General features: G+C 35.7%; 104 protein-coding genes, 6 pseudogenes and 2 riboswitches (2 of these 112 running past the window's edge). Of the genes and pseudogenes, 93 read left to right on the top strand and 17 right to left on the bottom strand.

Features of this window, described 5'->3' with window-relative positions:
* From ACFQ18_RS01400 to yhbH, 10 genes and pseudogenes are all read left to right on the top strand, one after another.
* On the top strand, positions 1-415 hold the 3' end of the coding sequence (locus tag ACFQ18_RS01400; RefSeq protein WP_186301031.1) for a long-chain fatty acid--CoA ligase. Its footprint begins 1,199 nt before the window's first position; only the last 415 of its 1,614 coding nucleotides appear in the window; its start codon lies beyond the left edge, outside the window; its stop codon occupies positions 413-415.
* 300 nt (positions 416-715) lie between these two features.
* Positions 716-856: a hypothetical protein gene (locus tag ACFQ18_RS01395; protein WP_379565549.1), complete on the top strand. Its 141-nt coding sequence runs from the start codon at positions 716-718 to the stop codon at positions 854-856.
* Positions 840-1,499: pseudogene (locus ACFQ18_RS01390) on the top strand (AMP-binding enzyme); the annotation flags it as partial. The gene ACFQ18_RS01395 and the pseudogene ACFQ18_RS01390, both read left to right, overlap by 17 nt.
* A gap of 295 nt (positions 1,500-1,794) precedes the next feature.
* Complete coding sequence (locus tag ACFQ18_RS01385) at positions 1,795-3,384, top strand: long-chain-fatty-acid--CoA ligase (RefSeq protein ID WP_145542792.1); 1,590 nt, start codon at positions 1,795-1,797, stop codon at positions 3,382-3,384.
* 278 nt (positions 3,385-3,662) lie between these two features.
* Positions 3,663-4,547 (top strand): NAD(P)-dependent oxidoreductase, encoded by an 885-nt coding sequence (locus ACFQ18_RS01380; protein WP_145542790.1) that lies wholly within the window; start codon positions 3,663-3,665, stop codon positions 4,545-4,547.
* Between the two features lie 211 nt (positions 4,548-4,758).
* Complete coding sequence (gene rpoN / locus ACFQ18_RS01375; RefSeq protein ID WP_060667599.1) at positions 4,759-6,093, top strand: RNA polymerase factor sigma-54; 1,335 nt, start codon at positions 4,759-4,761, stop codon at positions 6,091-6,093.
* A 244-nt stretch (positions 6,094-6,337) separates the two neighbouring features.
* On the top strand, positions 6,338-7,165 hold the full coding sequence (locus ACFQ18_RS01370) for an aldo/keto reductase (RefSeq protein WP_165589171.1): 828 nt from the start codon (positions 6,338-6,340) through the stop codon (positions 7,163-7,165).
* Positions 7,166-7,365: 200 nt separating this feature from the next.
* Positions 7,366-7,668 carry a heme biosynthesis protein HemY gene (locus ACFQ18_RS01365; protein ID WP_060667598.1) on the top strand — a complete coding sequence of 101 codons (303 nt, stop codon included), beginning with the start codon at positions 7,366-7,368 and terminating at the stop codon, positions 7,666-7,668.
* A gap of 250 nt (positions 7,669-7,918) precedes the next feature.
* Positions 7,919-9,814, top strand: a complete 1,896-nt coding sequence (locus tag ACFQ18_RS01360) for a PrkA family serine protein kinase (RefSeq protein ID WP_047184836.1) — start codon at positions 7,919-7,921, stop codon at positions 9,812-9,814.
* Positions 9,815-10,289: 475 nt separating this feature from the next.
* Positions 10,290-11,459, top strand: coding sequence for a sporulation protein YhbH (gene yhbH, locus ACFQ18_RS01355; RefSeq protein ID WP_047184835.1), 1,170 nt, complete (start codon positions 10,290-10,292; stop codon positions 11,457-11,459).
* Positions 11,460-11,537: 78 nt separating this feature from the next.
* On the opposite strand, the gene ACFQ18_RS01350 is transcribed toward yhbH, so the two are convergent.
* Positions 11,538-11,888 carry a hypothetical protein gene (locus tag ACFQ18_RS01350; protein ID WP_060667597.1) on the bottom strand — a complete coding sequence of 117 codons (351 nt, stop codon included), beginning with the start codon at positions 11,886-11,888 and terminating at the stop codon, positions 11,538-11,540.
* 208 nt (positions 11,889-12,096) lie between these two features.
* Here ACFQ18_RS01350 and ACFQ18_RS01345 point away from each other — a divergent pair, with 208 nt between their 5' ends.
* From ACFQ18_RS01345 to ACFQ18_RS01330, 4 genes and pseudogenes are all read left to right on the top strand, one after another.
* Positions 12,097-13,506, top strand: coding sequence for a SpoVR family protein (locus tag ACFQ18_RS01345; protein ID WP_145523876.1), 1,410 nt, complete (start codon positions 12,097-12,099; stop codon positions 13,504-13,506).
* Positions 13,507-13,677: 171 nt separating this feature from the next.
* The gene (locus ACFQ18_RS01340) at positions 13,678-15,735 is read left to right on the top strand and encodes a catalase (protein WP_047184833.1); all 2,058 of its coding nucleotides are present in this window, start codon (positions 13,678-13,680) and stop codon (positions 15,733-15,735) included.
* A 77-nt stretch (positions 15,736-15,812) separates the two neighbouring features.
* On the top strand, positions 15,813-16,001 hold the full coding sequence (locus tag ACFQ18_RS01335) for a hypothetical protein (RefSeq protein ID WP_047184832.1): 189 nt from the start codon (positions 15,813-15,815) through the stop codon (positions 15,999-16,001).
* Positions 15,998-17,389: pseudogene (locus tag ACFQ18_RS01330) on the top strand (amidase). The gene ACFQ18_RS01335 and the pseudogene ACFQ18_RS01330 overlap by 4 nt, the downstream one beginning before the upstream one ends.
* Positions 17,390-17,526: 137 nt before the next feature.
* Here ACFQ18_RS01330 and ACFQ18_RS01325 read toward each other — a convergent pair.
* Together ACFQ18_RS01325 and ACFQ18_RS01320 are read right to left on the bottom strand one after the other, a co-directional pair.
* Positions 17,527-18,993, bottom strand: a pseudogene (locus tag ACFQ18_RS01325) (diguanylate cyclase domain-containing protein); the annotation flags it as partial.
* 293 nt (positions 18,994-19,286) lie between these two features.
* Complete coding sequence (locus ACFQ18_RS01320; RefSeq protein WP_145523874.1) at positions 19,287-20,708, bottom strand: FMN-binding glutamate synthase family protein; 1,422 nt, start codon at positions 20,706-20,708, stop codon at positions 19,287-19,289.
* A gap of 180 nt (positions 20,709-20,888) precedes the next feature.
* Here ACFQ18_RS01320 and mbcS point away from each other — a divergent pair, with 180 nt between their 5' ends.
* Together mbcS and ACFQ18_RS01310 are read left to right on the top strand one after the other, a co-directional pair.
* Positions 20,889-22,469, top strand: coding sequence for an acyl-CoA synthetase MbcS (gene mbcS, locus ACFQ18_RS01315; protein WP_047184829.1), 1,581 nt, complete (start codon positions 20,889-20,891; stop codon positions 22,467-22,469).
* A 300-nt stretch (positions 22,470-22,769) separates the two neighbouring features.
* Complete coding sequence (locus tag ACFQ18_RS01310) at positions 22,770-23,723, top strand: dipeptidase (protein ID WP_047184828.1); 954 nt, start codon at positions 22,770-22,772, stop codon at positions 23,721-23,723.
* A 197-nt stretch (positions 23,724-23,920) separates the two neighbouring features.
* Here the strand turns inward: ACFQ18_RS01310 and ACFQ18_RS01305 are convergent, their stop codons facing one another.
* Positions 23,921-24,382, bottom strand: a complete 462-nt coding sequence (locus tag ACFQ18_RS01305; RefSeq protein WP_047184827.1) for a CoxG family protein — start codon at positions 24,380-24,382, stop codon at positions 23,921-23,923.
* A gap of 224 nt (positions 24,383-24,606) precedes the next feature.
* Between ACFQ18_RS01305 and ACFQ18_RS01300 the strand changes: the two genes are divergently transcribed.
* Positions 24,607-24,801 carry an alpha/beta-type small acid-soluble spore protein gene (locus ACFQ18_RS01300; RefSeq protein ID WP_047184826.1) on the top strand — a complete coding sequence of 65 codons (195 nt, stop codon included), beginning with the start codon at positions 24,607-24,609 and terminating at the stop codon, positions 24,799-24,801.
* A 126-nt stretch (positions 24,802-24,927) separates the two neighbouring features.
* Here the strand turns inward: ACFQ18_RS01300 and ACFQ18_RS01295 are convergent, their stop codons facing one another.
* Positions 24,928-26,019 (bottom strand): branched-chain amino acid aminotransferase, encoded by a 1,092-nt coding sequence (locus ACFQ18_RS01295; protein WP_047184825.1) that lies wholly within the window; start codon positions 26,017-26,019, stop codon positions 24,928-24,930.
* 169 nt (positions 26,020-26,188) lie between these two features.
* Between ACFQ18_RS01295 and ACFQ18_RS01290 the strand changes: the two genes are divergently transcribed.
* A complete protein-coding gene (locus ACFQ18_RS01290) occupies positions 26,189-26,974 on the top strand; it encodes an HAD family hydrolase (protein ID WP_047184824.1) in 786 nt (261 codons plus the stop codon).
* A 142-nt stretch (positions 26,975-27,116) separates the two neighbouring features.
* Here the strand turns inward: ACFQ18_RS01290 and serA are convergent, their stop codons facing one another.
* Positions 27,117-28,703, bottom strand: coding sequence for a phosphoglycerate dehydrogenase (gene serA / locus ACFQ18_RS01285; protein WP_204797658.1), 1,587 nt, complete (start codon positions 28,701-28,703; stop codon positions 27,117-27,119).
* Between the two features lie 1,297 nt (positions 28,704-30,000).
* Here serA and ilvB point away from each other — a divergent pair.
* The 13 genes from ilvB to opp4A all read left to right on the top strand — a co-directional run bounded on the left by ilvB (position 30,001) and on the right by opp4A (position 45,837).
* Positions 30,001-31,725, top strand: coding sequence for an acetolactate synthase large subunit (ilvB, locus tag ACFQ18_RS01280; protein WP_060667592.1), 1,725 nt, complete (start codon positions 30,001-30,003; stop codon positions 31,723-31,725).
* Positions 31,722-32,240 (top strand): acetolactate synthase small subunit, encoded by a 519-nt coding sequence (gene ilvN, locus ACFQ18_RS01275; RefSeq protein WP_047184821.1) that lies wholly within the window; start codon positions 31,722-31,724, stop codon positions 32,238-32,240. Before ilvB ends, ilvN begins: the two co-directional genes overlap by 4 nt.
* Positions 32,241-32,292: 52 nt before the next feature.
* On the top strand, positions 32,293-33,327 hold the full coding sequence (ilvC, locus tag ACFQ18_RS01270; RefSeq protein ID WP_060667591.1) for a ketol-acid reductoisomerase: 1,035 nt from the start codon (positions 32,293-32,295) through the stop codon (positions 33,325-33,327).
* Positions 33,314-34,858, top strand: coding sequence for a 2-isopropylmalate synthase (locus tag ACFQ18_RS01265; protein WP_060667590.1), 1,545 nt, complete (start codon positions 33,314-33,316; stop codon positions 34,856-34,858). The genes ilvC and ACFQ18_RS01265 overlap by 14 nt, the downstream gene beginning before the upstream one ends.
* Before the next feature lie 421 nt (positions 34,859-35,279).
* A complete protein-coding gene (gene leuB / locus ACFQ18_RS01260) occupies positions 35,280-36,347 on the top strand; it encodes a 3-isopropylmalate dehydrogenase (RefSeq protein ID WP_060667589.1) in 1,068 nt (355 codons plus the stop codon).
* Positions 36,348-36,481: 134 nt separating this feature from the next.
* Entirely contained in the window at positions 36,482-37,894 is a 1,413-nt protein-coding gene (gene leuC, locus ACFQ18_RS01255) for a 3-isopropylmalate dehydratase large subunit (protein ID WP_047184817.1), read from the top strand.
* Positions 37,895-37,907: 13 nt separating this feature from the next.
* Positions 37,908-38,495: a 3-isopropylmalate dehydratase small subunit gene (leuD, locus tag ACFQ18_RS01250; RefSeq protein ID WP_047184816.1), complete on the top strand. Its 588-nt coding sequence runs from the start codon at positions 37,908-37,910 to the stop codon at positions 38,493-38,495.
* Positions 38,496-38,611: 116 nt separating this feature from the next.
* The gene (gene ilvA, locus ACFQ18_RS01245) at positions 38,612-39,574 is read left to right on the top strand and encodes a threonine ammonia-lyase (RefSeq protein WP_225344034.1); all 963 of its coding nucleotides are present in this window, start codon (positions 38,612-38,614) and stop codon (positions 39,572-39,574) included.
* A 328-nt stretch (positions 39,575-39,902) separates the two neighbouring features.
* Positions 39,903-40,898: an ABC transporter ATP-binding protein gene (locus ACFQ18_RS01240; protein WP_047184814.1), complete on the top strand. Its 996-nt coding sequence runs from the start codon at positions 39,903-39,905 to the stop codon at positions 40,896-40,898.
* A gap of 3 nt (positions 40,899-40,901) precedes the next feature.
* The gene (locus ACFQ18_RS01235; RefSeq protein ID WP_047184813.1) at positions 40,902-41,840 is read left to right on the top strand and encodes an ABC transporter ATP-binding protein; all 939 of its coding nucleotides are present in this window, start codon (positions 40,902-40,904) and stop codon (positions 41,838-41,840) included.
* Positions 41,841-42,085: 245 nt separating this feature from the next.
* Positions 42,086-43,048 carry an oligopeptide ABC transporter permease gene (gene opp4B, locus ACFQ18_RS01230; protein ID WP_145523872.1) on the top strand — a complete coding sequence of 321 codons (963 nt, stop codon included), beginning with the start codon at positions 42,086-42,088 and terminating at the stop codon, positions 43,046-43,048.
* Positions 43,049-43,073: 25 nt separating this feature from the next.
* Complete coding sequence (locus ACFQ18_RS01225; RefSeq protein WP_204797657.1) at positions 43,074-43,979, top strand: ABC transporter permease; 906 nt, start codon at positions 43,074-43,076, stop codon at positions 43,977-43,979.
* 79 nt (positions 43,980-44,058) lie between these two features.
* Positions 44,059-45,837: an oligopeptide ABC transporter substrate-binding protein gene (gene opp4A / locus ACFQ18_RS01220; protein WP_379565535.1), complete on the top strand. Its 1,779-nt coding sequence runs from the start codon at positions 44,059-44,061 to the stop codon at positions 45,835-45,837.
* Positions 45,838-46,367: 530 nt separating this feature from the next.
* On the opposite strand, the gene ACFQ18_RS01215 is transcribed toward opp4A, so the two are convergent.
* On the bottom strand, positions 46,368-47,153 hold the full coding sequence (locus ACFQ18_RS01215; protein WP_060667585.1) for a Cof-type HAD-IIB family hydrolase: 786 nt from the start codon (positions 47,151-47,153) through the stop codon (positions 46,368-46,370).
* Positions 47,154-47,384: 231 nt separating this feature from the next.
* Here ACFQ18_RS01215 and ACFQ18_RS01210 point away from each other — a divergent pair, with 231 nt between their 5' ends.
* Positions 47,385-47,672, top strand: coding sequence for a hypothetical protein (locus ACFQ18_RS01210; RefSeq protein WP_047184809.1), 288 nt, complete (start codon positions 47,385-47,387; stop codon positions 47,670-47,672).
* Positions 47,673-47,719: 47 nt separating this feature from the next.
* Here the strand turns inward: ACFQ18_RS01210 and ACFQ18_RS01205 are convergent, their stop codons facing one another.
* On the bottom strand, positions 47,720-48,577 hold the full coding sequence (locus ACFQ18_RS01205) for a CvfB family protein (RefSeq protein ID WP_204797656.1): 858 nt from the start codon (positions 48,575-48,577) through the stop codon (positions 47,720-47,722).
* A gap of 508 nt (positions 48,578-49,085) precedes the next feature.
* Between ACFQ18_RS01205 and ACFQ18_RS01200 the strand changes: the two genes are divergently transcribed.
* Both ACFQ18_RS01200 and ACFQ18_RS01195 read left to right on the top strand, forming a co-directional pair.
* Positions 49,086-49,988 carry an AEC family transporter gene (locus tag ACFQ18_RS01200; protein WP_240473191.1) on the top strand — a complete coding sequence of 301 codons (903 nt, stop codon included), beginning with the start codon at positions 49,086-49,088 and terminating at the stop codon, positions 49,986-49,988.
* Positions 49,989-50,078: 90 nt separating this feature from the next.
* Entirely contained in the window at positions 50,079-50,870 is a 792-nt protein-coding gene (locus ACFQ18_RS01195; protein ID WP_204797655.1) for an SDR family oxidoreductase, read from the top strand.
* A 55-nt stretch (positions 50,871-50,925) separates the two neighbouring features.
* On the opposite strand, the gene ytaF is transcribed toward ACFQ18_RS01195, so the two are convergent.
* Entirely contained in the window at positions 50,926-51,552 is a 627-nt protein-coding gene (gene ytaF / locus ACFQ18_RS01190; protein ID WP_204797654.1) for a sporulation membrane protein YtaF, read from the bottom strand.
* Between the two features lie 174 nt (positions 51,553-51,726).
* Here ytaF and ACFQ18_RS01185 point away from each other — a divergent pair.
* The 6 genes and pseudogenes from ACFQ18_RS01185 to ACFQ18_RS01160 form a co-directional block, all read left to right on the top strand.
* Positions 51,727-52,827, top strand: a pseudogene (locus ACFQ18_RS01185) (DNA topoisomerase); the annotation flags it as partial.
* Between the two features lie 705 nt (positions 52,828-53,532).
* Complete coding sequence (locus tag ACFQ18_RS01180; protein ID WP_379565531.1) at positions 53,533-54,318, top strand: reverse transcriptase domain-containing protein; 786 nt, start codon at positions 53,533-53,535, stop codon at positions 54,316-54,318.
* Positions 54,287-54,952, top strand: coding sequence for a hypothetical protein (locus ACFQ18_RS01175; RefSeq protein WP_338115002.1), 666 nt, complete (start codon positions 54,287-54,289; stop codon positions 54,950-54,952). Before ACFQ18_RS01180 ends, ACFQ18_RS01175 begins: the two co-directional genes overlap by 32 nt.
* The gene (locus tag ACFQ18_RS01170) at positions 54,949-55,173 is read left to right on the top strand and encodes an HNH endonuclease signature motif containing protein (protein ID WP_379565529.1); all 225 of its coding nucleotides are present in this window, start codon (positions 54,949-54,951) and stop codon (positions 55,171-55,173) included. Before ACFQ18_RS01175 ends, ACFQ18_RS01170 begins: the two co-directional genes overlap by 4 nt.
* A gap of 139 nt (positions 55,174-55,312) precedes the next feature.
* Positions 55,313-56,383 (top strand): annotated as a pseudogene (locus ACFQ18_RS01165) (DNA topoisomerase); the annotation flags it as partial.
* A gap of 160 nt (positions 56,384-56,543) precedes the next feature.
* Positions 56,544-56,783, top strand: coding sequence for an indolepyruvate ferredoxin oxidoreductase subunit alpha (locus tag ACFQ18_RS01160; RefSeq protein WP_060667583.1), 240 nt, complete (start codon positions 56,544-56,546; stop codon positions 56,781-56,783).
* Between the two features lie 122 nt (positions 56,784-56,905).
* Here the strand turns inward: ACFQ18_RS01160 and ACFQ18_RS01155 are convergent, their stop codons facing one another.
* Complete coding sequence (locus ACFQ18_RS01155) at positions 56,906-58,969, bottom strand: thioredoxin domain-containing protein (RefSeq protein WP_204797653.1); 2,064 nt, start codon at positions 58,967-58,969, stop codon at positions 56,906-56,908.
* Between the two features lie 158 nt (positions 58,970-59,127).
* Between ACFQ18_RS01155 and ACFQ18_RS01150 the strand changes: the two genes are divergently transcribed.
* Positions 59,128-59,352 carry a hypothetical protein gene (locus ACFQ18_RS01150; RefSeq protein ID WP_060667581.1) on the top strand — a complete coding sequence of 75 codons (225 nt, stop codon included), beginning with the start codon at positions 59,128-59,130 and terminating at the stop codon, positions 59,350-59,352.
* A 555-nt stretch (positions 59,353-59,907) separates the two neighbouring features.
* The gene (locus ACFQ18_RS01145) at positions 59,908-60,846 is read left to right on the top strand and encodes an AEC family transporter (RefSeq protein ID WP_204797652.1); all 939 of its coding nucleotides are present in this window, start codon (positions 59,908-59,910) and stop codon (positions 60,844-60,846) included.
* A gap of 99 nt (positions 60,847-60,945) precedes the next feature.
* Here the strand turns inward: ACFQ18_RS01145 and ACFQ18_RS01140 are convergent, their stop codons facing one another.
* Positions 60,946-61,377 (bottom strand): DUF2383 domain-containing protein, encoded by a 432-nt coding sequence (locus ACFQ18_RS01140; protein ID WP_060668000.1) that lies wholly within the window; start codon positions 61,375-61,377, stop codon positions 60,946-60,948.
* A gap of 296 nt (positions 61,378-61,673) precedes the next feature.
* Here ACFQ18_RS01140 and ACFQ18_RS01135 point away from each other — a divergent pair, with 296 nt between their 5' ends.
* The 16 genes from ACFQ18_RS01135 (at position 61,674) to ACFQ18_RS01060 (ending at position 80,476) form a co-directional block, all read left to right on the top strand.
* Positions 61,674-62,663 (top strand): cation diffusion facilitator family transporter, encoded by a 990-nt coding sequence (locus ACFQ18_RS01135; RefSeq protein ID WP_128715679.1) that lies wholly within the window; start codon positions 61,674-61,676, stop codon positions 62,661-62,663.
* Positions 62,664-62,937: 274 nt separating this feature from the next.
* Positions 62,938-64,617: a dihydroxy-acid dehydratase gene (gene ilvD, locus ACFQ18_RS01130; protein ID WP_379565525.1), complete on the top strand. Its 1,680-nt coding sequence runs from the start codon at positions 62,938-62,940 to the stop codon at positions 64,615-64,617.
* A gap of 305 nt (positions 64,618-64,922) precedes the next feature.
* Positions 64,923-66,212 (top strand): hemolysin family protein, encoded by a 1,290-nt coding sequence (locus ACFQ18_RS01125; protein ID WP_240473213.1) that lies wholly within the window; start codon positions 64,923-64,925, stop codon positions 66,210-66,212.
* Between the two features lie 144 nt (positions 66,213-66,356).
* A riboswitch (purine riboswitch) is annotated at positions 66,357-66,458 on the top strand.
* 143 nt (positions 66,459-66,601) lie between these two features.
* Positions 66,602-67,897 carry an NCS2 family permease gene (locus ACFQ18_RS01120; RefSeq protein ID WP_047184791.1) on the top strand — a complete coding sequence of 432 codons (1,296 nt, stop codon included), beginning with the start codon at positions 66,602-66,604 and terminating at the stop codon, positions 67,895-67,897.
* A 90-nt stretch (positions 67,898-67,987) separates the two neighbouring features.
* Positions 67,988-68,737, top strand: a complete 750-nt coding sequence (locus tag ACFQ18_RS01115) for an acyl-[acyl-carrier-protein] thioesterase (RefSeq protein ID WP_047184790.1) — start codon at positions 67,988-67,990, stop codon at positions 68,735-68,737.
* Positions 68,738-69,197: 460 nt separating this feature from the next.
* On the top strand, positions 69,198-70,505 hold the full coding sequence (locus ACFQ18_RS01110; RefSeq protein WP_060668003.1) for an ABC transporter substrate-binding protein: 1,308 nt from the start codon (positions 69,198-69,200) through the stop codon (positions 70,503-70,505).
* Between the two features lie 89 nt (positions 70,506-70,594).
* Entirely contained in the window at positions 70,595-71,455 is an 861-nt protein-coding gene (locus tag ACFQ18_RS01105) for a carbohydrate ABC transporter permease (RefSeq protein WP_047184788.1), read from the top strand.
* Complete coding sequence (locus ACFQ18_RS01100) at positions 71,455-72,273, top strand: carbohydrate ABC transporter permease (protein ID WP_047184787.1); 819 nt, start codon at positions 71,455-71,457, stop codon at positions 72,271-72,273. The genes ACFQ18_RS01105 and ACFQ18_RS01100 overlap by 1 nt, the downstream gene beginning before the upstream one ends.
* Before the next feature lie 75 nt (positions 72,274-72,348).
* Complete coding sequence (locus ACFQ18_RS01095) at positions 72,349-73,371, top strand: LacI family DNA-binding transcriptional regulator (protein ID WP_047184786.1); 1,023 nt, start codon at positions 72,349-72,351, stop codon at positions 73,369-73,371.
* Positions 73,372-73,433: 62 nt separating this feature from the next.
* Positions 73,434-74,150 (top strand): ThuA domain-containing protein, encoded by a 717-nt coding sequence (locus ACFQ18_RS01090; protein ID WP_047184785.1) that lies wholly within the window; start codon positions 73,434-73,436, stop codon positions 74,148-74,150.
* 11 nt (positions 74,151-74,161) lie between these two features.
* Positions 74,162-75,193, top strand: a complete 1,032-nt coding sequence (locus ACFQ18_RS01085) for a Gfo/Idh/MocA family protein (RefSeq protein WP_060668004.1) — start codon at positions 74,162-74,164, stop codon at positions 75,191-75,193.
* A 5-nt stretch (positions 75,194-75,198) separates the two neighbouring features.
* Complete coding sequence (locus tag ACFQ18_RS01080) at positions 75,199-76,224, top strand: Gfo/Idh/MocA family protein (RefSeq protein ID WP_047184783.1); 1,026 nt, start codon at positions 75,199-75,201, stop codon at positions 76,222-76,224.
* A gap of 30 nt (positions 76,225-76,254) precedes the next feature.
* Positions 76,255-77,223 carry a sugar phosphate isomerase/epimerase family protein gene (locus tag ACFQ18_RS01075; protein ID WP_204797651.1) on the top strand — a complete coding sequence of 323 codons (969 nt, stop codon included), beginning with the start codon at positions 76,255-76,257 and terminating at the stop codon, positions 77,221-77,223.
* A gap of 63 nt (positions 77,224-77,286) precedes the next feature.
* Complete coding sequence (locus ACFQ18_RS01070) at positions 77,287-77,976, top strand: YesL family protein (protein ID WP_204797650.1); 690 nt, start codon at positions 77,287-77,289, stop codon at positions 77,974-77,976.
* A 179-nt stretch (positions 77,977-78,155) separates the two neighbouring features.
* The gene (locus tag ACFQ18_RS01065) at positions 78,156-79,808 is read left to right on the top strand and encodes a glycoside hydrolase family 13 protein (RefSeq protein ID WP_204797649.1); all 1,653 of its coding nucleotides are present in this window, start codon (positions 78,156-78,158) and stop codon (positions 79,806-79,808) included.
* 209 nt (positions 79,809-80,017) lie between these two features.
* Complete coding sequence (locus ACFQ18_RS01060; RefSeq protein ID WP_060668008.1) at positions 80,018-80,476, top strand: flavodoxin; 459 nt, start codon at positions 80,018-80,020, stop codon at positions 80,474-80,476.
* Between the two features lie 44 nt (positions 80,477-80,520).
* On the opposite strand, the gene ACFQ18_RS01055 is transcribed toward ACFQ18_RS01060, so the two are convergent.
* Positions 80,521-81,843, bottom strand: coding sequence for a short-chain fatty acid transporter (locus ACFQ18_RS01055; RefSeq protein ID WP_060668009.1), 1,323 nt, complete (start codon positions 81,841-81,843; stop codon positions 80,521-80,523).
* Between the two features lie 279 nt (positions 81,844-82,122).
* Here ACFQ18_RS01055 and ACFQ18_RS01050 point away from each other — a divergent pair, with 279 nt between their 5' ends.
* From ACFQ18_RS01050 to ACFQ18_RS01040, 3 genes are all read left to right on the top strand, one after another.
* On the top strand, positions 82,123-84,126 hold the full coding sequence (locus ACFQ18_RS01050; protein ID WP_047184778.1) for a chemotaxis protein CheA: 2,004 nt from the start codon (positions 82,123-82,125) through the stop codon (positions 84,124-84,126).
* Between the two features lie 19 nt (positions 84,127-84,145).
* On the top strand, positions 84,146-84,604 hold the full coding sequence (locus tag ACFQ18_RS01045; RefSeq protein WP_047184777.1) for a chemotaxis protein CheW: 459 nt from the start codon (positions 84,146-84,148) through the stop codon (positions 84,602-84,604).
* Positions 84,605-85,261: 657 nt separating this feature from the next.
* Positions 85,262-85,996 (top strand): Cof-type HAD-IIB family hydrolase, encoded by a 735-nt coding sequence (locus ACFQ18_RS01040; protein WP_047184776.1) that lies wholly within the window; start codon positions 85,262-85,264, stop codon positions 85,994-85,996.
* Positions 85,997-86,117: 121 nt separating this feature from the next.
* Here ACFQ18_RS01040 and ACFQ18_RS01035 read toward each other — a convergent pair.
* Positions 86,118-87,124: pseudogene (locus ACFQ18_RS01035) on the bottom strand (YeiH family protein).
* A gap of 119 nt (positions 87,125-87,243) precedes the next feature.
* Between ACFQ18_RS01035 and ACFQ18_RS01030 the strand changes: the two are divergent.
* From ACFQ18_RS01030 to ACFQ18_RS01015, 4 genes are all read left to right on the top strand, one after another.
* Positions 87,244-88,119 (top strand): LysR family transcriptional regulator, encoded by an 876-nt coding sequence (locus ACFQ18_RS01030; RefSeq protein ID WP_047184774.1) that lies wholly within the window; start codon positions 87,244-87,246, stop codon positions 88,117-88,119.
* 90 nt (positions 88,120-88,209) lie between these two features.
* Positions 88,210-88,392, top strand: a complete 183-nt coding sequence (locus tag ACFQ18_RS01025) for a cold-shock protein (protein WP_047184773.1) — start codon at positions 88,210-88,212, stop codon at positions 88,390-88,392.
* Between the two features lie 429 nt (positions 88,393-88,821).
* The gene (locus ACFQ18_RS01020; RefSeq protein WP_047184772.1) at positions 88,822-89,859 is read left to right on the top strand and encodes a hypothetical protein; all 1,038 of its coding nucleotides are present in this window, start codon (positions 88,822-88,824) and stop codon (positions 89,857-89,859) included.
* Positions 89,860-90,027: 168 nt separating this feature from the next.
* The gene (locus tag ACFQ18_RS01015; protein WP_047184771.1) at positions 90,028-90,483 is read left to right on the top strand and encodes an IDEAL domain-containing protein; all 456 of its coding nucleotides are present in this window, start codon (positions 90,028-90,030) and stop codon (positions 90,481-90,483) included.
* Between the two features lie 34 nt (positions 90,484-90,517).
* Here ACFQ18_RS01015 and ACFQ18_RS01010 read toward each other — a convergent pair whose 3' ends face one another.
* From ACFQ18_RS01010 to ACFQ18_RS01000, 3 genes are all read right to left on the bottom strand, one after another.
* The gene (locus ACFQ18_RS01010) at positions 90,518-92,524 is read right to left on the bottom strand and encodes a penicillin-binding transpeptidase domain-containing protein (RefSeq protein WP_204797648.1); all 2,007 of its coding nucleotides are present in this window, start codon (positions 92,522-92,524) and stop codon (positions 90,518-90,520) included.
* A gap of 101 nt (positions 92,525-92,625) precedes the next feature.
* A complete protein-coding gene (locus ACFQ18_RS01005) occupies positions 92,626-93,564 on the bottom strand; it encodes an LCP family glycopolymer transferase (protein ID WP_379565515.1) in 939 nt (312 codons plus the stop codon).
* Between the two features lie 214 nt (positions 93,565-93,778).
* Complete coding sequence (locus ACFQ18_RS01000) at positions 93,779-94,375, bottom strand: class D sortase (protein WP_047184768.1); 597 nt, start codon at positions 94,373-94,375, stop codon at positions 93,779-93,781.
* 502 nt (positions 94,376-94,877) lie between these two features.
* Here ACFQ18_RS01000 and ACFQ18_RS00995 point away from each other — a divergent pair.
* The 9 genes from ACFQ18_RS00995 (at position 94,878) to ACFQ18_RS00955 (ending at position 99,988) form a co-directional block, all read left to right on the top strand.
* Complete coding sequence (locus ACFQ18_RS00995) at positions 94,878-95,477, top strand: CalY family protein (RefSeq protein ID WP_047184767.1); 600 nt, start codon at positions 94,878-94,880, stop codon at positions 95,475-95,477.
* 70 nt (positions 95,478-95,547) lie between these two features.
* Complete coding sequence (locus tag ACFQ18_RS00990; protein WP_047184766.1) at positions 95,548-96,105, top strand: TasA family protein; 558 nt, start codon at positions 95,548-95,550, stop codon at positions 96,103-96,105.
* Between the two features lie 127 nt (positions 96,106-96,232).
* Entirely contained in the window at positions 96,233-97,048 is an 816-nt protein-coding gene (gene tapA / locus ACFQ18_RS00985; protein WP_204797647.1) for an amyloid fiber anchoring/assembly protein TapA, read from the top strand.
* A complete protein-coding gene (gene sipW / locus ACFQ18_RS00980) occupies positions 97,048-97,629 on the top strand; it encodes a signal peptidase I SipW (RefSeq protein ID WP_047184764.1) in 582 nt (193 codons plus the stop codon). Before tapA ends, sipW begins: the two co-directional genes overlap by 1 nt.
* Positions 97,630-97,650: 21 nt before the next feature.
* Positions 97,651-98,286, top strand: coding sequence for a hypothetical protein (locus ACFQ18_RS00975; RefSeq protein WP_204797646.1), 636 nt, complete (start codon positions 97,651-97,653; stop codon positions 98,284-98,286).
* A gap of 116 nt (positions 98,287-98,402) precedes the next feature.
* Positions 98,403-98,488, top strand: a riboswitch (cyclic di-GMP riboswitch).
* Between the two features lie 20 nt (positions 98,489-98,508).
* Positions 98,509-98,646, top strand: a complete 138-nt coding sequence (locus ACFQ18_RS00970) for an anti-repressor SinI family protein (RefSeq protein WP_084824045.1) — start codon at positions 98,509-98,511, stop codon at positions 98,644-98,646.
* A 55-nt stretch (positions 98,647-98,701) separates the two neighbouring features.
* A complete protein-coding gene (locus ACFQ18_RS00965) occupies positions 98,702-99,034 on the top strand; it encodes a helix-turn-helix domain-containing protein (RefSeq protein WP_047184763.1) in 333 nt (110 codons plus the stop codon).
* A 76-nt stretch (positions 99,035-99,110) separates the two neighbouring features.
* On the top strand, positions 99,111-99,596 hold the full coding sequence (locus tag ACFQ18_RS00960; protein ID WP_204797645.1) for a VanZ family protein: 486 nt from the start codon (positions 99,111-99,113) through the stop codon (positions 99,594-99,596).
* A 242-nt stretch (positions 99,597-99,838) separates the two neighbouring features.
* On the top strand, positions 99,839-99,988 hold the full coding sequence (locus tag ACFQ18_RS00955; RefSeq protein ID WP_165589177.1) for a hypothetical protein: 150 nt from the start codon (positions 99,839-99,841) through the stop codon (positions 99,986-99,988).
* A 76-nt stretch (positions 99,989-100,064) separates the two neighbouring features.
* On the opposite strand, the gene ACFQ18_RS00950 is transcribed toward ACFQ18_RS00955, so the two are convergent.
* Positions 100,065-100,712 carry a YigZ family protein gene (locus tag ACFQ18_RS00950; protein ID WP_047184762.1) on the bottom strand — a complete coding sequence of 216 codons (648 nt, stop codon included), beginning with the start codon at positions 100,710-100,712 and terminating at the stop codon, positions 100,065-100,067.
* A 129-nt stretch (positions 100,713-100,841) separates the two neighbouring features.
* On the opposite strand from ACFQ18_RS00950, the gene ACFQ18_RS00945 reads away from it, so the two are divergent.
* The 19 genes from ACFQ18_RS00945 to ACFQ18_RS00855 form a co-directional block, all read left to right on the top strand.
* Positions 100,842-101,987: a sensor histidine kinase gene (locus tag ACFQ18_RS00945; protein ID WP_047184761.1), complete on the top strand. Its 1,146-nt coding sequence runs from the start codon at positions 100,842-100,844 to the stop codon at positions 101,985-101,987.
* A 48-nt stretch (positions 101,988-102,035) separates the two neighbouring features.
* Entirely contained in the window at positions 102,036-102,728 is a 693-nt protein-coding gene (locus ACFQ18_RS00940; protein WP_047184760.1) for a response regulator, read from the top strand.
* A 131-nt stretch (positions 102,729-102,859) separates the two neighbouring features.
* The gene (locus tag ACFQ18_RS00935; RefSeq protein ID WP_060668022.1) at positions 102,860-103,702 is read left to right on the top strand and encodes a DegV family protein; all 843 of its coding nucleotides are present in this window, start codon (positions 102,860-102,862) and stop codon (positions 103,700-103,702) included.
* 132 nt (positions 103,703-103,834) lie between these two features.
* Positions 103,835-105,259 carry a DEAD/DEAH box helicase gene (locus tag ACFQ18_RS00930; RefSeq protein WP_379565508.1) on the top strand — a complete coding sequence of 475 codons (1,425 nt, stop codon included), beginning with the start codon at positions 103,835-103,837 and terminating at the stop codon, positions 105,257-105,259.
* Positions 105,256-105,936, top strand: coding sequence for a ComF family protein (locus ACFQ18_RS00925; protein WP_204797644.1), 681 nt, complete (start codon positions 105,256-105,258; stop codon positions 105,934-105,936). Before ACFQ18_RS00930 ends, ACFQ18_RS00925 begins: the two co-directional genes overlap by 4 nt.
* 24 nt (positions 105,937-105,960) lie before the next feature.
* Entirely contained in the window at positions 105,961-106,386 is a 426-nt protein-coding gene (locus ACFQ18_RS00920) for a TIGR03826 family flagellar region protein (protein ID WP_047184757.1), read from the top strand.
* 70 nt (positions 106,387-106,456) lie between these two features.
* On the top strand, positions 106,457-106,720 hold the full coding sequence (gene flgM / locus ACFQ18_RS00915) for a flagellar biosynthesis anti-sigma factor FlgM (protein WP_047184756.1): 264 nt from the start codon (positions 106,457-106,459) through the stop codon (positions 106,718-106,720).
* Positions 106,721-106,747: 27 nt separating this feature from the next.
* Positions 106,748-107,239, top strand: coding sequence for a flagellar protein FlgN (locus ACFQ18_RS00910; protein WP_047184755.1), 492 nt, complete (start codon positions 106,748-106,750; stop codon positions 107,237-107,239).
* 23 nt (positions 107,240-107,262) lie between these two features.
* Positions 107,263-108,729: a flagellar hook-associated protein FlgK gene (flgK, locus tag ACFQ18_RS00905; protein ID WP_047184754.1), complete on the top strand. Its 1,467-nt coding sequence runs from the start codon at positions 107,263-107,265 to the stop codon at positions 108,727-108,729.
* Positions 108,730-108,740: 11 nt separating this feature from the next.
* Complete coding sequence (gene flgL / locus ACFQ18_RS00900; protein WP_047184753.1) at positions 108,741-109,607, top strand: flagellar hook-associated protein FlgL; 867 nt, start codon at positions 108,741-108,743, stop codon at positions 109,605-109,607.
* Between the two features lie 274 nt (positions 109,608-109,881).
* Positions 109,882-110,436, top strand: a complete 555-nt coding sequence (locus tag ACFQ18_RS00895; RefSeq protein ID WP_047184752.1) for a DUF6470 family protein — start codon at positions 109,882-109,884, stop codon at positions 110,434-110,436.
* A gap of 113 nt (positions 110,437-110,549) precedes the next feature.
* The gene (gene fliW, locus ACFQ18_RS00890; RefSeq protein WP_047184751.1) at positions 110,550-110,996 is read left to right on the top strand and encodes a flagellar assembly protein FliW; all 447 of its coding nucleotides are present in this window, start codon (positions 110,550-110,552) and stop codon (positions 110,994-110,996) included.
* Complete coding sequence (gene csrA / locus ACFQ18_RS00885; protein ID WP_047184750.1) at positions 110,996-111,223, top strand: carbon storage regulator CsrA; 228 nt, start codon at positions 110,996-110,998, stop codon at positions 111,221-111,223. The genes fliW and csrA overlap by 1 nt, the downstream gene beginning before the upstream one ends.
* Positions 111,224-111,294: 71 nt before the next feature.
* Positions 111,295-111,651 (top strand): flagellar protein FlaG, encoded by a 357-nt coding sequence (flaG, locus tag ACFQ18_RS00880; protein WP_047184749.1) that lies wholly within the window; start codon positions 111,295-111,297, stop codon positions 111,649-111,651.
* 13 nt (positions 111,652-111,664) lie between these two features.
* Positions 111,665-113,143: a flagellar hook-associated protein 2 gene (locus ACFQ18_RS00875; protein WP_052771679.1), complete on the top strand. Its 1,479-nt coding sequence runs from the start codon at positions 111,665-111,667 to the stop codon at positions 113,141-113,143.
* Between the two features lie 38 nt (positions 113,144-113,181).
* On the top strand, positions 113,182-113,586 hold the full coding sequence (fliS, locus tag ACFQ18_RS00870) for a flagellar export chaperone FliS (RefSeq protein ID WP_047184747.1): 405 nt from the start codon (positions 113,182-113,184) through the stop codon (positions 113,584-113,586).
* A gap of 1 nt (position 113,587) precedes the next feature.
* On the top strand, positions 113,588-113,941 hold the full coding sequence (locus tag ACFQ18_RS00865; RefSeq protein ID WP_047184746.1) for a flagellar protein FliT: 354 nt from the start codon (positions 113,588-113,590) through the stop codon (positions 113,939-113,941).
* Positions 113,942-114,116: 175 nt separating this feature from the next.
* Positions 114,117-114,671: a ribosome hibernation-promoting factor, HPF/YfiA family gene (gene hpf, locus ACFQ18_RS00860; protein WP_047184745.1), complete on the top strand. Its 555-nt coding sequence runs from the start codon at positions 114,117-114,119 to the stop codon at positions 114,669-114,671.
* Positions 114,672-114,933: 262 nt separating this feature from the next.
* Positions 114,934-115,343, top strand: partial view of a YibE/F family protein gene (locus ACFQ18_RS00855; RefSeq protein WP_047184744.1) — the 5' portion only. The gene runs 715 nt beyond the window's last position; only the first 410 of its 1,125 coding nucleotides appear in the window; its start codon is at positions 114,934-114,936; its stop codon lies beyond the right edge, outside the window.

Genomic DNA, 115,343 nt, shown 5'->3' with positions numbered 1-115,343 from the left:
TTCGGAATCCTTTCAAAACGGATGGTTACATACAGGGGATGTCGTAACTATTGATGAGGAAGGTATTATTAAAATTGTAGATCGCACGAAAGATTTAATTAAGAGTGGTGGGGAATGGATTTCATCTGTGGATTTAGAAAATGCAATTATGGCACATGAATCCGTTTTTGAAGCTTGTGTTATTTCCGTTCCTGATCCAAAATGGCAGGAAAGACCTGTCGCTTGTATTGTCTTGAAAGACGGTCCGGGGCACCAAGTTACAAAGGAAGATATTATTGAATTTTTACGACCACAATTTGCAAAATGGTGGTTACCTGATGATGTGCTATTTTTAGATGAAATTCCGAAAACATCTGTTGGTAAATTCCTAAAGGCTAAACTTCGTGAACAGGTTGAAAACCAATTAGCGTTATAGGCATTTAATATTGATCCAAAACACCAATTATTAGGCAGGAAGTATCAACCTTTCTTTCCTGCCTAATGTATTATACACAACGCTGGTATCTATATGGACTTTATTTGCAGAATATTCTATATTGTTGTCTTCCTTAAATTCTCTCACCTTAAGCTTCTGTGAAACAAGGAAGGTAGGAGATCAATTGCTCATAAAGGTCTAATAAGTACGACTAACCTCAATGGGGGATGATGGAAAAACCTTCACTGATGGAAGTCTTCTTTATGTTAGAAAAGACTTTAATATATTGGAGGATAGGATATGCTAAGTTTTTGGAACGAATTGCAACCTCTTATCCATGAGGAAACCATTAATGGTATAAATATGAAGACCTATAAAAATAGACCTAAGAATCTTAACCAAACCCTAAAAGAAAGTGTTAAACGGAAGAGCGATATATGATCACTATGGTGCTACAGAGCTAGGCATGATTGTAAATAACTACAATATTACTAATATGGCAATAAAACCTGGATCAATGGGTTTACCGCTACCGGGATACAATATTGCATTAGTGGATGGAGAGGGGAATCCGGTTAATCGAGGAGAGGCTGGTCAAATAGCACTGGATTTATCGGATGATATCACTGGCTTTGGTGGGTATTGGAAAAACCCCGAAAAAGTAAAAGAGAAAATGCTAGGTAATTGGTTTTTATCCGGAGACCTTGCTAAACAAGATGAGGATGGTTACTTTTGGTTCCAAGGCCGTGCTGATGATGTAATTTCAAGTGCCGGTTATCGCATCGGGCCAACGGAAGTAGAGGCTAGTCTAATGGAACATCCTGCAGTATTAGAAGCAGCAGCAGTAGGTAAGCTGGATAAAACAAAAGGTGAAATTGTAAAGGCATTCATTGTCCTGAATGAAAATTATGAACCATCTGCAGCACTTAAGGAAGAGTTAAGTCTTTATGTGAAGAACAAGCTGTCCAAACATCAATATCCTAGGGAAATTGAATTTATAAATGAATTTCCAAAAACTCAAAGCGGAAAGACACAACGTTACTTATTGAAGAAAAGGGAATATGAAAAGTATCCAAAGGGTTAAAAGAATATTTCTTTTGCTCGATCTTTTTCAACCTCTTTTTTGAACAATCATTTATAGGGGAATATGTAAATTAATACTAGTAAATAACTCCTTGCCAATGTAAGGAGTTATTTATTATTTCGATTAATACGAATTAACTTAATTTTATTGACAATTACTTACTCTGTCACTAAAATTAGATATATGTAATCGGTTTCAACTCAGTTGAAAAACATGGCTAATAAGATTAAGTACAAAGCACATTTTTGAGCTCGGAAGAATTAAAAGTAATTAAATAGAAAAGGAGCTGTTATGGATGATTACACCACTAACTCCACTTGATTGGAAACGAAGAGCGATTAAATATTATCCAGACAAAATTGCTGTGATTGATGAGAATAAGGAATTTACATATAGGGAATTTGGGGAGCGAACAGATCGATTAGCGGTTGCTTTACATGAAGCTGGTATCCGGGAGGGTGATCATGTTGCGGTAATGCTACCAAATACACACTATATGCTTGAAAGCTTCTATGGAATTAGTCAATTAGGTGCGGTAACGGTTCCATTAAACTATCGGATTTCAGCATCTGATATGGAATACATTATTAATCATAGTGATGCAAAAATGTTAATTGTCGATGCAGAGTTTGCTGCACCAATTGAAGAAATTATAGACAACTTATCATTAGAGAACATCATTTTAGTCCCTGTAGAAGGACACAATTCTTCGCTAAAAAGTATAGACTACGAAATATTTCTTAATCATGCATCTTCAGCTACACCTCCAGAAGTCGAAATAGATGAAAATCAGTTACTTACAATCAACTACACGAGTGGAACTACCTCAAGGCCAAAGGGCGTTATGCAAACTCATCGCAGTAATTATATTAATGCAGCAGATTTCATGTACCATCTAAACGTCAAACATGATGATGTATATTTGCACACATTACCTATGTTCCATGCAAATGGATGGGGAGGTGTTTGGGCAATAACTGCAGCTGGAGCTACACATGTCTGTTTACGAAAGGTTGATCCTCCAAAAATTCTAGATTTATTTGAACAAAAAGGAATTACTTTATTATGTGGGGCACCAACTGTAATTAATATGCTCGTTAATGATCCAAACGCAAAAGAAGCAAAGATTACGACAAGTCCACGTATGGCGACAGCGGGATCACCCCCGGCAGCGGCACTAATTCAAAAGGCGCAAGAGATTTTAGGATTAGATATGATGCATGTTTATGGTTTAACAGAAACATCGCCATTTATTTTATATTGTGAGTGGAAGAAAGCTTTTGACTCCAAGTCTATGGATGATCAAGCTTCAATTAAGGCAAGACAAGGGATTGAGCTTGCTTTTAACGGAGAAACAAAAGTAATTCGACCAGATGGTGAGGAAGTAAACTGGGATGGGGAAGAATTGGGGGAAATTGTTACTCGAGGAAACGTTGTTATGAAAGGATACTATAAGGATCCTGTAAAAACGGAAGAAGCGATTAAAGATGGATGGTTCCATACCGGTGATTTAGCAGTTACCCATCCAGATGGATATATTGAAATTCGTGATCGTGCGAAAGATTTAATTATCTCGGGTGGAGAAAACATTTCTTCTACAGAGGTGGAAGGAGTTCTTTATAAACATCAAGATGTATTGGAAGCGGCGGTTATTGCCGTACCAGATGAAAAGTGGGGAGAAGTACCAAAAGCAATTATTGTTCTTCAACCGGATGCGAAAGTAATTGAACAAGATATAATTGATTATTGTCGTAATAATATGGCGCATTTTAAGGCTCCAAAAATGGTAGAGTTTGTGGAAGATTTACCAAAAACGGCTACAGGTAAGCTACAGAAATTCCGCTTGCGAGAAATGCATTGGGGAAGTGCTAAAAAGGTGAATTAACATTCTACTATTCTGAAAGTCTCAAGATTAATTTTGCCCAAAGTAAAATGGAGTAGCTAACGTAATAGAAATATCGGTTGAAAATTATCTTCACTCAGCCAATGGATGCTGAGTGAAGGTATTATATTTAGGAAGTGGACAAGATGTCTCAATTATTATTGAGTCCTTGTTATCATTGTTTTTTGGGTATCTAAAAATAGGAAGATTTGAAAAGTCGAGTCTACTGCGGTCATTGATTATGAAGCCCATTCATGTGATATAAAAGGGGATGTTATTTTATGAAACGCATTGGTTTTGTTGGTTTAGGAAATATGGGTTTACCGATGTCAAAAAACTTCGTTAAGAATGGAAACTACCGGGTGTTGGGTTATGACTTAAATGAAAACGCTGAACGTTTGCTTCAAGAGGTGGGAGGTGGCATCAGTCCTTCGATAGCTGAAGTGGTGGAGAATAGTGAAGTAGTATTTACCAGTCTGCCTTCCACTAAAGCAGTGGAAGACGTATACTTAGGTGATGATGGGATAGTAGAAAATAGTCATCCAGATATGATATTAGTTGATACAAGTACTGTTGCTCCAGAAATGAACCAGAAAATCGCAGAAGCTGCTGATTTGAAGGGGATAGGTTTCTTGGCGGCACCTGTAAGTGGTGGGGTGATTGGGGCGGAAAATCAAACCCTTACCGTGATGGTTGGGGGTTCGAAAGCTGTATACGAGAAGGTACTTCCTACATTGAAAGTACTTGGCGAGAACATTTTCCATGTTGATGAACAAGTGGATAGCGGAACTACCGTTAAATTGATAAATAATCTTTTAATTGGCTTTTATACAGCTGGGGTCAGTGAGGCTCTACATATAGCTAACAAAAAGAATATTGATCTAGACGACTTGTTTTCGATGTTAAACGTCAGCTACGGACAGAGCAGAATTTTTGAGCGGAATTACAAAAGCTTTATTTCTAAGTCAGATTATAACCCGGGCTTTACCTTGAAGTTACTATTGAAGGACCTTGGATTTGCTATGGAGGTTGCCGAACAGGAAGCACTTGATTTGCCAATTAGCAGGGCGTTATTTGATCGCTATCAAGAAGTAGTTACGGCTGGCTATGGTGATAAAGATATGGCCTATTTATATGAAATAGTAAGAGAGAAAACGTGGAAGTAGAATGAATAAATGAAGAGGTTTATCCCACCTATACGTATAGTAAGACTCCCACCTCAAGATTCTGAGGAAGGTGGGGGATAAAGGAAAACCCCCACTTTATTGATTAAAATGAAATAGCTTATTGCGCAATTAATGTTAGTATAGTAAAATTAATTTTAAATATTCGTACAATATTGTTCTACTATGTAAACGTATACATTGGGGGATAATGATGAAACTTGGATTGGATCAAAAGCAAACCATCAATTTGGTGATGAGTCCGGAACTTCGACAGGCAATATCTTTATTACAATATTCAACCTTGGATTTATTCCAGTTTATTCGGGAGCAGGCGATAGAAAATCCGCTTATCGAATTAGAAGAAAAAAATACATCGGTACAGTTTGAAGAAAAATATAGCATGATGGGAAGTAAATTTTATTCACGAAATGTTAATACGGAAGATGATTATGTTAGTCCACTTGATTTCTTATCCACAAAAGAAGGTGGGTTAGATCAGTATTTACTAGAACAGGTAAAATGGTTATCCATTAGCGAGGGAGAAAAATCTATTCTTACCTATCTCATATATAATATAGATGAAAATGGATACTTACCAATGTCTAATAAAGAAATTGAAGTTCAATTAGACATTTCTCCTCAGGAAGCGGAGCATGCTATTAAGTTGTTACAAGGGTTAGAGCCTTTAGGTGTGGGGGCACGAAATTTAAAGGAATGTTTAATACTGCAAGCTCAAGAGTACTATCCGGATGAGTCTTTAGTAGCTTATGTAATTAAGAATTATTTAGAGTTACTTTCAGAGAAAAAGTGGAAGAAAATCTCCACTGAATTAGGAATATCCTTATTAGAAGTAAAAAAAATCTATGAATATATTCAGACACTAAACCCTAGACCATGCTCCGATTTTACAAGTCCCCCCACCAATTATTTATATCCTGATATTTCGATAGAAAAAAAGAATGGAAACTACGTCATATCTCTGAATGACAGTTACTTACCTAATATTCATATCAATCAAGATTATGTGGGTTTAATTAGTGGAAAAGGTGATTGGTCAAAATATGTTACGGCTAATTACCAAAAATATTTATGGCTGAAAAAAAGTATTGAGCAACGCCGTTCTACTATATTAAAAATAACCGAATATATTGTAGAAAATCAGCAGGATTTTCTAGATAATGGATTTTCTTCAATAAAAGCGATGACATTAAAAGAAGTAGCAGAATCTATTGAAATGCATGAGTCGACCGTAAGCCGTGCAATTAGTAACAAAGTTATTCAAACCCCTATTGGTTCCTTTGAAATGAAAAGGTTATTCACATCTAAATTAGCTAGTAATACTGGGGAATATACATCTTCAGTAAAAGTGAAGATGCTTTTGGGGGAGCTTATACGTAATGAAGATAAACAAAAGCCATATTCTGATCAAAAGATAGCTGATTATTTGAGTAAGAAGCATGGGATAACTATTTCTCGGAGAACGGTGGCTAAATACCGTGAAGAGTTAAATATATTATCTTCTGCTAAAAGAAAAATGATCTATTAGGGCGTGCTCAAAAAGAAGGGGGAAGAGGTCAGAGGTCTGCTAAATGTGCAACGTCCTAGGCCTCCGATTGCTCGTTCCACCGTAAAGGTTTGTTGGAACGCCGATCTAGGCAGGGGCATGTCATTTTCACCGGACTTTGAACATCCTCTATTTGTTTTGAATTTAAAAAAAGTTTAGTTTCATTAACGGCAGCTGATGCATTATGATAAGATAAGGGTAGAATCTAAGAATGGGAGGAATTCTTTTGATCACCAATTTACAGGATACAGTCACGTTAAATAACGGTGTGAAAATGCCAGGATTTGGTCTTGGGGTATATAAAATGGAAGATGGTCAAAGTGTTGTTCAATCGGTTAAAGCTGCGTTGAAACATGGATATAGACTTATTGATACGGCTTCCTATTATCATAACGAAGAGGGTGTGGGGCAAGCCGTTAGAGAATCTGGTATTCCAAGAGAAGAGATTTTTGTTACCTCCAAGGTTTGGAATGATCAGCAGGGCTATGACAATACATTAAAAGCCTTTGAAGATAGCTTGGAAAAACTAGGCCTTGATTACTTAGACCTTTATTTAGTTCACTGGCCAGTTACTGGAAAGTTTAAAGATACATATAGAGCATTGGAAAAGATTTATGAAGAAGGAAAAGTACGTGCAATTGGAGTAAGTAATTTTCAAGTACATCATTTAGAAGATTTATTAAAAGACTGTAAGGTAAAGCCGGTAATTAATCAAGTCGAGTATCATCCTCATTTAACACAAGAAGAATTAAAAGTATATTGTGAAAAAGAAAATATTCAACTTGAAGCATGGGCTCCGCTTAAAAGAGGGGGAGTCTTTGATGAGCCTATTATTCAAGAGCTATCTGAAAAATATCGCAAAACCCCTGCGCAGGTTATTTTACGATGGGACGTTCAACATAATGTTGTCACAATTCCAAAGTCGGTAAAAGAACAACGAATTATCGAGAATGCCGATATTTTTGATTTTTCATTAACGAAAGAAGAAGTGAAACAAATAGATAGCCTAAATCGAAACGAAAGAAGCGGTCCTGATCCAGACACTTTTGTATAATATGTAAACGAACGAATCCAGTAGCGAATGGCTTACTGGATTTTTTACTTATAAACAATCTTAGATATTAAATATTCCATTATTGGTTAGACTGATTAAAAATAGTGCTATGTTACAAGTTTCTTTAGATGACAGTTAATAGTTGCCTGTGTGATAATTATGATGGAAAAATATTTAGAAGTGAATAGGAGTAGAAATAGATGAAGGTTAAAATAAATAGAAACGCAGCAAAAGAATTAAAGAAAATGTTAGAATCAGATGAAGCGGAAGGAAAAATGATTCGTATCCATATATCTCATATGCATGGAGACCATGCGCATTATGGGATTTCATTTGATACTCCAGGAGAGCATGATGAAGTAGTAAAAACGGATAAAGATATTGATATCATTCTGGATACTCGAGAAGAGCTTTTAGATGGAATTTGGATTCAATATTTCTATGTTGATAATGAAGGGTTTGTTATTACGAATCCTTCAAAAGGTGGACATCACCATCTTTAATGAGGAAAGTCCTTGTCATTTTACGGGTGACAGGGGCTTTTTTTGTCAGAAAGCATAACACTTTCTCCCCCGCATAAGTATCACTTCTTATTCGACATTAATTCCCCGAGGATTACGAAAAGGCCTAGAATTTTGACGATAGTTATTTCTTAATGTAGAAGCGGATGTAATATTCAAACTTTTAGTGAATGAGACGAGATGTACGTGCATAGAATTTATAAACCGCAGTAATGATGGAGGGAGAGTATAAATGGATATTCTAGGTAAGGTAAGAGATTACCGTGATAAAGAGGAAAGTTTGAAATGGGAAGGTACTTTTGCGGAATACTTGGAAATTTTAAAAGAAAGGCCAGAAGTTGCACAGCCTGCCCACTCCCGTATTTATAATATGATTAAAGATGCTGGAATAGAAGAGGTTGATGGAAGAAAGACATATAAATTTTTTAGTAAAGAAATATATGGTTTGGAAGAGGCAATAGAAAGTTTAGTGGAGGAGTATTTTCACCCTGCTGCAAAACGACTTGATGTTAAAAAACGTATTTTACTATTGATGGGTCCAGTTAGTGGTGGGAAATCCACCATTGTTAGTATGTTAAAACGTGGAATGGAAGAATATTCACGTACAGATGCTGGAGCGGTGTATGCGATCAAAGGCTGCCCAATGCATGAAGATCCACTGCACTTAATACCACACCATTTACGAGATGATTTTTACGAAGAATACGGCATTCGAATTGAAGGTAGTTTATCCCCACTTAATACGATGCGGTTGGAAAAGGAATATGATGGTAAGATTGAAGACGTTGAAGTAGAAAGAATCTTTTTCTCAGAAGATAAACGGGTTGGAATTGGAACATTTAGTCCATCTGATCCGAAATCCCAAGACATTGCGGATTTAACTGGTAGTATTGATTTCTCCACCATTGCAGAATATGGTTCTGAGTCAGATCCGAGGGCCTACCGTTTCGATGGGGAGCTGAATAAAGCGAACCGTGGGATGATGGAATTCCAAGAGATCTTGAAGTCAGATGAGAAATTCCTCTGGCATTTACTATCTCTAACACAAGAGGGGAATTTTAAAGCCGGTAGATTCGCCCTGATAAGTGCTGATGAACTTATCATAGCGCACACAAACGAAGCGGAATACCGTTCGTTTATTTCTAACAAGAAAAATGAGGCGTTACATTCAAGGATTATTGTGATGCCGATTCCTTATAATCTCAGAGTGGATGAAGAAGAGAAAATCTATGAGAAAATGATAAAAACGAGTGATATGGCCCATGTGCATGTTGCTCCACATGCTTTAAAAGTAGCAGCAATATTCTCTGTTCTTACTAGATTAAAAGAATCTAAAAAACAGGGTGTGGATTTACTTAAGAAGTTACGCTTATACAATGGAGAGAGTGTGGAAGGGTTTAACGATATCGATGTAGAGGAATTAAGGAAAGAGTATTCGGATGAGGGTATGGATGGAATTGACCCGAGGTATGTGATCAACCGAATTTCATCTACCATTATTCGAAAAGATGTACCGTCTATTAATGCTTTAGATGTTTTACGTTCATTAAAAGATGGACTGGATGCTCATGCATCGATTTCGAAAGAGGATAAAGAAAAATATATGAATTATATTGCAATTGCTAGAAAGGAATATGACGAAATTGCGAAGAAAGAAGTTCAAAAAGCTTTCGTGTATTCGTATGAAGAATCCGCTAAGACGTTAATGGATAATTATCTGGATAACGTGGAAGCATATTGCAACCATAATAAACTAAGAGATCCGTTGACCGGAGAAGAAATGAATCCAGATGAAAAACTTATGCGTTCTATTGAGGAGCAAATTGGTATCTCTGAGAATGCGAAGAAAGCTTTTCGTGAAGAAATTCTAATCAGGCTATCAGCGTTTGCGAGAAAAGGAAAACGTTTTGATTATAATTCACACGAACGTCTCCGTGAAGCTATTCAGAAGAAACTATTTGCTGACTTAAAAGACGTTGTAAAAATCACAACCTCATCGAAAACACCAGATGAGTCACAGCTGAAGAAAGTAAACGAAGTTATCGCTCGTTTAATTGACGAGTACGGTTATAACTCCACTTCAGCAAACGAATTATTACGTTATGTAGGAAGCCTATTGAATCGATAAAGTGATGCTAATTCACTGGGGATTGTCGTATTCTCCCACAGATTAGTCAAACTTTTCGGGGTTCTACTGAATGTTTTCCCCACTTAAAGTGGTGGTCTTTCATCCAGTAAAGACGGATAAAAATTAGGTTTAAGCTGTATGATGTATTGTCTTTTAGAAAACAGGGCTAATATTATACATTAGTCCTGTTTTTTTTATCTATATTGGAATTGTTATTTCAGTTAGTACGATGAAAAGCTTTAGAAGCTATTAATCCAACAATCTGCACTTGTATGTATTGTCTATATTTTTGAAAAAGTAGCAATAACTAAATAGGTTTTGCATATGATAAATAAAGTAATCTAGTTACTTTTAAAAAATTCTTTTAAAGATAATATTAGAAAACTAAGGCATAGACAGGACTTTTAGCGAATGCTTTAGTTGCATATTTTGCTATCTGTTAAAGAAATTTCAAAGGAAAAGGAGAGGATCGTAATTGTCGGAAAAGCGTAAGACGAATTTCATTGTCTCCCAGGAAAACTGGACTCTCCATCGTAAAGGCTATCAAGATCAACAAAGACATATTGAAAAAGTAAAAGATGCTATAAAAAATAACTTGCCTGATTTAGTGACAGAGGAAAACATTATTATGTCGAATGGCCGTGAAATTGTAAAAATACCTATTCGTTCTCTTGATGAATACAAAATTCGTTATAACTATAATAAGAATAAACATGTTGGCCAAGGTGATGGAGATAGTCAAGTTGGCGATGTCATTGCGAGGGAACCTGGTAGAGGTGATCAAGCGCAAGGGAGCGGTCAAGGAAAGAAAGCGGGTGATCAGCCTGGAAGGGATTATTATGAAGCAGAAGTTTCCATTGAAGAAGTGGAAGAAGCTCTATTTAGAGATTTAGAATTACCGAATTTAGAACAAAAGGAACAAGATGAAATAATTGTAGAAGATATTGAGTTTAATGATGTCCGTAAGAAAGGGCTTATGGGTAACATTGACAAGAAACGAACGATATTAACTGCTCTTAAGCGAAATGCTAGGGAAGGGAAAGCGTCCATTGCACCAATTTATAATGATGACCTACGATTTAAAACATGGAATGAAGTGGTCAAGCCGGAATCAAAAGCGGTTGTACTTGCAATGATGGATACAAGTGCATCTATGGGAACATTTGAGAAATACATGGCTAGAAGTTTCTTTTTCTGGATGACAAGATTTTTACGAACGAAGTATGAATCTGTAGATATTGAATTTATTGCTCATCATACAGAAGCAAAAGTGGTATCCGAAGACGATTTCTTCAATAAAGGAGAAAGTGGAGGTACCATTTGCTCTTCTGCTTATATAAAAGCTTTAGAACTTATTAATGAGAAGTATAATCCGAAACGTTATAATATTTATCCATTCCACTTCTCAGATGGTGAAAATATTACATCTGACAATGCGAAATGTATTGATCTGCTTGGTCAAATTATGGAAGTGTCTCAAATGTTCGGTTATGGTGAGGTAAATGGATATAGTCGATACTCCACATTAATGAATGCGTATCGTACGATAGAAGATCCTAAATTTAGACACTATATTTTAAAAGAAAAACGTGACGTATACCATGCAATGAAAACATTCTTTAAAAAAGAAGAAGAGCTTGTATAATAGAGTCCCCGCATTTTGCGGGATTTTTTGTTTTAGTGTGAATGCTGGTAAAGAAACCGGCATGAGCCGGTTTCCATTTTATTCAATCGTTTCTATTGTGTATACACCTCTTGAAGTACTCACTATAAAACGAGAACCATCATATTCATACATTGCTGAGTCCTCGAGAGGAATTTCATATAATTCAGACGGGAGTGACTCGTACTCATTTATTGTGGTTCCAATGATACCACTTCCATTTAAATTCAGGGAATAGATTGGTTCATAACCATCGATGGTTCCCCCGTTTTTAGAATATGAAATGGCACTTAAATCCATTAACGTCTCATCAAAATCATCCAATTCATGCTTTACGATTTTAATTTGTTTCCCATTCCATTGTCTTATTAAATCGTTAAATTGTTCGATTGTTAGAAAATGCTGATTCATGTCCATCCCTCCAGTATATAAAGTTTCCTGTTTCCGATGAAATCATACAGTAATGGGAAGACTATTCACATCATTCTACAAAAGTATAACTAAGATATATTCGCTAAAGTTTTTGATGAACTCCGAGTTTTCTAGGAATTCTTTTCATTTATTCCTTACTTCATTCATAAAATGTATAAAGCGATTTTGGAGGGGATTCTACTTGTCGATGACAAAGGAGCTAGAGTTTGCGATAGAGGAGATTACGGAAATAGCCGAGCATTTTGGCCTTGACTTTTTTCCAATGCGTTATGAAATATGCCCTGCCGATATTATTTATACATTTGGAGCTTATGGGATGCCTACAAGGTTTTCACACTGGAGTTTTGGAAAACAATTTCACAGAATGAAACTCCAATATGATCTTGGTCTTAGTCAAATTTACGAGCTGGTTATTAACTCAGATCCTTGTTATGCCTTTTTACTCAACACGAATACACTGATTCAAAATAAGTTAATCATTGCCCATGTTTTAGCACATTGTGATTTTTTCAAAAATAATATTCGTTTCTCTAAAACAAGAAGAGATATGGTAGAAAGTATGACAGCAACAGCGGAACGTATTGCAGATTACGAAATGAAATATGGGAAAGATGAAGTTGAAAAATTCTTAGATGCAGTATTGTCTATTCAGGAACATATTGATCCATCTATTATTTCGTCTAGGCTTTCGTATGAGGAATTAGAATGGATGGAAGAAGAGGAAGAAAAAGTAGTGAAGCAATCTCCATATGATGACTTGTGGAGTTTGGATGAAAAGCCAAAAGAAAAGAAACCAGTAGGAAGAAAAAAGGAAAGAAAATTCCCGCCACAACCAGAGAAAGATATTTTATTATTTATTCAAGAATACAGTCGTGAGTTAGAAGATTGGCAGCGTGATATTTTAACCATGATGCGTGAGGAGATGCTATATTTTTGGCCACAGCTTGAAACGAAAATTATGAATGAAGGCTGGGCATCCTTTTGGCATCAACGGATCATGAGGGAGTTAGACTTAACTACAGAAGAAACCATTGAGTATTCTAAATTAAATGCGGGGGTTGTTCAACCGTCAAGAACACAAATTAACCCTTACTATTTAGGATTAAAGATTTTTGAAGATATTGAAGAAAGGTATAACAATCCGACTGAAGATATGAAAAAATTAGGTTATAAGCCCGGTAGTGGTCGTGAAAAAATGTTTGAGGTTCGTGAAATTGAATCGGATATCTCCTTTATTCGTAACTATTTAACGAAAGATTTGGCACAAAAAGAAGATATGTATCTGTTTGAAAAGAAAGGTAGAGACTATCGTATTACGACAAAAGATTACGAGCAAGTTCGTGACCAACTAGTGTCTATGCGTGTGAATGGTGGGTTCCCGTATATAACGGTAGAAAATGGTGATTATAACCGAAATGGTGAATTATATTTAATGCATAACTATGAAGGAATTGAATTAGACCTTCACTATTTAGAGAATGTTCTTCCTTACGTTTATCAACTTTGGGGAAGGAAAGTCCATATGGAGACTGTTTTAGAAGGAAAAAAAGCACTATTTTCCTATGATGGGAATAAGGTGATGAGAAAGAGTATGTAAGAATAATAAAGCTTGGTAAGGTTAAATGAAAAATACCTTACCAAGCTTTTTCGGTTTCAGGTCAATACCACCTCTACAATATTCAGTTACCATCTTAGAGGAATATTTACGAGATTACTAACATATGATATAAGCGGAGTTTAAATTGTAAATTAAAGGATGGGTGATTACATGGATGATAAGTCATCAAGAAACCAAAAGCCTATGAATAAAGATGCTAAACAAGAGCAGTTAGATCAATACCGTGTACAAAACACAGGAAAGCCGATGACAACAAACGAAGGGCGAAAAATTTCAAACGATGAAGAAATCTTAAAAGCTGGTGTACGCGGTCCTACATTACATGAGGATTATCACTATTTTGAGAAAATGACGCACTTTGTAAAAGAAGAGGAACCAGAAAGAGTAGTTCATGCAAGAGGTTACAGTGCCTATGGGGATTTTGAATGTTATCAGTCAATGAAGCATGTGACAAAAGCATGTCTTTTTCAAGAACCTGGGAAAAAGACTCCCTTAACCATCCGTTTTTCTACCGTACAAGGGCCTAGAGGGTCTTATGATACGGCAAGAGATTTACGTTGTCAGGGTGTTAAGTTTTATACAGAAGAAGGAAATTATGATTTAACAACGATCGCTATGCCTGTATTAATTAATCAAGATCCAATGAAGTTTCCAGATGCTATGCATGCATACCAAGCTAAGCAGGATGATGATATACCAACAGCTACTGGTGCACACGACAGGTTTTGGGATTATGTAGCCAATAACCCAGAATCACTTCATATGGTGCAGTGGATCATGTCTGATCGTGGTATTGTACGAAGTTACCGAATGATGGAGTCGTGGTCCATTAATACGTACCTATTTGTTAACGAGCAAGGAGTAGCGACATTTGTAAGATTTGTTTGGAAACCCCTCCTGGGTGTTCATTCCCTTCTTCAGGATGAGGCGCTAAAAATCGGTGGGTTAGATCCTGATTTCCACCGTAGAGACCTTCGAGAGGCGATTGACAAAGGTGCTTATCCTGAATACGAATTAGGTGTTCAACTGATTCCGCTAGAGGACGAATTCAAATACGACTTTGATGTTCTCGATCCTGCGAAGTTTTGGCCAGAAGAGCTCGTTCCTGTTCAAATAATAGGGAAGATGACATTAAATAGAAACATTGATAATTACCATACAGAATCAGAGCAAGTAGCTTTTAACCCTGCAAATGTTGTACCGGGAATTGACTTTTCCAATGATCCTGTCCTACAGGGAAGGCTAATTGCTTATCAAAGTGCACAATACCACAGAATTGGAGTCAATCATCAGGAATTACCGATTAATAAGCCAATTTGTCCGTTTCATAATAATCAACGACGAGGCCCTATGAGATATCGAATTGATGTTGATCAGGTAGACTATCATAAAAACTCACTAGCCAATAACACACCATACACAACACCACCGGAAAAAGGCGGTTATGAGCATTATCCAAAAAAAGTGGAAGGACACGTTATACGTGGGCGTAGCGAATCATTCAACGATTACTTTTCGCAACCTAGGATATTCTGGAATAGTATGAAACCTATTGAAAAACAGCATACTATCCAAGCGTTTAGCTATCAACTCGGAAAAGTTGAGAGTGAATCTGTCCGCCAACAAAATGTCAATTTATTAGTCAATGTTGATAAGGAAATGGCGTGCATCGTTGCTGATAATATTGGTGTAGAGCGCCCAAGTGGATCCAATGTACCTGTTTCTACAAGTTATGCTTCTCTTAGCCAGTACAATACACCTAGTTATGCATATACGCAAAAAGTAGGTGTACTAATTGGTAATGGTTTTAATGGTAAAGAAGTAACAAATGTACTTAACTATTTGCAACAAAATGGGGTCTTTATAGATATTATAAGTGAAACGCTCGGTAAGGTCACAGGAAACGATGGTACAACAATCAAAGTTAATAAGACATTCCTGACAACTAGTCCTTACCTATTTGACTCGCTTTATGTCGTTGGCGGAAGTGCTAAAAATGAAGCAAAGTTCCTGCAAGACATCATGGATTTTGTAAGTAATGCCTATAAGCACTATAAGCCGATTGGTGTTGCTTCGACCGGACAGTCTTATATTCAGACATCAAAAGAAAATAATTTAGCAGGTGTTGTTTTTGCTGCAAATAATCCAAACTTTGAGCAGGATTTTGTCTCTGCAATTGCCCAACAACGCTTCTGGAATAGAACATAATACTGTTTTATAATATACAGGGGATAACTTTAGTTATTTCCCTGTAATTTTATATCCCTAAATAGGAGGTAAGTTAGATGAATGATTCAACTTTTATAAATCAAAGCCTATACCTACAAGGTTTACCTACCTACGAAACAGACATTCAACATATTCAAAACATCCTTCAAACAATCGAACAATCCGAGAAATATCTAAAAAAAATCTCCCCTAATCTAAATCCAAAAGTACCAATTACGGTTGTTGATAAGAGGCTGTTGCTATGACAGATCTAGGTTTTTTTACTGCTAGTGACCTTGCTCCTTTAATTAAAGCTAAGCAATTATCCCCAGTAGAATTGACAAAACATATATTAAACCGTATAGATACAATTGATCCAACCATTCACTCGTATATTACCCCTCTTCATGAATTGGCCCTTAAACAAGCAGGTAAAGCTGAAAATGAAATTATGTACGGGCGATATAAAGGACCTCTTCACGGAATTCCAATCGGTATCAAGGATAATTTCGATACAAAAGGCATACGCACGACAGCTGGTTCAAAGCTTTTTGTTGATTTCATACCTGACAAAACTGCAACAACGGTAGAAAAGTTGTTAGCTGCAGGTGGGATTATGTTAGGAAAGCTAAATATGCATGAGTTAGCCCTCGGATCCACCGGTACTAATCAAACCTTTGGCACTACACGAAATCCATGGAACATTGAATATATGCCAGGTGGTTCAAGTGGTGGTAGCAGTGCTGCCTTAGCAGCTGGGCTAGCAACACTTGCAACTGGAACAGATACATTTGGATCTATTCGCTTACCAGCTGCTATGTGTGGTATTTATGGGTTAAAGCCAACCTATGGGCTTGTTAGTACCTATGGGGTAATTCCTTCAGCTTAGTCATTGGATCATGCTGGTCCGATGGCACGATCGGTTTCAGATTTGGCGTTAATGCTTGATGTTATGGCAGGGTTTGATGCAGATGATCCAGCAAGCCTTCATGTACCTATTCCTAATTACACCGAAGACTTAAATAAAGGAATGAGAGGAGTAAAAATTGGTATTCCTAAGTACTATCTTGAAGGATTAGAATCAGATGTAGAAAAGCTTTTTAAAAATGCTATAACAACACTAAAAGGTTTAGGAGCTGAATTAATAGAAATAGAAATTCCTGAATTATCGATGGCAACATTTTCTGGTTATGTGACTGTATCGGGAGAAGCTTCTACTTTTCATTATGAGTGGCTACAGACTCACGTAGAGGATTACGGAGCAGATAATCGAATTTTCCTTCTATCTGGTACGTTAACAAATACACCACAATACGTCAAAGCCCAACAAGCCCGGAGGAAGATGGTGGAAGCATTTCATAATGCCTTTAAGGATATCGATATCCTCCTCGGTCCGACAATACCTATCACCACCCCAGCGTTCGCGCAGAATTGGGTCGACCAAAATTTGGAAGTTATTAGACGCTGTTTACCATTTACTGTTCCTGTCAATTTAACGGGGCTACCAAGCCTAGCAGTGCCAATGGGATTTGACCAAAAAGGACTTCCAGTTGGCATGCAATTCATTGGAAATCACCTTTCTGAAAAACAATTACTTCAGGTTGGATATGCATGGGAAAGGATTAATCCGTTTCGTTTTCGAATAGCGGATTGAATCATAATCGGTAGGGGTGTATGAAAACTTCCTCCTCGAAGTCAAGCGTTTTACCGTCCAAACATTCTTGCATAAAAGGCATTCGCTGACCCTAAAAGCGAATGCCGGGTTTTAAATTATTGCTGTTCTATTTTCTAAATAGCATTTGGTTTAAGACTTGTACATTTGTAAGCTTGTTCAAGCTCACGTGCGTCAATTGGTTTGCTAAAGTAATACCCTTGACCTTCATGACAATCTTGATCTTTAAGATAGGAGAGTTGGTAATCTGTTTCAATCCCCTCAGCAATTATATTAAATTGCAAGTTTTTCGCCATTGTTATAATGGTATTGACAATGACTTCATCATTCACGTCTAAGTCCCGTATAAATGATTGATCAATTTTTAACGTATTTATTGGTAAACGTTTTAAATAACTTAAGGAGGAATACCCAGTTCCGAAGTCATCGATAGATATATGGACTCCCAAATCTCTTAATTCTTTGAGTGTTTTCTCCGCTTTATCTATGTTGAGGATTGTCCCTTCCGTTATTTCCAACTCTAACCATACAGGGTCCATTTTGGTTTCCCTTATAATTTCCTTAACATCATGTACAAAACTTTGATTTACAAATTGGATTGGCGAAACGTTTACGGCTACTCTATCAATCGAGAACCCCTTTTTATGCCAAGAAACCATTTGATCACATACAGATTGTAAAACCCAGTTTCCCACTGGAATAATGAGTCCTAATTCTTCTAGTAAAGGAATGAATTCACCTGGAGATACCGGACCTAGTTTTTTATTATTCCATCTGAGCAATGCTTCGACACCAGTTATTTCATCATTTCTGAGATTGATAAGTGGTTGATAGACAATAGAAAATTCGTCCTCTTCTAGTGCGTGCTTTATTTCTTGTTCTAATTGATAATAACGTCTCAATTCGTCATTTTGGTCATCTGAAATAAAGCAGTGCGAATTACCTCCATTTTGTTTGGCGTGGTACATTGCTGTGTCGGCTTGTCTAATCATTTCCTCTACTAAATCTAAGTGATCACTTTCATATTGGCTCATTTTTTCTAGGCTAATCCCAATACTAGTAGTAGCAATGATCTTATTTCCATTTACGGTAAATGGTACGTTAAATTGCTTCTTAATTCTCTGTACTACTTTAGAATCATATCTCCTGTTCTGTGACCATAATTGTCATTGATCGATTTAAAACGGTCGATATCAAGAAATAGAACAGCAAGTTTACCTTCTTTATTTACGTACTCATTTAACCATTCGTTTAATAAATTTCGATTAGGTAATAAAGTCAACGGGTCATAGTATGCCATTTGTTTAATCGTTTCTTCATATTCTATTCGCTTCGTAATGTCATGTCGAATAGAAATATATTGATAAGGCCTTCCATTTTCTTTTAAGAAAGACACAATGGTAGTATCTACCCAATAATAAGTTCCGTCTTTTGCTTTATTCTTTATTTCGCCTTTCCATACCTTTCCCCTACCAATTGTTCTCCACATTTCTTTAAAGAAATCTTGGCTATGATGTCCTGAGTTAACGATATTTTGTCGACTTCCTATTAATTCATTTCTACTGTATTTTGACATATTACAAAATTTATCATTTGCAAATTGAATGATTCCTCTGTTATCGGTAATGGCAACAATGGATGATTCATTCAAAGCTAATTCTATATCTTTTAGCTTTCGTAACGCTTTTTCTAGCTCTATCTTATGGTTCATTGTTTCGCCCCCTAAATGTGGAAAGGTATACATTTTAATTATAGCTTAAAAAAACAATCATAGTTTGACAATTCCCCTACAAATTGAGAATATTTTCCGTCTTTTTTCGAAAGAGAGAGAAAAAGATAATGCACAAAGTAATCAAAGAAAGGATAGACACAACTTCATCTATCCTTTCTCAATCTGTTGTTGTTCTTCTTCCCAAGCTTTAAATGAATAAGGTATTCCAACCATTTTGGCTACATGTTCGTCATAGGATACTAAATCCTTCTTGGTTAATTCGTTTAAAGAACGCTTTCCCATTGCTCTTAACGCCATTTTCATTTCTTCAATACTAGAAGTTAGGAAACTTTCCGCTGTTTTTGCTCCTTCTTCTGCCTTGAATTGGTCTTTAAATTTACCTTCATTCCATACCGCCTGTGTTGGCGGTTCAAAAGGAAGCGCATTTAACGATTGACCATGTGCCACTGCAAACAACATCGCCGAACCTATATAAATAGCATCTGCACCAAGTGCTAACATTTTTAAAAAATGTCCCGGTATTTGCATGCCACCAGAAACAATTAAACTAACTTGATTCCTTTTGTTTCTTTTTTTCAAATGGTTTACAGCGCGGACGATAGCGTGCAAAGAAGGAATTCCCATGTCATCTGTCAAAATAGGGGGAGCACCAAGTGTGGCAGCCTGTCCACCATCTACCGCTATATAATCCACGCCTATTTCCAACAGGTAATCAATGTCCTCCTCAATCTTCCCACTTGCTCCAATTTTTGCACCGATGGGAACTCCACCAGTCATCTTTCGGAGTTCATCAACTAGTTCTTTCAAATCTTTCAATGTCTGATTTTCAAAGAAGTTATCAAAAATAACAGCATCTTCCTCTTCTTCAAGCCCCATTACTTGACGAGCATTTCCTGTTAAATTTTCTGGGGAAATTCTGGAACCTACTCCAAATAGAGCTCCTTGTCCAAACTTTACTTCAATCATGTCTGCACGTTTTATTTTCTTTGTTTCTTTGGACCACTCGGATTTACCAAATTGTAAAATATATTTACCTGCTGTATCTAACTCTTCTTGCATGACACCACCTTCGCCCGAATTAATTGCAGTGCCTGTATTTTTAGCCGCTTGAGCTAAAGCTAGTCTTACTTGTTCGCTAAGTGCGATACCATAAGCCATTCCGCTTATCATAAGTGGAATTTGGATTTTCATTGGCTTTTTTGATTTTGGTCCGATTGTAACTGCCATATCTACCTCATCTTCTCCGTCAATAAGAGGTGGAAGGATTTGTGTGGGGATAAAGGTAATAGAATCTAGATGTGGCCATTTTTTAGAAGAACCAAGTGGTCGATGCAATATATCACCTGATTCAGACCTTAGACTATTTTCTATCATGTTTTGAATTCCTGTATGTCTTAGACCAGGCATTATTTCGATAATGTTTTCTTGATAGTTATCCGATAAAACTATTTTTGCTACTGACTTAGTAATTTTTTTCATTATCCAACGCCAGCCAAATAATATGAAGATAAAGGATAAAAATATAATAAGAATCATCGCAAAAATGATATAAATTAAAAAGTCCGGCATTTACATTTCTCCTATAAAAAGTTGCACTATAAAGTTTTTCCTTTTACCTATAGTATTTCAATATTAAGGATAAATATGTTTGTAATGGTATGATGAAGTTTTCTTTCTTTCTAAAGAGCTTATTGTCTGATATAATAGTTAGGAGTTAGCATCTAGTGCTAAATTATAGGAGGATCGTACATGTCTCAAACAAATTTAATAGCACCTAAAAATTATAATATTGTAATGGAATTTGAAAAATATGCAAAAGAGCCAAATAGAAAAGCTATTATTTGGGAAGACGATAAAGGGAATCGAAAAGAAATCACATATGAAAATTTAATCAAAAATGCGAATAGAATTGGAAATGTACTATTAGAACGTGGTCTTAAAAGAGGCGATAAGATATTAGTCATGATGCCACGTATTATTGAAACATATGAGGTTTATATTGCTGCATTGAAAACGGGAATTATTATTATACCTTGTTCTGAAATGTTTCGAACAAAAGACCTACAATACCGTATTACGCATGGAGAAGTAAAAGGTGTCGTATGTAGTAATTCCTGTGTTTCACAATTTTATGATATAGATGAATACAATCAACTTATTAAATTTACTTACGGGAAATCTGTTGAAAATTGGTTTGATCTTATCGAGTTACAAGGATCTGCATCGGATGAATTAGAAATGGTTAAAACTACCAAGGATGACCTGGCCTTTTTGCCTTATACTTCTGGTACAACTGGTAATCCAAAGGCAGTAATGCATACACATGCATGGGGATACGCCCATATGCAAACAGCACCGCGACATTGGTTAGCAATTGAAGACGGTGATACGGTTTGGGCAACGGCAGCACCAGGCTGGCAAAAATGGGTTTGGAGCCCTTTCCTATCTGTTTTAGGAACAGGCGCAACAGGATTTGTATATAATGGGAAATTCGAACCGAAAAAATATTTGGATTTACTTGAGAAAAATAAGATAAATGTTTTTTGCTGTACACCAACCGAATACCGTTTAATGGCTAAGTTGGATAATTTACAGGACTACCAATTAACCTCCCTGCATAGTGCGGTTTCTGCAGGTGAGCCATTAAACCGTGAAGTAATTGATCAGTTTGAAAAGTATTTTAACGTGACAGTTAGAGATGGTTATGGTCAAACGGAGAATACGTTACTCCTTGGATTCCTAAAAGGGATGAAAGTAAAACCTGGGTCAATGGGTAAACCAACACCTGGTAATAACGTTCAACTAATTGATGAAGATGGTAATCCAGTTCCTGTAGGTAAAGTAGGGGACATTTCTCTTCCATTAGATACACCATCTTTAACTAAAGGTTATTATAAAGATGAGGAGCGCTTCAAAAAAGCATGCCGAGGTAATTTTTATACAACTGGGGATCAAGCTAGAATGGATGAAGAAGGTTATTTCTGGTTTGAAGGTCGGAATGACGATATAATTGTTAGCTCTGGTTATACGATTGGACCATTTGAAGTGGAAGATGCATTAGTTAAACATGCAGCAGTAAAAGAATGTGCAGTAGTTGCAAGTCCACATGAAATAAGGGGAAATGTAGTAAAAGCTTATATTGTGTTACAAGATGGAGTAGATCGTACTAATCCTAACCTTGTGCAAGAATTACAGAAGCATACCAAAACTTTAACTGCCCCATATAAATATCCACGTAAAATTGAATTTGTGGATGAGTTACCTAAAACATCGTCAGGTAAAATAAGACGTGTAGAATTAAGACAGCGCGAGAAAGATCTAGCTAAATAAAAATAAGATAGAGAATAGCCTCACCATGAAGTGGGGCTATTAAAGTATGGTCCATTCAATCAATTGGAATCTAGATATTAGGATAATAAGAATTTTCCCCACCTAAACGGGCAGTAGGACTCTCATCTCAAGCTTGGGGAAACAAAGAAGGTCGGTAGGGGATCAACTGCCTATAAAGATCCGATAAGTGCGTCATCAGCGGGGAGTAAGAAAACCCTCACTGATGGAAGTCCTTTCTTAATCGTAGTGAGTAAAAAAAGATATGAACGGAAAAAAACGAAGGTAAGGGGGAATTTATTCATGAAAATCATAGATACCCATTGTGATGCATTAATGAAATTACAATTAGGAAAAAGAAAACAATTTGGTTTTGACGGCCCGTTTGATTACAAAACATCAGAGAAGATAGAAACAAACTTAAACCGATTAATCCAAGGAAATGTTGCGGTACAATTTTTTGCCATTTTTATCGAACCAGACGTTCCATTTGATGAAAAATGGCAGCATGCATTGGAACAGGTGGATATTTTCTATACAGATGTCCTTGGAAAAAATCCCAAAATGAAGCATATCAAAAATTGGAGTGATTTGGATTTATTAAAAGAGGGAGAGATTGGTGCGGTACTAGCATTGGAAGGGGCAGACCCATTTGGCAACGATCTTATGAAATTAAGACAACTATACAGATTGGGAATCATGAGTGTTGGATTGACCTGGAATTACGCTAACTATTGTGCAGATGGAGTATTAGAACCCCGCGGGGCTGGATTGAGCCTCTTGGGGAAAGAAGTAATTAAGTTAAATAATGAAAATCACGTATTTAGCGATGTTTCCCATGCATCTATTCAAGCATTTTGGGATATTTTAGAAATTGCGGATTATCCAATAGCAACTCATTCCAATGCAAAAGCAATTTGTAACCATCCAAGGAATTTGGATGATGACCAGATTAAAGAAATGTTTCGGAAAAATGGTTTAATCCATGTTGTATTTAACCCACCTTTTATTAATAAAGATAAAGAAGTGGCAACCATTACTGACTTGATAAGGCATATTGATTATTTTTGTTCCTTAGGTGGTGTGAATCAGATTGGATTTGGCTCTGATTTTGACGGAATTACTTCTTTTGTGAATCATTTAGAAAACTCCTCTAACTATCAGAACTTAATTAATGAGTTATTAAAGAATTACTCAGAGGAAGAAGTTCGTGGGTTTGCCTATAAAAATTTTCTGAGCCACCGACCAGGAATATAGTGTATGAATAGGCAAACTATATCCCACCTCAAGCTACTGGGAAAAGTCCGATAGTGCGACTAACCATCAGTGGGGGATGAAGGAAAAACCCTACTGATGGAAGCCTTTTTTATATTCTCAGTGAAACAATGCATAGTCATCACCAATAGCAAAAAATCAAAAATGCTTACTACAAAAAATGTAGTAAGCATTTTGTCTTAAATCGTAGCTCGAGCTGTTTCACGATCCATAATATTTGCAGCAATTTTTTCCGTAAAATCTTTTCCTACTTTTGGAATAAGGGTCTTTAACACTGGGTTAACCATTGTTCCAATCATTCCTTTTATGTGAACTTGAAGGCAACCTTTCATTTTACTCTTTGTACCATTAAGTGCCTCAACTTCAAAGTAGCCTTCCCCTTTACATGTTTCATTTGATGTGGCCATCTGGAAAATAATCGTTTCAGTCTCAATGTATTCTACAATTTCTACATTTAAAGTTACTGTTCGTTCCATAATCCCAATGTCTCCATGAATAATCCATACAGAGTGACGGTCATCGATAATTTGATGACTAACGTAACCTGGTACCAATGGGGCCCAATTATTCATATCACTCACAAAATTCCAAATGTCAGAAACTGGTTTGTCTAATTCTACACAATGAATTCCTTTTACCATTTTTAAATTCCCCCTTATGTAAGACACATACATCATCTTTAAAATCAAACATTGTTAGTATATGGAAGCAATTAATGGTTTAGAACACTTCCATAAAATTCATACGTACTTTTTACATTATAATATTAAAATTTTATCTTTCCTAACGTATAAAAATATTAAAAGGTTAAACGCTAAAAAGGAACAGAAAAATTCTGTTCAATACCCCCGAGGAGTGATTCTTTATGGCTAACAGAAATAAGTTGTTAGTACCAGGTGCGGAAAATGCTTTAAATAGCATGAAGGAAGAAATCGCAAAAGAATTCAACGTTGAACTTGGAGCGGATACAACTGCACGAGAGAACGGATCGGTGGGTGGCGAGATGGTCAAAAGAATGATTCAAATCGCCCAACAATCAATGGAAAATGAAGGTAAATAGTGTCATGTATCTAAAAAGAAGTGTTGGCCGTAATAAGCCAACACTTCTTTGATTCATCCATGTTGCAGCTGTAGGGAAAAAGGAAAACCTTTACTAATGAAAGTTTTCTTTATCACGTCTTACACTTTAGTTATTGACACTTGACTTCTCTACCTTTAAAGTCCAATTTAATGGATCCTCTAGTTTACCGTATTGGATTCCTGTAATAGTGTCATATACTTTTTTAGATAATTCACCAGTTTTTCCTTCGTTTATTACTAAGTGTTTACCTTCCCAATATAATTCACCAATTGGGGAAATAACTGCAGCAGTACCGGAACCAAATGCTTCCTCAAGGTTACCATTTTGATGAGCGTCATAAATTTCTTGCATAGAAACTCTACGTTCAGATACTGGAACATTCCAATGTTTTAATAATTGGATAACAGAGTCTCTTGTAATTCCAGCAAGAATACTTCCGTTTAACATAGGGGTTACTACTTCTCCGCTAATTTTGAAGAACACGTTCATACTACCGACTTCTTCAATGTATTTCCGTTCAACTCCGTCTAACCATAGAACTTGAGAAAAACCTTCTTTTTCAACAATTTCTTGAGCTTTTAAACTGGCAGCATAATTACCACCTGTTTTCGCTTCACCTGTTCCACCTTCTACGGTACGGACATATTTATCTTCTACAGCAATTTTAACTGGATTAATTCCTTCTTTATAATAAGAGCCTACTGGTGACATGATCACGATAAATTTATAATGATGTGAAGGTGAAACACCTAAGTATGGTTCCGTTGAAATAATAAATGGACGTATATACAATGATGTACCTTCTGCATCTGGTACCCAGTCTTTATCGATCTCAACCAGTTGTCTGATTGCTTCTAACCCAAGCTCCTCATCAATTGGTGGAATAACGAGCCGTTCGTTTGAATTATTTAAACGTTGGATATTTTTCTCCGGTCTAAATAATTGAACGTCCCCATCTTGTGTACGGAATGCTTTTAAACCCTCGAATACAGATTGACCATAATGGAAAATCATCGAAGAAGGTTCAAGTGATAATTTTTGATAAGGGACAATACTAGGATCGTGCCATCCAATACCTTCCGTGTAATCCATAACAAACATATGATCTGTAAAATTTCTTCCAAATACTAAGTTGTTGGAATCCGGTTTCGCTTTTCTAGATTGACTTTTTTCCACACGAATTGATTGATCTGCCATTTCAATATCCCCTTGCATAAAAGTTTAAAGATTTCTATTAATGATAAATTATAATTTTAATTTAAGCAAGACCTTTTTTGTGTTAAATTAGAATTGGGTGAAAAATGGAATTACGCTGAAACATTGTTTCTGAAACCCGAAATGGGCAAGTAGATACGGAGGAAAACTGATGGAAAGAATTAAGGCAGTATTTTTTGACTTAGATGATACATTATTATGGGATGAAGAAAGTGTTAGACAAGCTTTTCGCAAAACTTGTGAATTAGCACAACAAAAATATAATGTCGATCCGGAAGAATTAGAAATTGCCGTTCGTAAAAAGGCGAGAGAGTTATATGAAAACTATGAAGTATATCCTTTCACACAGATGATTGGTATTAATCCATTTGAAGGATTATGGGGAACATTTCATGATAAAGGTGAAGATTTTCAAAAACTTAGTAAAGTCGCACCTGAGTATCAAAGACAAGCATGGACTAATGGTCTTTTTGAATTAGGAATAGATGATGTGAAATTTGGGGCAGAGCTTGCTAAAGCATTTCCTGAAAATAGAAAACAAGTACCATATTTATACGAAGAAAGTTTAAAAGTACTGGATGCTCTAAAAGGGGATTACAAATTATTATTACTAACGAACGGTTCACCGGAATTACAAAATATTAAATTAGAAATTACTCCAGAATTACGTCCTTACTTTGATCAAATTGTTATTTCAGGTGATTTTGGCAGAGGAAAACCAGATCCGAGTATTTTTGAACATGCTTTAGGGTTATTAAATGTGAAACCTGAAGAAGTTTTAATGGTTGGTGACAATTTGAATACGGATATAAAAGGAGCGAATAGTGCAGGTATTGCATCCGCATGGATTAACCGCAAAGCCATGGAAGCAACTGAAGTAAAACCAACTTATGAAATGAAAAGTCTTGTAGAAGTATTGGATATTTTAAAAGGTTAATAATGAAAATGATTTCCGAAAGCTGTCATCCTAATTTTGGCAGCTTTTTCAATTTAAATATTGAGTGGCCCGAATACACGTGGACTTAACCGTATGTGGGAAGTATAGCATATTCGGGCTAGGATTAGTTATAAAATCCAACTCACAAATCTATTGCAACGACATCTTTAATTTCATCTAATTGAAGTAACTCGTTTAAAGCTGCTTCATCTAGATGTCGGTCAATGGTAAGGATCATGATTGCTTTCCCGCCCCTATCAGAGCGGTCCACTTGCATGGTTGCGATGTTAATATCATGTTTCCCAAGTAAACTCCCCATTCTACCAATTACACCTGGCTGGTCGATATGCTCGATAACAACCATATGGCCTTCTGGTCGAACGTCCACCCTATAATTATCTACATGAACGATACGAGGCCCTAAGCCGTTTAATAATGTACCGGCAACTTTTCTAATTTGAGATTTCGTTTTAATTTCCACTGTAATTAAATTCGTGAAGCCTTTCGCTTGGGGGGTTTTTTGCTCATTAACTACAATTTCCTTTTTTTCTGCCAAATAAAGGGCATTCACATCATTAACATGCATGCCTAAGTGGCGTTTTAAAATTCCCTTAATCGTATTTCTAGTTATTGGTGCTACTTCTATATCATAAAGTTCGCCTGCGAAGGAAACATTAATCTCCTCAGCGACTTCACTCACAAGGTCTATAAGAAAAGCTCCTAACTTCTCGGCTAAATAAAAATACGGTTCTACCTTTTTCATGATATCTTTCGGTAGGGAAGGTAAATTTACTGGATTAATGACACTTTCGCCATTTAAATGCCTAAGTACATCCTTACATACATCAACGGCAACGATTTCTTGTGCCTCAACGGTACTCGCACCAAGATGTGGGGTTGCGACTACTTCAGGAAGTTCTAATAGTTTATGATCCATAAACGGTTCTTCCTCAAAAACATCTAATGCTGCTCCAGCAACTTTTCCAGAAACAATCGCTTCATAAAGAGCATCTTCATCTATAATTCCGCCTCTAGCACAATTAACGATAAATACACCGTCTTTCATCCTTCCAAATGCTTTAGCATCTATCAAATGTCTTGTTTCTTTTAGTAATGGTGTATGAACAGTTATAAAATCAGCTTGTTGGATCACTTCTTCAAATGTTCCATAACCAATTCCCATTTTGTCTGCCTTTTCTTTTGTGAAAAAAGGATCGTAAGCAATGACATTCATGCGTTGCCCTTTTGCTCTGGTCGCAACTTCTGTACCAATTCTTCCAAGTCCAACAATTCCAAGGGTCTTATCACGTAATTCCACCCCAACAAACTTTTTCCTATCCCATCTATGTTCTTTTAGTGATAAATAAGCTTGGGGAATGTTTCTTGACAAGGCCATTAACATTGCCATCGTATGTTCCGCTGCGGAGTTTGTATTCCCATTCGGAGCATTGACAACGATAATACCGTGCTCAGTAGCGGCATTTAGATCAATATTATCAACCCCAACTCCGGCACGACCAATTATCTTTAAGTTTTTCCCTTTATTAATAATGGATCTAGTAACTTGTGTCCCACTTCGTACCAATAAGGCATCGAATTCAGTTATACGTTCTTCTAAATCTTCTTCTGATAACCCTGTTTCGATAACAACCTTGACATTGTCTGCTAGGCGTAGCGGTAAAATACCTTCTTCACTTAATGGATCACTAATTAGTACATTAAAAGTCATAAATAACCCTCCCCAAAAAAGTAAATCGTATTTAAGTATAAAAATCTTTCCTGTCTGGGGCTCCTATTACTCGCCCCACCGTAAAGATTTACATAGGTGCTACTAAGTCATTCGCCTAACCTAAAGCGAATGTCATGCTTTCTATTCGTTAGGAAAGTAAAAAAATTAGCAGGAAGTACATCGACGCAAACTGAAATTTTCACTTCCCGATCATAAGGAATCTCGTTAAATTGAAAGGTATTGGATTTAATATAGCAGTATAAAATTACTTGTCAATATTATTTTTGTATGCAAACAAAAAAGACAAAAGAAGAAAAAATACAAAAAATTCTTGTAAAAAATTCTTGTATAAATATTGAAAAATTTGACGAATAGAAATATAATTACTTATCCGACCTAAACGGGAAGTAAGACTCCATTTTAAGCTTCAGGGAAACCTAACTAATGGAAGTCTACTTTAGCAGAAAGGTAAAAAATAATCTTATCTAAATAAATTTGCTTATTTTACTAAATAGACTTTATTAAAACGCAAGTAATATATTGCATACCGCAAAATTTTTAGAATGGAGGTTAAGATTAGGATAGATGTGAATTTAATAAAATTTTTGAAAAAATTATTATTTCATAAACGCTAATGTACCGGTGCTGGAAACGGATTCAATATATTGCATATTTCTATGTTGGAGAAAAAAAGTGAAAAACCCTATTGACGTTCTTGCCAAAAAGTTATAACATAAATTCCAATATCAGAAATTTAAAATACATTCCATTTTAAATTCTTTATTGAAAATAAAACTAATATATTACTAAAACGCTGACGGGACATTTAGAAATAAAACCGTGTATTCACAGAGATCTAGGGTTGCTGGAAGCCTAGAAATACACATATTTCTATTCTCTTCCCCGAGTGCCAAGCTGAACGATTCTTTTAGTGCAATCTTTTCTAGTAAGTTTGGTCAGGTATGTTCCTTTACCTGTTATCAAAAAAGACTGTTTATTTCAGTCGGTGAGGTAGTATTCGTGAGGATGCTATGAACTGGGTGGTACCGTGAAAAGATGACTCTTTTCTCCCCAAATAGATTTCTGCAATTGTGTGCAGTATGCATTTAGGGGGAGAAGAGTCTTTTTATTTTACCCTTTAGAAGATATGGGAAGAGTCATTCAATTAGGAAGAGTTTAAGTTTTATCCGTATGGTAAGTATAACGGCATTTAGAGAGTACTCTGAACGTTGTTTTACTATAGATTAATTTAGAGAGATTTATTTGAATTTTGAAACTTATAAGGAGGTAAGTAGTAGTGAAAGTTGAGGCAAAGCCTAAGGAACTTGCAGTTGAAAAGAATACGACAACTGGTGCAGATGTTTTTATTCGTTCATTGGTAGATGCAGATGTTGACACAGTGTTTGGTTATCCGGGTGGTGCAGTCTTACCAATTTACGACGCCTTATACCGAGCTAACACACCTTTCCAGCATATCCTATGCCGTCACGAACAAGGATTGATTCATGCAGCAGAAGGATATGCAAGAGTGACAGGGAAGCCGGGTGTAGTTATTGCTACTTCAGGACCAGGAGCAACTAACTTAATTACTGGTATTACAGATGCGATGATGGATTCTTTACCAATCGTTATCTTTACTGGTCAAGTTGCAACTGGAGTAATTGGTACAGATGCATTCCAAGAGGCTGACATTATTGGGATTACTACTCCAATAACAAAATACAATTATCAAGTAACGGACTTGAAACAATTACCTAGAATTGTAAAAGAAGCATTTCACATTGCATCAACAGGACGTCCGGGGCCGGTAGTAGTAGATATTCCAAAAAATATCTCAGAAAAAATCACAGTAGATGAATTTGATACAGCGTTTCATTTGCCGGGTTATCAACCAACAGTTAAACCTAACCCATTGCAAATTCGTAAACTTGCGGACGCTTTAAGTCGTTCTGAACGACCACTACTACTAGCAGGAGCGGGTGTATTATTTGCTGATGCTGCGGAAGAATTAAAGGCATTTGCTGAAAAATATCAACTTCCAGTTACAACAACTTTACTTGGGTTAGGGAGTTTTCCTGGAACAAATGAACTTGCATTAGGTATGGCAGGTATGCATGGAACCTATACGGCAAATATGGCTATTTATGAATGTGACTTGCTTATAAATATTGGGGCAAGATTTGATGACCGTTTAACAGGAGCTATCAAACATTTTGCACCAAACGCAAAAGTAGCACACATCGATATTGATCCAGCCGAAATCGGGAAAAACATTAAAACCAAAATTCCAGTTGTAGGGGATGCAAAAGAAGCTCTTAAACAATTATTAGATGTTAATGTTAAGTCTACTAACCATGATGAATGGCTACATTCACTTAAGTCTAAGAAGGAAGATTATCCACTTTGGTATGATCGTTCTAAAGAATTAATTTCACCACAATGGTTAATTGAACAAGTATATGAAACCTCTAATGGTGAAGCAATTGTAACAACTGATGTAGGGCAACATCAAATGTGGGCTGCACAATTTTATAAATTTGATAATCCAGATAAATGGGTCACTTCCGGAGGACTAGGAACAATGGGATTTGGATTCCCAGCTGCAATTGGAGCGCAGCTTGGTAGACCCGATGAACTAGTTGTATCCATTGTGGGTGACGGTGGATTTCAAATGACATTGCAAGAACTTTCCGTTATTAAGGAACGCAACTTACCAGTCAAAGTCATCATTATTAATAATGAAGCACTTGGTATGGTAAGACAATGGCAAGAAAAATTCTATGAAGAAAGATATTCAGAATCATTATTAACTGAAAATCCAGACTTTGTTAAACTTGCAGAAAGTTATGGAGTTAAAGGGGTCAGAGTAAATAATGAAGATGATGTACCAAAGGTTCTAGAAGACGTATTTTCTTATAATGGACCTGTTGTTGTTGACTGTCGTGTTGTCAAAAGAGAATGTGTATTTCCGATGGTTGCACCAGGTACAGGGAACCACGAAATGATCGGGGTGACAAGATGAAACGGATTATAACAGCTACTGTACAAAATCGTAGCGGGGTATTAAATCGTGTTACAGGTATGATGGTAAAACGTCAATTTAATATAGAAAGTATTTCGGTAGGTCCCTCTGAAACAGAAGGAATTTCTAAAATGACATTTGTTGTAGAGGTTAGTGATGAACAGAAATTAGAACAACTAACCAAACAATTAAACAAACAAATTGATGTTTTGAAAGTTACTGATATTACGGATAAAGCAATTGTAGCGAGAGAACTAGCACTAATCAAAGTCGGAAGTTCTAGTCAAAATCGTGCAGAAATTCAAGGAGTTATTACTCCGTTTCGTGCAAGTGTCATTGATGTAAGTAAAGATAGCTTGATCATTCAAGTAACAGGTAACCCTGAAAAGATAGACGCACTTATTGATTTATTAAAACCTTATGGAATTAAAGAATTAACTAGAACGGGAGTAACGGCTTTCCAAAGAGGAAGACAGCCGGAAAACGTTCAAGAAATGAATGCATTAATATTTTAAATATTAATATAAATACAGACTAATTATTGAAATAGGAAAGGGAGAATAAATGATGACTAAAGTATTATATGAAAATGACATTAACAAAGAGGTATTACAAGGAAAGAAAGTTGCAATCGTAGGATATGGATCACAAGGTCATGCTCATGCACAAAATCTTCGTGATAGTGGTTATGAAGTTATTATCGGTCTACGTCCGGGGAAATCTCAAGCTAAGGCAAATGAAGATGGATTTGATGTTAAATCTGTAGCAGACGCAACAAAAGAAGCTGATGTTGTTATGATTCTTTTACCGGATGAAAACCAACAAAAAGTTTATGAAGAAAGCATTAAACCAAACCTAAAAGCAGGAAGTGCAATCGCATTTGCTCATGGATTCAACATTCATTTTAACCAAATTGTACCACCAGAAAACGTTGACGTGTTTATGGTAGCACCTAAAGGTCCAGGACATTTAGTAAGAAGAACTTATGAAGAAGGCGCAGGTGTTCCAGCACTATACGCTGTTTACCAAGATGTTACTGGCCAAGCAAAAGACGTTGCTTTAGCATATTCAGATGGAATTGGAGCTGCAAGAGCAGGTGTTCTAGAAACAACATTCCAGGAAGAAACGGAAACGGACTTATTCGGTGAGCAAGCTGTATTATGTGGAGGGCTTACTAGCTTGGTTAAAGCTGGTTTTGAAACACTAACAGAAGCTGGATATCAACCAGAAGTTGCTTATTTCGAATGTTTACATGAAATGAAACTAATTGTTGACTTGATGTACGAAGGCGGAATGGAAAATATGCGTTATTCCATCTCTGATACAGCTCAATGGGGTGATTTCGTATCAGGACCACGTGTAGTAAACGAAGAAACGAAAGCAAGAATGAAAGAAGTACTTTCTGATATTCAAACTGGTAAATTTGCTCAAGGTTGGATCTTGGAAAACCAAACTGGTCGTCCACAATTCAACGCAATAAATAACAATGAATACAATCACCCTATTACAAAAGTTGGTAAAGAACTACGCGCGCTAATGCCATTTGTAAATCCGCAAAATAAAGAAAACGAAAAGGAAGGGAAAGTTCATGTCACGAATTAAAATTTTCGATACAACGCTTCGGGACGGAGAACAATCACCAGGGGTAAACCTAAATAAATTAGAGAAACTTGAAATTGCTAAACAACTAGAACGATTAGGTGTAGATATTATGGAAGCAGGATTCCCTGCTTCCTCAGAAGGTGATTTTGAAGCAGTTAAATTAATCGCTGATACGATCAAAGATACGTCTGTAACAGGACTTTCTAGAACGGTTAAATCAGATATCGATACTGCTTGGGAAGCATTGAAAGGTGCTGCTGAACCAAGATTGCATCTTTTCCTTGCAACATCTCCAATTCATATGGAATACAAATTAAAAATGACTCCGGAGCAAGTAGTCGAACAATCTGTGAACATGGTTTCCTATGCGAGGAAAAGATTTCCACAAGTCGAATGGTCTGCAGAGGATGCAACTCGCTCGGATTGGGACTTCTTAGCGAAAATTATTGAAAAAGTAATCAATGCTGGTGCAACTGTTATTAACCTACCAGATACGACAGGCTACACGACCCCAGCTGAATACGGAAAAATGTTTCGATATATGAGAGAAACAGTACCTAATATTCATAAAGTTGACCTTTCTTGTCACTGTCACAATGACTTAGGTATGGCAGTGGCGAACTCCATTTCAGCAGTTGAAAATGGAGTAACCCAGGTCGAAGGAACAATCAATGGTATTGGGGAACGTGCTGGTAATGTTGCGTTGGAAGAAGTGGCGATTGCTCTTAAGATAAGATCTGATTTTTATCCGTATGAGACTAGTCTAAAATTAAATGAAATTAAACGTTCTAGTGATTTGATTTCTAAATTAACAGGAATGCACGTACAAGCAAATAAAGCAGTTATCGGTAGAAATGCATATGCACATGAATCTGGAATTCACCAAGACGGCGTCTTAAAAAATCCGGAAACATACGAAATTATTACACCAGAATTAGTAGGGGTTAGCTCTAATACATTATTCCTTGGTAAACATTCTGGACGCCATGCGTTTAAAGATAAGGTGAAAGAATTTGGTATTGAATTAACGGATGAGCAAATTAAAGAAGCATTTAAACATTTCAAAAAGCTTACGGATCATAAAAAAGAAGTTACAGATGATGACATCTATACAATTGTAATGGAAATCAAGACAGATGCAGAAGGGGTTAATAAATATCAGTTAGAAACATTTCAAGTACATTATGGATCAACTGATATTCCAACTGCCACGGTATCCCTCAAGACTCCTGAAGGGGAATCTGTACAAACTGCTTGTACTGGAAAAGGTAGTGTGGAAGCATTATATAATACTCTTTCTTCATTAGTAAGTGAAGAACTAAAATTATTAGATTATCATATCAACTCTGTTGGTGGAGGTAAAGATGCTTTAGCTGAATCTCACGTTCAACTTTCCGTTAATGGGGAAGCAGTGAATGGTAGAGGTACTGCTCAAGACGTAATTGAAGCATCAGCCAATGCCTACTTAAATGCAGTAAATCGCTATATGATTAAACAACAATCTAAAAAACTAGCAGAGACAGTGAATTAATAATCTAACCACTCCATTAAGCGGGTGTTTGCCGATGAAACGCCACAAAAAAGTGGCGTTATCGGCATTTATAGAACAAAAGCGCAAGCGCCCGGTTAGGGACGTACGGACTGGACTGAGCCGCAGGAGATAAAGGAAACGCGGCGAACGGAGTGAGCCGATGTTGACTTTCACCACAAGGGTATAAGTGCGACTAAGCCTCTGGTTTCACCAATCGGCAAGTCTTCTTTATCGTACGGAGGTGAGGGAAGTCCGCTAGTCCCTGGGCGCTGGAGCTGGACGTGGCTAATCTTGTAAGAAAATTAAATACGTCAAAGTTTTATACTTTCTTATCTCATAAAGAAAGCCTCGCTAGTCTCTGGACGGTTGCTAGATTAATAAAACGGAGGCACGAGTGGATTAGTAGATTTAGGGGGACGTCATGAAAAAGCAAATTGTACTTCTTCCAGGGGATGGAATTGGGAGAGAAATCATGGAATCAGCAAAAGCAGTATTAGAAGCAATAGCAAAAAAATATAATCATGAATTTACTTTTGAAAAACATGCAATCGGTGGAGATGCTATTGATCAGCACGGTATTCCTCTTCCAGAAGAAACAGTTCAAGCATGTCAAAATGCAGACGCTATTCTATTGGGAGCTGTTGGTGGTCCGAAATGGGATACTGTCTCACCAAATATTCGTCCTGAAAAAGGTCTATTAGGAATAAGAAAAGCACTCGGTTTATTTGCTAACTTAAGACCAATCCTAGGATTTAAGGCATTACTTCATGCATCCCCTCTAAAACAGGAAATCATTGAAGGTAGTGACATCTTAATTATCCGTGAATTAACCGGCGGACTATATTTTGGTGAACCTCGTGAACGTAGAGATAACGGAAATAGTGCAGTAGATACACTTCTTTATACGAGGGAAGAAATTGAGAGAATTGTAGAAAAAGGCTTTGAGAGTGCAAGAATTCGTAATAAACATCTTACATCGGTTGATAAAGCTAACGTTTTAGAATCCAGTAGACTATGGCGAGAAATAGTGGAAGAAAAAGCAAAGGAATATCCTGACGTTCAAGTAGAACATTTATTAGTAGATGCAGCCGCTATGAAACTGATAACAAGTCCAAGTCAATTTGATGTTATTGTAACGGAAAATTTATTTGGAGATATCTTAAGTGATGAAGCATCAGTACTTACTGGATCATTAGGAATGTTACCTTCTGCAAGTGTTCGAACAGATGGAGTAGGATTATATGAACCAGTTCATGGATCGGCTCCGGATATTGCGGGAAAAGGAATAGCAAACCCATTAGGGATAATTCTTTCCGCAGCTTTGATGTTAAGACATTCGTTTGGATTAGATGAGGAAGCAAAAGAAATCGAAAGTGCTGTGAATGCTTGTTTAGAAGAAGGATATCATACAGCTGATTTGGCAATTAAAAATGGTCATCAAGTGGGAACTATTGAGATGACAAATGCTGTATTAGAATACTTAAAATAAAATGTATAAAGTAATAAGAAAACATGGCCTTCTCTATTTGGTTAGGCGAAGGAAGGCCTTAGTTGCGCTTAACGCAGATGGAGGAGATTTTTATCTGCCAAGAGAAACGGTAAGTATGAATGGAGGCGAGATTTATGAGTAAACCAAAGACAGTCATTGAAAAGATCTGGGAAAAACACGTTGTTCATCAAGAAGAGGATAAACCAGATTTAATATATATCGACCAACATCTAGTACATGAAGTTACATCGCCACAGGCTTTTGAAGGGTTAAGATTAAATAATAGAAAAGTACGTAGACCAGATTTAACTTTTGCAACAATGGACCACAATGTACCGACAAAAAATAGAGATGTTGTAAAAGACGAGATTTCTAGAAAGCAAATGGAAACACTACGTAAGAATTGTGAAGACTTTGGTATTAAGTTGGCAGATATGTTTCATCCTGACCAAGGGATTGTTCACGTTATAGGTCCACAGCTTGGTTTAACACAGCCAGGTAAAACAATCGTTTGTGGAGATAGTCATACATCCACCCATGGAGCATTTGGAGCCCTTGCATTTGGTATTGGAACAAGTGAAGTAGAACACGTTCTTGCCACACAAACGTTGATGCAAGAAAAACCAAAAACGTTAAATGTACATGTTAAAGGCGATCTAGGTCCAGGCGTAACAGCGAAGGATTTAATCTTGGCTATTATTGCAAAATTTGGCGTAAAATTTGGTACAGGATATGTCATGGAATATACAGGTGAAGCGATTCGTAACCTTTCTATGGAAGGCCGTATGACTGTTTGTAATATGTCTATTGAAGGTGGAGCAAGAGCAGGTCTAATTAGTCCGGATGAAAAGACGGTAGAATACTTGAGAGGTAGAGAGTATGTTCCAAAAGGGGAAGCTTTCGATAAAAAAGCCGAAGAATGGTTAGCTCTAGCAACGGATGAAGATGCTGTTTACGACAAAACGGTTGTTATCAATGCAGAAGAAGTAGAGCCACAAGTTTCTTGGGGAACCAATCCAAGTATGTGTGTACCAATTAGTGGAACTACTCCAAGTTTAGAGAGTGTAAAAGAACATAAAGAAGATGTCAAACGTGCACTAGAGTATATGGGATTAGAGGAAAATCAACCAATAACTTCTATTGAAATCGATCATGTATTTATTGGTTCTTGTACCAACTCTAGATTAAGAGATTTGCAAAATGCTGCAGAAATTATTAAAGGTAAAAAAGTGAAAGATGGTATTAAAGCAATCGTTGTTCCAGGATCATTTACTGTGAAACTAGAAGCAGAAAAACTAGGTATTGATAAAATCTTTATTGATGCAGGTTTTGAATGGCGTGATTCAGGATGTAGTATGTGTTTAGGAATGAACGATGACATTGTTCCGGCAGGAGGACGTTGTGCATCAACTTCTAACCGAAACTTCGAAGGAAGGCAAGGTAATGGTGCTCGTACACATCTTGTAAGTCCTGAAATGGCAGCAGCTGCTGCAGTAGAAGGACATTTCGTTGATGTTCGTAAATTCAAATCTGGAGTATTGAGCTAGGGGGTAGTTAGCAATGGAAGCAATCAAAGAACATAAAGGATTGGTTTTTCCTTTAAATCGCACAAACGTTGATACAGACCAAATTATCCCGAAACAATTTTTAAAACGTATTGAAAGAACAGGTTTTGGTCAATTTGTATTTTATAACTGGCGTTTTGATGATAATGGGAATAAAAGAGAGGATTTCGCTCTAAATAAATCCCAATTTGCTGGAACGTCCGTCTTACTCGCGGGTGAGAATTTTGGTTGTGGTTCTTCTCGTGAACATGCACCTTGGGCATTACTTGATTTCGGGTTTAAAGTAATCATTGCACCAAGCTTTGCGGATATTTTTTATAACAATGCTTTGAAAAATGGCATAATTTTGATTAAAATGGAAGAGAGCCAAATTACAGAATGGATGAAAGAAGCAGAAAACGGTGCTTTTTATCTATCGATTGATTTGGAAAAACAAGAAATTCAGGATGACGAAGGAAATGCCGTACATTTTGATATCCCTTCTTATCATAAAGAAAAATTGATCAATGGATGGGATGACATTGCTTTAACTTTATTGAATGAAGATAAAATTAAAGCATACGAAGAAGCAACACAAGCATAGGTTTTAAAAGAACGTTAGACCATACTTTATGAAATATAATTCATCTAAAAACTAAGGAGTGTGACTTAATTGGGGATTGCCTAAAAGGTGAGTTAGTCCACAACGCCTGGAAGCGTTTGGGGCATATTGTTCACCGTACACCACTATTAACATCAGCAACAACAGATAATTTATTAGGAAAGCATGTTTATTTTAAAATGGAAAACCAACAAAAAACTGGTGCATTTAAGTTCCGTGGAGCAAGTTATAAGCTTATGCAATTGAAAAAATCCCAGTTAAGAAAGGGAGTTATCACTGCTTCAGCAGGAAATCATGCACAGGGTGTAGCTCTTGCTGCTAGAAAATTAGGAGCAAAAGCAACTATATTTATGCCTGAGGGAACTCCATTAGCAAAAGTAAATGCTACTAGAAATTATGGGGCTGATGTCGTACTTACTGGAGAGAGTTTTCAAGAAGCATATAAGGCTTCTGTTGAGCATCAAAAGGAACTTGGAGCTACTTATGTTCATCCGTTTGACGATTATGATGTCATGACTGGTCAAGGAACGATGGTTATGGAAATGCTTCGTCAAGAGGATCGAATAGATACCATTCTCGTGCCAATTGGCGGAGGGGGTTTAATAAGTGGCGTTGCCGTTGCCGCAAAACACGTGAATAGAAATATTAAGGTGATCGGTGTACAAGCGAGCGGTGCACCTGCTATTTTTCAAAGTTATCACAGTAATTCGGTGAAAAAGTTAAATACAGTATCAACCATTGCTGACGGGATAGCTGTTAAAGAACCTGGTGAATTAACACTGCCGATTATTAGAAATTATGTAGATGATGTCGTAACCGTAACGGATGAAGAAATAGCATCGGCAATAGTCTATATGCTTGAACGAAACAAGACATTAATGGAAGGTGCTGGAGCAGCTGCATTAGCCGCTTTGTTTGCCCATAATGATAAGATACATTCCAGGCATTGTGGAGTAATTGTAAGTGGCGGGAATTTGGATATCGGTAAGATGGCCAAGATTCAAGAACTTGCAAATCAATCACACCCAATGGAAACCAAGAAGACCTCCATTGCATTATGAAAGAGATAAAGGGCTTGTTATCCTTTTTAAAGGGTAGTAGGCTCTTTTTTGCGCTCTTCATGTTTTATTTTAGGTAAAATGTGGAACAATAAGAACCCTATCCTGATTGCTTAATCAAAAATATTTACATATACTGTTAATGATTTAGATCGATAAGTTTTCCTAACACCTATTGTGGGAATGGTTAAGTACCTTTTAAAAATTTATCCTACCTAAACGGGTAGTAAGACTCCCACCTCAAGCTTTAGGGGAAACAAAGCTAGACGGGGGATGAAGGAGAACTCCCACTGTTGGAAGTCTTCTTTATCAAAGATGCTGGAGGGATTCCATGAGTAATAAATTACTTGAAATTAAGAACTTAAAAACATCTTTTTATATAAATGATGGGTACTATGCAGCTGTAGATGATGTTACATTGACGGTAAATAAAAATGAAATATTAGGTATTGTTGGAGAATCTGGTTCAGGAAAAAGCGCTCTAGCATTTTCTGTTATGGGTTTACATACTCGAGCAAAAATGGAAGGAAATATATTTTTTAATGGGAAAGATATTGTAAACGTTTCAAAGTCAGAATTAAATAAAATGCGCGGAAATGAAATGGCGATGATTTTCCAAGATCCCCTTACTGCGTTAAATCCCCTAATGGAAATAGGTGCACAAATTAGTGAAACTTTCATTTTGCATAGACCAACCATGACCAGAAGAGAACGTAAAGATCGAGTAATTGAGCTTCTAAAGATGGTCGGGATTCCCCGCCCTGAATATGTTTTTAGTCAGTTTCCACATGAATTATCGGGCGGCATGAGGCAGCGTGTTATGATTGCAATTGCTATTGCCAATCAACCGAAATTATTGATTGCGGATGAACCGACAACAGCCCTTGATGTAACGATACAAGCACAAATTCTTGATTTGATTCGGGAATTAAAAGCGACAATCGAATCGGGAGTTATTTTGATAACCCATGACTTAGGTGTTGTTGCTGAAATGGCAGATAGGGTTGCTGTTGTGTATGCAGGGCAAATTGTAGAAATAGCGAATGTATACACCCTGTTTAAGAAGCCATTACACCCATATACGAGATCCTTACTTCATTCGGTACCTGCGGATGGTCAAGATAAATTGCATGTTATACATGGAATTGTACCATCGTTAAAACATCTGCCAAGAGAAGGTTGTCGATTCGCCCACCGAATACCTTGGATGGATGCTAGCGATCATGAAGAAAATCCGATTTTGCATGAAGTAGAACCTGGCCACTATGTACGCTGTACTTGCTATAAGAATTTTTCCTTACAAGAAGATGAATCCAAGGAGGCATAAGACATGGCGATACTAGAGGTAAAGGATTTAAAGATTTATTTTCCGATAAAGGCTGGATTATTAAATCGAACGGTAGATCATATTAAGGCAGTTGACGGAGTCTCTTTTCAAATAGAGCAAGGAAAAACGTATGGGTTGGTTGGAGAGTCTGGTTCAGGTAAATCTACAATAGGTAGAGGAATTATTGGCTTGGAGAAGATAACTTCAGGTAAAGTGTACTTCAATGGAGTAGATATTACGAGCAAGAATGGAAAAGAAATACGAAAGAACTTACAGATGATTTTCCAAGATCCCTATTCATCTTTAAATCCGAGAAAAAGAATCTTGGATATTATCGCTGAACCATTAAGAAATTTTGAAAGGTTAACGAAAAAGGAAGAAATAAAGCGGATAGAAGAGTTGTTAGAATTAGTAGGTTTATCAAAAGAAAGTATGATGAAATATCCCCATCAATTTTCAGGTGGTCAACGACAAAGAATTGGTATAGCCAGGGCAATCGCGTTAAAGCCAAAATTAATTATTGCTGATGAACCTGTTTCCGCACTTGACGTGTCCGTTCAAGCTCAGGTTTTAAATTTTATGCAAGATATTCAAAAGGAATTGGGACTAACTTATCTTTTTATTAGTCATGATTTAGGAATTGTAAAGCATTTTTGTGACGAAATTTCCATTATGTATAAAGGCAGGTATGTGGAACAAGGAACAAAAGAAGAAATATTTAATCATCCGCAACACATTTATACGAAAAGATTATTATCCGCTATACCTGATATGAATCCTAGTAACCGAGATAAACAATTCCGAATTCGAAAAAAGGTACAGCAAGAATTTGATCAACGATACCATGATTATTTTGATAGTGAGGGATTAGCGTACAGTTTGAAGCCTATTTCCGAAACCCATCTGGTTGCTCTACAAGAGGATGTTCAAAAAGTCCGGTGAAAATGACACTTCGCATTTCTTCGTTGGCTCACTTTTCGGATACTCACGTATTAATTGCATACGTTCCGTTCCTAAAAGCTTCGCCGCCTCGAACTGCGACGCACAGGACGTGCTAGTGTCGGCGTTGCAACAAATCTTTACGGTGGGGCGAGTAATCGGAGCCCCAGGACGTTGCGCACTTAGCCGACCTCGGTCCTTTTCATCCTCCTTTTTGAACACACTCTGTAATAGAAAGGTTGATTTAAATGTGGAAATTTATTGTACGAAGGTTAGTAATTACTTTTCCTCAATTAATTTTACTGAGTGTACTTATTTTTTTGCTTGCACAAGCTATGCCAGGTGATGCTCTTACCGGTCTTGTTGATCCGAATATAGATCCAGCAACTATTGACGAGCAAAGGGAAAAATTAGGTTTAAATAAGCCATGGTATGAAAAATACATAGAATGGGTTGGTGGAGTATTTCAAGGTGACTTAGGTCAATCCTTCCGTTATAAAATACCAGTTACAGATTTAATAGAGGAACGAATCGTGAATACATTTTGGTTATCTGTTGCGACATTGATTTTTACGTATATGATTGCTGTTCCACTTGGTATGATAAGTGGTCGCTACAATGATACTATTCTTGATTCTTCTATTACCGGATATACTTATATCGGATTTGCTACTCCATTATTTATATTTGCATTGGTCATGTTATGGATTTTTGGATATCATCTTCAATGGTTCCCTACTGGTGGAAGCGTTGCACCTGAATTAAAGCCAGGAACTTTGGAATATGTTCTCAGTAGAATCCAGCATCTTCTGTTACCGGCACTTTCCATCGCTCTTATTCAGACAGTATCAACAGTTCAATATTTACGAAGTGAAATAGTAGATACGAAACAAAAAGATTTTATTATCACAGCAAGGGCAAAAGGTGCTTCTGAATCTAGAGTTTATAACAGACACATATTAAGAAATTCATTGTTACCAATTGCTGCTTTTTTCGGCTATGAAATTACGACGTTGATAACTGGAACTATCTTTATAGAGCAAATTTTTAGTTTTCCTGGTATGGGACAGTTATTTATTGAATCGGTATTACAACGGGATTTTAGTGTGGTAAATGCGGTTGTCCTTTTATTTGGTGCAGCAGCAATAGTAGGCGCATTGCTTTCCGATATTATTCTAAGTATTGTTGACCCGCGTATACGGATTAAGTAGGGACTTAGATCTATGGGGTGATTTAATGGAATTAGGAAAAAAGGAAACGCAAAGTCAACAAAATACAGAAAATAACCCAACCGGTCTAAAAATACTTTGGAGCGAGTTAAGGAGAGATAAACTTGCCCTTTTCTCTCTCATTCTGTTAATTGTAATCGTTGTATTTGTATATGGGATTTCTTTTGTGATGAATCAGGATGAAATTGCTAAAGTAGATTTATTTTCTATTCACAAACCTCCATCAAAGGAATTTATTTTAGGTACGGATTATGGTGGAAGAGATGTTTTCGGACAGTTGATTATTGGTACACGGAATTCACTCTCCATTGGGTTTCTTGTGACATTTTTAAGTGGTGTTATTGGAGTAGCATTTGGTTTGGTTGCTGGATATTTTGGTGGCCATATTGACAATATTCTTATGCGTGTATTAGACTTCTTCCAAGTATTACCGTTTATTATGCTAGTAATCGTATTTGTTTCAATTGTTCCAAACTATACAATTATCGCTTTTTCTTTAATTTTTACCGCGTTCAGTTGGGTGGGGGTAGCTAGGTTAATTAGATCCAAGGCATTGCAAGAAAAGGAATTGGATTATGTACAAGCATCCAAAACATTAGGCACATCCCATTTTAAAATTATATTTAGAGAGGTGATGCCGAATATTAGTTCCTTAATTATTGTTACGATGACGTTAAATTTGGCGTCCAATATTGGTTTAGAATCTGGCCTTTCTTTTTTAGGCTTTGGCTTTCCAGAAAGTACACCTAGCCTTGGGACACTTTTAAGTTATGCCACTAATCCACAAACACTAGAGCATCGATGGTGGATTTGGTTTCCTGCTGCAGTGATGATCTTAGTATTAATGCTTGCGGTTAGAAACGTTGGTGAAGCTTTACGGCGTGCAACAGATGCAAGACAAAGGAGAGGGTAGCAATTCCTTATTGAGATCTACACCAAAGTTTAGCGTTTGTAATTAAAGGACTGATAAAACATAAAAGGAGGTTATTTAGTTGAGAACGACACACGTTAGTAAATGGCTTCTAGCCCTCATGTTTTTTATGTTTTTAGTATTGGCTGCATGTGGTAATGGTTCAGGGGACGCCATATATTCTATAGAAGACTTCTCTGAAAACGCATCAACAGAAGGTGAAGCTATCGATGGTGGTACGTTGAATTATGGTTTAGTGACAGATACAACTTTTGAGGGAACGTTAAACTATAATTTTTATTCTGGATCATTTGATAATGAAATTATTAAATGGTTCGATGAATCACTGCTTTCGGTTGATAAAAACCATAAGTATACCCAAGATGGCGCAGCGACATTTGAAGTAAGTGAGGATCATCGTACGTTTACTTTTACCATTCGTGATCATGTCAATTGGCATGATGGTGAGCCGGTTAAGGCAGAGGATTGGGCGTATGCAATCGAAGTAATTGGACATCCAGATTATGATGGACCGCGCTATGACTCCTCCTTTAGAAATATAGAAGGTATGGAAGAATACCATAATGGAGAGGTAGATTCGATTTCAGGTCTTGAGGTAGTGGATGCAAAGACTTTGAAAATTACATATATAGAGGGTACGCCATCACTGTTAGCCGGAGGTATTTGGCCATATGCGTTACCAAAACATATTTTTGAAGATATCCCTGTAGCAGATATGTCTGCATCAGATGCAGTTCGTAAAAATCCAATAGGCTTTGGTCCATTTAAAGTGGAAGGTATTGTTCCAGGGGAATCTGTAAGTATGACAGCTAATGAAGATTATTGGCAAGGACCTCCTAAATTGGATGGGGTGACAGTAAAAGTAGTCAATCCACAAACGATCGTTCAGGCACTGAAGTCTGGGGACGTAGACACGGTTGATAGTTTCCCGACTGATCAATATGCAGATGTTGAAACGGAACTTACGAATGTAGAGTTTTTAGGAACTGTTGATATGTCTTACAGTTACATCGGATTTAAGTTAGGGACTTGGGATAAGAAAGCGCAAGAAGTAAAACCAAATCCAGATGCAAAAATGGCAGATGTAAACTTACGTCGTGCAATGTGGTATGCAGTCGATAATGAAGCGGTAGCTAAACAGTTTTATAATGGACTTAGATGGAATGCTAATACGCTAATTCCGCCTTCTCATCCTGATTATCATGACTCATCGATTGAGGCTCCAACCTATGATCCAGAAAAGGCTAAGCAAATTTTAGATGAAGCCGGATACTTGGATACGAACAATGATGGAATGCGTGAAAATCCAGATGGAGAAGAATTAATCATCAACTTCGCTTCTATGTCTGGTGGAGGAGATATTGCTGAACCGCTAACCAATTACTATATTCAAGCTTGGAAAGAGGTTGGATTAAACGTACAACTATTAGATGGTCGTTTAATTGAGCTTAATAGCTTTTATGACAAAATTGGACAAAACGGAGACGATGCCCCAGAAGTTGATATGTACCAAGGTGCTTGGAGTGTTGCAACAGATGTAGACCCATCTAGTTTATATGGACGCCAGGCAATTTTTAACTTCTCGCGATACGCTAGTGAAGAAAATGACCGTCTTTTGGAAGAAGGTACATCGGAAAAAGCATTTGATCCGGAATATCGCAAAAAAGTGTACAGTGAGTGGCAACAACTAATGGTAGATGAAATTCCTGTATTCCCAACGCTTTACCGCTCTAAACTGGTACCAATTAACAAACGTGTCGTGAACTATTCGATTGGAGCTGACTTTATGGGATTACACGAAGTTGGTGTAACTCAAGAAAAACCGTTTAAAGCGGAATAACGTATGGTGGAAGTTCGTTGATATGGGAAAATCTTCAAAAAGCGATAGCATACCAAATCACTGGGTGGTATGCTATTTCTATTGTTTAGCAGTAGTTTATTCATGATATTGAATGAGTGACCATTTAGTAAGAAATCTAAGTGAAAGGGTCACTCATAAGTCCGATGAGAGCCCGTTTGGAGTAGAAAACAAAGAGAAAGGTCACTCATAAATCCGATGAGAGCCCGTTTAAAGTAGGGAACAAAGAGAAAGGTCACTCATAAGTCCGATGAGAGCCCGTTTGAAGTGGGGAACAAAGAGAAAGGTCACTCATAAGTCCAATGAGAGCCCGTTTGGAGTAGAAAATAGAAAGAACGGTCACTCATAAATCGTTGAGTAACCATTCTAGATACAAATCTTAGAATCGTCTTTCATAAGAAGAAATCGCAAACCTTTGGGAACATGATGAGACATTTGAGATAAGAGCGTTTCATTAGCGAAGAGAGAAAAGAAAGCAAAGCCTCCACCTTGGCTTTGCTTTCTTTTAAGAATTAATGTACTAAACCTAATTTTTTTAAACCATTAAATATACCGTCTTCTGTAACGGAAGTAGTTTTATGCTTGGCAAATTGGAATAGATTAGGGTTTGCATTTCCCATGGCAAATCCTTCTCCGACAAATTGAAGCATTTCTTTATCATTCATTCCATCTCCAAAAGCAATGGTTTCATCAGCAGTAATATTTAATCGCTCTAATGTCTTTTTAATAGCTTCTCCTTTGTTAACATTCGTACGAAGAACATCGTAGGTATCCTTTAAATTATTGACTTTTACTTCAGCAAGCACAATGCTAGGATCAATTTGATAAAGTGTCTTTTCATTTTCTTTGACGTTCATGATGGTTATTCCTAGTATTTGGTCTGCTACATCAGATGTGTAATTTTCAGTGTATTTCATTTGAAAGGTTTCACTAAAATTGCGGGAAGAAGGGCTATCCACGTTTGCAAAATAACTTTTCTTATTCGTATACATAACAAACTCATGTTGTTTCTCTTTGGATATAGCTACCATTTTTTTTACTAATTCTTCACTCATTGTTTCATCTACAACGGTTTCATTATTATAAATGGCAAGTGCCCCATTATAGCCGATAAAAGAATCGATATTCAACGATGTTGCTAGTTCTTTAATTTCATGAATAGGTCTACCAGTCGCAAGAAATACTTCTATTCCTTTGTTTTTTAGTTGTTGAATCGCATCTTTTGTTTTTTCTGAATACGAATGGTCTGGTCTTAAAATTGTTCCATCAATATCTAAAAATAACGCTTTAAAAGACATATTTATCTCCTTTTAAGATTGATTTTATCCCACCTAAACGGGTAGTAAGACCCCACTGATGGAAGTCTTCTTTATGTAAATGTAGATTGGATTATCTATTATTATAAATGTTAGATCTTTTAACATTCAAGGAAAGATCATTCAAATGGACTAAAAAGGATAAACAATTGACTTTGTAAGCGTTCGAATGTAGACTAAGTTATAGGATTATTTTATAGTGGGGTGAAGAGGATGGTTGCATCAGTTTTAACATTTGGTGGTATCCTAGCATTTGTCGCATTTGTGATTAGTTTATTTTTAGTAAAAGCATCAAAAGAAAAGAACATAGGATATTATCCTGGAATACTTATTGCTGCAATCGGATTATTATGTTTGTTCGCATCTCCTTTAGCGCATGCTCAAGTTATGGGCGCGCCATTAGGTGGAATTGGAATTGCATGTATGTTCGCAGCTGCAGTTACCCTAATCCTTATTTCTGTTATTGATGCTTATCAACAACCAAATACGAAAAATGCGTAAAACAAAAAAACGATAGAACCTTAACGGAAGGGACTATCGTTTTTAGTTTATTTTATTAAATACGACTTTCCATCTCGTTGTTCCACTTTTCCTTCTTTCATTAACTTTCCAAGTGCACGTTTAAATGCTGCTTTACTAATTTGGAAAGTCCCTCTAATATCCTCAGGATCACTCTTATCTCCAAAAGGAATCATCCCACCATTTTCTTCAAGATGTTGAAGAATTGTTTCTGCATCCTCAATCATTCCGTGTTTTTTAAACGGTCGTAAGGAAATATTTAACGTACCATCTCCTTTTACCTCAATCACTCGACCAGTTACCAACTCACCTAGTCGGGGTTCTGATTTTCGTTCTGTATGATGAATAAATCCCCGATAATATTCTTCGGTAATGATAGCAGAACCTTCTTTACTCGTATGATAAACTCTCCCGCTCACCTGTTTATTTAACAAATCTTCCTTAGCTGTTTCAAATTCACGGTACAGAATACCTTCCGTTGCTGGAATAGCTAATAATTTTCCTTTTTTATCAACACCTAACGTAACAAATAATTTATCACCTGGTTTCGGCCATACCTTCGTATATAATGGTAAATCATCACTAGAAACTAAAAAGTCTTTTGTAACACCAATATCTACAAAGACACCAAGCCGAGGAATACTTTCAACGACCTCTACCCAGCCGTATTCATCCATTTGGACTTTTGGAAAACTAGTTGTTGCTGTTATATTTCCTTTTTTATCCATATAAAGAAAAACATCAATATCTTGCCCTTCTTCATGTTCCTTGTCTGTTTCATTCACATGCAATAGAGCTTGTTCACCATCTTTTTCTAAGACATAACCTGTATCAATTTTGCGTAACACCGTCATGGTTTGTACGGTGCCAAGTTTTAATCTATTCATATTTATAACCTACTTTCTGTATGTATATCTCAATCTATTTGGAAAAGGGGGTACCCTATTATAAGAGTACCCCCTTTGATTAAAAGTAACACATAAGTTTTTTTATTTTTAATTCCGATTCTTTTAGGAAAATTCAGCATGATTCATTAATTAACCGCGGTACATTATCTACACCGTTATAGCTAAGCTATCCTTCTGCCTATATAACAGGGGCTTTTGCTAATTTATTTTATGTTCTCTAACTTAACAACGTAAGCCCTACCTGCTCTTACGTCCTTGCGTCCCCTTAGACGCGCCAGTGTGAATAAGCATCTTCAAAAACATTGTAGAATGCCAGAACACTTAGTTGTTACTCTTGTGCAACTTATTAACTATACATTTATTTCACTTTAATGTCAAATTTTAAAGATAAGAGGAGTACAAGATTTTGTTTCTATCAAAATCTTGTAATTATGATAAACTATTATTTAGTTTATCATTATAAAAGAATTAGTCTAGTAAGATGGAGATGAAAGTATTGTCCTTATTTTTTAATGTTATTTTACCAATTATGCTTGTATTTTTATCCGGATTTATTTTACAAAGGCTTCGGGTTTTAGACGTTAAATCAGTTTCTGCTGTAACCATCTATATTCTATCACCCGCGTTGGTTTTTATTTCTTTATATGATGCAGAATTTAACAGTGCTTATGTCATGATTTTTGTTTATATGATTGTTTTATTTTATCTTATGGTTTTTCTTAATAAAATACTTGCCAAAATTTTCAAATGGTCCAAAAATGTAGAGAGTGCATCGATTTTATCTACAGGTTTCATGAATTCTGGGAACTATGGGTTACCAGTTGTTTTATTTAGTTTAGGGCAAACGGCTCTACCATACGCGGTTTTTATTATGGTTGTACAAGGATTACAAAATAACTTCTTCGGGGTTTACTATGCTTCACGTAGTTCAAGTGGAATCAAAAGAGCTTTGATAAATGTGTTTAAAATGCCAACAACCTATGCGATGATTTTAGCTTTTATTTTTCAGTTTTTCCAGATTCCAATAACTGATTCCATTCATTCCACTTTATCAATGGTTGGTGACGCATCGATTCCTGTTATGATGATCGTACTCGGAATGCAACTAGGATCGATTATGGGAATTAAATTGGATTGGCAGGTTATTACTTCTAGTGTTCTATTAAAAATGATCGTTGCACCTTTATTTGCAGCTGGATTTGTTTATTTCCTAGATATTAATCCATTGATTGGAGCAATCCTTATTATTATTTCTGCAATGCCTCCTGCAGCAACGACAACGATGTATGCGATTGAATTTGATACGGAACCTGAGTTAGTATCTAGTATAACGTTTATTTCTACCGTTACTAGTATTTTAACCATCACGATTTTGTTAAATATTATGTAATGAAATGAAGAATGAATTCAAATAGTAGGAGTATTGGAACAGGCTTGTTTATAATGGGGATAGGATAAATTTAAACAAGGGGTGAAGGAAATGGATCTAGGGTTAAAAGGAAAATCTGTCATTGTTACTGCGGCAAGTAAAGGTTTGGGAAAAGCTTCAGCACTTGAGTTTGCAAAAGAGGGAGCACACGTATTAATCAGTAGTCGAAGCAAAGATGAATTAAAGTCAACAGTAGAAGAAATAAAACGGGAAACCGGAAATGACCACGTGGCTTATATTGTTTGTGATATGAAAAAGGCAGATGATATTGAGCGCCTAGTGGAAAAGGCCATATCTTGGAATGGTACAGTCGATGTGTTAGTCAATAATGCTGGGGGACCACCAGCTGGGAAGTTTTTAGATATGACAGATGAAGAGTGGTACCATGCGTTTGAATTGAACTTACTTAGTTTTGTTCGCACAATTCGAAAGGTAGTTCCATATATGCAGAAACAAAAACGCGGAGCAATTGTTAGTATAGCTTCTTCATCAATGTTTCATAGTTTAGATAATCTTGTCCTATCCAACACGATGAGACCAGGGGTTGTTGGACTTTCGAAAACATTAGCCCGCGAACTTGCGGAGGACAATATTCTAATTAATACAGTTGGCCCTGGGATCATTCAGACGGATCGAATTAACGATTTATATCAATTTACTGCGGAACAACAAGGTGTGTCCATTGATCAAGTTATAGAAGAAGAAGTAAAAACAATTCCAATGGGGCGTTTGGGAAAACCGGAAGAATTTGCAAAAGCGATTATATTTTTAGGATCAGGAGCAAATACGTATATAACTGGGCAAACTTTAGTTGTGGATGGTGGATCGGTAAGGGCGTTATAATATAAGACAGGTTTCTTATTCGGGAAGAAATAGGAAACCTGTCTTTACCTTTATCTTAAATTAGGTTTAGTACACCTAATCCAATCAATATAGCCGGAGCAAGAAAAGAAAGTTTTTGTAACTTCTCATGTTTAGCTAAAAATATCCCAATTTTCATACCAGAAAATAAGAAAATTCCACTCATCGTTGCGATTAATAAGGCAGTTACCCAAGGAATATAACCTAATAAAGATGCGCCAATCCCTGCGCCAAAAGCATCTAGAGCAAGTGCAAAACCAAGTATGAGAGCTTCTCCAATAGAGATATTTCCGGATTTATCCAAATCGGCCTTATGAGGAGTTGCAAATACAGTTGTTATATCCTTCAATTTACTACTTGAATGATTCACTTCCATTTTTTTCCCTTTGTTTAAATTTGACCGGATGATATTAATCAAAGAAAACAATCCTAAAGAGATTAATATAACTCCACCAATCGATTGTGCGATATCAACGGAAATAAATTTTTCGAGAAAATTACCGATTGTCATGGAGGCCAACAATACAGTACCAGAACACAACATAATGATGAGTATAGCCCATATTGGTACTTTAATTTTTTGCATTCCATAAGTTATTCCCACACCGAGCCCATCGATGCTTACTGCTATAACTAATAAGAACAATCCTGTATAATATAGCATTCATAACTCATTCCTTTACAACATTACTAACATATTGTATGGATGGAAAAGATCAGGTGTGCTTCATTAATTGGGCAAATATAACATTTTTCGATGTCAGACAAGTTCTGCAAGTTTTTCATGAATGTGATAAAGTAAAATATAATGTTTTTTGGAGAAAGGAAAAATAAATTTATGAGTAAAACAGTTGTACTAGCAGAAAAACCATCTGTTGGTCGAGATATAGCGAGAGTATTAAATTGTCATAAAAAAGGGAACGGATTTATAGAAGGATCTAAATATATTGTGACGTGGGCATTAGGACATTTGGTGACATTAGCGGATCCGGAAGCCTATGATGATAAATATAAATCGTGGAAACTGGATGACTTACCAATGCTTCCGAATCATCTGAAGCTAGTAGTCATGAAAAAAACTGGTAAACAATTCAATGCGGTAAAAACACAATTAAATAGAAAAGATGTTTCAGAAATTGTTATTGCTACAGATGCAGGGAGAGAAGGAGAACTTGTTGCACGCTGGATTTTGGAAAAAGCACGTGTCAATAAACCAGTGAAGCGCTTATGGATTTCATCAGTAACAGATAAGGCGATACGAAATGGATTTAAACACTTAAAACCAGGTAAACAATACGAAAATTTATATGCTTCAGCTGTAGCTCGGTCAGAAGCGGATTGGTATGTAGGGTTAAATGCTACAAGAGCATTAACAACTAAGTTTAATGCTCAGCTTTCTAGTGGCCGAGTTCAAACACCAACATTAGAAATGGTTGCCCAACGTGAGAAAGAGATTAAAGAATTCCAGCCTCGGAAATTTTATGGAATTGAAGCGAAAACGAATAAAGGTTTCAAATTTATTTGGCAAGATGATAAAAAGAATCAACGCATGTTTTCTAAAGAAAAAGCCGACAGACTACTAGAAAAATTGAAAAGCCAGTCCGCAAAAGTGGTTCAAATTAATCAAACTTCTAAGAAAAAATTTGCACCCCAATTATATGATTTAACAGAATTACAACGAGATGCAAACCGTATCTTTAACTTTTCAGGGAAACAAACGTTATCCATCATGCAAAAACTGTATGAACAACACAAAGTTTTAACATATCCACGAACAGATTCTCGTGTTATTTCAACGGATATTGTTCCAACCTTGAAGGATCGCTTAAAAGCTTGTGGAGTGGATCAATACGCCAAAATGGCAGGAAAACTATTGCAAAAGGATTTTAAACTTCCGAAATCTGTAGTAGATAATGCAAAGGTATCTGATCACCATGCTAGTGCGACACGTTAACCTGAAATTCTGATAGAAATATCAGTTGGGATGGTTTAGTAGAAAACTGAAGAATCCTTGAGGGGAATGAAAGCCGTCATGCTGTGCTGAAACCCTCACACTAATACTCCCCTAAGCAGGGAAGCAGACTATGGTGGAACTGTTTAAAGCGGGGTGAAGTCGGCGAAAGTGAACAGGAATTAAGAACTGTCACTTAGAGTAGTCGGGTGGTTGTAATATATGGTGAGAATGTGTTTATACACTGACGAACCTCTGAATGTACGAGTCTATAGGTGGTTACGGTATCTGTGATGATAACGTAGTACCAATTTGGTACGTTAGCGGAGTTGAGTAAGAATTGGCGTTATGAAAGACTCTATACCGAGCGAATGACGGTATTAAGCTAACAGGCTCAAAGGAGGCACCTAAGTATTGCGTTAACGGGAATCTTTGGAACGTGGGAAGCCAAGAACTGTATCTGTCATGACAGAAACTCATAGTCGAGGACAGTTGTAGACGAAAAGCCAGATGGTATAATAAGCTACTTAATCTTGGTGAAAGTAGTGCCACAGTACCGATGAAGCAGTGATAATAAGCTGTAGAGGGATAGGCACAAGTCAAGTAAGGACAAGTTGATTGATTCAAACTATGACTCTGTTTTTCGGGTAAGACAGGGAAAGCAACATCCTTGAAAGGAGTTGTCCCAACAGAGTGGCGAACAAATACAGGTATAATGATTACTATGAGATGACACAAGTCTTTGACGACTTGTATCAAAAATCGAAAAACAACTTTTCGTTTCGTAATCTGATGAACACCATCACCAGTGAAAATAATATTCGATTGGCATTTAGAATGATAAAAACTAACACTGGAAGTCAAACAGCGGGTGTTGACAACATTACAATTAAAGACATTAAAGACAAGGATTTGGACTCTTATATTAAAATGGTTCAAGCAAATCTAAGTAACTACAAGCCTGATACTGTTAAAAGAGTCTATATTCCAAAAGCAGATGGTAAGAAAAGACCATTAGGGATACCGACAATGGTGGACAGATTGGTACAACAGAGTATTCGACAAGTCCTTGAGCCAATATGTGAGGCAAAATTTCATCCGCATAGCTATGGTTTCCGACCAAATAGGAGTACCAAACATGCAATATCTCGTATGATGTCCTTAATCAATATCGGAAAAATGTACTATACAGTGGATATTGATATAAAAGGATTCTTCGATAATGTAAATCATACAAAGTTGGTTAAACAAATGTATGCATTAGGTATTCGAGATAGGAAACTAATTAGCATAATCAAAGCGATGCTAAAAGCCCCCATACAAGGAGAAGGAATACCAAATAAAGGAACTCCACAGGGAGGCATTTTATCCCCTCTACTATCAAACATTGTCCTTAATGAACTTGATTGGTGGATTTCATCCCAATGGGACCGCTGTAAAAGAGTGGTTGAATATCAGATTAAAGTTAGAAATAAGTGAAGAGAAATCAAAAATTATTAATCTGCGTAAAAATTACTCAGATTTCTTAGGAGTCAAAATAAAAGCCGTCAAAAAGGGAAAAACCTTCGGAGGATATGTAGCACAATCTCACATTTCAGACAAAGCAATTAAACGAATGAGCGATGAAATCCGAAGTCAGGTTGAGCTAATTGCTAAACAACCTGAATCCTCACATGTGACTAAGCTGAATAGCATGATTTTAGGTTGGCATGAGTATTATAGCTGTGCTACCTATGCTAATATTGACTTCTCTAAATTAGCTTTCTCTTTGGATAAGTTTATGCTCCACAAACTAAGAAATGTAGCGAACTATGGAACACCTAAACGTAGCGAATTATCACCTTTGTATAAAAAGTTCTATGGAAATTCTAAAGCGAAAACGTGGAAGATTCACAAGGTTTTCATCTATCCAATCGACCATGTTCAACACAAACCAGTTATGAATTTCAGCCAAGACATATGTGATTACACCCAAGAGGGGCGAAACAAATCCTCTAAGAAATTGGAAAACAGCACTAATAATAACATCATTCAACTCATGAAAAATTATAATCCATATGAAACGGCTGAATACAACGACAATAGAATTTCAAGAGCTTCCATGACAAAATGAAATGTGAAGTAACAAAAATAGATCTTGCTATAGACACGCTACATTGTCATCACGTCATACCAAGAGAACTTGGGGGAACAGATGGCTACCAAAATCTTAGAATTGTTCATAAAGATGTCCATAAACTTATTCATGCTACTAAACCCGAAACAATAGAAAAGTACAGCAATCTCATTGAAGATAAAAAAGCTCTTAACAAGCTAAATAAACTTCGAACTTAATGTAATCTTGAACCAATCAATCTTGTAACTACTTGATGGAACGCCGTATGAGAGGAAACTTTCACGTACGGTGTGGAGGAGGGGAAAATGAGTACACTTAACGGATAATGCCGAAGTAGAAAGTTACCTATTCCTATTTATTCCAACAGAAGAGCAAGTGGTATTAGAAGATCTTAATGACAAAGAAAGAAAAATTTATGATTTAGTTGTAAAACGCTTCTTAGCTGTTTTATCGGATCCACATGAATATGAACAGACTACTGTTTTTGCAGAAATAAATGGAGAAACATTTGTTGCAAAAGGGAAAGTAGTTAAAAAGCAAGGTTGGAAAGAAGTGTATGACAATCGTTTTGATGATGAAGAATTTTCGGATGATCAGAGATTACCGGTGATTCAAAAAGGAGAAGTTTTTACTACTGTCGTTCTTAAACAAACAGAGGGGGAAACAAAACCTCCAGAGCGTTTTACAGAAGGTGCCTTATTACAAGCAATGGAAAATCCAGCTAAATACATGAATACAAAAGAAAAAGATTTAGTAAAAACAATCAATCAAGCTGGTGGGATTGGAACGGTTGCAACACGTGCAGATATTATTGAAAAGCTTTTTAATAGTATGTATATGGAATTAAAAGGAAAACATATTTTCATTACATCGAAAGGTCGTCAGCTATTGGATCTTGTACCAGATGATTTACGGTCTCCAGTACTTACCGCAGAGTGGGAGCAAAAACTTCAAGCCATTGCGGAAGGTAAGTTAAAAAAGGAGAAGTTTATCTCTGAGATAAAAGGGTATACGAAACAAATTGTTACAGAAATAAAAAGCAGTGACGAGACTTTCAAGCATGATAACATGACAGGAACGAAATGTCCGGAATGCGGAAAGCTTATGCTTGAGGTGAAAAATAAACATGGAAGAATGTTAGTTTGTCAAGATCGTTCTTGTGGCCATAAGAAAAATATTGCGAAACAAACCAATGCAAGATGCCCGAACTGTCATAAACGAATGGAACTTCGTGGGGAAGGCGATGGTCAATTATTCGTTTGTAAATGTGGTCATCGAGAAAAGGTATCAACATTTAATAAACGAAGAAGTCAAGAGAAGCAGCATAAAGTGTCTAAAAAAGATATTAATAAATACATGAAAGATCAAGATGATGGATTTAAAAATAATGCACTTGCTGAAGCCTTAGCAGCGAAATTTAAAAAATAGTATTACTCTAGTCCTCTATTTAGTATAATAGGGGACTTTTTGCATCTAAATCTAAGTTTATGATAAATGTATAAGACGTAAGCCAAATAGTTTACATCTAATCTAGAAAGCATTATCATTTAGTATAATATAAGTTTTGACATGAAGGAGGTAGACATAAATGGCATTTGTTATATTAGATCCTTGTAGGGGAGAAAAGGCTGGCGAATGTGTTAGTGTATGCCCTGTTGATTGTATAGAGGAAGGTCCAGACCAATTTTACATAGATCCAGATATTTGTATTGACTGTGGTGCTTGCAAGGCGGTTTGTCCTGTTTCAGCAATAGAAGAAGAATACGATTTAACACCGGATCAAGAAACGTTTTTAGAAAAGGCAGAAGAATTTTTTGCCAATAGATAAAAAATATATATCCCCGTTACATTTCTAATAGGAGTGTAACGGGGATTTTTATATGGGGGCCGATTTATCTTTTTGACGATTGGATTTCGCTTTTATGTAAAAAAGTAACGCTATTGAAAACGTTACTTTTTCTTAATTGCTTTTAACGCATTTTCTATATTGGTAGTTGGTTGTCTACAAGCGAAGTTCTCGCAAATATAAACGGTTGTTTCATCATCTATTTGCTTGTACGCTGTAGCAAATGGTGCAACTTCCGAAAAATTCTCAGGTGCTTCACCGAAAAGGAAGACAACATTTGGTAAAAATTCTGTTTGAACTTCTTTTAGTAAATGAATTCCTTTATCGTTGTCCTTTTTACCTAGTATGACAACTTCTTTTGTTTTGTATTCCATCAGTTGTAGGCTTTGGAGAAAGAAAGGACTTGCGGAAGCCATTCTATTTACATCATTGAAAAAGGTAAAATACATTTCCTCTACTTTATCAAGATATGAAGTGTTCCCAGATAAATAACCTAGTCGTGTAAGCATTACTGCTGCAACACTATTTCCCGATGGAATCGCACCATCGTAAATTTCCTTATCTTTTGCAATTAGTTGCTCACTATCTTTTCCGCTAAAATAAAAGCCGCCATGTTCTTCATCCCAAAATAATTCTAGCATTTGTTCCGAAAGAAAATGTGCATGTTTTAAATGTTTTTTAGAAAAGGTTGTTTCATATAGCTCGATATATGCCCATAAAAGAAAGGCATAATCATCGATATACGCATTATATTTTGCTTCGCCTTCTCTATACCTTGCCATTAAGCGATTCTTAACAAATAGATTTTCCTCAACAAATTCCATCGCATTTTCTGCCATTTTCTTATATTCTTGATTGGAAAAAACCCGACTGGCTTTTGCTAATGCAGCAATCATCAAACCATTCCATGCAGTCAGAATCTTATCATCAACATGTGGATAGACACGTTGCTCCCGTTTTTCCAATAGTTTTGTTCTAGCTTTTTCCAATTGCTTCAATAAAGCATCTAATGGTAAGTTAATTTCCCTTGCAACGTATTCCAAATCTTGATCAATGAGATTCGGGATATTTTTTCCTTCAAAATTCCCTTCTGGTGTTAAATCATACACATCTACATAAAGCCCACCTAAATCATGACCCAGAATATCAAAAATCTCTTCATAATCCCAGACATAATATTTACCTTCGACACCTTCCGAATCCGCATCAATTGCTGAATAAAAAGCACCTTCATTACTCGTCATTTCTCGCTTAATAAAAGTAATAATTTGTTCTGAGATTTGTCGGTAGAATGGGTTCTTCGTTATTTGGTAACATTCAGTGAAAACCATTAATAACAATGCATTATCATAAAGCATTTTCTCAAAATGTGGAACGAGCCATTCTTCATCTGTCGAATATCGGGCAAACCCATATCCAATATGATCCCATATTCCTCCTGCAGCCATATCCTTTAAGGTTTTTTCCACCATCTTAAGGGCAGCAGTATTTCCAGTGAAATAGTAATGACGTAATAGAAAAAGAAGATTTTGAGGCATCGGAAACTTTGGTGCCTCCCCAAATCCTCCATAGGTAAAATCATAACCTTTGGCCAGTTGTTCATAGGCTTTATCTAATGTTTCCTTTGTAAGTCGATTATTACTTTTAGGAGTGATGGAGCGTGTTAAGGCATCGGTAACACTTTGAGTAACACTTGTTATATGGTTCGTATCCTCCACGTATTTTTGATATAATTGTGTTAATGCCTCTATCAAACCCGGACGCCCGTATTTGCTTGTTTTTGGAAAATATGTCCCAGCATAAAAAGGAACTTTATCTGGGGTCATAAAAATGGTTAAGGGCCAACCACCTTGTCCAGTCATCATTTGGCAAACCTTCATATAGATAGAATCGATATCAGGGCGTTCTTCACGGTCCACTTTAATGGATACGTAATTTTCTTTTAAGATTTTTGCTACTTCTTCATCTTCAAATGATTCGTGGGCCATTACGTGGCACCAATGGCAACTACTATACCCAATAGATAAGAAGATAGGTTTACCTTCTCGTTTCGCTTTATCAAATGCTTCATCTTCCCATGCATACCAATTTACTGGATTATATGCATGTTGAAGCAAATAGGGTGATTTTTCATCGATTAATCTATTGGGTTGTCTGTTAGTTGTCATAGGGCATCACCTGCCTTTCTTTATGTATTTAATGTTACTTTACCACGATATACCGATTTAATTCTAAATTAAGGGTGGAAGTAAATATTAAACCTTTACAATTGTTTCAAAAGTAGATTAGTACCTTTTTTTTACTGAATATTAAGATTTAATGTGATATGATTTTTACAGATAATTACAAACAACAAGATGAAGAGGTGGCTTTGGATGTTGAATTAAAACAGAATATAGAAAAACCAATGGAAGAGTATTCAAAAGGAGAATACCTACTTTTGATGAAGTATTCGAGGCCGGTGAAGATAATGTTTGAAATCCGTTTCTCCGAAAGTGCTGGAAAGTATTTGAAAAGATTGGAGGCTCATTATTTGGCTATTTTAACATAAAGACCACCACCTTTATTAAATTATATCAGATAGCTGATTTAACATACAAATGCGTGGTCTAACTCCAATACCCCAATAAGGTTAATGAACATGGATAGTAAGCATAAACAAATATCACGGTTTAAGGATATTAAAATTGTACTTAAATTATAAATAGCAGGTTAATTAACAGTTTCCGAAAAAAATCCCCTTTACTCTAAAGAATGTGAAGGATGTTAGTCCAATGAGTAGGGAGGGAATGATTTTACGTTAGAGCTAGACGCTTTGGAAGAACGTAGGGACAAACAATAACGAAAAGCACCTAAGTTTAGTAACAAAGCAAAATTGAAGTCTACGAAATTGCGTTCAACCAATCAGCCTGTTGTGAATGCAGTCAATGTAGTTCGAAATAACCCATGTCTATGTGGAAATGGGAAAGTATAAAAAATGCTGTGGTAAGTAAATATGCTTTTCTAATATAATCAAATTTAAAATTGGCTTGCATCTACATATAACTTTCATGATTTAATTAACCATCCGCCTCCTATTTCATATAGTAAAGCGGAGGGGATAATTATGGAGTCTCTAAGCGCATTTATGCAAGAAATGCTAGTACTTTATGGAGTTGCTATCCTAGGGTTTATCGTAAGGAAAATCGGAGTCTTAAATGAGAATGCAAATGATGTTCTAACACAACTTATTTTATATATTACTTTGCCCGCCCTTATTTTGTACTCTTTAGATATTTCCTTTTCTGCAACCTTACTAAAAGAATTTATGTGGTTTATTATGATGTCCGCATATATTCTTGCCATTTCTTGTTTTTTAGCATATTGGATGAGAAAAAGCTCTCAACTTCCCGAAAAACAAAAGAGTGTTTATGAAGGTCTGATTATTTTTGGGAATCAAGGGTTTATTGGTTACGCGGTCAGTTATATTCTCTTAGGAGAGCAGGGAGTCGTTTATTTAACCATTTTTAATATCTGTTATTTAGTCCTTATATGGACATATGGAATATATCTATTTAGTAGAAGTAAGGAATCGATCGATTGGAAAAAAATATTTTTAAATCCGGGGATCCTGTCCACTTTAACAGGATTGGTAATTTTTTTGTTACCAATAAGGTGGCCTACAGTTGTATCAGTTGGGTTAGAGAGTGTTGGGAAAATGACCATTCCTCTTTCCATGATGCTTATTGGTATATTAATTGCAAATGTAAAAAATAGTACTTTTATTTTATTAATTAAAAATACTTATATATGGAAATCGTCACTAACCAGGCTTATTATAATCCCATTACTCTTACTACCCTTCGCAGCTTTACCTGTGCCATTTCAAGTATTTTTAATTGCTGTTTTAGTTTCGGGTATGCCTTCTGCCCCGACGATTTCACTTTATTCGCAAAGATATGGGGGAGATACATACTTTGCGTCTATGGGAGTACTTTTAACAACTGCTTTATGTATTATTACCATCCCTTTACTTTATATAATTGTATATATTTTAGGGAATTAAGATAAATTATATCGTGAAGATTATGATAGGTATAGGGAAAGAATAGACCCCTTTCCCTATACCTTGATATTTTCTGTTCTAGTTACGTAGTTTCTATTGTTATTGTATGAGGTCGTTTAATTGGTTAATATGTTCTCTGTCCTCATTTAAGTTTTCTTCTACAATTTGCCTACTTTCTAAATCGATGTCGCCCCGCACAATTTCTTCAGCCATTTTCAATCCTTTTTCTTGTCCATCAATAGCTTCCTTTAAGATTTCTTCTACTGTATCAGGAAAACCTTTTAGGTTCATCATTCCCTCTCTTATGGAAAGCATGATCCCATTATCCTCGACGGCCTTTCCGCCAAGGTTTTGTATTCTTTCTGCTATTTTTGTAGCGTGGTTCTTATGCTCCTGTTGAATGCGCTGTAGTTCCTTTTTGATTTCTGGATCAGACACTTGCTGGATGTAATGTTCATATGAGTGAATTCCCATAAACTCTCCCTTTAAGTATGCGTTTAATTCCTTAATTATAACGTCTTCATTGTTCAATATTTTATCCTCCCATTGTGATGTCAAACAAATAACTAAAACGAATCTTCATGAATGCCTACCCTTGATTTAATACACATAGTAAAAAATAAGTCGTAAACATACATCACTATTATGATTTGTAAAATACGTTTCCTTATGCAGAATTATGGGACGTGCTATTTAACCATCCTTCTAGTCTTTATCATATTCTGACTAAATCTAAAAAATAAAATGCAGCATTATTGCGATGTACCGTTTAATTTCCTCTTTTTTTCAAATATTAAATAGTAATTTGATATAAGAGGGTGAATGTTTTGGTTAGAAATGATTCAGAATCCTTTAAAAGCTTAATCAAAAAAGGAAATAAGTCATCGTTAATTGCAGCAATAGGTAATGCGGTCTTAGCTATAGCTAAATTCTTTGCTGGGACCATAAGCGGTAGTGGTGCCTTATTTGCCTCCGCAATGCACTCTACAGCAGATGCAGTTAACCAAGGTTTTGTTTATATTGGAAGTATTCTATCTGAAAAGAAACCGACACCAAGGTTTCCAACTGGCTTTGGAAGAGTTATCAATATTTTCTGTATGGTTGCCGTCATAGTAGTTACGATTATGGCCTACGAAACTATTCGTGAAGGTTGGCATTTAATACAACATCCTGCTGAAGCGGGAGGTGGCTTTTGGATTAATGTTGGTGTATTAGTACTAAATCTTATCATTGATGGATCCATTTTAGTGAAGGCAATGAAAGAAATTAATGTAGAATCGCGTGCAGATGCTAAAGGGTTAGGCATTGTAACAGGTGCTTTTAAAAATGTTGGCAGGGCTGCTCCGCCAACAAGATTAGTGTTTTATGAGGACTTAGTTGCGGTTTCTGGTGCAGCCCTAGCGCTTATCGCAGTTGTCGTAATATCTTTAACAAATTTTGTACTCATTGATGGAATTATTACCATATTAATCGGATTATTAATGATCGGTGTCGCTTTTAGAGTGGGTTACGATAACATGGTTGGATTAATTGGGATAGCCGCTCCAAAGGATATTGAGGAAAGAATTACAGGAATAATACTGGATGATAAAGATGTCACAGATATTAATAAGATGCGAATCCTTCAAGAGGGTAGATATTATCATGTAGAGGCAAGAATTGAGTTACGACAAGGATTTTCTTTAGCTGAAGCAGATGATATAAAAATGAGAGTAACAGAAGATGTTTTAAAAGATCCAGATATCGCTGATGTAGGTATCGGCATTATTGAAGATGATGGGGATCTAGATTGGAAGCCAAGGAATCAACAAAGCTGAAATTCACGTTGACATATAGAAGATAGTCTAAGCCAATATCACACCAAAAAGGTTTTAGTAATTGGCTTAGATTATCATATTAGCAGACTGTATAACGATAAGATTCGGTTCAACCATAATATTATTATAGATAGCTTAATTCAATTTTCGACAAAATCCTGAATTCTATTGAAAAAATTGAAATTTTCCCCCTACACTTATTACGTCAAAAGTGTTAAAATAGGAAAAAGTTTAAAAACTTTAATTAATAGAAGTTTTAGAAAGAGGGATTATAGTGGCAGAATTACGCAGTGACATGATTAAAAAGGGTGTCGATCGATCACCTCATCGAAGCCTGCTTCATGCTGCAGGGGTAAAAGAGGAAGACTTCGGTAAACCATTTATTTTAGTTGTTAATTCCTATATAGATATTGTTCCGGGACATGTACACTTACAAGAATTTGGGAAAATTGTAAAAGAAGCAATTCGAGAAGCTGGTGGAGTCCCATTTGAAATGAATACCATTGGTGTTGATGATGGGATTGCAATGGGCCATATTGGGATGAGATATTCCCTACCAAGTCGTGAAATCATTGCCGATTCAGTTGAAACTGTAGCAAATGCACACTGGTTTGATGGAATGGTATGTATTCCGAACTGTGACAAAATTACTCCGGGAATGTTAATGGCTTCCTTACGTGTTAATATCCCTTCAATCTTTGTTAGTGGAGGACCGATGAAAGCTGGAACGGATAGCGCAGGAAATCCTCTATCCTTAACCTCTGTTTTTGAAGGGGTTGGAGCCTATCAATCTGGTAAAATTGATGCAGCTAAATTATTAGAAATAGAACAAAATGCTTGTCCTACTTGTGGTTCTTGCTCAGGAATGTTTACTGCAAACTCTATGAACTGTTTAGCAGAAGGAATAGGACTAGCTCTTCCAGGAAATGGTACTATCTTAGCTGTTTCTGAAGAACGTAAAGAGTTTGTTAAGAAATCGGCGAAACAATTAATGGAATTAATTAAAAAAGATATTAAACCACGTGACATCGTTACAAAAGATGCTATTGATAATGCGTTTGCATTAGATATGGCGATGGGTGGTTCAACCAATACAGTATTACATACGCTGGCTCTAGCACATGAGGCAGATGTTGATTATCCACTTGAGAGAATTAATGAAGTTGCTAACCGTGTTCCACATCTTGCTAAACTTGCTCCAGCATCTGACCATCATATTGAAGATCTGCATCGGGCGGGTGGTATTAGTGCAATTATTAATGAACTACTTAAAAAGCCAGGTGCATTTAATGGGGACTGTCTAAGTGTTTCAACTAAGACCATTCGTGAAACAGTACAAGGCGCAGAAATTATGGATACAGATGTTATTCATACACTGGAAAATCCGTATTCAGAGCGTGGCGGACTTGCGGTATTATTTGGGAACCTAGCCCCAAATGGATCTATTATCAAAGTTGGTGCGGTAGATCCTAAGGTTGGCGGCTACCATAGAGGTCCAGCTATTTGCTTCGATTCACAGGAAGAAGCGATGGAAAAAATTGAGTCCGGGGAAGTGAAAGAAGGACATGTTGTCGTTATTCGCTACGAAGGACCTAAAGGTGGACCGGGAATGCCTGAAATGCTTGCTCCTACATCACAAATCGTAGGTCGTGGTCTAGGTGCTAAGGTTGGTCTAATTACAGACGGGCGATTCTCAGGTGCATCACGGGGTATTTCTATCGGTCATATCTCTCCAGAAGCGGCTGAAGGGGGACCAATTGCCTTTGTTGAAGATGGCGATATGATCGAACTTGATCTAAATAAACGCACAATTACATTAGAAATTTCCGATGAACAATTTGAAGAACGTAAGGCGAACTGGAAAGGGTTCGAACCTAAAGTGAAAAAAGGCTGGCTTGGTCGCTATTCCGCTCTGGTAACTTCAGCTAATACGGGTGGAGTTATGAAAATATAATAAATATACAATCAAAGCATTGCCTAGAGTGATTAAACTCTGGACAATGCTTTTTTACGTTAATTAAAGAAAGTTAGGTGAAGTTTATGGGCGTAGAATGTAGACAATTACACCTCAAATAAATATAATATAACTAATAAGGTAGGTGATTCATATGGGAAGGTAAATCAGTTTAATTGTTTCAACTGTGATTCATTAACATTTGTTTTACCTTATGTTTTGAATCACAATCGATTATGCCAGATATTAAAAATGGAATATCACGGAGGTGAAAATCCTTGTATCTTGTGATGCAAGGATACTAATTGGACGATATTGTTAACTTGTTTTTGGTTGCTATATTGATATTGCTAACAGCATTCTTTGTAGCAACCGAATTCGCTATTGTGAAAGTACGAACGACTAGAATTAATCAGTTGGTAGCTAAGGGAAATAAAAGTGCGGTTTATGCAAAGAAATTAATTGATAATCTGGACGATTATTTATCAGCCTGTCAGTTAGGTATTACGGTAACAGCACTTGGGTTAGGTTGGCTAGGTGAACCAACCGTTACACGCTTATTAAAACCGGTATTTAATGGGCTAAGTATTAATGGAACAGTCGCTACTTTCATATCTTTTCTAATTTCTTTTCTTCTTGTTACATTTTTACACGTCGTTATCGGGGAATTAGCTCCAAAGACTATCGCCATACAAAAGGCGGAATCTGTAACATTGTTATTTGCAAGACCTCTTATTCTTTTTCATAAAATAATGTATCCGTTTATTTGGTTATTAAACGGATCGGCAAGGTTGCTTGTTCAACTTTTAGGGTTTAAACCGGTAAAAGAACACGATGTAGCACATTCGGAAGAAGAGGTTCGAATGATTGTGACGGATAGTTATAAAAATGGGGAAATCAATTTATCTGAAATGACCTATGTAAATAATATATTTGACTTCGATGAAACGCTTGTAAGAGAGATTATGGTACCACGAAATGAAGTGGTTTGCTTTTACAAGGAAGACAATTTAACAGATAACATTGATATTATTCTAGAATCCCAATACACTAGATATCCAGTGGCAGACGGAGAAAAGGATAGTATCATTGGTCTTGTTAATATAAAAGAAGTTTTTACAAGTCATTTAGAAGGTAATCGATCCGTATCAATAGAGAATTTAATTCGCCCCATCATTCATGTACCTGAGGTAACTCCTATTAGACAACTTCTTTCAAAAATGCAAAAAGAACGGATTCATATGGCTATTGTACATGATGAATACGGAGGTACGTCGGGAATTGTAACGGTAGAAGATATATTAGAAGAAATCGTAGGAGATATCCGTGACGAGTTTGATAAGGATGAATTACCAGAGATTGAAGAAGTAAATGAAAAAATAAAAGTAGTTTCTGGTAAATTAAAATTGGTAGATTTGAACAAACTACTGGGCATCAATCTTCCAAATGAAGAAGTAGAAACAATTGGAGGATGGGTGTTTTCAAAAAATATGGAAGCTACAGTAGGTAGTTCTATCGTACACGATGGATATAAATTTATCATTGATGAAATGGATAAATATAAGGTTAAAAGGATAAAAATCGTAACAAGTTAGTTGAAAAAGCAAACTCTTTTGTGAGTTTGCTTTTTTTGGGTATAAAGTCAATGAACCTCATTAGAAATAAGGATTCAAATGAAATTTTAATGAGCTTTCCCAATTGACGTAATGGCATAATCTTGTTATCATTTCATCTGTTATATAAAATAATAGTTATCGCCTTGTATAAGTTCAAGAATATGGCTTGAACGTTTCTACCAGCTACCTTTAAATAGCCTGTCTACAAGGAGTGAAAATATGTATATTTTTTCATTTCTAGATAAAACTTTGGCATGCTGTGGTCAAAGTTTTTTTGCTTTTTAATAATGTCATAAAAAGCAATGGCTGTGGAAAGTTAAATGTATGAGCTATTCAAGGTCAATTCACCAGAATAGGAGATCGTCATCATGAAAAACTTCTTTCAGTTTACAGAAAGAAAAACTTCTTATAAACAGGAAACACTAGCAGGAATAACGACCTTTCTCTCAGTCGCTTATATTTTAGTGGTAAATCCGCTCATTTTAAGTCAAGCAGGAATGGATAGGGGAGCTGTATTTACTGCAACTGCTCTAACTGCTATTATTGGAACCTTACTTATCGGATTGCTTGCCAACTATCCGATTGCCATTGCACCGAGTATGGGATTGAATTCCTTTTTTACATTTTCCGTTTGTATTGGGATGGGAATAGAGTGGCCAGTAGCTTTAACTGGTGTATTTATAGCAGGTATTATTTTTATGATTTTAAGTTTATTGAAAATCCGGGAAAAAATTATTAATGCGATTCCTGAAGATTTAAAACATGCCATAGCTGCAGGAATTGGATTTTTCATCGCGTTTATCGGATTGAAAAATTCTGGAATAATTGTAGGAAATCCAGATACCTTTGTTACAATAGGAAATTTAACTACCCCCACGACTGCACTTGCTGTTGCAGGTCTTGTATTAACTATCGTGATGATGGTTCGAAATGTCAATGGGGCGATTTTTTATGGGATGGTTATCACTACAATCATTGGCATCATTTTTGGTTTAGTAAAGATGCCGACTTCCATTATTGGATCCATCCCTAGTCTTGAGCCAACATTCGGTGTAGTGTTTGAAAATTTACATGAAGTTTTTACACCGGACGTGTTAGCAGTTATTTTTACTTTTTTATTTGTGGCATTTTTTGACACAGCAGGAGCATTAATTGCCTTAACTAGCCAAGCGGGGATAATGAAAAATAACGAAATCCCTCGAATCGGGAGTGCATTGTTAGCTGATTCTTCTGCAGGAGCGGTCGGAGCAATTTTAGGAACTTCTACACCGGCAACAAGTGTGGAATCATCGGCCGGGATTGCGGTTGGTGGAAGAACAGGGTTTACATCTGTAATCATTGCACTATGCTTTGCAATTGCTTTATTCTTTTCTCCAATACTGTCTGTCATTACAACAGAGGTAACGGCTCCTGCGCTAATCATTGTCGGGGCATTAATGGCAATGGGAATTAAGAATATTAATTGGAGCAACTTAGAAGTCGTTATCCCATCCTTTATGACGATTATTATGATGCCTCTTACTTCAAGTGTTGCGATGGGACTAGCATTTGGTTTTGTACTTTATCCATTGGCGTTAATTGCTCAAAAACGTTCCAAAGAGATTCACCCGATTATGTACGTACTGAGTTTGTTATTTATTTTATATTTTATTTTTGTTGCTTGACTAAAGACACTCCTAAGGGGTGTCTTTATTAATTGGAATTGCATTTTGTGATAGAATTAAACTTACAATTTAGTATAAGGAGTACTTAGAATGTCTGAATCATTATTTACGAGTAAATATCATATTGATCTACGCGATGTTGATTTTAAAAAAGAGCTGAAATGGAGTGCGTTATTTAGTTATTTTCAAGAAATTGCAAGTCTAGCCGCATCAGACTTAGGACTTGGAATTGATACGTTACAAAAAGGGAATGGTCTTGCTTGGGTTTTAACGAAAATTCGTGTGGACGTAGATCGCTTACCTAGCTGGGGAGAAGAAATAATAATAGAAACGTGGCCATTAGAACCCGGAAAATTAAACTTTGATCGTGATTACATTGTACGGGATCAAGACGGGAAAAGTATTATAAGGGCTATTTCGTCTTGGGTGATAATAGATTTGAAGGAAAGGAAATTAAAAAGGTCAAAATCTATTCCATTCTCATTTCCAACTCCTAAAGTAGATAGGGCAATGAAGGATACTTTTAGCAAATTAAAACATAATGAGCAAGTGGAAACCGTCTATACAAAAACAATAGGTTATAGTGATGTTGATTTTAATGGACATTTGAATAATTCTAAATACATTGATTACATTATGGACTGTTTTGATATAAATGATCATAAAAAATACGATGTAATGTCAATTGAAGTGAATTTTATCCATGAAGCACTGCCTGGTGAAAGTATTTTATTAAAGAAAGATGTTACATTACATGATAATCAGGTTTATGTGGAAGGTATCAACGAGAAAAATAATCGAATTGTGTTTAAAGCGAAGTTAAAAGTTGTTAAACCATAATTTAAGTGATATTAAGGCCGAAATAGGATTTTGGTCTTTTTTTTATCCCATCTAAACGGTCGGTAAGACGCCTACCTCAAGCTTCTGGGGAACAAAGAAGATGGGGGATAAGTGCAACTAACCATCAGTAGTAGATGAGAGAAACTCCCACTGATGGAAGTCTTCTTTATAATGAATGTAAAATTTTTTCTAGCGGAATTTAAGCAGTATAACATAATAAACGTTCGCAATGTAATAGAGATGTTAGTAGAAAATAGGTAGTAATGACATATAAATAAATGAAATACTCTTGCCTAATATAGATATAGTGTGTTAATATAATCATGCAAACGTTTTCCCTATCTTTCGATAACAAGAGTATTTTAACAAATTACTAGAAAAGAAATCTATAAAACTATTTTTTGTTAAAATAATGAAACCGTTATCAAGGATGAGAAAGAAAAAAATAAGGAGTGAGGAAATGGGAGAAAGGAAGTTTTTATCAAAAATCTTTTTAATCGTTACTTTTTTAACAGTAATTGTTATTGCCGGTTGCAGTTCTTCAGATGACAAAACTGCATCAGAAGGTAATGGTGGTTCAGGTAAAGTTACTTTAGATGTCTTCCAGTATAAGGTTGAGTTCAAAGAACAATTTGAAAACCTTATAGCAAAATATCAAGAAGAAAATCCTGATGTAGTAATCAATGTTCAAACGGTTGGCGGAGGAAATAGTTATGCATCAGCAGTAAAATCACAGTTTTCATCCGGAAATGAACCGGATATTTTCAACGTTGGTGGTCCAACAGAAGTAGAAGAATATCATGATTATTTAACAGATTTATCAGATACAGCGGCAGCAAAAGCCGCTTTAGAAGGAACGCTTAATGGTGTAACAGAAGGGGACAAAATTCTAGGTCTTCCTTATGCCCAAGAAGGATATGGACTGATTTACAACAAGGAGATTTTTGAAAAAGCGGGAATTAATCCAGATGAATTAACAACCTTTGACGATCTTGAAAGTGCTATTAAAACATTAGATAGTAAAAAAGATGACTTAGGGATTGATGCAGTATTTGCTTTTCCTGCAAAAGAATTATGGGTAATGGGTAACCACTTAGCAAATACGTATATTGCACCAGAATTTGATAACGATGTCACAAAGGCATATGAAGCAAAAACAGTCGATTTTGAGTATGGTGATCAAATGAAGAGAATGCTTGACTTACAAAGTGAGTACTCTGTTCAACCGGTATTAAGTCTAGACTATTCACAACAAGTGGAACAATTATTTTCTTTAGGGAAGGTTGCAATAATTCAGCAAGGGAATTGGGTATATCCTACAATTGAACAAATGGATAGTGAATTTGCCAAAAACAATATTGGCATGATTCCAATGCCCGTGGAAGGTCTAGAAGGTCATTTGCCTGTTGGTGTACCTCAATACTGGGTTGTAAATAACAATAGTAGTGATGAGGAGATACAAGCTGCAAAGGACTTCTTGGATTGGATGTATACCTCAGATGAAGGTAAAGAAATGGTGCTAAATGAATTTAAGTTTATCCCTGCATATGAAGGTTATGATACAGAGCAAATTGCTGATCCCCTATCAAAAGCAGTATATAGCTATGCGGAACAAGGAAAAACGATTGGTTGGACATTCCTTGGAACCCCTGTTGGTTGGAATGAGGATGTTATAGGAGTTTATTTCCAACGCTATCTTAGTGGCGATATGGATTGGAACGGTGTACTAGAACAAGCCAAAGAAGAATGGGAAAAAGATAGAAAGTAATGTAATATGTGCAACCAACAAAATAAGAATTCCATTATTGTTGGTTGCCATCTTTCAAAGTTTTTGATTTTCGAATGGAGTTGTTATAAATGAAAAATAGAAGTGTATCATTTTGGCTATTTCTTACACCAACGTTACTTTCATTAGCACTCGTTGTTTTTGTACCATTTATTTATGGTTTTTTCTATTCTTTCACTGATTGGAACGGTTTAAAAGCGACAGAATTTATGGGACTTGCAAATTATGCGGAATTATTTCAGGATGAAGCATTCTTAAGTTCAATTTGGTTTACGATTAAATTTGCTGTTGCCTCTATCATTTTAGTAAATATAATTGGATTGGGTTTAGCCTTGCTGGTTACACAAAAGATAAAATCAAGTAATATCTTAAGAACAGTATTTTTCATGCCTAACTTGATAGGAGGGTTAATTTTAGGATTTATTTGGCAATTTATCTTCATTAGTGCATTTGACGCATTTGGTAATGCGTTAGGAATTGAAGCATTAAGTGGTTGGTTATCTACTTCAGAAACAGGTTTCTGGGGAATGGTCATCCTAAATGTTTGGCAATACGCAGGATATATTATGATTATCTATATTGCATATTTGGAAAGTGTTCCAGAGGAGTTATTAGAAGCTGCTGAAATGGATGGAGCAAATAGCTTTAAACGATTCTGGAATGTTAAATTCCCACTAGTAGCACCGGCATTTACAATTAGTTTGTTTTTGACATTATCTAATGCATTTAAACTTTATGATCAAAACCTTGCGCTAACAAATGGTGGACCATTTCGATCAACAGAAATGGTAGCTATGAATATTTATAACTCGGCGTTTAAGGAGTATGATATGGCATATGCACAGGCCAAGGCTGTTATATTCTTTATTCTTGTCGCTGTAGTTGCATTAACACAGGTTTACTATAATAAGAAACGGGAGGTTGATTTATAATGAAGAAGAAAAGGAGAAATAAATTGGTTATTGGAACCATTGGTATTCTTCTTGCTTTATTATGGTTATCCCCGTTCTATTTAATGGTTGTGAATTCTTTTAAAACAAAAAAAGGTATATTTTCTAATGTATTAGGTTTACCTGAGGAATGGACATTTGTAAACTTTAAGCAAGCATTTATTGACTTAGATTTTGTAAATGCATTCATGAATTCCTTATTTATATCTCTGGTCAGTGTTACTATAATCATATTATTTTCGTCTATGGCTGGATATGCGTTGGCTCGAAATAAAAGTAAAATAAGTAATGGCTTATTTATGGTTTTCGTTGCAGCAATGTTAATACCATTCCAATCTGTAATGATTCCGCTTATATCGCTCTTTGGTAAAGTGGATATGCTTAATCCTGGTGGTCTAATTTTTATGTATTTAGGATTTGGATGTAGTCTTTCCATTTTTTTATATCACGGAGCAATGGCAAGTATACCAGCTTCGTTGGATGAGGCAGCAACAATTGATGGCGCAAACAAATGGCAGATATTTTGGAAAATTATTTTTCCAATGTTAAAACCAATTTCTGTAACGGTTATGATTTTGAACATTATCTGGATTTGGAATGACTATTTGCTTCCATCACTTGTACTGAGTGCAGAAAATGCAACAATTCCGCTAAATATGTTCTTTTTCTTTGGGCAATATACGAAACAATGGCATTTAGCGCTTGCAGGATTAACGTTAGCTATTATACCAATAATTATTGTTTACTTCTTCGCTCAAAAGCAAATTATTAAAGGGGTAACTGACGGTGCGGTAAAATAAACTATATTTATGCGATGCAAAGGAAATGTTAGTATATAATGGATAAATAGTAATTAATGAAGGAATGAGATTTTAATGTCAGTTACAATAAAAGATGTAGCAAAACAGGCTAATGTATCTCCATCAACTGTGTCCCGTGTAATATCAGATAGCAATAAAATTAGTGAAAAGACGAAAAAAAGGGTAAGAAAAGTGATGGAGGAAATGGGCTATCATATTAATTTAAATGCAAGAGTATTGGTTCAAAAGTCAACACAAACTATTGGTATTGTAATGAAACACTCGGCAAGTCAAACCTTGGAGAATCCTTTCTTTCCAGAATTGTTAAGAGGAATTAGTGCGGAATGTAATGAAAAAGAATACAGTATCTTACTTACTACAGGTAATTCTGAAGAGGCTATTTTTGATGAAGTAAAAAAGTTGGTAATGGGTAAACGTGTAGATGGAATTATAGTGATATATTCAAAAAAAGATGATCCAGTTGTTCCATATTTACTTGAATCTGGAATTCCATTTGTTGTTATAGGAAAGCCAACAAAAGAACAAAATCGAATTATGTATGTGGATAATGATAATGTTCAAGCAGGAACGGATGCAACCGAGTATTTAATTAATTGTGGACATAAGAGAATTTGTTTTATCGGTGATGATCCAGAGTATCAGGTTGTGCAAGATAGAATGAGCGGATTTGATATTGCGGCAAGAAAGCATGAATTAAAAATTCCTGATAAACATTATTTGACATTCCCTATGAAAGTGGATGAGATTGCCGAGAAAAAGATAAGCGCTTTATTAGAAACGAAAGATAGACCAACAGCAATCATCTCTTCGTCTGATGTCCATACTTTAATGGTTATTACTGCATTACGTAAGAAAGAAATAAAAATACCAAATGAAATGAGTATCATTACATTTAATAATACTATTATTTCCAAATTATCTACTCCACCTTTAACATCGATAGATATTCAAACCTATCAATTGGGATTCGAGGCGGCAAAAAGTGTGATTGAACTAATAAAAAATCCAGAAATGTTTAGAAAAAGTGTGATCATACCGGCTATTATCGTAGAAAGAGAATCTGTATCAAAGTTATAGAATATATATTTTTTAGATATAAATGCAAACGTTTGCCTTTATTTAGGAGAGGAGACTTAAAAATGAATGTAGTAGTTTGGAATGAATATAGACATGAGAAAGAAAACCCTGCTGTAAAAGAAGTATATCCAGAAGGAATCCATGAAACATTAGCCACATTTTTACGGGAGGATGGGATGAATGTAAAAACCGTAACACTTGATGAACCGGAACATGGTTTAACAGATGAATTGCTACAAGAAACTGATGTTCTTGTATGGTGGGGGCACAAAGCGCATGAAGAAGTAAAAGATGATATAGCTGAAAAAGTGAAGCAACGTGTTTTAGATGGAATGGGCTTAGTTGTATTACACTCTGGGCACTTCTCTAAAGTATTTAAGAAGTTAATGGGCACAGGCTGCGACTTAAAGTGGCGTGAAGCGGATGAAAGAGAACGTCTATGGGTTGTTGATCCGACTCATCCGATTACAGAAGGTATTGGGGAATATATAGAACTTGAAAAAGAAGAAATGTATGGAGAGCATTTTGATATTCCTACACCGGATGAATTAATTTTTATAAGTTGGTTCGAGGGTGGGGAAGTATTTCGAAGTGGTGCAACCTTTAAACGTGGAAGAGGAAAGATATTTTATTTTAGGCCTGGACATGAGACTTATCCAACCTATCATAACGAAGATATTAAACAAGTTATAAAAAATGGTGTGAGATGGGCTAAAAATAAAAATACACCGACACATGTTTATGGAAATCATAAACCAATAGAAAACTTAGATAAATAGGGGATGAGATAATGGGAAAAGTACGTATTGCTGTTATAGGAACTGGAAGCATTGCACAGAATCGTCATCTACCAGAGTATGATGAAAATCCTAATGTAGAAATTGTAGCTGTTTGTGACATTGTAGAAGAAAGGGTTAAGGAAGCTGCGAAAAAGTATAATGCTAAGCCGTATACAAATTATGAACAATTACTTGAATTAGAAGAGGTAGATGCGGTAAGTGTATGCTTACCAAACTATTTACATGCTCCTGTATCGATAAAGGCACTAGACTCGGGGTGTCATGTCTTATGCGAGAAGCCAATGGCAACCTCTAGATCTGAAGCAGAAGACATGATTGATGCGGCGCAACGAAATAATAAAAAACTAATGATTGGACATAATCAACGATTCGTATCCTCTCATCAAAAAGCAAAGGCAATTATTGAAAGTGGTGAAATTGGGAAAATTTATAGTTTCCGTACCGCTTTTGGACACGCTGGACCTGAAAGTTGGAGCGCTGAAGGAAAGGGAAGTTGGTTCTTCAAGAAAGACCAAGCATTTATCGGTGCTATGGGTGATTTGGGTGTACATAAGGCAGATCTAATTCGTTATTTATTAAGCGATGAGATTAGAGAAGTCGGTGCGTTTGTTGAAACTAGTGCAAAAGAAAATGCGGATGTTGATGATAATGCTGTATTTATTTTAAAAACAGATACCGGTATTATTGGAACCCTTGCCGCAAGTTGGGCTTATACGGCTGCAGAAGATAATTCAACAGTGATCTATGCAGAAAAGGCTATTTTACGTTTAGAAGATGATCCGAGATATTCGTTAATCGTGCAATATAAGAATGGGGATACGGTTAGATATGAACTTGATGGAATACAATCAAATGAAGACGGTGGGCAATCAAAGTCCCATGTGATTGATCATTTTATTGATTCCATTGTAAAAGATAAGGAACCATTAATTGATGGGGTAGAAGGAATGAAATCATTAGACATTATTCTAGCAGCAATAGAATCAGTGAATACAAAAACTATTTACAAATTAGAGAAGTGAATGAAATGAATAAATTAAAGATGGGAATTATTGGAGCGGGAGGAATTGCTGTCTCACGGCATATTCCCGCCTACCTTTCATTAAAAGATAAAGTAACTATATTTGCTGTTCAAGATGTGAATATAGAGCGTGCTAATGAGATAGCAAGAAAATATGATATCCCTAATGTCTATCAGGATTATCATGATCTATTCAAAGTAGTTGATGCTGTTACGATCTGTACCCCAAATAAATTTCATGCGGAAATAACAATCGCAGCTTTAGAAGCTGGTTGCCATGTTTTATGTGAAAAGCCGATGGGGATGAATACTTTTGAATGCGAAAAAATGATTGAAGCCGCAAAGAGAACTAGAAGACAATTAGCAGTTGGATATCATTACCGATTTATGCCGGAAGGACAACTTGCTAAACAAGCTATTCATGAAATTGGTGATCCACTTGTAACAAGAGTACAAGCATTAAGAAGAAGAAAAGTACCGGGATGGGGGGTTTTTACTAACAAGGAACTACAAGGTGGAGGTAGTTTAATTGACTACGGTTGTCATTTACTCGATTTGTCCCTATGGCTGTTAGGGGAAATAGAGCCAGTAGAAGTAATTGGTAAAATGTATAATCGCCTTAGTAAAACACCAAATCAAATCAATGATTGGGGTACTTTTGACTATGAATCTTTTGATGTGGATGATCACGTATCCGCATACATAACCTTTACAAATGGAAGTACTATGTTGTTTGAATGTTCTTGGGCGGCAAATATTAAAGAAGATACTACGCATTTAAGTATTTCGGGATCAGAAGCGGGAATAAATGTATTTCCTTATGAATTCTATACACCTAAATATGGAACATACATGACAACAACTGCAAATATAGAAAAGGAAAAATCAGGTCTTTTACAGGCTGCAAATTTTATAGAAAGCTGTCTTGGTGAATCGGACTTAATTGTAAAACCAGAAGAATCTTTAAAAGTAACAAAGATTATTGACGCAATCTATGAGAGTAGTCAATCAGGAAAGAGCGTACGATTTTAATAAAAAAGAAAATTAATGGAGGGAATAGGTATGAAATTAGGTGTATTTTCGGTTCTATTTGCTGGTAAGACTTTCGAGGAAATGCTCGATTATGTGAAAAATGCAGGACTAAATGCGGTAGAAATAGGAACGGGTGGAAATCCGGGTAATAATTTTTGTGACCTTGATGCACTACTAGCTAGTGAAGATAAACGAAAGGAATACCTAGAAAAAATTCAATCACGAGGACTTACGATTAGTGCATTCAGCTGTCACGATAATCCTATCTCGCCTAATAGGCAACATGCGGAAGAATCACATGAAACGTTCGTTAAAACAATAAGATTAGCTGAACTAATGGGTGTTCCTGTTGTGAATACATTCTCTGGTGTCCCAGGTTCAAATGAAAATTCAAAATACCCGAATTGGCCTGTAACTCCATGGCCTACAGAATACTCCGATATTCTAAATTGGCAGTGGGAAAAAAGATTAATACCATACTGGAAAGAACAAGCGCAATTAGCGAGGGATCATGGTGTTAAAATAGGACTTGAATTACATGCAGGTTTTCTTGTACATACACCATATACTTTACTTAAACTAAGGGAAGCAACCAATGATGCTATTGGTGCCAATCTTGACCCAAGTCATTTATGGTGGCAAGGCATTGATCCCGTTGGAGCGATTAAAATATTAGGAAAAGAAAATGCCATTCATCATTTCCACGCTAAGGATACGTATATCGATCAAGACAATGTAAACATGTATGGCTTAACGGATATGCAACCTTATTCTGACGTACAGTCAAGGGCATGGACTTTTCGTTCTGTTGGGTATGGTCATAGTTTGCAAGAATGGACCAACATTGTGAGCGCATTAAGAACCTATGGATATGATTATGTAATTAGTATTGAACATGAGGATCCTATTATGTCAATAAACGAAGGGTTCAAACAAGCAGTAAAAAATTTAAAATCTATAAATATCGAAGAACCTCCTGTAGAAATGTGGTGGGCATGAAACATTAATTAGGTATCTATACGTATTTATTAAAAATAATTGGGAGGAAAGGAGGAGTTACATTTGAAATATTCAGGGGTTATGAGAGGAGTTTACGCTATAAGTATGTGGGTGATGCGTTTTTCCATTATAAATTTACTGTGGCTTCTCTTTCAATTACCAATTATTTATATTGTTGTGAGTATACTTTATGCAAATAGCAAAGAAGATATCATTATCCTACTCCCAATTCTTATTATCTTGATACCCTTTTTACTTTTTCCAGCAACTCAAAGTATGTTTTCAACAGTTCGTGACTGGTTGATAAAGGACGATGATAAAGGACTCATTCAATCATATATTAAGTATTATAAAGAAAATTATAAAAAGAGTATGAAGACAGGAATAATCTTAACAGTTGTATGGGGTATCTGGGGTTTCGATTTTTATTATTTTAGTAAGGAAAGTGTTGTATTAATGTTTATGGTTGGGTTTTTAGGATTACTTCTATACGTCTATACAATTAATATATTTTCCTTGAATGCCCATTTCCACTTAAGTTTAGCTGGACTTTTAAAAAAGTCATTGATTATTACGATTGGTAGTCCAATTTTGACCATTATCATATTGTTGAGTAATTCTCTTCTCTTAGTAATAAGTATCTATAAACTAACATTTTTAATTCCTTTCTTTACAGGTGCTTTGATAACCTTTTTATCATTCTCAGCTTTTTATCGACAGTATGTAAATTTATCCCACCTAAACGGGCAGTAAGACTCCCATTCCAAGCTTCTAGGGAAACAAAGAAGGTAGGTGGAGATCAAACTGCCCGTAAAGGTCCGATAAGTGCGACTAACCATCAGTGGGGGATGAAGGTAAACCCTACTAGTGGATGTCTTCTTTATCTAGTTCGAATCTAAAACAAGAATGACTTGTTAATAAGGAGGATTGTTATGAACAGGAAATGGTGGAAAGAGGCAGTAGCTTATCAAATCTACCCACGAAGCTTCATGGATTCTAATGGCGATGGAATTGGTGATATACAAGGAATCATTTCTAAACTAGATTATGTGAAAAATCTTGGTATCGACGTCATTTGGGTAAGTCCCATTTACAAATCGCCAAATGCTGATAATGGATATGATATAAGTGATTACCAAGAGATTATGGATGAATTCGGTACAATGGAAGACTTCGATGAATTATTGAAAGAAACCCATAAACGCGATATGAAACTAATTATGGATTTAGTTATTAATCATACCTCCGATGAACATCCGTGGTTTGTGGAATCTAGAAAATCAAAGGAAAATTCGTTTCGTGATTATTATATTTGGAGACCGGGAAAAGAAGGAAAGGAACCAAATAATTGGGAGTCGATTTTTGGAGGATCCGCTTGGAAATATGATGAAAAGACGAATGAATATTTCTTGCATCTATTTTCAAGTAAGCAACCAGATCTTAATTGGGAAAACGAAAGGGTAAGAAAAGACTTATATAACATGGTCAATTGGTGGTTTGAAAAAGGAATTGATGGATTCCGAGTAGATGCCATCACCCATATTAAGAAAAAACCAGGATTACCTGACCTACCAAATCCGAAAAGGTTAAAATATGTACCTTCCTATTCTGCGCATATGAATCAAGATGGGATTTTGGATTTTCTACAGGAATTGAAGAAAAATACGTTTGATAAATATGACATTATGACGGTTGGAGAAGCAAACGGAGTTCAAGCGGAGGAAGCAGAGGAATGGGTCGGAGAGAAAAAAGGGATTTTTAATATGATCTTTCAGTTTGAACATTTGGATCTTTGGGGTAAAGATACGAATACCGGCATTGAAATTCATAAATTAAAAAAGATATTAAGTAAATGGCAAGAAGGACTTGATGGTATTGGTTGGAATGCATTATTCTTAGAAAATCATGATCAGCCACGAGCTGTATCGACATGGGGAAATGACGGGATATACCGCGAGATGTCCGCTAAGAGTCTTGCCACGATGTATTTTCTTATGCAGGGTACCCCATTTATATATCAAGGGCAAGAAATAGGGATGACGAACGTTCAATTCCCTTCTATTGATGATTATAATGACGTGGAAGCAAAGAACTTATATCGAAATAAACGTAAAGAAGGTATGTCTGACCAAGAAATTATGGAAATTATATGGAAAACTGGCCGTGATAATTCTAGAACTCCAATGCAATGGAATGCGGAGAAGAATGCAGGTTTTACAACTGGAAGGCCATGGTTAAAAGTGAATCCGAATTATAAGGAAATTAATGTAGAATTGGCATTGAGGGATGAGAACTCTATTTATCATTATTACAAAAAGTTAATTGAGATTAGAAAGAAATATCAAGCGCTTATTTATGGTAGCTATGATTTAATTTTAGAAAATCATAACGAAATATTTGCCTACACTAGAAAATTGGAAGACGAACAAGTTTTGGTGTTGACTAATCTTTTTGCAAATAATGCAACGTTTAACTTACCGGCTTCTTTAAAATCAAAAAAGAAGAAATTACTCTTAAGTAATTATCATCATGATTTGAAGCCATTGGAATTAAGACCATATGAAGCGCGTGTATACTTAGTTTAAGGAGGCCTATTGAGCTTCCTTTTTTTATCCCACCTAAACGGACAGTAAGATAAGTACAACTAACCATCAGCGGGGGATGAAGGAAATCTCCCATTGTTGGAAGTCTTCCTTATTATTAAAAGAGTCATCAATTTGTTAAAAATTATTTACGTTATATCTTGATATTGATAATCATTATCAATTAAACTAAATCTAAGGAGGAGACACTAATGAGTAATATTTTAGTTCTTTACGCTAGCGTAAGTGGAAATACGGAAATGATAGCTAGAATTATTATCGATTCCTTTAAGGAAAAGAATATAGAATTCGATGTAAAAGTATTTGATGAAGATCCAATAAAAGCAAAAGATATCTTAGAATATGACGCCATTTTAATGGGGGTATATACATGGACGGATGGTGAATTACCATTTGAAGTTGAGGATTTCTATGATGGTGTATCCGATCTAGATTTAACTGGAAAAGTTTGTGGGGTGTTCGGCTCAGGGGATCAGTTCTATGATCATTTTTGTGGAGCTGTGGACATCATGTATGAACAATTTGAAGAGGTTGGAGCAACGATGATTGCTCATAAGGTGAAAGTAGATATGGATCCTGAGGGGGAAGAAATTATGGAATGTCAACGCTTAGTGGAAGAATTTTGTAAATTGGTCGGTGAAATAGTATAAAGGATCCCGAGCCGAATTTGGCTCGAGAATCTCTTATTCTTTTTTTAAAATATCAACAATCCCAATGCGATAGGAATAAAGCTAAATAATAGAATCATGACACAAAATCCCATAATATCACGAACTTTCAAACCGGCAATGGCAAGTACAGGTAATGCCCAGAACGGCTGTATCATATTGGTCCACGCATCTCCCCAAGCCACAGCCATCGCTGTCTTCGCAATATCAGCATTAAGCAGAATCGCTGCATCTATCATAATTGGACCTTGTACTGCCCACTGTCCACCACCAGAGGGAATAAAGAAGTTGACAATACCGGCACTAATAAAGGTAAAGAATGGTAAAGTATAGTCTGATGAAAAGCTAACAAACCAGTTAGAAATCATATGAGAGAGTCCGGAACCAACCATCATTCCCATAATCCCCGCATAAAACGGAAATTGAATAATGATTCCACCAGCATTTTTAATACCTTCTGTAACAGTATCAAGGAATCTTTTCGGAGTACGGTGGAAAAGAATTCCTAAAAATAAGAATGTAAAATTCACAATATTAATGTTTAGATTAAGCTCATTCCATACAAAATGATAAAAAATAAATACCAATCCCATCATTCCGATAACGAGGGATACGAGTTGGCTATTTTCTAATTTTTCGGCTGGTGTATCGGGAACGAAGTCATCTTCTTTTTCATCTTCCTCAGGTATGTTTAAATTAGAAAACTTTGTTTGAGCACCTATGTTAGAACTTTTTAATAGAAATCGATTAAAAATAGGTAAGGTAATTAACATTGTGATCACAACGAAAATATTGAAGGGACTAAATATGGTTTCTGCAACGGGGATTAATTGTATTTTATCTTCTAAAAAGTGGCCGGGAGTTGCTATTGTAAGTGGAATGGATCCAGAAAAACCGCCATGCCATACTAACATCCCGCTGTAAGCACTTGCGATTAGAATGCGGTAATCAACAGCAGGAACACGTCTCGCAACGTGAATGGCAAAAAGTGCTCCAACAACAAGTCCAAATCCATAGTTGATTAAACAAGCAATAATGGCAACAAACGTAACTAAAAAGACTGCTTGTGGAGGTGTTTTTGCTAGAGAACTAAGTTTCGTTAATAGTTTCTTCACAATGGGTGTACTAGCTAAAATATAACCAGTTACAACAACTAAAGACATCTGCATTGCAAAAGCAAGCAAATCCCAAAAACCTGTTCCCCAGTGTTCTACCATTTGGACCGGTCCACTATCCGTAAAGATAATACCTAGAATAAACACGACAAAAGTTAAAATGATAGCAAAAAGAAAGGCATCTGGTAAATAACGCTGAACCATTCGATCAAAGAACGATGTTAAAGCTTTCATCGTTATACACTCCTCCTTTTTGGACTGATAGCGATTTCATAAAAGAGTATATGCAAAATAAAAAATAAATAGCCCATTTTATTTGGACAATATTAACTTACATAAGAAATAATATGAAAATGGCTTCATATATGAAGAAAATTTTCCGATATAGTAAGATAGAACTAGAAAATTATATTCTTCTTGATTTGTACGTAAATCATGTCGATATTAGAATAAAGAACGTTAACAATGTTAGGTGAAAAAACGATATACATATAGCAGAAAGAAGGAAACGGAATGGAGACAGATCAGTATTTAGATATGTTTTTGGACGAAAGTCGTGAACATTTGCAAGCAGTTAATGATCATATTTTAGAATTAGAAAAGCAGCCAGACAACATAGATTTAGTAAATGAAATTTTCCGCTCCGCTCATACATTAAAAGGAATGGCAGCGACTATGGGGTTTGAAGATATTGCTTCTTTAACGCATAAGATGGAAAACGTATTAGACGGAATAAGAAACTATAAATTAAATGTTACAACAGAAGTTATCGATGTTATTTTCGTTGCCATTGAATATTTGGAAAATATGGTGGATTCCATTGCCGCTGGAAATGATGGAAAAAAGGACGTTACAGATCTAGTGGCTCGTTTGGATATGATTGAAAAAGGAAAGTCTATAAAAAATGAGGGTGTCCAAGAGGTTGCTGCTACATTAGAAGCGGGGACGCCCACCGAATTACAATTAGATCAGTTTCAATTAGAGATTGTTCAACAAGCAAAGGAACTAGGAATCAATGCTTATCAACTAACAGTCTCTTTAGAAGACGAATGCATTTTAAAAGGTGCACGTGCTTATATGGTTTTCGATGTTATGGAAAAGAACGGTGACATCATTAAGACAAACCCTGCCGTTGAAGATATAGAAGAAGGAAACTTTGACGATTCATTTTCCTTCGTCTATGTATCTAGTGAACCTCCCGAAAATATACAGGAACAGGTTTCAAAAGTTTCTGAGGTTAAAAATGTTGAGATTGTTCGTTTTGTAGTGGATAATAACTCTTCTCAACAGCAAAAACAAACAGAAGAAAAGGTAGAAAAAAAAGGTAAAAAAGTAGCTGATGAAAAGTCAGAAGTTACTCACCATACATCTAAAACTATCCGTGTGAATCTTGAACGAATTGATGATTTATTAAATATTTTTGAAGAAGTAATTATTGATCGTGGACGTTTAGAAGTTATTTCAGAGGTATTTGATAATCAAGAGTTGACAGATACAGTTGAACACCTGGGGCGAGTGACTTCAGAAATGCAAAATTTAATTTTGTCCATGCGTATGGTTCCGATTGAACAAGTATTTAATCGATTCCCAAGAATGATTCGTGGGCTTGCTAAAGAACTGAATAAGAAAATAAATTTGGAAATAATCGGATCAGAAACGGAATTAGACCGAACTGTTATTGATGAAATTGGTGATCCGTTAGTTCATTTAATCCGTAATTCGATAGATCATGGAATTGAACTACCGGAAGTAAGAGCGCAAGCGGGAAAATCAGAAGAAGGCCATTTAATATTAAGAGCGTATCATAGTGGGAACCATGTCTTTATCGAAATAGAAGACGATGGCGCGGGAATTAATCGTGAAAAAGTACAAATGAAAGCAATTGAAAAAGGATTAATATTAGCAGAAGAGGCTGAATTATTATCCGATGATGAAATTGCAAACTTTATCCTTTCATCAGGATTTAGTACGGCCGACCAAATATCGGATATTTCTGGTCGTGGTGTCGGTTTAGATGTTGTAAAAAGCAAGATGGAAGCATTAGGTGGGGAAATAAGTATTAAAACGGAAAAAGGGAAAGGAAGTATTTTCTCTATTCAATTACCGTTAACCCTTTCTATTATTGCTACTTTACTTGTAAAGGTGAAACATGAAACATATGCAATCCCTCTATCTTCTATTATTGAAACAGTCTTATTACAAGATGAACAAATTTTAAGTGCACACGGCAGAAAAGTGATGGACTTTCGAGGACAAGTGGTTCCACTTGTTTCTTTATCTGAAGTTTTCGAGGTTCCAATACGAGAGGAAAAGAATGAAAAATACCATGCTGTAGTTGTCGTGAAGAAAGGTGAGAAATTAACTGGGCTAATTGTCGATTCTTTTATAGGTCAAAAAGAAGTCGTATTAAAATCACTCGGCTCCTACTTAAAAGATGTATTTGCCATTTCAGGCGCAACCATTTTAGGTGATGGCGAAGTAGCATTAATTATTGATCCAAATGCTTTGATTAAATGATGAAAAATGAGGTGATTAAATGGATGAGATGACAAAATATATTATATTTAAACTTCAAAATCAATCATTCGGAGTGGATGTTCAACAAATTATTTCCATTGAGCGGATTCAAGAAATAACCGAAGTACCAAGGACATCCGAGTTTATTAAAGGTGTTACGCATATAAGGGGAGAGACTACCCCAGTAGTTGACCTGCGGGAAAGACTACTAATGGAGCAAAAGGATTATACAGACAGTAGTAGAATCTTAGTCGTACAAATAAAAGACATGCAAATCGGCCTAATCGTTGATGCGGCAACAGAAGTAAAAGATATTAACCAAGAATTAATTAAACCCGCACCTTCCTATGTAGGTGGTGTAAAAGATACATTTGTCAGTGGTGTAGCAAATTTAGAAGACGGTCTGTTAATTATTCTAGATTTAGAAACGATAATCAACCTTGAGGAAACAAATGAGCTTCAAGAAGTAATCGATTAAAGCATGAATAAAAGGTAGTTTGATAAAGGTTAGGAACCTATATCAAATTACTCTTTTTGTTATTGGGAAAGTATAGAAGTTCTACCAAAATACGTGCATCTAAGGCATTCGCGAAAGCTTTTGGGGCATTACCTAGTTTTTTAGCAGAGAAGAAAGTATAAAAATTTAGCTTATTAAATCTTTTCATAGGGAAGGCCGCGTCCAGCTCCAGCGCCCAGCGACTAGCGAGACTTCCTTCACCTCCGTACGATAAGTCAACATCGACTCACTCCGTTCGTCGTGTTTCCTTTATCTCCTGCGGCTCAGTCCAGTCCGTACGTCGCTAAACGGGCGCTTGCGCTTTTGTTTAATGGTATTTCATCAACAATATGACATTAAAAATATTAATCGATATTAATAGACAAAATTCAACAGTAAAAAGATTCATATTTCCCAGGAAATGCTTATGTTAGGCCAACATGATTATAAAGGATATAAAGGATCGTCGTATGTATCATATCTAACATGGATAAAAGTAGTAAACAACTCATAGAAGATGAACTACCCAACCATCGTTAATGTTTTTGGTGATAAATGGTTTTCTTATCTTTTTAGCACAACCTTTGATAAAATGGAAAACAGAAACAAATTCGCAAGAGCATCGGGAGGAATGTTGTTATGGATAGTAATATAAAATTAATTGCATTAGATATGGACGGGACATTATTGACATCCAATCAAGAGGTTTCCGATAGAACGAAAAAGGCAATTTCTGAAGCATTAGCAAAAGATGTACATGTTGTTTTAAGTACAGGACGTGCATTAAAAACAGCCTATCGATATGCGGAAGAATTAAAATTACAGTCTTATCTTATAACTGCAAATGGTGGACAAATTTATACGGTAGATAAAGAGTTACTCGATCAACATACATTGGAAACAGAGATGGTAGATAGAATGTGGAACATTGGGAAGGAAATCGGGGTCCACATGTGGCTTATATCTACTGATGACGTGTTCTATGGGGAAGCTCCTGATAATTTACATGATCATGAATGGTTAAAATTTGGCTGTCAATCGGACGATAAAGAGAAGCTAGATAAAATGGTGAAGGAATTATCCTATTACAATAACTTAGAACTCACGAACTCACTACCAACTAATATAGAAGTAAATCCAAAAGGGGTAAGTAAAGCAAATGCTCTTCGTTTTTTATGTGAAAGAATTGGAATTACGATGGACGAAGTAATGGCATGTGGGGACAGTTTAAATGACATTAAAATGATTCAAGAAGCTAAAATTGGTGTAGCAATGGGGAATGCTCAAGAAGCAATTAAAAAGGTAGCAAATCATATTACCGATACGAATGATCATGATGGAGTTGCTAAAGCAATCGAAAAGTTTGTATTGTAATAAGAACAAAGGCGCTGGAGCCGGACGTGGCCTATTCTGAATAATTTTCGACATGCAACAAATTTTATAACTTTCTAAACCATGAAAAAGGCTTGCGTAAGTGCAAGTCTTTTTCTCAATATTAAATTCCTGCAACCCAATACATCAAAATGGAAACAAGAACCGAGGTTATTAACATAGCATAAAAAGGTTTTAATGCTTTTGCTTTCAAATCTTTTAAACTTACATTTAATCCTAGCCCTACCATCGCTGAAGTCAAAATAAACGTAGTAGCGATACTTATAAAACTCATTACCGATTGCGTTACTGGGATATATACTCCTAATACATAACTACCTAATAAACTCATAGCAATAAATCCTAGTAAGAACCATGGAAATGGCACTTTTGTCGGTTCGTTTACGGAACGATTTTGCCGTCTTTTCCAAAAAATGATGACAAAGCATAATGGAACGAGTAAAAATACACGACCTAGTTTTGCCAATAAAGCGATAGCTAAGGCATCTTCCCCGGCTGGTTCTACCGCTAAAGCGACATTAGCAAGTTCGTGCAAGCTAAGTCCTGACCAAATTCCGTATTGAACATCTGAAATAGGCAGAAATGGCAAAAGCAAGGCATAAACAATGGAAAAAACAGTTCCTACTAATGCAATGATTCCCACACTAATTGCGGTATCTTCATCTTTTGGTTTAAGGATTGGAGCTACAGCTGCGATGGCCGCTGCACCGCAAACCCCCGTACCGATACCTAAAAGAAGAGAGATTTTGAGTCAGCTTTTAATAATTTCGCCAATAATACAGTGACAAGAATAGCAAAGATTATTGTGAGTGCTCCCTTTAATACTAATCCAAGACCATCATGAAAAATTACATCCATATTTAGTTTAAGACCATATAAAATAATCGCAAAACGTAATAAATATTTAGATGAAAATTGTATTCCCGGACGAAAAAACTCTGGGTATCCCCAAATTTGCCTATAAACAATGGCAAGAATGATGGAAACAGCAAGGGGACCAACACGATTAAATATAGGTAGAAGAGCAAGTAAATAACCGATGAAAGCAAATAAAAATGTAAATCCAATTCCTAAGATAAATTTCTTCTTACCTGAAGCTTCATTCATCATTTTTATCTATCCTTTCAACTCCGCTTGCTTTTATTGTAAATTATATTTTATTATAAGGAAAATAAATTATAATGATGGTGATAATAAGTCTTCTTTATTGTATCCATAGGAGGAGTAAAATGGACCAACATCTCATCGTATTCATAGAAGTAGCGGAACGAAAGAATTTCACTCGAGCTGCGGAAGCACTTCACATGACCCAACCTGCTATCAGTCAGTATATAGCCGCATTTGAAAAGGAGATAGGAGTAAAGTTAATTGAAAGAACGAATAAATCAGTAGAATTAAATAAAGCCGGGGAAATGGTTTATCTTTATGCGAAATCCATTGTGAAAGAATATGAGCATATGAAATCACTTATCTCTGATATGAAAAGCGAGCCAGGCGGGGAATTACAAATAGGTGCTAGTTATACGATAGGGGAATATCTTTTACCCAAATTATTAGCAAAACTTCAAGAACAGTATCCTTCTATTATCCCTTATATAACAATAGGGAATACAGAAGATATTGGGTCAAAACTACTACAACGTGACATTGATATTGGTTTAATCGAGGGGGATTTTTTTCATAAACAGATTCATATTGAATCTTTTGCTACAGACGTGATGTACCTTATTGGAAGTAGCGAAGAATTTATTTCTGAACAAAAGATCACACATAAAGAACTTGAAAATCAAACGTGGATCATTCGTGAAGAGGGTTCTGGTACTCGTAGAATGCTTGAGGAGTTTTTGAAATTTAATAAAATAAATCCCAAACGGGTAATAACACTAGGAAGTACACAAACGATTAAGGAAGGAGTAGAATCTGGTTTAGGTATTAGTTTACTTTCTCAACTTACATTTCAAAAGGAATTAGAGTTACATCGGATTGTAAAACTTTCTACCTCAGGAACACCAATAAAGCGGAATTTTTCTATCATTAAATATGATCAAGTTTTTCAACCAAAGACATTACAAGTATTTCAGGAGATAGTTAAGGAATTCGCTTAAACACGTGCTTTATATCACATTTTTAGTGCCCTTTATTTGTCAGATAATAAAGTGTATAATGAAAGTAGGAACAAGAAAGGGGATGCTTTCATGGCTTTTTCACGTGGACCGAAAGAACCGGTTCCAGAGGTGGAAACAAATGTATGGTCATGCACTAGTGAGGAATGTCAAGGATGGATGCGAGAGTCATTTAGCTTTCAAACCGAGCCAGAATGTCCACTATGTCATTCCAATATGGAGCTAGAAGTACGTGTACTTCCCGAAATAAAGTAAGTATCTCCATCATTAAATATAGAAACAGAATAAAAGTTTTATCCAACCTAAATGAGCAGTAAGACTCTTACCTCAAGCTTCTGAAGAAACAAAGAAGGTAGGTATCAACTGTTTGTAAAGGTCCGATAAGTAAGACTAACCATCAGTGGGAGATGAAGGAAACCCCCACTGACGGAAGTCTTCTTTATTATGTTTTTCTTAGAAACCTTGGTTAAGGATACCGGGGTTTTTCTTTTTTAGCAGGTAGGAAAGCATAAAAATCTTTTCCGTCTGGGGCTCCGATTACTCGCCCCACCGTAAAGATTTGCATAAGTGCAACTAAGGCATTCGCTAAAGCCTAGCGAATGCCAAGTTTTCTAATGGGCTAAATTCACATATAGCCCATAAATATCATATTTTATTATAAACATAAATAAAGGATGTGTCTTTTTGAAGAAATATTACGTGACTGGAAATACTGCAAAAGGTTTAGTCAATTACATCTCTTCGAATCTTCAAAACATAAAACAAACCATTATTCTTAAGCATCCATCTGATTCTTTGAAAACAAGTTTAATTCAACAAGTTATAGATTCTTATCAGTCTAACTACGAAATCGAAGTGTTATTAAGTGCACTTAGTTCTAAGTATTTAGATGGTGTTATCATTAGAGAAAAATCACTTGCTGTTATTTGTGACCGAGTGGCAAAAAACAATAAAATACCTAATGCAGTCGAAATTGATTGTAGCTTATTTACAAAAGATAAACCAGCCATTAATACAGAATTAAAGGAAAAAATCATTCATCATACAGAAAAGGCATACAAAAATTTTAGAACAGGATTATCCATACATGATGATTTAGAAGCAATTTATATTAATGAGATGGATTTTGACCGTGCGAATGAACTTGCACAAGAATTTATTCAACGGATTATGAAGAATCAGGAGAAACAAAACCGTAAATCAACAACATATCACCGATTATTTGGAACGAACACTGCCGATGGCGTCGTGAATGAAGTACCACATATTACCGAACGAATGAAAAAGGTTTATTATATTAAAGGTCGGGCGGGAACAGGTAAGTCTACTTTTATGCGTAAAGTTGTAAAATCATGTAAAGAATATGGATTCGATATAGAGGTATATCATTGTAGTTTCGATCCAGGAAGTATGGATATGGTTTTAGTTCCGGAACTTGAATTTTGTATGTTTGACAGTACCGATCCACATGAATTTTTCCCTACACGAGAGGGGGAAGAAATCATTGACCTTTATGAAGAAGCAGTAAAGCCCGGAACTGATGAAAAATATGAAGAACAAATAACTAAAGTTCATAATCATTATAAATCTTTTATGAAACAAGGTGTTAAAGAATTAAAGAAAGCTGGAGAATATCGTGAGAAATATGAAAGCCAGTTTATTTTTACGGAAGAAGATAAGAATGCGATAGTTGAATGTATAAATCAACAAGTGATCCAATAAGAAAAGGGAGGCAGCACTCAATAGAGTACTGTCTTTTTTTCATAAGTAAACCAATCGACAAAATTTTCTAAAAAATTTCACTTGATATATTTGAAAATCTGATGTAAAATGAGTTAACAGAAAATTTAGATAGGGTCTATCGAAAAATTTGGGAGGTTGGTGAGTTGGATGGTTAGTGTAAAAATGCTTAAGCCTTATTATATTAAAACGGATAAAGAGTATGTACGTATCGTTTTAGCATATCAATATTTTTCAGTAGTAATTAATGAAAAAGATTATCAATTTATCCCTATCGAAGCAAATGAGTTCCGTATTAACCGACGAACTCAGAAGGTGGAAAATGTGGATGCTAAATTCGCATTTCAAAATGGGAAAGAGGTAGTATACTTAACTCTCGCAAAATTAATTACTCTCCCAGATTTCTTACAGCAACTTCATTCTATAGCAAGTTCTTATTATATAAAAGATGATGAGGAAAATAACGAAGGCGATATTCAGGAAGATGGTTTTGAAAGCGTAATCATTATTGAAGAACTAGAGAAAATGAATGTAAGAAGGTTAATTGACAAAGCCTTAGACGAAAGAAATGAACAAGCATTTAACGAACTTATAAAGTATCTTTAATAATATTTAAAAAAGCTACTCAAGAGAGTAGCTTTTAACGTTTCATGTTTATAAGAAGATTACTTACTTTTTTTACAGGACTTTCTGTTTTAGATTCATGGCTATTTTCCACCATCATGGCAATTAAAATATCTTGAGAGTCTGTAGGGTATGCGACGAACCATTGATTTTCCGCACCTTTTTCCTCTTGTGTATGTTTTAACTCTGCTGTTCCAGTTTTACCTGAAATCGTAACTTTATCGTTGTTTGCATCTTTAGCAGTTCCATCTGTTACAACAGCTCTAAGAGCATCTTGGATAGTACTTACTTGTTCCTTCGTAATGAGACCTTTCTTCCAGAACTTCCCTGTCTCTTCGTCAGAGAAAAATGTAGGTTTTAGCATATTTCCATCATTCAAGAAAGTTGTATAAGCTGTAGCAAGGTGAATAGCTGTCATTTGAATTTGCCCTTGACCGTAACTTGAGTCAGCGAGCATTACTTCATTATCGATTTCCCCACTTTTTGAAATAGTCGAAGCAGTTACTGGATAAGTTAATGGAAAATCTTCGCCAATCCCAAAGTTATGAAGGCCTTTTGTGAATTTATCTTTACCCATTTCTAATGCCTGCATGGCAAAATAAATATTATCAGAGCGAACTAATGCATCTTTTAAATCAACTGGACCATTGGAAGTGGAAACACGAGTAACTTTATAATCTCCCCAAGATTCCTTGCCCCACTGTAAGCCATTGATTTCAAATCCTTCGTTAGGCTTAATGACTCCGTTTTCTAATCCAATTGCTGCCGTAATAGGCTTGAATGCAGAACCTGGAGCAAACGTAGAAACAATTCGATTGATTAAAGGTAATTGTTCATCTTTATCTAAAGCTTCCATATAGCCTTCAGTTGTGCCATACATCACCTTATTCGGATCGAAACTAGGGCTACTCACAAGTGCCAGTGTTTCACCCGTTTTAGGATCAATAGCCGCAGCTGTACCCGCATCTTCTCCGTATGAATCATATAATTCTTCTTGTAAGTTAATATCTAGAGTGAGAGTAAGATTTTTGCCATTTTCAACTTCTTTTTCAGCTAAAACAACTTTTTCATTGTTTTCTTTTTCAATATAAATAGTAGCACCAGGCTCGCCTTTTAATTGTTCTTCATATAGTCTTTCTAAACCCCTAGCGCCAATCATGTCGTCGGCAGCATATTTACTTTCATCAAATTCCTCAAAATCTTCGGCACGAACTGTTCTTAAATAACCGGTTAGATGAGCAGTGGATTCACCACCTGGATAAACTCGTCCATTTACAGTATTAATTTGAACGCCACTAATTTGTAATAATTGATTTTTTACTTTTTCATTATCTTTTGTGATTTTCGCAATCGGTACTGCCCATTCTGGCTGTACCCAGCTTTGATTTAATTTCCCATCAATACTTTCAACCGATACACCTAGAAGTTTTGCAATGTCTTTTTTCGCTTGGTCAGCCGATTCTCCTAATTTATCAGGAATAACACTGACTTCATAAATATCATCATTCAGAGCTAGAGGCATTTGATTTCTGTCTAAAATTTCTCCCCGTTTTGGTTCAGTTGTCGTATATTTAATTTCTCCACCATTTTTCAAATCTGGAAAAATAAAACCAGGATCCCAGTCCACAAACCAATTTCGATTTTCACCTTCACCTTCAAGCTTTAATGTAGTTTTATAATTAAATTGGATTGGCCCTCCAATCGTATTCATTTCAACACGGAAGGGGATTTTAGCAACTCCTTTGTCCATTGCAGCATCTAAATCATCATCTTTGATTGGACTAAAGGTAACCTTTAAATCGGTTACGTTAAGATCGTTATATAACTTTTCGTTACGTAGCACAGATTCTTCTGCTGAGAAAGTAGATTTTGCTTCCGAAGTAAACATATCATACAACTTTTCATACTTTTGTTCATTCCAGTCACTAACGAACGAATCGAAACGTTCATTCGGAGTGACGCGATCATCGGAACAAGCAACAAGCAAGATAAGAATAAATAACATAAATATTCTTTTTCTCATTATGTGACCCCCCATAAATTTCTTTTAACATTATAACACTAAACCGTTTTCTTCTAAATGAAAAGCCACGCTGTCTCGCAACAGGTGACTTTAAAGATGACTTATTTTGCTTCCATGTGGTTAGTTATTTCAGTATTTATCCGATTAAACTCTGATTCAGGTACAACGTAGTAATATACTCCGTTCATTTTTTGTCCGCTACCTTTGATTTGTAGGGTTTCAATGTTTTTTCTTGTACCTAAATAATCCGAAAATAGGGTTTGAATTTTTTTCATATCTAAATCAGTTTGAACGTTGGAGCCAACTACTTCTAAAATATCCCCAAACTTAGTAATGCTTGAAAAGTCTGCTGCTTCATCAATTGCAGCTGCAATTACCTGTCTTTGACGTTCATTACGTCCGAAGTCCCCACGTGGATCATTTTTTCTCATTCGGGTATATTCAAGTGCCTGTTTCCCGTCCAAGTGTATTTCTCCCTCTGGAAAACTATACTTACCTTGTTTAAAAGCGAATGTATTATTAACGGTTACACCACCTATTGCATCGATACCTTCTATGAAACCTTCCATATTGATACGACCATACACATGAATCGGAATATCAAATGTTTCTTCCACCGTTTGTACGGATAACTCAGGTCCACCGAATGCATAAGCATGATTTATTTTATCCATACCACGACCGGGAATGTTCACATAAGTGTCTCTTGGTATACTTAACATTTCCATTGAGTTCGTATTCGGATTTAATGATAATAGAATCATCGTATCTGAACGCCCTCTGTCACCAGCACGTTCGTCCACACCAAGTAGTAGTGCATTTATACTTTCTTTTTGTTTAAATCGACCTTCTGTTTCTTTGTAACGGTCATCATTTCCTTCTAAAGGATTGTGCATCGTTTCTACTGTATTTCCAAGTTGATTCCACATATAAAATCCAAAACCAACAACTGCGAGTATGAAGGCAAGGAAGATTCCTCCTACCCAATAGAGCCATTTTCTTTTCTTATTATTTTTACGATTATTTTTTCTAGAATCCACTCGAATTCTCCTCTGATTGTTTATTTTTGTGAACTAAGAAATTTCAATAAATCAGCTGATTAAAGCCTGTCCCTGGGAAGGCCACGTCCACAAAATCCTGTATAAATTATAACCGAATTGTCGAAACTCGTCTACGAAATTTTGACTTTCCTTTAGATTATGTGGGAAAGCATTAATTATAAATGAAAAAATAACCAGTAAAAAAAGGAACAACTTACTTGTCCCCATTTCCAACTGGTAACGCAGTGATAATATAACGATCAGGAGCGCTTCCTATAAAGTTAAAAGGATAACATGTAGTAACGGTTAAAATTTCTTTCCCTTGTGGTTTAATAATCGTTCGGTCATCTGCACCCACTATTTTAGTATCTACAATTTCATAGGAAAATTCACCATAAGGAAGTTTTACAGTCAATATATCCCCAAGCTCTAACTCTCCCATTCGTTTAAATACCGTATCGCGATGACCTGATAATACAATTTGTTCTCCTTGTGTCGGATAAGCCGACCCTTTATAATGACCAACACCTTTTTCCAAATCATCCTCATCTGTTCCTTCGACTATAGGAAGATTGGATTCCAGTTTTGGGATATGTAGGATTCCAGCTGTTTCCCCCATTGATGGTGAAAAATGAGAACCATCGATTTTAACTTCGTCTTCCGATTGAATTTCTTCGGTGGAGTCGTTAATTAAATCCTTCGCTTCTGCCAAACTATTTTTCTGTGCAGTTTCTGTAGTATACCATTGATAACCACCAATACCGAGAAAGACAATTCCTGCAGTGATTAATAACATAGAAAAAATGCGCATAAGTTCATACTCCTCATTAGTACTACTTTTCATTATATATAGGATTTGAAAAACATGGAAGATGTGAAGTTAACTACATATTTGTTCTTTATAGTGATATTTTATATTTAAATATATTCAAAATGATAAGAAAGTAAGAGATAAATGATGGAAACTAAAGAAAAGTGTTCTTTATAACGCAAAAACAGGAAATTTTAGAACTTTCCTTTCTAAGCATAATGACCTATACTGCAAATGTGCTGTTCTTAATAACAAACAATTTTGGTTTTTAAAGAGAACGGTATATAAAAATCTATACATAAGTGAAGGGGGAATGACCAGATTTTTCTGAGTTAAATAATTATCTCTACCAATGAACGTTCTAAATCATTTCAGGTCTGTCTGAACCACAAGGTGGTGGGGAAGGAGATCAACTGCCATAAGTGCGACTAACCATCAGCGGCGGATGAAGGAAAACTAAGGGGCTTTTTTATTAAAAATTATATTATTGGGGGAATAGAAAATGAGTCTTAAAAAGAAAATTGGAATGGGTGTAGCAACAGCAGCATTAGGATTATCTTTAGTCGGTGGAGGAGTATTTGCTTATTTTAGTGATACGGCAGAATCCAACAATACATTTGCAGCCGGTACGTTGGATTTAAATTTAAATCCTGAAGTCGTTATTGATGTAAAAAATATTAAACCAGGGGATTGGATGAACCGAACTTTTGAATTAAAGAATGATGGTTCATTAGATATATCAAAGGTTTTATTATCAACAGATTATACCGTAACGGATGCAAAAGGTGATAATGCAGAAGATTTTGGTAAACACATTAGAGTTAACTTTTTACGAAATATAGATAAGAGTGGAGCAATAAAACCGAATGACATTATTTATAGCACAACATTACATGATTTGAAAGGTACGGCCCCTGATGCTGTTCAAAAGAAAATTTGGTCTGTTTTTGGTGAAAATAGTGGGCTAAAGGCTGGTTCTAAAGACACATTAAAAGTGCAATTTGAATTTGTAGATGATGGCGACCAAAATCAATTTCAAGGAGATTCATTGCAACTTAAATGGATATTTGATGCTAAACAAACAGCGGGTGAAAGAAAATAATAATTCCATCTGGAAGACGAGTTTAATCTCGTCTTCCCATATACATATCTAACACTTAGGAGGGGATCCTATGAGTTTTAAGAAAAATATCTTGATGGGGATGGCAATAGGGTTGGTTGGAATGGCATTGCTTAGTGGAGGCACTGTTGCATATTTTAATGATAGTGAAGATACAAAGAATGAAATTATATCTGGAACATTAGATTTAGGTGTGACAAATGTAAGTGACGGTGTTCTGTTTGAGTTCAAAAATAAACAGCCCGGTGATGTCTTTCATTATAAATTTGACCTGTCTAATAACGGAACTTTAGATATCGGAAAGGTGACTTTAATTTCCAATCATACAGTTGACGGTAAGAAAGATTTTGGAAGTCAAATAGAAGTTGTTTCGTTAAAAGTTAATGGAGAAGAGAAAATTACTTCTAATAAAAAGGTAACATTAGATGATTTAAAAGGAGTAGAAAATGCAATAGTTCTATTAAATAATTTTCCAAAAGAGAGCCAGAATGTCGAAGTGTTTGTAGAATTTAAATTTATACAGACGGAGCAAAGTCAAAATGATTATCAAGGAAATACGATGAATCTGGATTGGACTTTTGAGGCAATGCAGGTCATGAACGAAAAATAAAAGTTGTAAATTATAGGGGACTATTTTATTTGTAGCCCTAAGCATGTTATTTCTTTAATATTTTTAGAACTACAAATAAATAGCAAAAGGCACAAAATGGATTTCAATAAAAAGGCGGAGATTGTTAGTGAGAATAAGTCGTTTTCGAAAATTAAAATCAAAAAATCAGGGTTTTTGGTTTATAGCAAAAATTGCTCTGATCTGGTATTTATTTCTTTTCTCTACAACTTATTTCACTTCAACAACTTCAGCTGTTTTTTCTAGTAAGGTTGAGCCAAAAGGAAGTATTGAAGCAGCGGATTGGTTGAGGGGACAATATGAGCTTGAATTTGAGAGAAGTGGAAATCCACATAGATCGTGTATGATTGACACCGTTGTAAGAAATATAGGACCCGGAGATATGACGGAAGATGTTATATATGATGTTTTTTACGTTGAAAACGGAAATCCTGTAAAAGGTGAAAAAGTAGGCGAGGGACGAATTAATGCACTAAAAAATAGCGAATCTGAAAAAGTTAGTTATGAAGCAAATAAGACTGGCAGATATGTCTTTATCGTGAACGAACAAGATAAAAAAGTTGAGAGTAAGAAATTTATTGTTGAATGTAATCCAACGACTAACCCAGAACAGGAAATAGAAGAAAATAATGCTAATAAAGAAGCTGATGAAGAAGTAATTGAAAATAAAGATGAGCAGAATAAGACAGAGAATAAAGCGAAAAGCATTCAAACGGAATCCGCTAAACCTAAACACCATGAAGAACAAGTGAAAGAAGAAAAAACAGAGAAAAGCAGTCAACTCAATCAAACCACAGACAAACCTATTGAACAAAAAACTATAGAAGATCAGGAACCTGCACAAGAACAGCAACAAAAAAAGATAGAAACTAAACCCGAAGTAGAGTCTAGTCAAGAACAGGAAAACAAGGAAGGTGTTGAATAATGAAAAAGAAAACAATATTTAAATGGGTGAATCGAATAATATCTATTGTGCTAATGGTAGTACTCATAGCTGTTGCAGCATTAGTAGTTATAAACAAGGCCTCAGGAGGGGAACCGGAAATTTCAGGGTATCAATTAAAAACGGTTTTGTCTGGTTCCATGGAGCCTGGAATACAAACAGGGTCCATCATTGCAGTAAAACCGATTGAAGGTGAAGAACGTAATAATCTAACAAAAGGTGATGTCATTACATTTATGGAATCAGAGGATAAGCTAGTGACACATAGGATTATTGATATACAGACGAGCGGGGAGAATGTTATGTATACGACAAAAGGGGATAATAACAATGCCCCAGATTCAAATCCAGTATTAGCAGAGAATGTAGTTGCGGTTTATAACGGATTCACTATACCATATCTTGGATATATTTCAACCTTTGCACAGTCACCGAATGGTAGCATTGCCTTCTTGATTATACCTGGATTTCTAATGTTAGGTTATTCTATTTTTATAATTTGGAGAGCATTAAGGGAATTAGATGATCAAAAGAAACCTCAAACTAATGTAACGAATTCCTAATACTTAATGGGGAAGATGTATATGAAAATCCAGGAAAAAGCATTGGCCATCTTTTTAACAAATATACTAATTTTTACCTTTATGGGCCTGGCTACTGTTTCAGCTGAGGAAAATTTGTCCATCGAAGTACTACCACAAAAAGAGTTATTTGATGTAGGTAACATGAAACCAGGGGATTGGGCACCGCGAACGGCTACAATAAAGAATAATGGTGAAATTAGTTTTAAATATACTACTTCAGTAAAACCAGATAGTAAATCATTAAAGCTTTATAACGAATTATTACTAGAGGTTTGGAGTAGTAATGAAGAACTATATAACGGGAAATTATCCGATTTCACGGGATTTTCCCCACGCGCTCTTTCACCGAATGAAGGTGAAAAATTAGAATATGTCCTTCGTTTTCCGGAACACCTTGGAAATGACTTTCAAGGCCTTGATGCTAAGTTCACTATTTATTACACAGCTGAAGGTGAAGCAGATAAAGGAAGTGATTTAGAGACAGTAACAGGGGTAATTGATAGTGGTGATGGAAGCGGTGAGAGTATTTTACCGAATACTGCTACGAATATGTTTACTTTTTTAGTAATCGGTGTGCTACTTATTACTGTTGGTAGCATAACTGGTTTACTAGTCTTATACAATAAAAAAACGTAAAGACTTAGATAAAATATGATTATATCTGTAATACAAAACTAGAAGTTTTTCGACAAAACTAGTCACACCAAAAGGCACTAGGAAATAGTATAATAGTCTCAGATAAAAATGAACGTCAGAAAAAAAGGCAAACTTATTGAAAGGTAAGGGCGCAAAGTCACAGGTCTAACGCTTTTTATGCTATGACGGCTGGATTACCTGATTTAAAATGGGGGAAACAAGATGAGCGAGTTAATAAAAAGTGTGACGCTTGATAGTGGTTGGGTTCAATTGATTAAACAGGCAAAGGATATGGGGATAACGAAAGAAGAAATACGAGCATTCTTACTACAACAAGGACAAATAAAATTCACTAAGTAATAGAACAACTCACCTGTTTTATGGTATAATCCCCAATGAAAGTAGGTGAGAAGACTTGATCGGTGAAAAAATTAAACAATTGCGTAAAGAGAAAAAAATGTCAATTTCCGAATTAGCCGAGCGAGCTGGAGTTGCTAAGTCTTATCTAAGTTCCATTGAGCGGAACCTACAATCCAATCCGTCCATCCAATTTATAGAGAAAATTAGCGAAGTGTTAGGTGTAACCGTAAATGAATTGTTAAATAATGAAACAAAACAAAGCATAGAGTATGATACTTTAGATAATGAATGGTTAGATATTGTTCGTGAAGCAATGGATTCAGGAGTAACCAAAGAGGAATTTAGAGAATACCTTGAATTCAGTAAATGGAGAAAGAATAAAATATGATTAGTGAACCGTTTGGCACTCTGCTTTAACGGTTTTTTAGTTTGGGAAAAATCTATAGAAACAGGGAAGGTGACACATGCGAAAAAAATACTGGTACTGGATTTTGACCCTAGGATGGATGGGAATTATTTTTTATTCTTCTTCTACTCCTTATGAAAAACAAGATATGAGGCCATTTTTAGGAAACTATATAGATTTATCCTTTTTAGAACCCGTCCTTTCCGGAATTTCTTTTATGTATCATCAATCTGTTGTAAGTGTGGAAACATTAGGTATTGCAGGTTTTATTGAATTTTTTATTCGTATGGGGGCACATTTTACTGTTTTCTTCTTGTTAACGTGCCTTTTTTATATTGCTCTTAAAAAGGCCACCCATATTCAAAAAAAACAAGCTATTTTAATTTCATTTTTATTAACTTCTGCATATGCTATGGTAGATGAAATCCACCAGGTTATTACGCCAAATCGCACACCATATATTGGGGATGTATTTATCGATGTATTTGGAGCATTTGTTGCTGTAATTTGTTTTATTATTTTTGGGCAGAAAAGGAAAGCATAATGCTTATCTGCATAGGTCTAACTAAGTTAATTAAAGATTTGTGAATGCCAAATTTCCTGATAGCGGAAACAATTTATTGAAAATAATGAGAAAACTATAGAATAAATTGTAGATATATAGTAAGATACCCTATGTACGTTATTTTTTCTTAAAAAATAATAAATATCGACACAATGTAAAATGAAATATGTCTATTCATCTGGTTTTAGCGATAAATTTGAACAAAAGGCGGGAACCATTCCATGGGGGAACAAGAATTATATAAGCGGATGCTGAAGAAATTAATAGTTGAAACCGAAAATCAACAAATTAAATCAGCCGAAGAGTTGATTCAAAAAATAGTAAAAGAGTTAACAAATAATCAACAATTAAGCGGAAATACACAAATGTAAAAAAGAAAAGCTCGCTAGTGAGCTTTTCTTTTTTTAAAGTGAATAAAAGACCTTCCATGCCTTCATTATCTAAGGCTTATTCCGATGTCGATTCTACTTCAATTTCGATATATTTTGGGTCTAGCTCTACTATTTTAGCTTGGTCGTTTGTTAAATCAACGATCCATTCTGTGAATTTTGTTTCTTGCCCATCTTCCACAAAAACGATAAATTCTACATTTTCTAAGTAATGAATCGTTTCTAGGATATGTTCGGAATTACGAAGAACATTTTCTAGTTTGCCTAGTAAACCATAGTCTACTGTGATAGAAAAACCTTTCATTAATTGTCTTTTTACAATTCCTGTTGTTTTAATGGCTTGTGAAGTTGTACTTCCGTATGCACGAATTAACCCACCAGCCCCAAGTTTAATTCCACCGAAATATCTTGTCACGACAACCGCAGTATCTTTTAATCCTTGTTTTTTTAACACTTCAAGTATCGGTACTCCTGCAGTTCCGCTCGGTTCTCCATCATCATTTGCTTTTTGAATTTCATCATGTTCCCCAATGATATAAGCAGAACAATTATGGGTAGCGTCGTAATGTTTTTTCTTTATTTCCTGAATAAAGGCTTGTGCCTCTTCTTCAGTTTTCACTCGACGCACATATCCAATAAACCGTGATTTTTGTATGATTATTTGGTCATTTCCTTCAGGTTTTACGGTATAATAGGTAGATAACATAGATAATAAATCCTCCTATATGATTAATAATCTTAACATGTAGGGGTAGTAATTCCTAGAATTTTATAGTTAACCCTATCAAAACAGTGGGTATATACGTATAATTATAGTATAGGTTGGTGGGAACGGATGTCAAAGAAATTCGGAGACAATGCATTAGATCATATCATTGATGAGATGATTGATGTTGTCATTTATAGTAAAGATGAAATTTTTGATATTAGTGAATGGGCTCGTTCCGAATACGAACGCCTTCAATTAGAATTGAAAGAGATAAAAAAAAAGGTAATTCAATACATTGAAAATGGCGACCAACTAGAGGTGAAATTTCGTTTTTCCAAACAGCGTTTAGCAGAAGTAAGTAAACTCTTTGACCGATATTCTGAGGATGAAATTCGTAAGGTTTATGAGATTACTCATGGAATGCAGACGAAATTAACGATTATTCGTAAAGAGGAAAAGGATCTTCGGGAAAAGCGTGATGATATTGAAAGAAGACTAGTACAATTAGCTAGTACGATGGAAAGAGCAGAACGTTTAGCTAGTAAAATCACAGTAGTTCTTAATTATTTACAAGAAGATTTTAAACAAGTAAACGAAGTAATTGAAGATGCAAAGGAAAAACAAAAATTCGGCCTAAAAATTATTGAGGCGCAGGAAGAAGAACGTCGGAAAATTTCTCGTGAAATTCATGACGGTCCTGCACAAAGTTTAGCGAATATCTTACTACGTTCGGAGTTAATCGAAAAGATTTATCTCCAAGGTGATGTTTCCAAAGCAATGGATGAAATCAAAAGTATTCGCGGAATGATTCGCTCCTCGCTTGTTGAGGTAAGAAGAATTATTTATGATTTAAGACCAATGGCGTTAGATGATTTAGGACTGGTTCCGACCATTAAAAAATACCTTTCTAACGCAGGTGAATACAACAACATACAAATTGATTTTGTTATGATGGGCACGGAAAAACGCCTAAACCCCAAATATGAAATAGCATTTTTCCGATTGATGCAAGAAGCATTACAAAATGCGATTAAACATGCGGAAGCATCCGTTATCCAAGTAAAATTGGAAATAGGTACAAATTATTTAACTTTAATAGTTAAAGATGATGGTAAAGGTTTTAATACAGAACTAAAAAAAGAACAGTCCTTTGGATTAATTGGAATGAAGGAAAGAGTAGAAAACCTTCAAGGTGAATTATCTATCCAATCAGAGATTGGGAAAGGGACCGTTATTACTATTAGAGTTCCGTATAACGATTCCGTGCTATGATAAGAGACAGAGCAAAAAACGTAATAGATATATATGGAGGAAAATAAGATGAGCGAGGAAAAAATGATTCGAATTGTACTTATAGATGATCATAAATTATTTCGTGAAGGCGTTAAACGTATTTTAGACTTTGAACCTAGTTTTGAAGTAGTTGCAGAAGGTAGTGATGGTTCAGAGGCAGCAAAATTAGTGAAAGAAACTAATCCTGATATTGTTTTAATGGATATTAACATGCCAAATATAAATGGTGTAGAAGCTACAGCTGATTTAGTTCGTTATTTTCCAAATTCCAAAGTAATTATTTTATCCATTCACGATGATGAAAATTATGTTACGCATGCTTTGAAAACAGGTGCCCAAGGTTATCTATTAAAAGAAATGGATGCAGATACCTTAATCGAAGCGATCAAAGTCGTTAGTGAGGGTGGTTCTTACTTACATCCGAAAGTAACTCATAATCTAGTGAAAGAGTATCGTAGACTTGCAAAAGAAAACAATCCTTCTGTGAGTGATAGAGGTATTGAATATCGTAAACCGCTTCATCTATTAACAAAACGTGAGTGCCAAGTATTACAATTACTAGCTGATGGAAAAAGTAATCGAGCGGTTGCGGAAACACTATATATAAGTGAAAAAACAGTTAAAAACCATGTAAGTAATATTTTACAAAAAATGAATTGTAATGACCGTACACAGGCAGTAGTCTCAGCTATCCGAAAGGGTTGGGTAGAGGTTATCTAATAAAAGGATACCCTAGTACATTGTATTAGGGTATTTTTTATTGTGAAAACCTAGTATATGAATGCTTTTTTTCATGGATTCATGTAAAATATTGCTCAAGAATCTTAATTCTAAATAAGGAGAAGATTATTATGAAGGTAGCTGTCATGACTGATAGTACAGCATACATACCAACTGACCTCCGCAAACAAGAGAATATACATATGGTACCACTCAGCGTTGTTTTCGGAGAAGAAACATATCAAGAGGAAATCGATATTTCAACAGATGAATTTTATAAAAAACTAAAAGAAGTAGACGATTTACCAACTACATCGCAACCATCAATCGGATATGTGACTGCTAAGTTGGAAGAATTGGCAAAAGATTATGATGCAGTTGTTTCTATACATCTTTCTAGCGGAATAAGTGGTACATACCAATCGGTAATTAGTGCAGGAGAAATGGTAAAGGGAATCGATGTTTATGCATACGATTCGGAAATCAGTGCGATTGCACAAGGTTTCTATGTACTAGAGGCTGCTGAGATGGCAAAAGCCGGTAAAACCGCTGAAGAAATCATCACTCGTTTAGATGTAATGAAACAAACGTTACGTGCTTATTTTATGGTGGATGATTTAACGAACTTACAACGAGGTGGACGATTAAGCAGTGCTCAAGCTGTAGTAGGTGGCCTTTTACAAATCAAACCAATTCTACACTTTGAAAATAAGGTCATCGTCCCATTTGAAAAAATCCGGACTCGTAAAAGGGCAATTAATCGAATCATGGGTTTACTTGAAGAAGATGCGGCAAAAGGAAAAGAATTAAAAGTTGCCTTTATTCACGGAAACGATGAACAGTCAGCTAAAAACCTTAGGGACTCTTTTTTAGAAAAATACCCAAACATGGATACCATCATTAGTTATTTTGGACCTGTTATAGGAACTCATTTAGGAGAAGGTGCAATTGGTATTGGGTGGTATGTGAAATAAATCCATTGGGTTAGCTGATTTTAGTGTTACCTTTTTTGACAGGAAAGAAAGTATAAAACTTTCTTCCTGCATAAAGGCAACAAAGTCAAACGTCCAGCCTAATACGAGTACTAAATTTTTAAAGGAAAGTGAGTGAATACTATAGTGGAAACAATAACTCCCACACAATTAGAAAATCTATCTAGGATCTTTTCCGGTAGAATTTTATTACGAAGAGAAATTCCACTTAATGAACCTACATTTCAACAGTTCCTCGATAATCAATATTTAATTCCTCAGAAATCCATCATCAAGAAGTTACTTGCTCACCAATGCATGCGATGTGGGAATGAAAAGAAATCCTTATTTGCAAAAATCCCGTGCTCCATATGTAATAAGACACATTTATATTGTAGAAAATGTATTCAAATGGGACGCGTGATGGAATGTGAGCCTTTGTATACATGGGGTGGAGAACCACCAAACTGGTCTACATATAAACAACCATGTACATGGGATGGAACATTAACACAAGGTCAACTACAGGCGTCCAATCATATGGTTCAAGCGATTCGCAGTGGGGAAAAGGAATATTTGATCTGGGCGGTTTGCGGAGCAGGAAAAACAGAAATGATTTTCCCTGCAATTACCGAAACACTCCAACAAGGAAAACGTATTTGTATTGCTACCCCGAGAGCTGACGTCGTTCGTGAGCTTTATCCTCGATTACAGAAAGCATTTGAAGAAGTTCCTGTTCAAGCATTATATGGTGGGAGTGAAACGAAGGATGCAACTGCACAGTTAATCATTGCAACAACCCATCAGTTACTTCGCTTTCAACATGCATTCGATGTTGTCATTGTTGATGAAATCGATGCCTTCCCTTTCCATGCTGATCCTTCCCTTCCCTATTCCGCAAATCGTGCGAAGAAACAAGATAGCACCATGATTTATTTAACAGCAACTCCAAGAAAAGACCACCAAAAGCGAATAGCTAAAAAAACGCTCCCGCATACATTTGTGCCTGTCCGGTTCCATGGACATCCTTTACCGGTTCCTAAAACAAAAATTTGTTTTTCTCTTAAAAAAGATTTAGATGAATATCGGTTACCGAAGGCATTCTATAACTGGCTTCCTAAAAGAGAAAACTCCAAACGACAACTCTTAATCTTTGTTCCTACCATTAAACTAGCTGAGAAAATGAAAGATTCACTTGCTAGTATTTTAAAAAAAGAAAAAGTAATCTCATCAGAAGCGATGCTCACATCCGTTCATGCAGAAGACGTAGATCGGGAAGAGAAAGTAATTCAGTTTAGACAGAAAAAAATAACTGTCATGATTACAACGACCATATTAGAAAGGGGAGTAACATTTCCCTCTGTGGATGTTGCAATAGTGGATGCTGGCCATTCTGTTTTTGATGAAGCTGCTTTAGTGCAAATTGCTGGACGAGCAGGGAGGAGTGCAGACGACCCAATCGGGGAAGTGATTTTCTTTCATGATGGGAAGACAGAGGCAATGGAAAGAGCAATTGCCTCTATTAAAAAAATGAATAAACGTGGAGGATTTGAAACATGAATTGCGCTTGGTGTGATACGGAAATTATTCTTTCATTAAGTTGGGCGAATTTAATTATGCTGGAAAAGGAAGAGATCTTATGTTCCGAGTGTAAGCTAGGTTTAGAATGGATAAATGGGAATCGGTGTGATCGATGTAGTAGAAATACAACAGAAAAAAGATGCGCGGATTGTATGTGGTGGGAAGAAAAAGAGAAGAATGAATCCCTTCAATTCAATTATTCTATTTTCACCTATAATCCATTTATGAAAGAGGTTATTGCAAAATGGAAGTATCGTGGTGATTATTATTTAGGATATATTTTTGAAAATTATTTGATGGAAGCATTTCAAGAAAATTTTTCATTTCTAAAAAAGAACGGGTTTGTCGTTCCTATTCCATTAAGCGAAGAACGATTGCTTGAAAGAGGTTTTAATCAAGCGAAAATGATAGCCGATTTTTTACCGATAGAAACAAAAGAAATTTTAACAAGATTGCATGGAGAAAAGCAGTCAAAAAAGTCCCGTATGGAGAGAATAATATCGAAAAATCCTTTTTTTATAACGGAATCTATTAACAAACCTGTCCTATTGGTCGATGATATATATACAACAGGAACAACCTTGCGCCATGCGGCTCGACTATTAAAGAAACATGGCTGTCCAAATGTTTACGCATTAACATTGGTACGAGGGTAATTATACGAGAAAAGAGGGTATAAGATGGCAGAATTAGCTAATTGTTCCCGCTGTGGAGCCATCTTTGTCAAGGCACTCCGGGATATTTGTCAAGATTGTTATCATGAAGAAGAGAAAGCTTTTCAAACGGTAAATACATTTTTACGTGATCAGAAAAATCGTAAGGCCACAATGATTGATATAATAAATGCTACAGGAGTACAAGAAAGCTATATCACAAAATTTATAAGAGAAAAACGTTTATTATTATCAAAGTTTCCCAATTTATCTTATCCATGTGAAATTTGTGGAATCGGTATAACGTCAGGTAAGCTCTGCAAGGATTGCCAAGAATCCATTGTAAAAGATTTAAAAAGAGAAGAAGAACTGGAAAGGAAAGTAGAAAGGAACAAAAAGATGAATTCTGTTGCGAATACGTATTATACAATGGATAAGCAAAATAGAAAATAAGTCTTTATTTTTATTGAAATGTGCCGATAATATAAAGTAGAGAAGTTTATGGGAGAAAGGGTGAAGAATTTTGAGAATAAATGGTTCGAATCAGCCAAATTTTAACCCCTATAAAAATATTGTAAAGAAACAAGCGGAAGTTAAACGAGAAATCAATAAACAAGATCAAATTGAAATATCGAAAGAAGCGAAACAATTACAAGAAAGTGAAAGACCAAATGAAAAACGGGCGGAATATGTTCAATCAATCAAGAATTTAGTTCAATCTGGTGAATATAAGGTGGATTCTGAAAAAGTAGCAAAAAAAATGATTGAATTTTGGTCAAATAAGTAAGGGTTATATGTAAAAGGAGGACTTATTATGTCCGTAAAACCTATCATTCAATCGTTAGGTAAACTACTAGAAATTCATAAAGGATTACTTGCTATCTCTGAACAAAAAACAGAATTAGTAAAAGCAGGTACGATAGATAAGTTGCAACAATTGTTAGTGAAAGAACGGAAGCAAATCCGTCTCTTAGAACAAATGGAAGGAAAAAGGCAGCAAGAAGTGGAAGAATGGTTGACTGCACAAGGACTTCCAACAAAGGATGCAACGATCACAACGATATTGGAACATCTTGAAAATGAAACGGAAAAAGTAGAGATTACTAACGTATCGGAACAATTAACTAATTATATAATGAAATTAAAACAACAAGAATCATTAAATCAAACATTAATCAATCAATCATTGGAATTTGTGCAACTATCTTTAGATTTATTAAATCCGTCTATTTCCAATTTGAATTACGGAAAACAAAAACAGGAAAAGAAATCATATAATCGATCGATTTTTGATTCACAAGTATAACACGAGGTAAAGAGGAGAAGACAATGAGTACATTTCGTGGATTAGAAATGGCGAAACAAGCCATATTTACACAACAATCTGCACTTCATACAACCGGGCATAATATTGCAAATGCCAATACGGAAGGGTACACGAGACAACGTGTTAACTTTGAAACAAATAAGCCATCCCCTAACGCATCCAGAAATCGTCAAGAATTACCCGGACAAATTGGTACAGGTGTAAAGGCGGGTTCCATTCAACGAGTAAGAAACCAATTTTTAGACGTGCAATTCCGTGGAGAAAACAGCAAATTTGGTTATTATGAAACAAGGAATGAAGCACTAGCACGGATGGAAAATATGTTAAATGAGCCGTCTGATACAGGATTGTCAGCGTCAATGAATCAATTTTGGCAGTCTTTACAAGATTTAGCGGTTAATCCGGAAAATGCTGGTGCAAGGTCCGTTGTTCTTCAGCGTGGAAAATCACTTGCAGGTACATTTAATTATCTTTCCGATTCTTTAAATAAAATTCGTGGTGATTTAAAAAATCAACTCGAAGTTACCTTAAAAGATGCAAATACCATGCTTGAGGAAGTCAATAAAATTAACCAAGAAGTAAGAAATTTGGAAACGCACGGATATGCTGCTAATGATTTATATGATAAACGAGACGTATTATTAGATAAACTATCCAAAATTATTCCGATCGAAGTGACGTATGATAAACAAAATAATGGAGATGGGGTAGCAACTGTATCCATTGTTGATGACACGGGAAATGAGATTGCGACTTTAATTGATGGGAAAACGGATACCGTAAATACCTTTTCGGAAACAGGTATTTATTCCGAAGTAAATAAATTGGATGTAGTCTCACAAATAAAAGTTGGAGACATGACCCTTTCTATGGATCAGCTTCTATCTTCAAAAGGTTCTCTAAGTGGACTGATTGAATCACAAGGCTATACATTAGATGGACAAACAGTAGAAGGAGATTACCCAGTCTTTCTTTCCAAACTAGATGCGATGGCTTTTGAATTTGTTGAAGCATTTAATAATCTACATGGGGATGATTTTTTCAGCTTTGATGGCAACATTACCGATCAAAATGGTGCAGCAGGGGCCATAAAAGTTGTTTTAGAGGATCCGACAAAAATTAATGCTGGAAGTGAATCAGGTAACGGGCAAAATGCGTTGGATTTAGCTGATTTATTGCATGAACCGTTAACAGATTTAGATGATTCTTCGATGATGGATTTCTATGAATCTGTCATTGGTGATCTTGGGGTAATAGCTGAACATGCAAAAAGAATGACGGAAAATACTACCATCTTGAAATCACAGGTGGAAAATCAACGTATGTCAGTTAGTGCCGTATCATTGGATGAAGAACTTACGAATATGCTTCAGTTTCAACATGCGTATAATGCAGCGGCTAGAAGTATGACGGCAACAGATGAACTACTCGATCAAGTAATTAATCGTATGGGATTAGTAGGAAGGTAGGTGAATAATGCATGCGTGTTACACAGGGAATGATTTCGAATAATATGCTTCGTAATTTATCAAACAGCTATTCCAAAATGGATCAGTACATGAATCAGTTAAGTACGGGGAAAAAGATTACTAGACCTTCTGATGACCCTGTCGTTGCCATGAAGGGGATGGGGTATCGTTCTGAAGTTCTTCAAGTAAAGCAATATCAACGGAATACCAATGAATTACATAATTGGTACGATAATTCGGATGCTGCTCTTGATAAAGCAACCAAAGCGATGCAACGTGTGAGAGAATTAGCGGTTCAAGCAAGTAATGGAACGTATGATGAAAATGAACGCAAAAGTATTGCGCAAGAAGTGGCGCAATTAAAGGAACATTTAGTTGAAATTGCGAATACGCAAGTAAATGATAAATATATTTTTAACGGTGCCCATACAGAAGCACCACTAGTGAAAGATAATGGTGCGAACTTCGATGAGTATGTTCCAGTTGAAATAGAAGTTTCTAAAGGAACGTCATTAACTGCTAGCGTAAACGGTCAAGAGGTTTTTGAAGGATTGGTTACGACATTAGATACGTTTGTTAATCATTTGAATAGTAATGATAATGATGGAATTAATAATAGTATCGAAGAAATCGATAAAGGTATCGATAAAATTATTAATTCTAGAGCAGATTTAGGGGCTCGAATGAATCGTTTGGAATTAGTTGAAAATCGTTTAAGTGAACAAGAAACAATTGCTACGAAAACGATGTCCGAAAATGAAGATGTGGACTACCCCCAAACGATTACCGAATTAATAACTCAAGAGAGTTTACATCGTGCTGCACTTTCAGCTGGAGCGCGAATTATTCAACCAACGTTACTTGACTTTTTAAGATAAGAACAAAAGCGCAAGCGCCCGTTTAGCGACGTACGGACTGGACTGAGCCGCAGGAGATAAAGGAAACACGACGAACGGAGTGAGGCGATGTTGACTTATCGCACGGAGGTGAAGGAAGTCTCGCTAGTCGCTGGGCGCTGGAGCTGGACGTGGCCTTTCTGATGATAAGCTTTAATAAGCTAACTTTTTATACATTCTTACTTATTGATAAGGTCCTACCTTCATTTAAAGGGAAGGGCCTTTATTTAACTTTCTGAATCAGGAGAGGATTATGATGCAGTTTCCCCAAATTCGTTTACAATCACAACATGCACAAATTCAATTACATATTAAAGACGCGACACTAGAAATACAACAACCGAAAGCAGATCTTTCCATCCAACAGCCTCCTGCCGAACTATCGATTCAAATAATGCCTGCAAAGCTTGATATTGACCAGTCTCAAGCATGGGCTGAAATGAATTTTAAAACGATTACACAATTGAATCAAGATTTTGCCGCAGAAGGCCGTAATCAATCATTGGAGGGTACTGGAAGACGTGCAAGTGAGGGAGCGGAATTAATGCAGATTGAAAATGGAGAAAACCCATTAATATCCCAGGCGGTAAATAATGCGTTTGAACCGATGAAACAATTGGGGATTACTTTTATTCCTTCCCCATTTTCCGTAAAACTAAATTATCAACCTGCAGAAGTACAGGTTGATGTAAAAGTTAATAAACCAATGATCGAAAGCTCCCCTAATAAGCCAGTCATTCATTATGAAAAAGGGTCAGTTGAAACATCATTAAAACAAAAAGAGGAATTACAAATAGATTTTGGCAGATAAGAAAGCATAAACTTTCTTATCCTGCATAAGTGCAACTAAGGCATTCGCCCAAAAGCTAGGCGAACGCCAAGTTTTCTAATAAACATTACAGTTTAAAGAGGTGAAAAGAAAAAATGAAATTACAAACAAAGTATTTAGGTGAAATCGCAATAGAGGAGCAAAAACAAATTTATTTTGCAAATGGTATTCCAGGTTTTCCTGATGAAAAACAATTTGTTCTATTAGATGTACCGGATAATCCAGTTTTTCAGATTTTGCAGTCGGTTCAATCCACCTTTACTGCATTTTTCGTTATCAATCCTTTTCTACTTTATAAGGATTATAGTTTTGATTTAGACGATAATACGATTGAAACCCTTCAAATTAAAAGTGAAAACGAAGTAGTGATACTCTCCATTGTTACGTTAAAGGACCCGTTTCACTCAAGTACCATCAATTTAAAAGCTCCTATTGTGATAAATTCCAATCAAATGCTCGGTAAACAATACATTTTAAATCATGAAGATTATCCATCTAAAGCATCGATTAACCCAAGTCTTGTTTTGGAAGGGGAGAAATAATGCTTATTTTAACAAGGAAGAAAAATGAGTCTATCCAAATTGGTGATGATATAGAAATCAAAGTACTTGGAATCGAGGGTGACCAAGTAAAGTTAGGCATTGAAGCACCCAAATCGGTGGAAATACATCGGAAAGAAATTTACTTGGATATTAAGGAGCAAAACAATGAAGCGGCTAATATCTCCCTGGATGTATTAAGGATATTAAAGGATTCGAATAAAAATTAAGGGAATGGTTTAAATTTAGTTAGAAATATCCGATATTAATGTTGATCAAACATTTATGGGGAGAAATGAAAATGGTAATGGACAAATTAATGCCAATTACGCAAACATTAGAAGTTCCATATAGTAGAAGAGTTTCAACGATGTCGGATAAGACTACATTGGGAGATAGGGTAAATCCTATAGGAAATATAGATCCTATAGTAGATAAAACGGAAGTAGAAAAAACAGTAAACGCTCTAAATGATTTTTTGATACCAGAGCAAAGAAATATTAAATTTGAATTTCATGAAAAACTTGAACGGTATTATGTAACTGTCGTGAATTCAGAAACAAAGGAAATAATTAGAGAAATCCCACCTAGAAAATTATTAGATTTGTATGCAGATATGGCTGATTTTATGGGATTTTTGATTGATAAAAGGGTATAAGGAGTGTATGAATATGAGAATTAGTGGGTTAGCCACTGGAATGGATACGGAATCAATCATTAATGACTTAATGAAAGCCGAGAAAATCCCTCTCGATAAGATGGAACAAGATAAGACGAAAATAGAATGGCAACGGGACAAGTTTCGCGAGATTAATACATTGAGACAAAAGATTGATGATATGGCATTTGACATGCAACTATCAAAAACTTTTAAAACGAAATCAGTACATTCGTCGATGGAAAATGCCGTAACAGCTACTGGTAGTCCTAAGGCACCAGAAGGGACGTATAAGATAGAGGTAACGAAATTAGCTACTTCCGCAATTATTACAAGCGGATCACTTGACATAGACCCTAATAAAAAGTTATTGGATGAATTAAAGGATCCCAATGTTGAAACATCTTTTAAATTAACAACTTATACGCTTGATGAAAAAGGTAAAGCTATTCCTGTTGAGAGAAATTATACAATTGGCGAAGATGATACATTAAATGATTTAATTAAACGGATTAATGAAGACGATAATAATATTAGAATGTTTTTCGATGATAATACAAAGCAACTTGTTATGGAAACAACCAGAACAGGAAAGTATAATCCAAACGACAAAGAAAATGAAATAGAATTTGATGATAATTTTTCAAATCTATTTATAAAGGAAGATAGTGTTGTAAAAGATGCGACAAATGCCAAATTTAAATACAATGATGCCTATGAAATAGAAACGAAGGAAAATAACTATACTTTAAACGGGATTAATTTTGAATTTAAGAATACAACTGATGGAGTTCCAGCAACTGTTACGTTAACTAACGATATCGATGCTACAGTAGATCATATTAAAGAGTTTGTTGAAAAATACAATGAACTAATCGACCTAATGAATAAAACGCAACGGGAAGAAAAATATCGTGATTTTCCACCACTTACAGAGGAACAGAAGAAGGAATTAGAGGAAAGAGAAATAGAACTTTGGGAAGAAAAAGCAAAAAGTGGAATACTTCGTGGAGATTCTATCATTACATCAGCCTTAACGAATTTACGTCAAAATTGGTACCAGTCTGTTGATACAGGTGGCGAATATAATGTCATTAGTCAAATCGGAATAACTACTACGAAAGACTATTTAGATGGTGGAAAAATAGAAATAAATGAGGAAAAGCTGAAAGAAGCATTACAAAAGGATCCAGATAGTGTTTATAAACTTTTTGCTGGGAGTGGAGACAAGAAGGGGATCATGGACCATCTGGATGATAGTTTGGAAACCATGAAAACAAAGATCAATGAACGGGCTGGAAGAAGTTCAGACACGTTATCAAACTATACATTAGGAAAGCGAATAAAGGATATCGATAGCAGAATGAATGACTTCCAAAATCGCTTGCAACAGATAGAGACCCGCTATTGGCGCCAATTCACAGCAATGGAAAAAGCAATTTCAACGATGAATAATCAATCCGCAATGTTAATGAACAACTTTTTCCAATAATTTAAAGTTATAGCCCTTTAAGAGGAGTGTAATCAATTATGACAACTAATAAAGCATACAGTACATATCAAAATAATACTGTTAATACAGCGTCTAGTGGGGAATTAACCCTCATGCTATATAATGGATGTATGAAGTTTATTAAACAAGCAATGAAAGATATTGGAAGTAATAATTTTGAAGCAAAAAATACAAACATCCAAAAGGCACAAAATATCATTCAAGAATTAATGATTACCTTAGATCCTAAAGCGGAGATATCGAAGCAAATCATGCCACTCTATGAATATATGCATTTTCAATTAAAAGAAGCTAATGTGAAAAACGATCCGGTTATTTTAGAAGAAGTTTTAGGTTTTGTAACAGAATTTAGGGACACATGGAAACAAGTACTCATCGAAACAAGGAAACAAAACTACGTGAAGCAAGGTGCCCAAATATAATATGAACCAACTACAAACAGTTTTTGATATAACCGTAGAAATGAAGCAAATTTTAGATAAAGATATTTCCTCCAATGAAAGAGAAGCGACAATTGAACAATTAAATAATTTATTACTTCAAAGAGAGCCGTTCCTAGAACAACTAACTCCACCTTTTTCAGAGCAAGAGGACTTGTTGGGAAAAAAACTTGTGCTTTTAAATCAAGAGGTTCAACATTTAATGGATCAATTATTTTCTACATTAAAGACGGAAATAAAGCAAATGAATAGACAAAAGAAATCGAATAAGAACTATACAAATCCCTATCATAATGTACATGTTATGGACGGTATGTATTTGGATAAGAAAAAATAACAGGAATGTTTCTTAACCATTCTAATAAATATAGAACGTATAAATCATTAATATGTGAAGAATTAGTAAACATTTAATTAATATTTAAATTTTTTCTAAAGATTCTTCACCATTAAGCAGGAAAAATACGTCGAAATATAGTATAGTTTAAGTATAAGGAAAGGAGGACACTTACATGAAATTTAACATTCGTGGTGAAAATATTGAAGTAACAGGGGCAATACGGGAATATGTAGAGAAGAAAATTAGTAAATTGGAAAGATACTTCGATTCCCCGCTTACATCCGAGGTACATGTTAATTTAAGTGTCTATAATGACGAGCAACGTATAGAGGTAACTATACCTATGACGAATTTGCTACTACGTGCTGAGGTTCAACAACTTGATTTATATGCTGCTATTGATTTAGTAGTAGATAAACTAGAAAGACAGATCCGTAAGTATAAAACAAAAGTAAATCGCAAATCTCGACAAAACGGAGCTCCTAAGTACGCCTTTGCCGAAATGGAAAAACAAATAATGAATAATGAAACGGAAGATGACGACGATTTTGAAATTGTTCGTACCAAACGATTTAATTTAAAACCTATGAATCCAGAGGAAGCGATTCTACAAATGGATATGCTAGGTCATGAGTTCTTTGTATTCACTAATGACAGTTCTGGTGAATCCAATGTGGTATATCGTCGTAAAGATGGAAAATACGGTTTAATTGAACCGACTGTTTAAAATGAAAGATTAATAGAATAATTTTAAAAGGACAACTCTTTATATAAGGGGTTGTCCTTTTTATGATGTAAATATATATTAAGTCAACTTGCATAGCAAATGATGATTTCCTGCCTAAAAGATAAACGCCCTTGACCACTAATATTATAACTGCTATTCTATCCATTGTTATAATACCGCATCGGAGTTTTGTTATCTATTTATTATTGGAAACTATGAATGGACTTGCATTTTAACGTCACACTTATGTTAAAGGTTTGGAGTGGGTATTATCATTTACAAATTTAAGAAAAAGCCATTAATTTACACATTCATCTTTATTTGCTTTATTACTTCTATTATCTTCGTATATCACAACTATGGATTTTATGAACGTCCGATAGCAAAAGTCATCCAAACAGACCTAGAAGATTCAACTGATATAACGGATATACATGATAACAATGATCGGATCTTTACCCAGCAAATTATAGCTGAAATAAAAAATGGTGAGGAAAAAGGACAGCTTATCCATTTAACAAATAAGTATTCACTGTCTAGAGCCAATGATCAACCTTATCAGAAAGGTAATGAGGTATTTGTTTCATTTGAAAAAAATACAATAGAAAACCCGCAATTAACTGGAAACATTACAGATGTAAAACGTGATAAATATATTGTAATTGTGGCATG

It is taken from the genome of Oceanobacillus caeni (genome assembly GCF_042678465.1).
Classification (GTDB): domain Bacteria; phylum Bacillota; class Bacilli; order Bacillales; family Amphibacillaceae; genus Oceanobacillus; species Oceanobacillus caeni.
The sequence above is the reverse complement of the archived record's forward strand: the minus strand, read 5'-3'. Positions and strand labels throughout refer to the sequence as shown.

Bases quoted from the DNA above. Each gene is read 5' to 3' on its own strand.
- ACFQ18_RS01395 (WP_379565549.1), top strand. From the start codon at position 716: ATGCTAAGTTTTTGGAACGAATTGCAACCTCTTATCCATGAGGAAACC.
- ACFQ18_RS01385 (WP_145542792.1), top strand. From the start codon at position 1,795: ATGATTACACCACTAACTCCACTTGATTGGAAACGAAGAGCGATTAAA.
- ACFQ18_RS01380 (WP_145542790.1), top strand. From the start codon at position 3,663: ATGAAACGCATTGGTTTTGTTGGTTTAGGAAATATGGGTTTACCGATG.
- rpoN (WP_060667599.1), top strand. From the start codon at position 4,759: ATGAAACTTGGATTGGATCAAAAGCAAACCATCAATTTGGTGATGAGT.
- ACFQ18_RS01365 (WP_060667598.1), top strand. From the start codon at position 7,366: ATGAAGGTTAAAATAAATAGAAACGCAGCAAAAGAATTAAAGAAAATG.
- ACFQ18_RS01360 (WP_047184836.1), top strand. From the start codon at position 7,919: ATGGATATTCTAGGTAAGGTAAGAGATTACCGTGATAAAGAGGAAAGT.
- ACFQ18_RS01350 (WP_060667597.1), bottom strand. From the start codon at position 11,888: ATGAATCAGCATTTTCTAACAATCGAACAATTTAACGATTTAATAAGA.
- ACFQ18_RS01345 (WP_145523876.1), top strand. From the start codon at position 12,097: ATGACAAAGGAGCTAGAGTTTGCGATAGAGGAGATTACGGAAATAGCC.
- ACFQ18_RS01340 (WP_047184833.1), top strand. From the start codon at position 13,678: ATGGATGATAAGTCATCAAGAAACCAAAAGCCTATGAATAAAGATGCT.
- ACFQ18_RS01335 (WP_047184832.1), top strand. From the start codon at position 15,813: ATGAATGATTCAACTTTTATAAATCAAAGCCTATACCTACAAGGTTTA.
- ACFQ18_RS01320 (WP_145523874.1), bottom strand. From the start codon at position 20,708: ATGCCGGACTTTTTAATTTATATCATTTTTGCGATGATTCTTATTATA.
- mbcS (WP_047184829.1), top strand. From the start codon at position 20,889: ATGTCTCAAACAAATTTAATAGCACCTAAAAATTATAATATTGTAATG.
- ACFQ18_RS01310 (WP_047184828.1), top strand. From the start codon at position 22,770: ATGAAAATCATAGATACCCATTGTGATGCATTAATGAAATTACAATTA.
- ACFQ18_RS01305 (WP_047184827.1), bottom strand. From the start codon at position 24,382: ATGGTAAAAGGAATTCATTGTGTAGAATTAGACAAACCAGTTTCTGAC.
- ACFQ18_RS01300 (WP_047184826.1), top strand. From the start codon at position 24,607: ATGGCTAACAGAAATAAGTTGTTAGTACCAGGTGCGGAAAATGCTTTA.
- ACFQ18_RS01295 (WP_047184825.1), bottom strand. From the start codon at position 26,019: ATGGCAGATCAATCAATTCGTGTGGAAAAAAGTCAATCTAGAAAAGCG.
- ACFQ18_RS01290 (WP_047184824.1), top strand. From the start codon at position 26,189: ATGGAAAGAATTAAGGCAGTATTTTTTGACTTAGATGATACATTATTA.
- serA (WP_204797658.1), bottom strand. From the start codon at position 28,703: ATGACTTTTAATGTACTAATTAGTGATCCATTAAGTGAAGAAGGTATT.
- ilvN (WP_047184821.1), top strand. From the start codon at position 31,722: ATGAAACGGATTATAACAGCTACTGTACAAAATCGTAGCGGGGTATTA.
- ilvC (WP_060667591.1), top strand. From the start codon at position 32,293: ATGACTAAAGTATTATATGAAAATGACATTAACAAAGAGGTATTACAA.
- ACFQ18_RS01265 (WP_060667590.1), top strand. From the start codon at position 33,314: ATGTCACGAATTAAAATTTTCGATACAACGCTTCGGGACGGAGAACAA.
- leuB (WP_060667589.1), top strand. From the start codon at position 35,280: ATGAAAAAGCAAATTGTACTTCTTCCAGGGGATGGAATTGGGAGAGAA.
- leuC (WP_047184817.1), top strand. From the start codon at position 36,482: ATGAGTAAACCAAAGACAGTCATTGAAAAGATCTGGGAAAAACACGTT.
- leuD (WP_047184816.1), top strand. From the start codon at position 37,908: ATGGAAGCAATCAAAGAACATAAAGGATTGGTTTTTCCTTTAAATCGC.
- ACFQ18_RS01240 (WP_047184814.1), top strand. From the start codon at position 39,903: ATGAGTAATAAATTACTTGAAATTAAGAACTTAAAAACATCTTTTTAT.
- ACFQ18_RS01235 (WP_047184813.1), top strand. From the start codon at position 40,902: ATGGCGATACTAGAGGTAAAGGATTTAAAGATTTATTTTCCGATAAAG.
- opp4B (WP_145523872.1), top strand. From the start codon at position 42,086: ATGTGGAAATTTATTGTACGAAGGTTAGTAATTACTTTTCCTCAATTA.
- ACFQ18_RS01225 (WP_204797657.1), top strand. From the start codon at position 43,074: ATGGAATTAGGAAAAAAGGAAACGCAAAGTCAACAAAATACAGAAAAT.
- ACFQ18_RS01215 (WP_060667585.1), bottom strand. From the start codon at position 47,153: ATGTCTTTTAAAGCGTTATTTTTAGATATTGATGGAACAATTTTAAGA.
- ACFQ18_RS01210 (WP_047184809.1), top strand. From the start codon at position 47,385: ATGGTTGCATCAGTTTTAACATTTGGTGGTATCCTAGCATTTGTCGCA.
- ACFQ18_RS01205 (WP_204797656.1), bottom strand. From the start codon at position 48,577: ATGAATAGATTAAAACTTGGCACCGTACAAACCATGACGGTGTTACGC.
- ACFQ18_RS01200 (WP_240473191.1), top strand. From the start codon at position 49,086: ATGAAAGTATTGTCCTTATTTTTTAATGTTATTTTACCAATTATGCTT.
- ACFQ18_RS01195 (WP_204797655.1), top strand. From the start codon at position 50,079: ATGGATCTAGGGTTAAAAGGAAAATCTGTCATTGTTACTGCGGCAAGT.
- ytaF (WP_204797654.1), bottom strand. From the start codon at position 51,552: ATGCTATATTATACAGGATTGTTCTTATTAGTTATAGCAGTAAGCATC.
- ACFQ18_RS01170 (WP_379565529.1), top strand. From the start codon at position 54,949: ATGAAATGTGAAGTAACAAAAATAGATCTTGCTATAGACACGCTACAT.
- ACFQ18_RS01160 (WP_060667583.1), top strand. From the start codon at position 56,544: ATGGCATTTGTTATATTAGATCCTTGTAGGGGAGAAAAGGCTGGCGAA.
- ACFQ18_RS01155 (WP_204797653.1), bottom strand. From the start codon at position 58,969: ATGACAACTAACAGACAACCCAATAGATTAATCGATGAAAAATCACCC.
- ACFQ18_RS01150 (WP_060667581.1), top strand. From the start codon at position 59,128: ATGATTTTTACAGATAATTACAAACAACAAGATGAAGAGGTGGCTTTG.
- ACFQ18_RS01145 (WP_204797652.1), top strand. From the start codon at position 59,908: ATGGAGTCTCTAAGCGCATTTATGCAAGAAATGCTAGTACTTTATGGA.
- ACFQ18_RS01120 (WP_047184791.1), top strand. From the start codon at position 66,602: ATGAAAAACTTCTTTCAGTTTACAGAAAGAAAAACTTCTTATAAACAG.
- ACFQ18_RS01115 (WP_047184790.1), top strand. From the start codon at position 67,988: ATGTCTGAATCATTATTTACGAGTAAATATCATATTGATCTACGCGAT.
- ACFQ18_RS01110 (WP_060668003.1), top strand. From the start codon at position 69,198: ATGGGAGAAAGGAAGTTTTTATCAAAAATCTTTTTAATCGTTACTTTT.
- ACFQ18_RS01105 (WP_047184788.1), top strand. From the start codon at position 70,595: ATGAAAAATAGAAGTGTATCATTTTGGCTATTTCTTACACCAACGTTA.
- ACFQ18_RS01100 (WP_047184787.1), top strand. From the start codon at position 71,455: ATGAAGAAGAAAAGGAGAAATAAATTGGTTATTGGAACCATTGGTATT.
- ACFQ18_RS01095 (WP_047184786.1), top strand. From the start codon at position 72,349: ATGTCAGTTACAATAAAAGATGTAGCAAAACAGGCTAATGTATCTCCA.
- ACFQ18_RS01090 (WP_047184785.1), top strand. From the start codon at position 73,434: ATGAATGTAGTAGTTTGGAATGAATATAGACATGAGAAAGAAAACCCT.
- ACFQ18_RS01085 (WP_060668004.1), top strand. From the start codon at position 74,162: ATGGGAAAAGTACGTATTGCTGTTATAGGAACTGGAAGCATTGCACAG.
- ACFQ18_RS01080 (WP_047184783.1), top strand. From the start codon at position 75,199: ATGAATAAATTAAAGATGGGAATTATTGGAGCGGGAGGAATTGCTGTC.
- ACFQ18_RS01075 (WP_204797651.1), top strand. From the start codon at position 76,255: ATGAAATTAGGTGTATTTTCGGTTCTATTTGCTGGTAAGACTTTCGAG.
- ACFQ18_RS01065 (WP_204797649.1), top strand. From the start codon at position 78,156: ATGAACAGGAAATGGTGGAAAGAGGCAGTAGCTTATCAAATCTACCCA.
- ACFQ18_RS01060 (WP_060668008.1), top strand. From the start codon at position 80,018: ATGAGTAATATTTTAGTTCTTTACGCTAGCGTAAGTGGAAATACGGAA.
- ACFQ18_RS01055 (WP_060668009.1), bottom strand. From the start codon at position 81,843: ATGAAAGCTTTAACATCGTTCTTTGATCGAATGGTTCAGCGTTATTTA.
- ACFQ18_RS01050 (WP_047184778.1), top strand. From the start codon at position 82,123: ATGGAGACAGATCAGTATTTAGATATGTTTTTGGACGAAAGTCGTGAA.
- ACFQ18_RS01045 (WP_047184777.1), top strand. From the start codon at position 84,146: ATGGATGAGATGACAAAATATATTATATTTAAACTTCAAAATCAATCA.
- ACFQ18_RS01040 (WP_047184776.1), top strand. From the start codon at position 85,262: ATGGATAGTAATATAAAATTAATTGCATTAGATATGGACGGGACATTA.
- ACFQ18_RS01030 (WP_047184774.1), top strand. From the start codon at position 87,244: ATGGACCAACATCTCATCGTATTCATAGAAGTAGCGGAACGAAAGAAT.
- ACFQ18_RS01025 (WP_047184773.1), top strand. From the start codon at position 88,210: ATGGCTTTTTCACGTGGACCGAAAGAACCGGTTCCAGAGGTGGAAACA.
- ACFQ18_RS01015 (WP_047184771.1), top strand. From the start codon at position 90,028: ATGGTTAGTGTAAAAATGCTTAAGCCTTATTATATTAAAACGGATAAA.
- ACFQ18_RS01010 (WP_204797648.1), bottom strand. From the start codon at position 92,524: ATGAGAAAAAGAATATTTATGTTATTTATTCTTATCTTGCTTGTTGCT.
- ACFQ18_RS01000 (WP_047184768.1), bottom strand. From the start codon at position 94,375: ATGCGCATTTTTTCTATGTTATTAATCACTGCAGGAATTGTCTTTCTC.
- ACFQ18_RS00995 (WP_047184767.1), top strand. From the start codon at position 94,878: ATGAGTCTTAAAAAGAAAATTGGAATGGGTGTAGCAACAGCAGCATTA.
- ACFQ18_RS00990 (WP_047184766.1), top strand. From the start codon at position 95,548: ATGAGTTTTAAGAAAAATATCTTGATGGGGATGGCAATAGGGTTGGTT.
- sipW (WP_047184764.1), top strand. From the start codon at position 97,048: ATGAAAAAGAAAACAATATTTAAATGGGTGAATCGAATAATATCTATT.
- ACFQ18_RS00975 (WP_204797646.1), top strand. From the start codon at position 97,651: ATGAAAATCCAGGAAAAAGCATTGGCCATCTTTTTAACAAATATACTA.
- ACFQ18_RS00970 (WP_084824045.1), top strand. From the start codon at position 98,509: ATGAGCGAGTTAATAAAAAGTGTGACGCTTGATAGTGGTTGGGTTCAA.
- ACFQ18_RS00960 (WP_204797645.1), top strand. From the start codon at position 99,111: ATGCGAAAAAAATACTGGTACTGGATTTTGACCCTAGGATGGATGGGA.
- ACFQ18_RS00955 (WP_165589177.1), top strand. From the start codon at position 99,839: ATGGGGGAACAAGAATTATATAAGCGGATGCTGAAGAAATTAATAGTT.
- ACFQ18_RS00950 (WP_047184762.1), bottom strand. From the start codon at position 100,712: ATGTTATCTACCTATTATACCGTAAAACCTGAAGGAAATGACCAAATA.
- ACFQ18_RS00945 (WP_047184761.1), top strand. From the start codon at position 100,842: ATGTCAAAGAAATTCGGAGACAATGCATTAGATCATATCATTGATGAG.
- ACFQ18_RS00940 (WP_047184760.1), top strand. From the start codon at position 102,036: ATGAGCGAGGAAAAAATGATTCGAATTGTACTTATAGATGATCATAAA.
- ACFQ18_RS00935 (WP_060668022.1), top strand. From the start codon at position 102,860: ATGAAGGTAGCTGTCATGACTGATAGTACAGCATACATACCAACTGAC.
- ACFQ18_RS00925 (WP_204797644.1), top strand. From the start codon at position 105,256: ATGAATTGCGCTTGGTGTGATACGGAAATTATTCTTTCATTAAGTTGG.
- ACFQ18_RS00920 (WP_047184757.1), top strand. From the start codon at position 105,961: ATGGCAGAATTAGCTAATTGTTCCCGCTGTGGAGCCATCTTTGTCAAG.
- ACFQ18_RS00910 (WP_047184755.1), top strand. From the start codon at position 106,748: ATGTCCGTAAAACCTATCATTCAATCGTTAGGTAAACTACTAGAAATT.
- flgK (WP_047184754.1), top strand. From the start codon at position 107,263: ATGAGTACATTTCGTGGATTAGAAATGGCGAAACAAGCCATATTTACA.
- flgL (WP_047184753.1), top strand. From the start codon at position 108,741: ATGCGTGTTACACAGGGAATGATTTCGAATAATATGCTTCGTAATTTA.
- ACFQ18_RS00895 (WP_047184752.1), top strand. From the start codon at position 109,882: ATGCAGTTTCCCCAAATTCGTTTACAATCACAACATGCACAAATTCAA.
- fliW (WP_047184751.1), top strand. From the start codon at position 110,550: ATGAAATTACAAACAAAGTATTTAGGTGAAATCGCAATAGAGGAGCAA.
- csrA (WP_047184750.1), top strand. From the start codon at position 110,996: ATGCTTATTTTAACAAGGAAGAAAAATGAGTCTATCCAAATTGGTGAT.
- flaG (WP_047184749.1), top strand. From the start codon at position 111,295: ATGGTAATGGACAAATTAATGCCAATTACGCAAACATTAGAAGTTCCA.
- ACFQ18_RS00875 (WP_052771679.1), top strand. From the start codon at position 111,665: ATGAGAATTAGTGGGTTAGCCACTGGAATGGATACGGAATCAATCATT.
- fliS (WP_047184747.1), top strand. From the start codon at position 113,182: ATGACAACTAATAAAGCATACAGTACATATCAAAATAATACTGTTAAT.
- ACFQ18_RS00865 (WP_047184746.1), top strand. From the start codon at position 113,588: ATGAACCAACTACAAACAGTTTTTGATATAACCGTAGAAATGAAGCAA.
- hpf (WP_047184745.1), top strand. From the start codon at position 114,117: ATGAAATTTAACATTCGTGGTGAAAATATTGAAGTAACAGGGGCAATA.